At 70.0% G+C, this 115343-nt stretch carries 101 protein-coding genes, 2 pseudogenes and 1 riboswitch (1 of these 104 running past the window's edge); of the genes and pseudogenes, 59 read left to right on the top strand and 44 right to left on the bottom strand.

Going from position 1 to position 115343, the window contains the following annotated elements; translation table 11 throughout:
- Positions 1-30: 30 nt before the first annotated feature.
- The 4 genes from BJ999_RS17470 to BJ999_RS17455 all read left to right on the top strand — a co-directional run bounded on the left by BJ999_RS17470 (position 31) and on the right by BJ999_RS17455 (position 4842).
- Positions 31-831 (top strand): alpha/beta fold hydrolase, encoded by an 801-nt coding sequence (locus BJ999_RS17470; protein WP_179834282.1) that lies wholly within the window; start codon positions 31-33, stop codon positions 829-831.
- Positions 832-1742: 911 nt separating this feature from the next.
- Positions 1743-2441: an NsdA family TPR-like regulatory protein gene (locus BJ999_RS17465; protein WP_179834281.1), complete on the top strand. Its 699-nt coding sequence runs from the start codon at positions 1743-1745 to the stop codon at positions 2439-2441.
- Between the two features lie 250 nt (positions 2442-2691).
- The gene (locus tag BJ999_RS17460) at positions 2692-3261 is read left to right on the top strand and encodes an RICIN domain-containing protein (protein WP_268247868.1); all 570 of its coding nucleotides are present in this window, start codon (positions 2692-2694) and stop codon (positions 3259-3261) included.
- A gap of 1035 nt (positions 3262-4296) precedes the next feature.
- Entirely contained in the window at positions 4297-4842 is a 546-nt protein-coding gene (locus BJ999_RS17455) for a hypothetical protein (protein WP_179834279.1), read from the top strand.
- 50 nt (positions 4843-4892) lie between these two features.
- On the opposite strand, the gene BJ999_RS17450 is transcribed toward BJ999_RS17455, so the two are convergent.
- Positions 4893-5711 (bottom strand): MBL fold metallo-hydrolase, encoded by an 819-nt coding sequence (locus BJ999_RS17450; protein WP_179834278.1) that lies wholly within the window; start codon positions 5709-5711, stop codon positions 4893-4895.
- A gap of 110 nt (positions 5712-5821) precedes the next feature.
- Between BJ999_RS17450 and BJ999_RS17445 the strand changes: the two genes are divergently transcribed.
- Together BJ999_RS17445 and BJ999_RS17440 are read left to right on the top strand one after the other, a co-directional pair.
- A complete protein-coding gene (locus tag BJ999_RS17445) occupies positions 5822-6427 on the top strand; it encodes a helix-turn-helix domain-containing protein (protein ID WP_179834277.1) in 606 nt (201 codons plus the stop codon).
- A gap of 114 nt (positions 6428-6541) precedes the next feature.
- Positions 6542-6805 (top strand): hypothetical protein, encoded by a 264-nt coding sequence (locus tag BJ999_RS17440; RefSeq protein ID WP_218935104.1) that lies wholly within the window; start codon positions 6542-6544, stop codon positions 6803-6805.
- Between the two features lie 604 nt (positions 6806-7409).
- On the opposite strand, the gene BJ999_RS17435 is transcribed toward BJ999_RS17440, so the two are convergent.
- The 5 genes from BJ999_RS17435 to BJ999_RS17415 all read right to left on the bottom strand — a co-directional run bounded on the left by BJ999_RS17435 (position 7410) and on the right by BJ999_RS17415 (position 12828).
- Positions 7410-8648, bottom strand: coding sequence for an FUSC family protein (locus BJ999_RS17435; RefSeq protein WP_179834276.1), 1239 nt, complete (start codon positions 8646-8648; stop codon positions 7410-7412).
- 19 nt (positions 8649-8667) lie between these two features.
- Positions 8668-10260, bottom strand: coding sequence for an FAD-dependent oxidoreductase (locus tag BJ999_RS17430; RefSeq protein WP_218935103.1), 1593 nt, complete (start codon positions 10258-10260; stop codon positions 8668-8670).
- On the bottom strand, positions 10244-10630 hold the full coding sequence (gene trxA / locus BJ999_RS17425; protein WP_179834275.1) for a thioredoxin: 387 nt from the start codon (positions 10628-10630) through the stop codon (positions 10244-10246). Before trxA ends, BJ999_RS17430 begins: the two co-directional genes overlap by 17 nt.
- Before the next feature lie 79 nt (positions 10631-10709).
- The gene (locus BJ999_RS17420) at positions 10710-11159 is read right to left on the bottom strand and encodes an Hsp20/alpha crystallin family protein (protein ID WP_218935102.1); all 450 of its coding nucleotides are present in this window, start codon (positions 11157-11159) and stop codon (positions 10710-10712) included.
- 94 nt (positions 11160-11253) lie between these two features.
- The gene (locus BJ999_RS17415; RefSeq protein WP_179834274.1) at positions 11254-12828 is read right to left on the bottom strand and encodes a Na+/H+ antiporter; all 1575 of its coding nucleotides are present in this window, start codon (positions 12826-12828) and stop codon (positions 11254-11256) included.
- Between the two features lie 162 nt (positions 12829-12990).
- Here BJ999_RS17415 and BJ999_RS43590 point away from each other — a divergent pair, with 162 nt between their 5' ends.
- Positions 12991-15504 carry a winged helix-turn-helix domain-containing protein gene (locus BJ999_RS43590; RefSeq protein ID WP_179834273.1) on the top strand — a complete coding sequence of 838 codons (2514 nt, stop codon included), beginning with the start codon at positions 12991-12993 and terminating at the stop codon, positions 15502-15504.
- On the opposite strand, the gene BJ999_RS17405 is transcribed toward BJ999_RS43590, so the two are convergent.
- The gene (locus BJ999_RS17405) at positions 15492-15767 is read right to left on the bottom strand and encodes a hypothetical protein (RefSeq protein WP_179834272.1); all 276 of its coding nucleotides are present in this window, start codon (positions 15765-15767) and stop codon (positions 15492-15494) included. The two genes, BJ999_RS43590 and BJ999_RS17405, sit on opposite strands and share 13 nt — an antisense overlap.
- A complete protein-coding gene (locus tag BJ999_RS17400; protein WP_179834271.1) occupies positions 15764-17665 on the bottom strand; it encodes an MFS transporter in 1902 nt (633 codons plus the stop codon). The genes BJ999_RS17405 and BJ999_RS17400 overlap by 4 nt, the downstream gene beginning before the upstream one ends.
- A gap of 212 nt (positions 17666-17877) precedes the next feature.
- Here BJ999_RS17400 and BJ999_RS17395 point away from each other — a divergent pair, with 212 nt between their 5' ends.
- Positions 17878-18078 (top strand): DUF2267 domain-containing protein, encoded by a 201-nt coding sequence (locus BJ999_RS17395; protein WP_218935101.1) that lies wholly within the window; start codon positions 17878-17880, stop codon positions 18076-18078.
- On the opposite strand, the gene BJ999_RS17390 is transcribed toward BJ999_RS17395, so the two are convergent.
- A complete protein-coding gene (locus BJ999_RS17390) occupies positions 18065-20977 on the bottom strand; it encodes an AAA family ATPase (protein ID WP_179834269.1) in 2913 nt (970 codons plus the stop codon). The genes BJ999_RS17395 and BJ999_RS17390 overlap by 14 nt on opposite strands.
- 84 nt (positions 20978-21061) lie before the next feature.
- Positions 21062-21511, bottom strand: a complete 450-nt coding sequence (locus BJ999_RS17385; RefSeq protein ID WP_179834268.1) for a DUF1931 family protein — start codon at positions 21509-21511, stop codon at positions 21062-21064.
- 349 nt (positions 21512-21860) lie between these two features.
- Between BJ999_RS17385 and dnaK the strand changes: the two genes are divergently transcribed.
- The 5 genes from dnaK to clpB are packed head-to-tail and all read left to right on the top strand — an operon-like array spanning position 21861 to position 28188.
- On the top strand, positions 21861-23738 hold the full coding sequence (gene dnaK / locus BJ999_RS17380) for a molecular chaperone DnaK (protein ID WP_179834267.1): 1878 nt from the start codon (positions 21861-21863) through the stop codon (positions 23736-23738).
- The gene (locus BJ999_RS17375) at positions 23701-24297 is read left to right on the top strand and encodes a nucleotide exchange factor GrpE (protein ID WP_229810681.1); all 597 of its coding nucleotides are present in this window, start codon (positions 23701-23703) and stop codon (positions 24295-24297) included. The genes dnaK and BJ999_RS17375 overlap by 38 nt, the downstream gene beginning before the upstream one ends.
- Entirely contained in the window at positions 24297-25247 is a 951-nt protein-coding gene (locus BJ999_RS17370; RefSeq protein WP_179834266.1) for a DnaJ C-terminal domain-containing protein, read from the top strand. Before BJ999_RS17375 ends, BJ999_RS17370 begins: the two co-directional genes overlap by 1 nt.
- Positions 25247-25591, top strand: coding sequence for a chaperone modulator CbpM (locus tag BJ999_RS17365; RefSeq protein WP_179834265.1), 345 nt, complete (start codon positions 25247-25249; stop codon positions 25589-25591). The genes BJ999_RS17370 and BJ999_RS17365 overlap by 1 nt, the downstream gene beginning before the upstream one ends.
- A 20-nt stretch (positions 25592-25611) precedes the next feature.
- Positions 25612-28188: an ATP-dependent chaperone ClpB gene (gene clpB / locus BJ999_RS17360; RefSeq protein ID WP_229810679.1), complete on the top strand. Its 2577-nt coding sequence runs from the start codon at positions 25612-25614 to the stop codon at positions 28186-28188.
- Positions 28189-28206: 18 nt separating this feature from the next.
- Here clpB and ligD read toward each other — a convergent pair whose 3' ends face one another.
- From ligD to BJ999_RS42090, 4 genes are all read right to left on the bottom strand, one after another.
- Positions 28207-29160, bottom strand: a complete 954-nt coding sequence (ligD, locus tag BJ999_RS17355) for a non-homologous end-joining DNA ligase (RefSeq protein ID WP_179834263.1) — start codon at positions 29158-29160, stop codon at positions 28207-28209.
- Positions 29161-29445: 285 nt separating this feature from the next.
- Positions 29446-30147 (bottom strand): hypothetical protein, encoded by a 702-nt coding sequence (locus tag BJ999_RS17350; RefSeq protein WP_179834262.1) that lies wholly within the window; start codon positions 30145-30147, stop codon positions 29446-29448.
- 250 nt (positions 30148-30397) lie between these two features.
- A complete protein-coding gene (locus BJ999_RS17345) occupies positions 30398-31135 on the bottom strand; it encodes a hypothetical protein (protein WP_179834261.1) in 738 nt (245 codons plus the stop codon).
- Positions 31136-31473: 338 nt separating this feature from the next.
- Positions 31474-31956 (bottom strand): DUF1345 domain-containing protein, encoded by a 483-nt coding sequence (locus BJ999_RS42090; protein ID WP_179834260.1) that lies wholly within the window; start codon positions 31954-31956, stop codon positions 31474-31476.
- 759 nt (positions 31957-32715) lie between these two features.
- On the opposite strand from BJ999_RS42090, the gene BJ999_RS17335 reads away from it, so the two are divergent.
- The 10 genes from BJ999_RS17335 to BJ999_RS17290 all read left to right on the top strand — a co-directional run bounded on the left by BJ999_RS17335 (position 32716) and on the right by BJ999_RS17290 (position 42419).
- Positions 32716-33741 (top strand): LacI family DNA-binding transcriptional regulator, encoded by a 1026-nt coding sequence (locus BJ999_RS17335; RefSeq protein WP_179834259.1) that lies wholly within the window; start codon positions 32716-32718, stop codon positions 33739-33741.
- Positions 33738-34649, top strand: a complete 912-nt coding sequence (deoC, locus tag BJ999_RS17330; RefSeq protein ID WP_179834258.1) for a deoxyribose-phosphate aldolase — start codon at positions 33738-33740, stop codon at positions 34647-34649. The genes BJ999_RS17335 and deoC overlap by 4 nt, the downstream gene beginning before the upstream one ends.
- 5 nt (positions 34650-34654) lie before the next feature.
- A complete protein-coding gene (locus BJ999_RS17325; protein ID WP_218935100.1) occupies positions 34655-36088 on the top strand; it encodes an aldehyde dehydrogenase family protein in 1434 nt (477 codons plus the stop codon).
- Complete coding sequence (locus BJ999_RS17320) at positions 36081-36932, top strand: aldehyde dehydrogenase family protein (protein WP_179834257.1); 852 nt, start codon at positions 36081-36083, stop codon at positions 36930-36932. Before BJ999_RS17325 ends, BJ999_RS17320 begins: the two co-directional genes overlap by 8 nt.
- Before the next feature lie 88 nt (positions 36933-37020).
- Entirely contained in the window at positions 37021-37965 is a 945-nt protein-coding gene (locus tag BJ999_RS17315; RefSeq protein ID WP_179834256.1) for a ribokinase, read from the top strand.
- Positions 37962-38360: a D-ribose pyranase gene (gene rbsD, locus BJ999_RS17310; protein ID WP_179834255.1), complete on the top strand. Its 399-nt coding sequence runs from the start codon at positions 37962-37964 to the stop codon at positions 38358-38360. The genes BJ999_RS17315 and rbsD overlap by 4 nt, the downstream gene beginning before the upstream one ends.
- Before the next feature lie 12 nt (positions 38361-38372).
- Positions 38373-39866 (top strand): sugar ABC transporter ATP-binding protein, encoded by a 1494-nt coding sequence (locus BJ999_RS17305; RefSeq protein WP_179834254.1) that lies wholly within the window; start codon positions 38373-38375, stop codon positions 39864-39866.
- Complete coding sequence (locus BJ999_RS17300) at positions 39863-40912, top strand: ABC transporter permease (protein ID WP_179834253.1); 1050 nt, start codon at positions 39863-39865, stop codon at positions 40910-40912. The genes BJ999_RS17305 and BJ999_RS17300 overlap by 4 nt, the downstream gene beginning before the upstream one ends.
- 36 nt (positions 40913-40948) lie before the next feature.
- A complete protein-coding gene (locus BJ999_RS17295; protein WP_179834252.1) occupies positions 40949-41959 on the top strand; it encodes a substrate-binding domain-containing protein in 1011 nt (336 codons plus the stop codon).
- A 316-nt stretch (positions 41960-42275) separates the two neighbouring features.
- Positions 42276-42419 carry a hypothetical protein gene (locus BJ999_RS17290; protein WP_229810756.1) on the top strand — a complete coding sequence of 48 codons (144 nt, stop codon included), beginning with the start codon at positions 42276-42278 and terminating at the stop codon, positions 42417-42419.
- A gap of 9 nt (positions 42420-42428) precedes the next feature.
- Here the strand turns inward: BJ999_RS17290 and BJ999_RS17285 are convergent, their stop codons facing one another.
- Positions 42429-42794 (bottom strand): ArsR/SmtB family transcription factor, encoded by a 366-nt coding sequence (locus BJ999_RS17285; RefSeq protein ID WP_179834251.1) that lies wholly within the window; start codon positions 42792-42794, stop codon positions 42429-42431.
- 247 nt (positions 42795-43041) lie between these two features.
- On the opposite strand from BJ999_RS17285, the gene BJ999_RS17280 reads away from it, so the two are divergent.
- From BJ999_RS17280 to BJ999_RS17255, 7 genes are all read left to right on the top strand, one after another.
- Complete coding sequence (locus BJ999_RS17280) at positions 43042-44724, top strand: FAD-dependent oxidoreductase (protein WP_179834250.1); 1683 nt, start codon at positions 43042-43044, stop codon at positions 44722-44724.
- Between the two features lie 33 nt (positions 44725-44757).
- Complete coding sequence (locus tag BJ999_RS17275) at positions 44758-46095, top strand: MFS transporter (protein ID WP_229810757.1); 1338 nt, start codon at positions 44758-44760, stop codon at positions 46093-46095.
- An 18-nt stretch (positions 46096-46113) separates the two neighbouring features.
- The gene (locus BJ999_RS42990) at positions 46114-46248 is read left to right on the top strand and encodes a hypothetical protein (RefSeq protein WP_268247879.1); all 135 of its coding nucleotides are present in this window, start codon (positions 46114-46116) and stop codon (positions 46246-46248) included.
- Positions 46249-46406: 158 nt separating this feature from the next.
- Complete coding sequence (locus BJ999_RS17270; RefSeq protein ID WP_218935099.1) at positions 46407-46694, top strand: ArsR/SmtB family transcription factor; 288 nt, start codon at positions 46407-46409, stop codon at positions 46692-46694.
- The gene (gene arsB / locus BJ999_RS17265; protein WP_179834248.1) at positions 46691-47803 is read left to right on the top strand and encodes an ACR3 family arsenite efflux transporter; all 1113 of its coding nucleotides are present in this window, start codon (positions 46691-46693) and stop codon (positions 47801-47803) included. Before BJ999_RS17270 ends, arsB begins: the two co-directional genes overlap by 4 nt.
- Positions 47800-48522, top strand: a complete 723-nt coding sequence (locus BJ999_RS17260; protein WP_179834247.1) for an arsenate reductase ArsC — start codon at positions 47800-47802, stop codon at positions 48520-48522. The genes arsB and BJ999_RS17260 overlap by 4 nt, the downstream gene beginning before the upstream one ends.
- The gene (locus BJ999_RS17255; RefSeq protein WP_179834246.1) at positions 48431-48832 is read left to right on the top strand and encodes an arsenate reductase ArsC; all 402 of its coding nucleotides are present in this window, start codon (positions 48431-48433) and stop codon (positions 48830-48832) included. Before BJ999_RS17260 ends, BJ999_RS17255 begins: the two co-directional genes overlap by 92 nt.
- A gap of 301 nt (positions 48833-49133) precedes the next feature.
- On the opposite strand, the pseudogene BJ999_RS43585 reads toward BJ999_RS17255, so the two are convergent.
- Positions 49134-49498, bottom strand: a pseudogene (locus tag BJ999_RS43585) (transposase); the annotation flags it as partial.
- Positions 49499-49769: 271 nt separating this feature from the next.
- Between BJ999_RS43585 and BJ999_RS17240 the strand changes: the two are divergent.
- The 3 genes from BJ999_RS17240 to BJ999_RS17230 are packed head-to-tail and all read left to right on the top strand — an operon-like array spanning position 49770 to position 52879.
- Positions 49770-50648: a VOC family protein gene (locus tag BJ999_RS17240; RefSeq protein WP_179834244.1), complete on the top strand. Its 879-nt coding sequence runs from the start codon at positions 49770-49772 to the stop codon at positions 50646-50648.
- Positions 50649-50651: 3 nt separating this feature from the next.
- Positions 50652-51878, top strand: a complete 1227-nt coding sequence (locus tag BJ999_RS17235; protein ID WP_179834243.1) for a carboxylesterase family protein — start codon at positions 50652-50654, stop codon at positions 51876-51878.
- A 20-nt stretch (positions 51879-51898) separates the two neighbouring features.
- The gene (locus BJ999_RS17230) at positions 51899-52879 is read left to right on the top strand and encodes an Lrp/AsnC family transcriptional regulator (protein ID WP_179834242.1); all 981 of its coding nucleotides are present in this window, start codon (positions 51899-51901) and stop codon (positions 52877-52879) included.
- 842 nt (positions 52880-53721) lie between these two features.
- On the opposite strand, the gene BJ999_RS17225 is transcribed toward BJ999_RS17230, so the two are convergent.
- The 3 genes and pseudogenes from BJ999_RS17225 to BJ999_RS43575 form a co-directional block, all read right to left on the bottom strand.
- Complete coding sequence (locus tag BJ999_RS17225) at positions 53722-54003, bottom strand: hypothetical protein (RefSeq protein WP_179834241.1); 282 nt, start codon at positions 54001-54003, stop codon at positions 53722-53724.
- Positions 54004-54272: 269 nt separating this feature from the next.
- Positions 54273-54644 (bottom strand): AMP-binding enzyme, encoded by a 372-nt coding sequence (locus BJ999_RS43580; RefSeq protein WP_338070798.1) that lies wholly within the window; start codon positions 54642-54644, stop codon positions 54273-54275.
- A 72-nt stretch (positions 54645-54716) separates the two neighbouring features.
- Positions 54717-55277 (bottom strand): annotated as a pseudogene (locus BJ999_RS43575) (AMP-binding protein); the annotation flags it as partial.
- An 81-nt stretch (positions 55278-55358) separates the two neighbouring features.
- Here BJ999_RS43575 and BJ999_RS17215 point away from each other — a divergent pair.
- The 7 genes from BJ999_RS17215 to nhaA all read left to right on the top strand — a co-directional run bounded on the left by BJ999_RS17215 (position 55359) and on the right by nhaA (position 63521).
- A complete protein-coding gene (locus BJ999_RS17215; RefSeq protein WP_179834240.1) occupies positions 55359-56564 on the top strand; it encodes a serine hydrolase domain-containing protein in 1206 nt (401 codons plus the stop codon).
- 525 nt (positions 56565-57089) lie between these two features.
- Positions 57090-57746, top strand: coding sequence for a LysE family translocator (locus BJ999_RS17210; protein WP_229810764.1), 657 nt, complete (start codon positions 57090-57092; stop codon positions 57744-57746).
- Positions 57747-58722: 976 nt separating this feature from the next.
- On the top strand, positions 58723-59688 hold the full coding sequence (locus BJ999_RS17205) for a MerR family transcriptional regulator (RefSeq protein WP_179834238.1): 966 nt from the start codon (positions 58723-58725) through the stop codon (positions 59686-59688).
- Between the two features lie 307 nt (positions 59689-59995).
- Entirely contained in the window at positions 59996-60595 is a 600-nt protein-coding gene (locus BJ999_RS17200; protein ID WP_179834237.1) for a sulfite oxidase-like oxidoreductase, read from the top strand.
- Positions 60596-60603: 8 nt separating this feature from the next.
- On the top strand, positions 60604-61275 hold the full coding sequence (locus tag BJ999_RS17195) for a ferredoxin reductase (RefSeq protein WP_229810759.1): 672 nt from the start codon (positions 60604-60606) through the stop codon (positions 61273-61275).
- A 16-nt stretch (positions 61276-61291) separates the two neighbouring features.
- On the top strand, positions 61292-61615 hold the full coding sequence (locus BJ999_RS17190) for a DUF6510 family protein (RefSeq protein ID WP_229810760.1): 324 nt from the start codon (positions 61292-61294) through the stop codon (positions 61613-61615).
- A gap of 10 nt (positions 61616-61625) precedes the next feature.
- Positions 61626-63521, top strand: a complete 1896-nt coding sequence (nhaA, locus tag BJ999_RS17185) for a Na+/H+ antiporter NhaA (RefSeq protein ID WP_179834235.1) — start codon at positions 61626-61628, stop codon at positions 63519-63521.
- Between the two features lie 243 nt (positions 63522-63764).
- Here nhaA and BJ999_RS17180 read toward each other — a convergent pair whose 3' ends face one another.
- Complete coding sequence (locus tag BJ999_RS17180; protein WP_179834234.1) at positions 63765-64706, bottom strand: RNA polymerase sigma-70 factor; 942 nt, start codon at positions 64704-64706, stop codon at positions 63765-63767.
- Positions 64707-64789: 83 nt separating this feature from the next.
- Entirely contained in the window at positions 64790-65971 is a 1182-nt protein-coding gene (locus BJ999_RS17175) for an NAD(P)/FAD-dependent oxidoreductase (protein WP_179834233.1), read from the bottom strand.
- Between the two features lie 318 nt (positions 65972-66289).
- On the opposite strand from BJ999_RS17175, the gene BJ999_RS17170 reads away from it, so the two are divergent.
- Positions 66290-67132, top strand: a complete 843-nt coding sequence (locus BJ999_RS17170; protein ID WP_179834232.1) for an NAD(P)H-binding protein — start codon at positions 66290-66292, stop codon at positions 67130-67132.
- Between the two features lie 394 nt (positions 67133-67526).
- On the opposite strand, the gene BJ999_RS17165 is transcribed toward BJ999_RS17170, so the two are convergent.
- The 6 genes from BJ999_RS17165 to BJ999_RS17140 all read right to left on the bottom strand — a co-directional run bounded on the left by BJ999_RS17165 (position 67527) and on the right by BJ999_RS17140 (position 73898).
- Entirely contained in the window at positions 67527-68153 is a 627-nt protein-coding gene (locus BJ999_RS17165) for an NADPH-dependent F420 reductase (protein ID WP_179834231.1), read from the bottom strand.
- A 50-nt stretch (positions 68154-68203) separates the two neighbouring features.
- The gene (locus BJ999_RS17160) at positions 68204-68551 is read right to left on the bottom strand and encodes a winged helix-turn-helix transcriptional regulator (protein WP_179834230.1); all 348 of its coding nucleotides are present in this window, start codon (positions 68549-68551) and stop codon (positions 68204-68206) included.
- Positions 68552-68679: 128 nt separating this feature from the next.
- A complete protein-coding gene (locus BJ999_RS17155) occupies positions 68680-68979 on the bottom strand; it encodes a hypothetical protein (RefSeq protein WP_179834229.1) in 300 nt (99 codons plus the stop codon).
- A 201-nt stretch (positions 68980-69180) separates the two neighbouring features.
- On the bottom strand, positions 69181-70956 hold the full coding sequence (locus BJ999_RS17150; RefSeq protein WP_179834228.1) for a hypothetical protein: 1776 nt from the start codon (positions 70954-70956) through the stop codon (positions 69181-69183).
- 294 nt (positions 70957-71250) lie between these two features.
- Entirely contained in the window at positions 71251-72990 is a 1740-nt protein-coding gene (locus BJ999_RS17145; protein ID WP_218935098.1) for a selenium-binding family protein, read from the bottom strand.
- A 359-nt stretch (positions 72991-73349) separates the two neighbouring features.
- Positions 73350-73898 (bottom strand): PadR family transcriptional regulator, encoded by a 549-nt coding sequence (locus tag BJ999_RS17140; protein WP_179834227.1) that lies wholly within the window; start codon positions 73896-73898, stop codon positions 73350-73352.
- Between the two features lie 173 nt (positions 73899-74071).
- On the opposite strand from BJ999_RS17140, the gene BJ999_RS17135 reads away from it, so the two are divergent.
- Positions 74072-74446 (top strand): ester cyclase, encoded by a 375-nt coding sequence (locus BJ999_RS17135; RefSeq protein ID WP_218935097.1) that lies wholly within the window; start codon positions 74072-74074, stop codon positions 74444-74446.
- A gap of 153 nt (positions 74447-74599) precedes the next feature.
- Here BJ999_RS17135 and BJ999_RS17130 read toward each other — a convergent pair whose 3' ends face one another.
- Both BJ999_RS17130 and BJ999_RS17125 read right to left on the bottom strand, forming a co-directional pair.
- A complete protein-coding gene (locus tag BJ999_RS17130; RefSeq protein WP_179834225.1) occupies positions 74600-75082 on the bottom strand; it encodes a hypothetical protein in 483 nt (160 codons plus the stop codon).
- Between the two features lie 216 nt (positions 75083-75298).
- A complete protein-coding gene (locus tag BJ999_RS17125) occupies positions 75299-76447 on the bottom strand; it encodes an MFS transporter (protein WP_179834224.1) in 1149 nt (382 codons plus the stop codon).
- A gap of 149 nt (positions 76448-76596) precedes the next feature.
- On the opposite strand from BJ999_RS17125, the gene BJ999_RS17120 reads away from it, so the two are divergent.
- From BJ999_RS17120 to BJ999_RS17110, 3 genes are all read left to right on the top strand, one after another.
- The gene (locus tag BJ999_RS17120) at positions 76597-77265 is read left to right on the top strand and encodes a FadR/GntR family transcriptional regulator (RefSeq protein WP_338070778.1); all 669 of its coding nucleotides are present in this window, start codon (positions 76597-76599) and stop codon (positions 77263-77265) included.
- A gap of 368 nt (positions 77266-77633) precedes the next feature.
- Complete coding sequence (locus BJ999_RS17115; protein ID WP_179834222.1) at positions 77634-78266, top strand: TetR/AcrR family transcriptional regulator; 633 nt, start codon at positions 77634-77636, stop codon at positions 78264-78266.
- A 41-nt stretch (positions 78267-78307) separates the two neighbouring features.
- The gene (locus BJ999_RS17110; protein WP_179834221.1) at positions 78308-79216 is read left to right on the top strand and encodes an alpha/beta hydrolase; all 909 of its coding nucleotides are present in this window, start codon (positions 78308-78310) and stop codon (positions 79214-79216) included.
- A 217-nt stretch (positions 79217-79433) separates the two neighbouring features.
- On the opposite strand, the gene msrA is transcribed toward BJ999_RS17110, so the two are convergent.
- Both msrA and BJ999_RS17100 read right to left on the bottom strand, forming a co-directional pair.
- A complete protein-coding gene (msrA, locus tag BJ999_RS17105; protein WP_179834220.1) occupies positions 79434-79943 on the bottom strand; it encodes a peptide-methionine (S)-S-oxide reductase MsrA in 510 nt (169 codons plus the stop codon).
- 196 nt (positions 79944-80139) lie between these two features.
- Positions 80140-80781, bottom strand: a complete 642-nt coding sequence (locus tag BJ999_RS17100; RefSeq protein WP_179834219.1) for a DsbA family oxidoreductase — start codon at positions 80779-80781, stop codon at positions 80140-80142.
- A 114-nt stretch (positions 80782-80895) separates the two neighbouring features.
- Here BJ999_RS17100 and BJ999_RS17095 point away from each other — a divergent pair, with 114 nt between their 5' ends.
- Positions 80896-81492, top strand: coding sequence for a TetR/AcrR family transcriptional regulator (locus BJ999_RS17095; protein ID WP_179834218.1), 597 nt, complete (start codon positions 80896-80898; stop codon positions 81490-81492).
- Between the two features lie 292 nt (positions 81493-81784).
- Positions 81785-82813, top strand: coding sequence for a TIGR03617 family F420-dependent LLM class oxidoreductase (locus tag BJ999_RS17090; RefSeq protein WP_179834217.1), 1029 nt, complete (start codon positions 81785-81787; stop codon positions 82811-82813).
- Positions 82814-82948: 135 nt separating this feature from the next.
- On the opposite strand, the gene BJ999_RS17085 is transcribed toward BJ999_RS17090, so the two are convergent.
- Positions 82949-83557, bottom strand: a complete 609-nt coding sequence (locus BJ999_RS17085; protein ID WP_179834216.1) for a TetR/AcrR family transcriptional regulator — start codon at positions 83555-83557, stop codon at positions 82949-82951.
- Positions 83558-83584: 27 nt separating this feature from the next.
- Here BJ999_RS17085 and BJ999_RS17080 point away from each other — a divergent pair, with 27 nt between their 5' ends.
- The 4 genes from BJ999_RS17080 to BJ999_RS17065 all read left to right on the top strand — a co-directional run bounded on the left by BJ999_RS17080 (position 83585) and on the right by BJ999_RS17065 (position 88984).
- On the top strand, positions 83585-86005 hold the full coding sequence (locus BJ999_RS17080) for a PEP/pyruvate-binding domain-containing protein (protein ID WP_179834215.1): 2421 nt from the start codon (positions 83585-83587) through the stop codon (positions 86003-86005).
- A 349-nt stretch (positions 86006-86354) separates the two neighbouring features.
- On the top strand, positions 86355-87293 hold the full coding sequence (locus BJ999_RS17075) for an NAD-dependent epimerase/dehydratase family protein (RefSeq protein WP_338070797.1): 939 nt from the start codon (positions 86355-86357) through the stop codon (positions 87291-87293).
- Positions 87290-88237 (top strand): RNA polymerase sigma-70 factor, encoded by a 948-nt coding sequence (locus BJ999_RS17070; protein WP_179834213.1) that lies wholly within the window; start codon positions 87290-87292, stop codon positions 88235-88237. Before BJ999_RS17075 ends, BJ999_RS17070 begins: the two co-directional genes overlap by 4 nt.
- A gap of 24 nt (positions 88238-88261) precedes the next feature.
- A complete protein-coding gene (locus BJ999_RS17065) occupies positions 88262-88984 on the top strand; it encodes an NAD(P)-dependent oxidoreductase (protein ID WP_179834212.1) in 723 nt (240 codons plus the stop codon).
- 29 nt (positions 88985-89013) lie between these two features.
- On the opposite strand, the gene metE is transcribed toward BJ999_RS17065, so the two are convergent.
- Positions 89014-91266, bottom strand: coding sequence for a 5-methyltetrahydropteroyltriglutamate--homocysteine S-methyltransferase (gene metE, locus BJ999_RS17060; RefSeq protein WP_179834211.1), 2253 nt, complete (start codon positions 91264-91266; stop codon positions 89014-89016).
- A gap of 120 nt (positions 91267-91386) precedes the next feature.
- Positions 91387-91609, bottom strand: a riboswitch (cobalamin riboswitch).
- Positions 91610-91751: 142 nt separating this feature from the next.
- Between metE and BJ999_RS17055 the strand changes: the two genes are divergently transcribed.
- On the top strand, positions 91752-92003 hold the full coding sequence (locus BJ999_RS17055; RefSeq protein WP_179834210.1) for a DUF4873 domain-containing protein: 252 nt from the start codon (positions 91752-91754) through the stop codon (positions 92001-92003).
- A 129-nt stretch (positions 92004-92132) separates the two neighbouring features.
- Here the strand turns inward: BJ999_RS17055 and BJ999_RS17050 are convergent, their stop codons facing one another.
- The 4 genes from BJ999_RS17050 to BJ999_RS17035 all read right to left on the bottom strand — a co-directional run bounded on the left by BJ999_RS17050 (position 92133) and on the right by BJ999_RS17035 (position 95263).
- Complete coding sequence (locus BJ999_RS17050; protein WP_179834209.1) at positions 92133-92327, bottom strand: hypothetical protein; 195 nt, start codon at positions 92325-92327, stop codon at positions 92133-92135.
- 491 nt (positions 92328-92818) lie between these two features.
- Entirely contained in the window at positions 92819-93226 is a 408-nt protein-coding gene (locus tag BJ999_RS17045) for an aldolase/citrate lyase family protein (RefSeq protein WP_179834208.1), read from the bottom strand.
- A gap of 103 nt (positions 93227-93329) precedes the next feature.
- The gene (locus BJ999_RS17040) at positions 93330-93719 is read right to left on the bottom strand and encodes a YkvA family protein (protein WP_179834207.1); all 390 of its coding nucleotides are present in this window, start codon (positions 93717-93719) and stop codon (positions 93330-93332) included.
- A gap of 110 nt (positions 93720-93829) precedes the next feature.
- On the bottom strand, positions 93830-95263 hold the full coding sequence (locus BJ999_RS17035) for a WGR domain-containing protein (RefSeq protein ID WP_179834206.1): 1434 nt from the start codon (positions 95261-95263) through the stop codon (positions 93830-93832).
- Positions 95264-95751: 488 nt separating this feature from the next.
- On the opposite strand from BJ999_RS17035, the gene BJ999_RS17030 reads away from it, so the two are divergent.
- The 4 genes from BJ999_RS17030 (at position 95752) to BJ999_RS17015 (ending at position 98641) form a co-directional block, all read left to right on the top strand.
- Positions 95752-95937, top strand: a complete 186-nt coding sequence (locus tag BJ999_RS17030) for a hypothetical protein (RefSeq protein ID WP_179834205.1) — start codon at positions 95752-95754, stop codon at positions 95935-95937.
- 140 nt (positions 95938-96077) lie between these two features.
- Positions 96078-96443, top strand: a complete 366-nt coding sequence (locus BJ999_RS17025; protein ID WP_179834204.1) for a hypothetical protein — start codon at positions 96078-96080, stop codon at positions 96441-96443.
- A gap of 254 nt (positions 96444-96697) precedes the next feature.
- Positions 96698-97321 (top strand): TetR/AcrR family transcriptional regulator, encoded by a 624-nt coding sequence (locus tag BJ999_RS17020; protein WP_179834203.1) that lies wholly within the window; start codon positions 96698-96700, stop codon positions 97319-97321.
- Between the two features lie 111 nt (positions 97322-97432).
- Positions 97433-98641 (top strand): cytochrome P450, encoded by a 1209-nt coding sequence (locus BJ999_RS17015; protein WP_179834202.1) that lies wholly within the window; start codon positions 97433-97435, stop codon positions 98639-98641.
- Positions 98642-99041: 400 nt separating this feature from the next.
- On the opposite strand, the gene BJ999_RS17005 is transcribed toward BJ999_RS17015, so the two are convergent.
- The 5 genes from BJ999_RS17005 to BJ999_RS16985 all read right to left on the bottom strand — a co-directional run bounded on the left by BJ999_RS17005 (position 99042) and on the right by BJ999_RS16985 (position 105759).
- Positions 99042-100469 (bottom strand): serine/threonine-protein kinase, encoded by a 1428-nt coding sequence (locus tag BJ999_RS17005; RefSeq protein WP_229810470.1) that lies wholly within the window; start codon positions 100467-100469, stop codon positions 99042-99044.
- 264 nt (positions 100470-100733) lie between these two features.
- Entirely contained in the window at positions 100734-101357 is a 624-nt protein-coding gene (locus BJ999_RS17000) for a methyltransferase family protein (protein WP_179834200.1), read from the bottom strand.
- 109 nt (positions 101358-101466) lie between these two features.
- Positions 101467-101865 (bottom strand): ArsR/SmtB family transcription factor, encoded by a 399-nt coding sequence (locus tag BJ999_RS16995; RefSeq protein WP_218935094.1) that lies wholly within the window; start codon positions 101863-101865, stop codon positions 101467-101469.
- 147 nt (positions 101866-102012) lie between these two features.
- Positions 102013-104004: an NAD-dependent DNA ligase LigA gene (gene ligA / locus BJ999_RS16990; protein ID WP_179834199.1), complete on the bottom strand. Its 1992-nt coding sequence runs from the start codon at positions 104002-104004 to the stop codon at positions 102013-102015.
- A gap of 75 nt (positions 104005-104079) precedes the next feature.
- Positions 104080-105759, bottom strand: coding sequence for a serine/threonine-protein kinase (locus BJ999_RS16985; RefSeq protein ID WP_179834198.1), 1680 nt, complete (start codon positions 105757-105759; stop codon positions 104080-104082).
- A gap of 317 nt (positions 105760-106076) precedes the next feature.
- Here BJ999_RS16985 and BJ999_RS16980 point away from each other — a divergent pair, with 317 nt between their 5' ends.
- The gene (locus BJ999_RS16980; protein WP_179834197.1) at positions 106077-110819 is read left to right on the top strand and encodes a HEAT repeat domain-containing protein; all 4743 of its coding nucleotides are present in this window, start codon (positions 106077-106079) and stop codon (positions 110817-110819) included.
- A gap of 90 nt (positions 110820-110909) precedes the next feature.
- On the opposite strand, the gene BJ999_RS16975 is transcribed toward BJ999_RS16980, so the two are convergent.
- Complete coding sequence (locus BJ999_RS16975; RefSeq protein ID WP_229810447.1) at positions 110910-112643, bottom strand: serine/threonine-protein kinase; 1734 nt, start codon at positions 112641-112643, stop codon at positions 110910-110912.
- A gap of 39 nt (positions 112644-112682) precedes the next feature.
- Positions 112683-113147 (bottom strand): hypothetical protein, encoded by a 465-nt coding sequence (locus BJ999_RS16970; RefSeq protein WP_179834196.1) that lies wholly within the window; start codon positions 113145-113147, stop codon positions 112683-112685.
- Positions 113148-113383: 236 nt separating this feature from the next.
- On the opposite strand from BJ999_RS16970, the gene BJ999_RS16965 reads away from it, so the two are divergent.
- Both BJ999_RS16965 and BJ999_RS16960 read left to right on the top strand, forming a co-directional pair.
- Positions 113384-114151 carry a phosphotransferase gene (locus BJ999_RS16965; RefSeq protein ID WP_179834195.1) on the top strand — a complete coding sequence of 256 codons (768 nt, stop codon included), beginning with the start codon at positions 113384-113386 and terminating at the stop codon, positions 114149-114151.
- Between the two features lie 148 nt (positions 114152-114299).
- Positions 114300-115343: the 5' portion of an epoxide hydrolase family protein gene (locus BJ999_RS16960; RefSeq protein WP_179834194.1), read on the top strand. The gene runs 63 nt beyond the window's last position; the window shows 1044 of its 1107 coding nt (coding positions 1-1044); the start codon lies at positions 114300-114302; its stop codon lies off the right edge, out of view.

Raw genomic sequence — 115343 nt, 5'->3', positions numbered from 1 at the left:
TCGAGACAGACACCTGATGGAGGTTCGATCATGAACAGCACCAGCGTCACCGGAATCCGCGGCGAGCTTCACATCGATGGCCGCAGCCTTTCCTACCTGGACTTCGGTGGGCCCGGCCGGCCGCTGCTGGCCCTGCACGGCCACCTCTACGAGGGCCGGACATGGGCCCAGCTGACCGAAGCACTGGCGCCGCAGTGGCGGGTCATCGCGCCCGACCAGCGCGGGCACGGCGACTCCGAGCGGGCCGCCTCCTACACCCGTGACGACTACGTGAACGACGCGATCGCGCTTCTGGACCACCTGGGGATCGGGCAGGCCGTGACGCTCGGCCACTCCGGCGGAGGCATCACCGCCTTCCAGATCGCCGCCCGCCGCCCCGAGCGCGTGTCGGCCATCGTCAATGCCGAGGGCCCGGTCTGCGATCTCGCCGATGGCCCCAGCGCCCTGTCGTTCGTGCTGTCGATGCCCTACACCGCCCCCGACCGCCAAGCGCTCCTGGACGCCATCGGGCCGCTGGCCCCGATGCTCGGCGACAAACTGCGCCCCACCCCAGGCGGCGGCTGGCGCCTGCCGTTCCACCCCCAGGACACCATCACCTCAGAACAGGGAACCCACGGTGACCACTGGGCCGACTGGACCTCCACCACCTGCCCCGCCCTGTTCGTGCTCGCCCGCGACAGCCAGGTCATCACCCCCGAGGACGGCAAGGAGATCGTCGCCCGGCGCGCCAACACGCAGCTCGTCGAGCTCGACGGCGACCACTTCGTCCACACCACCGACCCCGACGGCTTCGCCGCCGCCGTCAAGACCTTCCTGGACACCCTCGACTGACCCCGCTCTGGATGGACGGCGGCAGGCCTCTGCCGATCCCCGGTGCCGCCCGAGCCGTCCGACCTGTCCTGGGAACAGGCGCCGCGCCCCTGAAACCGTTAAGGAACTACTGCCGACAAAACGCCAACGATCTCCTTCACCAAAGGGCGGGACCGCACCGCGCCCGCCCTTTACCTATCCGGCCCACCTGACCGTTGCTGCATCTCGTCGACATCACCGCCCCCGCGGCCTCGCAACCGGCGTCCAAACCAACGCACAACGTTGCTGCTTCTCACGGTCGCAACCAGGCGCCGCCCGAGGACCTGCAACGTTGCCGGTTCCCCTCCCAGAACGATGGCGGCCGAGGTCCCGGCCCGGAGGGCGACGACCGCCGGGCACCCACGGAGGCGACCGTGTCATCGGCGAAGCATGGCGTACACGGAGCAGACCCACACCAGTCCGGCCTGGGCCGCCGCGAGCCCGCCGCGCCATGCCGCACCTCCGCACCTCCGCACCCCCGGGCATGGGGGCACAGGGTGGATTGCGGGGCCGTACCGGGGCGGTGCGGCCCCTCGCCTTTACGGTGAGCGCGCTGCCGCCTCCAGGTCACGGTGAGGGCCCCGGAGGCACCCGGAGATCGGCGGAGGGTCGCAGTGGCCACAGGGACCCGCGTGCGGCGAGATTTCGACTATGCCCCCGAAGTCCGCGGCACGCCCCGGGTGGGCTCGGCGCCTGCGTGGCGCGCGCCGCGCACGCGGCCGGGACGCGACGACGACCACGGAGAGTCTTACGCGGATGATCCGCGACTGAGAGAACGGCACCTACCGGCCCAGCGAGCGCTACCGGTTCCTGCATGCGCGTGCTGGACGTCGAGGCTCGACTGGCCCGCTGGCCGCTCCATCGAGGCTCCCCCATCGGAACCCGACGGACAGATGGCCGCACTACGTGCTACCAGCGCCCATGTCGTCGCGCTCGACGCCCGGTTCGGTGGCCGCGACCTGATGGGTACCGCTGTGCGGGCCGCCCACGCCGGCCGCACCGCTCACACCCGCTTCGCCGGAAGCCGCGGTGTCCCCGCCGCGGCCGCCGAAGACCAGCAGATCGCCGGATGGATCGCCTTCGACGATGAACGCCAGGACCTGTCCCGCCAGATGAGCCTGGAGGCCCTGCTGACCGCGCGGGCTACCGGGAACCGGTCGATGGAGCAGTACATCCTCGGCCGGCTCGCCATGCGGGACGTCCACATCCACCGGCCGACCGAGGCCGCGCAGATCTGCCGGGCCGCCCTGGACGACGGGGCCCCAGGCGCCGCGCGCACCATGTTCACCCTGCGCGCAGCGAGGGCCGCCGCGCAGATGGGCGAAGACACCCCCGCTCTCGACCTGATCGAAGAGACGCGCAGCAGGCACCTGGAGGGGCCCCGCACACACGATCCGGCATGGGCATGGTGGCTGACCGAAGCCGAGATCGCATGGCACCACGCGATGATCTACACCGATACCGGCCGATGGGACCGGGCCATCGAACGCTTCACAGCGGCGTGCGAACGCCCGGACGAATACGCGTGGGCCTCACGCATCTCCCAGGCCAGCCTGCGCGAACCCGCCCGGCAGCTCACCGCCAGCGACTGAATCCCGCAGCTCCACAAGGCCCTGTTCGCGGAGAAGGGCGCCTTCCCGGGGTGGCGAGATCCACGCCGCGCAAGCCGGCGGCGTCCTTGTCCGGTCGGGTGTAGAAGCCCATGCGATCACGACCCTATCCGCCACAGGAGCACGCGAAACTGGGAACCCGGATCTGGCCGCCACCGGCCCAACAGGTCCCAGTCGCGACTTCCGGTACACAATAGAAATCGAATTCGTCGAATTCTGTAGCGGAGGTTCCATGCCCCCAAATAGATCATTCCGCGCCGTCGCGCGGTGGCTCGCTCCGACGGCAGCCGCGCCATTGATCGCGACTGCGGTCGCCGTCCCCGCACACGCCGCTCCACTCGTCCCCAATGCGCCGTTCAAAGCGCGGACGCAGGCCGCAGGGAACCGCTGCTTGGACGCCGACCTGGGCACCATCACCACACTGGTCACAAAAGTGCAGCTATGGGACTGCAATTTCGGGGAGCAGCAGGTATGGAACACGCGACTGTGGAGTAACAGCACTGTGGCGGTGTGGACACGAATCCGCCCGAACTGGTGCCTGGACGCCAACCCCGGCGGCTGGAACGGAACCGTCGTCGAGCTGCGCGAATGCAACGGCAGCATCGGCCAGCAATGGCAGGTGCGCGGCCTCAATTCCCCGTACCGGATCGTGCACATCCCCACCGACCGCTGCCTGGAAGCCGCCGCCGCCACCGTCGGCCACAACGGCTCCACCATCCAGCTGTGGGACTGCAACGGCCAACTCCACCAGGGCTGGGCCACCGTCTACACCGCAGCCTCCGCGCAACCGATCTTCCCCTGACCGGCCAACACAGCACAGGAGGCGGGCCGCGAGGACGATCGAAACGGTCGGTGGCAGCAGGAGGCGTTCCGGACCGCTCAGTTGAGCCACGCTACTTGATCACACCAGACAGCGCGCCAACTCTGCCCGGTGTGGCAGGCAGTATCTCCACAGGTCACAGCCTCTACCGCTGATTTCTGCGCCGATCCTCCTAGCGGACCGAATGACTGTAGTGACGTTGGGTAGCGGATCAGATGCTTAGTGCGATAATTCGTAAGGGTTGGACACTCCCGAGACATTCGAGAGAGGAAACCCCCATGCGACGTATCGTCACGGCGCTCGGCCACCCTGCCCATCGTCGGCCTACTCGCGTTGGCTGCCCCTGCAGCCGCACACGCGGCCAACGGAACACCGGTCATCGACTCCCAGCAATACGCCAACCCCCACCCGGTGCAGCCCGCCGCTGCAGCGCAGGCTCGCCAGGAACTGCCGACCTACACCTGCGACAGGGTGAAGCTGGCCTCGTGGCAAGGTGGCGGTCGTGGGGACTGCACGACGACCGACAACCTCCCTGAGTACGGCACCGTCAATGTGCCGTTCATCATCCGCGCGCGCACCGGCTCTCCCTCCGCCCTCTCCTGCTCGGTGACCCCAATTGTGGGAGCCGGATGGGCCGAACTCCCCGAAGTCGTCTCGGGGTACTCCTGCCCCAGCATCGGCCAGTCCCGCGCCCGATCATGGGATACCACCCTGGTAAGGCCCGGTGATTGGGTGGTCTGTGTTCTCTGTCGGCTGTCACTTTCCGTGGTGGTCGTTGGGTGCATAGCGGCTTCATGGGCGCTGCGTCAGCGGTGGTTTGGGGTCTGTTGGTCGGTGTCTGTCCGTAAGATCATCCATGCCGGTTACCTTCACCCTCCTGTGGGCGCAGGCCGCGTCGCTGGGCAAGTTCACAAGGGCCGTCTGGCGTTCTTGCAGGGCTGGACGCGCTCGGCCCGACGCAGCAGTGGCTGGAGGGCGTCCCACCGGGGAAGATCGCGCCCTTCGCGGCGAGGCGCGGTGACCGACGTCGCCGACCTGCGGAAGGTGCTGGATGAGGACAAGCGGCTCACATTGATCGTCAGCCTGCTCCACAGGGCGCGCACAGGCGTCCGCGACGACGTGGTGACGATGTTCTGTAAGCGGCTGGCCTCGATCCACAAGAAGGGCCGCATCCAGTTGGAGACGCTGCGCGAGGTGCACCGAGCCGAGTCCGAACGGCTCCTGGGCATGTTCGGCGACGTCCTGGACGGCGTCCGTGAAGCCATGTCGACGGCCGTGCCGTTGGCCCCGGCTTACGCAGAGCGGCACAACGCGCTCGCTGAGGACGACGGCAGTGCTGGTGCTGAGGCCGGGGCGGAGTCTTCGGACGGCGGGGCCGGCGCCCACAGCCGGGAGGCGATGGTCGAGCGCGCCGGCCGGTTGGCGCTCAAGGCGTTGGACCAGGCCGGAGGCTTGGAGGTGCTGGCCACGGCGCATGACGCGGTGTCGGCCCATCACGGCAACAACTACCTGCCGCTACTGAGGTCCGACCTTTTGCCCGCATCCGCAACTGGCACGACCTGATCTTCTACCGCTCCACCCCGGCCACCCGTTACGGGAGCCGACAGACTCGATCAGCCGATCGGTGGTGCGAGGTATTCCAGCGCATAACCGTCGCCGGAGGGGGTTACGCGGGCGATACCGGGTGAGTCGAGGTGGGCGCCGGCTACGAAGTGGTGCGGCTGGGTCAGTTGTTGGAGGAGGGCCGCTCGCGCGGCGCGGGCCTGGGACTGGTCGCCGTCGAGCTCCCACGACACGTTCGGCTGATCGAATTGGAGCGTGGGGACGTGGACGGTGTCGCCCCAGGCGAGAAGGTGGCCGGTGCCGCTCCTGACGTCGTAGACGGTGTGACCGGGTGTGTGGCCCGGTGTCGGGATCGCGGTGGTCCAGTCGTTGATCGCGACCTTTTCCGACACGGGTACGACCCGATCGCGGATCGGCTCGAGCCGCCCCGTGAACACCGAGGTGTCGCCCGCGCCGATCCACACGCGCTCGAGGTTGGTGAACGCCTCTGAACCGTCCGGCGCGATCAGGCCGCTCACGTGGTCTTCGTGCTTGTGGGTGATGGCCACATCGGTGACATGCGCGCGGTCGATTCCCGCTTCGTCGAGCGCGTCGTAGATCAATCCCATGTTGGGGTCGTGCCAGGCGTTGGACGCCCCCGTGTCGATGAGCACCGACCGCGTGCCGTCGGTGACGAAGAAGGCGTTGACCGACAGCCGCAAGTTGTCGCCGACCAGCGGGACGGCGGCCGGCAGGTCATCGAGCGTGCACCCATCCTCGTCGCGGAGCCGCGTCGGCGGCATGTCGATGTACCCGTCTCGCAACGAGATCACCTGCAGACCGCCGAATTCGAACGTGGCATGGTGCCGGCCACTCGAGATCAAACGCATGGAACCTCCGTCGAGTCGGGCGTGCATCACGCGTCTCCGATAGAAGATTCAATCTTCTTTAGGAGAAACCCTACACTATGGCGCGAGCTATCCATCGATCGAGGAGCACGGTGGTCGAGCAAGACGCAAACGCGGCCGAACCACAGCACGGTGACGACCTGGCCGGCGCGTTCGGCGGTAACGTGCGGCGACGCCGCGAGGAGGCGGGCCTGACGCTGGAGCAACTGTCCACACGGTCGTCGGTCAGCCGGGCGATGCTGTCCAAGGTCGAACGCGGCGAGAAGAGCCCGACGATCGGCGTCGCGTCCAGGATCGCCCACGCGCTCGGCACACCACTCTCGGACCTGATCGGTGCGCCGGCCGCCGCGTCTGGTGTGGCCGTTGCCATGCGCAAGAACGATCGCCCCGTCTTCCGTGACCCGGAAACCGGCTTCGAGCGGCACATGGTGTCAGCGGCCCCGGGCGCGGGAGGAGCCGAGATGATCGTCCACTACCTTCCCGCGCAGGTCTCCACCGGGCTACTGCCCGCGTATCCGCCCGGTACGGAGAAACAACTCGTGGTGCTCGAAGGCACCCTCACGATCGCGATCGGCGGGATCAGCGAGACCCTCAACACGGGCGACTCCCTGTTCTTCCAGGCCGACGCGGACCACGGCTTCGCCAACCGCACGAACGCTCCTTGCGAATACATCATGGTCATCTCGCGCAGAACCTGATCGGCCGCAGCTTGCGGGCCTGGACATTCCACCGACAAGCAGTCTGACGCCCACCAGCGGCACGCCCTGGCCGCGCTGCTGGCCGCCTGCGCCCCTGTGTAGAGGGGTGACGAGGTGTACGCGCTGCACATCAACCGCTATGTCGTCCATGTGGTCAGCCGCATTCGCATTGTGGATCTCGATCGCGGTGGGTGCTGCGGGCCCGGCGATCTTCTGCCCCGGCTCACTTGGCGGAACGCGCGAGGCAAGACACGCACGCTCAAGTTCGTCACCGAGGAGGAACGTCTCGAGCGCTCGGTCAGCTTGCAGGGGTTCTATCGGCTGACCGCGGGATCAGCCGCTGAGCTTCACGGGCTGGTGTCCGGGACCCTCGCCTGAGAGGTGCCGCGGCAAAGCCCGGTGACGGGTGTTGTGTTCTCTGACGGTTGTCACTGTCTGTTGTGGTCGCCGGGTGCGTAGCGGCTCCAGGGTGCGCCCGCCTCGGCGGCGGTGCGGCTGGTCTGTTGGTCGGTGTAGCCGAGCATGCGGGCGATGACCGGGGCGGGGACCTGGAGAACGAGGTGGCAGATCAGAACAGGTATAAGTCACCAGGACACAGCCCGCCGGTAAGAGTGTCGGGACGGTGTGGCGCCCTCGCGCGCTGCCCGCGTAGGATCCTTCTGGACCGGAGGAGACGTAGGGAGCCGATAGGGCCACCGTGGTGGGACTCCTCTGGACCCGCCACGACTCCCCCGGACGTTTTCGCAGGTGAGAGACTCCCCGATCGACCTCCATCGACCTTGATCGACTGGTCTTCTGTGCCACTCGGTCAACAAGTCCTCCTCGCCCACGGTCTAGCTTCGATCTTTCGTGAGGTCGGTTGGGTCGCTCCGCGGACCCACCGACCTCACGAAAGATCGAGGTTGACCCGGCGGGCTATTTCAGTTGCCTGAACGACGTTCCATGTTGAAGGCGCTCGCGACTTGTCGACGGCGAGTACGGGTCAGGTGCGTGCTCGGCGCAGGTCTGCTCGCCGGCGGATCGGGCTGAGCGTGGCGGGCGGCGAAGGCTTGGGGATGCGGAGTCGGCGAGTCGGGCGCCCTTGCGTTCGCATCCGCCGCCCGGCCTCCAGTTCGGTTCTCAAGCGGTCGAGATGAACGAGGAGCTCACCATGGAGCGGCCAATCGGGGCTGTCGGCCCACAACAACTCGCCCAGTTTCACGCGCTCTTCGTGCGCGGCGCCCAGGTGATAGGCGAGCGGGTCCCCGAGGTCGGTCGTTCCTGTGGCGAACTGCTGGCGGCGCATTCGCCCGTAGGTGCTCATCGCCGAAGCCAGATGTCCTAGGGCCGTGGCAAGCCGGCTGCGAGCGTCGCTCTTGGACAGAGGGTCCTCGCGCTCCTGCTCAGGCTCGTTGGCGTGGTCGGCGAGGCAGCGTGCAAGGCCGCGGATGGTGATCCCGCAGTGCTCCAAAGCGGCCAGGGTCTCCCGTAGCGCCACCATTGCTCGAAACATTCCGACCCCCTGCGGATTGAGTCGGATGCTCTCCTCGGCCTGTGCGAGTTCGCCGTCGACGCGTTGGACATCCCGGCTGAGGGAGCGGGCCTGGGAGAGCAATTCGCCGAACGTGCGCGGCTCGGGGCGCTTTTCCACCGCGTCGGCGATGTCGTGGAGGTGGCGGGCCATGGTGCCGCTAAGGCCCTCTAGAGCCTCCTCTGCCGCTTGGATCCTGACGGGGGAGGTCAGGATTCCGGCGACCAGGCCGGTGAGCGCGCCGACGAGGGTTTCCACGATCCGCCCCGTGGCCGCAGCATCGGTCTCGATGGACAGGATGAGCATGGCACTGATCGGCACCTCGAGGATGTAGTTGCCGAGCCGCATCACGAATCCGCAGATCAGCGCGGCGGTGATGGCCAGGCCCAGGCTCCACCAACTGAATCCCACCAGACTCGACAGAAGTGCCGCGACCATCACACCGACCACGACGCTGACGACACGCTGCCAGACATGGCGAATGGTCTGGAACAGTGTGATCTGGACGACGAGGATTGCCGTCAGAGGGGCGAGTACGGGCCTTGGGTTGGGGTCGGGCAACCACGACGCGAACTCGAACGCAAGGACCGCGGTCACGGCGAGGCGAGCGATCACGAAGGCCGTGGGCTGCGTTTGCAACCGCCTCAGGCCCACTCGCGCCGGCGTGACGGCGCCGTGCGCCACCGCACGTATTCGCTGGTCACTGCTCATCTCATGCCCCCATAGCCGTTTATCGGTTCAGGCGCACGAATGCAAGGCGGACGGCCATCGCCCCCTCCCCCACCGCCGAAGCGACCCGCTTGATCGAACCGCTCCGTACGTCACCGACGGCCAACACGCCGGGCAGGTTGGTCTCCAACGGCAGGGCTTGAGGGCCGCCGGTGCGCACGTATCCCTTGTCATCGAGTTCGACCGTGTCCGCCAACCAGTCGACACAGGGGACGGCTCCGATGAAGACGAACAACGCGCGAACCTCGAATCGGCGGGTCTCACCGGTCCGGTTGTTCTCCGCGACAGCCTCCTCCAGAAAATCGTGTCCGTGCACTTCACGGATCTCCGTGTGCAGGAACACCTCTATTTCGGGGCAGTGTTCGATCCGATCGACGAGGTAGCGCGACATGTTCTCGCCAAGCTCCGCACCCCGGACGAAGAGCAAGACCTGTGTGGCGTGCCGAGCCAGGAAAACGGCTGCCTGACCCGCCGAGTTGCCGCCGCCGACGATCGCCACCGGCATGTGCCGACATTGCAGCGCCTCAACCTGGGTCGCCGCGTAGTACACCCCGGTGCCGTCGAAGTCTTCCAGGTGTGGGACGTCCAACCGGCGGTAGCGGGCGCCGGTCGCGATGACGACCGTGCGGCCGGAAAGTTCGCCGCCTCCGCCGAGGTCGACGGTGTACCGGTCGTTGCGTGCCCGTAGTCCCGTGGCGTCACCGGGCACCTGGATCTTCGCCCCGAATTTCCCGGCCTGGATGACCGCACGATCGGCCAACTCCGCGCCCGAGATGCCGGCGGGGAAACCGAGGTAATTCTCGATCTTGGATGACGTCCCGGCCTGCCCTCCGGTGGCGATGGCATCGACGACCATCGTGTCCAGGCCCTCTGAGGAGCCGTACACGGCCGCGGCCAACCCGGCCGGGCCCGCGCCGATGACGAGAAGGTCGTGTGCCGAGGAGTCCGGTGCCGGTGGCGGCAGCCCAAGAAGCCGGGGGAGTTCGTCGTCCCCCGGATTGCGCAGCACCCGCTCACCGTCCAGGATCACGACGGGTGTCTCCGACACCGGGATGCTGAGCCCCCTGAGCAGCGTTTCGGCGTCCTCGTCGTCCTCGACGTCGATCCATCGGTGCGGCAGTCGGTTGCGCACGGCGAAGTCGCGCAGTCGCCGGCAGCGGGCAGAGAACCGCGAGCCGATGATCCGCAGCCCGGCGCCCTGCGCGATGAGCATCGAACGGCGGATGAGGAAGGCGCGCAGGACGAGATCGCCGAACCAGGGTTCCTGGCCGGCCAACTCGCGCAGCCGCCGGGGCGGCACCGCGATCACCTCGCCCGGCTCGGCGACGCGGGCCGTGAGGAACGTGGGCTGACCTGTCAGCAGGCCCAGTTCGCCGAGGAAGCGTCCCGGACCGTGCACCCTGATGACTTCGCCCTTGTCCAACATCGCCACCGTCCCGGCCAGGATCAGGAAGAAGCCGTAGTCCCGGTCCCCTTCCGAGAAGAGGACATCGCCGCGGCGAGTCGGGCATTGTTCGCCGTATGCCGCGACCAGCCCGATCTGCTCGCGGTCGAGCCGGGGGTAGGCGCCGTTCAGATCAGGTGTCTCTTCCAAGGGTTTCCTCCACCCACGTCCGGAGCGGACCAGCGGGCACGGCGCCCGCTCTCTGGTCGATCACCTTCCCGTCACGCATCAGCAGCAGCGTGGGAACGGCACGAACGGCGAAGCGCTCCTGTATCTTCGGCGCCCGGTCAATGTCGATCTTCACGAGTTTCAGCCGCCCGGCCAGTTCGTGGGCGAGGCGCTCCAGTACCGGGCTGACCGTGCGGCACGGCGCGCACCAGGTGGCCCACAGGTCGATGATGACCGGCACCGAGGAGCGCTCGGCGACCTCGGCGAAGTCTTCGTCTCCGGCCTCCGCGATCCACGGGAGCGGCCTGCGGCAGTTCCCGCAGACAGGACCGCCGGCAGCGGCCGCCGGCATACGGTTCTTCTTCCCGCAGTGCTCACAACGGACGATCACCGTCTCCTCCAGGCGTGGTGGGCGAAGCGTCCTTTGGGGGTCAGCCCTTGACCTCGACGTGGCGGTCCTTCTCGGTCGTGGCCTTGGGGACCGTCACGGTCAGCACGCCGTCGGCGAGGTTCGCGTCGACGCGTTCGGCGTCGATGTCGCCGGGCAGGTATACGCGGTACTCGAACCGGCCTGTGCGCCGCTGCTTGCGGTGCCGCAGTCCACGGCTCTCCCGCTCCTTGACCTCCCCGGTGATGGTCAGCTCCCGGTCGTGCAGCGACACGTCGACCTCGTTCTTCTTCAGGCCGGGAAGTTCGGCCTCGATCACGTAGGCGTCGTCGGTCTCGCCGACGTCGGCCGCGGGCACCCAGGGCATCTCCGTCGGGGTTCCGGCGAAAGCCGCGTTGACCAACTGCTCCATCTGCTCGTAGAGGGCGTCGAACGCCCGCGGCCTCGGTGTGAGCATCGTGTCACCGGAGCGGCGGATGCTGGGCAGTGCCATGGTTCGATCCTCTCGTGGGGTTCTCCCAATCGAGCGTTGCCTGTCCGGCGGTAAGGCACATCCTCAGAGTTGACAGGTCTGGGCAGGGCCCCGGTCAGCCGACTTCCCGGATGTCGGGGTCCTCTAGATCGAGCCATCGGTCCACGGCCCGCAGGCCCTCGGCGCTGATCTTGCCTTTGGAGTAGAGCCGGCGCAGCTTCTCTCGCTGCGTCCGTACCAGCTCGCGGCGGAGGCCGAGGGAGTCGGTGACCTCCTCGTCGAGGTCCTCGCCGAACTCGGCGCGAATCCGGTCCAGGAGGTCCTCGTACAGCTGGCGGAAGGTCCTGCCGGTGCGACCATCGACCTCGCCGTTCTCGATGAGCTCGTCGAGCCGGGCCAGGGCGGCTTCCACCACAGCCTTCTTCGCCTCCTGGTACTCGATCCGGACGCGGTCGGACTCGGCCAGGCCCAGCCGTCTCAGCAGGCCGGGCAGCGTGGTCGCACACCCGATCAGGGTGATGAACACGACGGCGCCGGTCACAAAGAGCCTCTCGCCGCGTCGTTCCGGCGGCAGGCCCGGTGCGGACACGGGCAGGGACAGCACGATCGCCAGCGAGATCGCGCCTCGCATGCCGCTCCAGCCGATGGCGAGCCGGTCGCGCCAGGGCAGATGGTCGAAGGTGATGTGCCGGCCGGGCAGATACCGGGAGAGCGGGAAGACGAGCTGCGTCCAGGCGAGCCGCAGAGCCACGATGACAGCCGTGACCGCGACCGCGCCGAGAACCGCCGACGGCCATGCCGCACCGGTCAGCTCGCGCACGATGACGCGTATCTCGAGGCCGAGCAAAACGAACAGTGCCGACTCGAGGAGGAAGACCAGCACCCGCCAGAACAGATGGCCGGGCAGCCGGGACGCCGGTTGGAGCACGCCCTCTCCGCGCGTGCCAAGGTAGAAGCCCGCGCAGACGGTGGCGAGCACCCCGGAGAAGCCGAGCCTGTCGGCCGGGACGAACGCGAGGTACGGCGTCAGCAGGGACACGATGATCTGGCTGCCGGGATCGCGGATCCGGCGGCGCAGGCGGGACGCTATGAACCCCACTGCCAGGCCGTACGCCACGCCGCCGGCGACCACCCCGGCCAGGCGCGCGATGCCGTGGCCGACGGTGAAGGGCGTCGTCAGCGACTCGACGGCCAGCACGAAGGCGGTGAGCGCGACGGCGTCATTGATGAGGTTCTCACCTTCGATGATGGTCACGATCCGAACCGGCGCGTTCAGCCGCTTCATGATCGAGATTGCGGCGACGGGGTCGGTGGGGGCCACGGCGGCACCGAGGGCTATGGCCGCCGCCCAGCCCAGGTCGGGCAGGACCCACCGCAGGACCGCGGCGACCGTGAAGGTGGTCACCGTCGTCAAGCCGATCGCCAGCGCCGTGATCGGCACGGCCTCCGCCTTCGCCTCGCGCGGGGCGCTGAAGAACGCCGCGTAGTAGACCAACGGGGGGAGGAAGCCGAGCAGCACCACTTCCGGCGGCAGCTCGATCTCGGGCATGCCGGGCAAGAACGCGATCGCCGCGCCGAGCACGACGAGCAGGATCGCGTCGGGCATCCCTATACGCGCGGACAAGGCCCGGGAGAGCAGTACCACGACCGCGGTGGCCAGGACGACGATGAACACGGATTCCGGGCCCATGATCGCGGCCTTCCCCCACAGGGCCCGGCCAGCCGAAGATGCGGGTAGGGAAATGTACAAGAGGGACTGATCTGCCGACGATCACTGCCGTCAGCGCTCAGCGGCGGCTGCTACCCGGCCGGAGGATGCAAGACGCCCGGCGGCACGCGGAGGGTGGTGGGCGTGACAGAGGAACCACTGCTCGACTCGAAGCTGGAGCCGCCCGACCCTCCATCAGGGCTGGTGGAGCGACCAGGTCTCAGCCATGCCCTCGACGCTGGGCGGCAGCGCCCGATAACGCTGGTCAACGCCCCACCCGGCTGGGGGAAGTCCGTACTGCTGAGCTGGTGGACGAGGGCGACGGAATTCCGCGTCGGCTGGGTCGGCATCGAGGACGGGGACGATCCCCGGTTCTGGTCCTATCTGCGGGCCGCGCTGAACTCCGCGGGACGTTTCGCAGGTGACGCCCTGCCGTCGCCGGACGAGGCGCCCCAGGAGGTGTTCTTGGCCCGACTGGCGGCCAGGCTGGCCGATCTGCGCGAACCGGTGGGCATCGTCCTCGACGATTTCCATCGAATACGGGATCCGCGCGTCCTGAAGGGCCTGGAGTATCTTGTCCGGCACGCCGGGCGGGCTCTACGGATGGTCATCGTGACGCGCGGCGGTCCGGGACCTGCACTGGCACGGCTGCGGCTCGCCGATGCGGTCACCGTGGTGGAGGGCGCGGATCTGTCCTTCAACATGGCGGAGACTGTCGAACTGCTGGCCGCGCTCGGCCTGGAATTGCCCGACCGGTACACACGCATGCTGCTCCGGCGAACAGCGGGGTGGCCAGCGGGCCTCAGGCTGGCAGGACTGTCCATGCGAGGACACTGCGATCCGCCGCGTTTCGTCGAGGAGTTCACCGGCAACCACGAGAGCATCGCGGGTTATTTCACATCAGAAGTGTTGGACGGGCTCGGCGGTGGGCACCGGGAGGTCCTGCTGTGCGGCTGTGTACTGGATGAGCTGACCGGCAGCCTGGTGGACGCCCTCACCGGCCGGTCGGACGGTGAAAGGATCCTCGCCGAACTGTGGGAGGCGGGCGTTTTCCTCGACCCGGTCGGCGACGGGCGCTCCGCGTACCGCTGTCACCGTCTCTTCCGTGAGTTCCTCCGCCGTGAGCTGGTCAGGCGGGCACCGCTACGAGTTCCCGAGCTGCATCGGCGCGCGGCCACCTGGTACGCCGCACGAGGCTCGTCCTCGGAAGCGCTACAGCATGCCCTCCTGTCCTCGGACTGGCGTATGGCCACGGATCTGGTGACCGAGTACTGGCCCGATCTCGTGCTCTCTGGTCCGGACCCGCCGCTCTGGGTACCCGGCCCCGCGCCACCCGAAGCAGCCCTTCGCGATAACCCGGATCTTGCACTGGCCTGTGCACTGAACCAGCAGATTCTCGGCGATCGGCGAGGAACCGACCGTTATCTGCGGCTCACCGGCGATGACAGGGTCACGGCGATCCACCTGGCACGGTCGGTGGCGGCGGGGGACGTCGCCACGGCCTCCTCCCAGGCGTCACGGCTCCTCACCCACCGGGAAGACAACGAAGGCGCCCGTAGCGTCGCCCTTTCCGCACTCGGCACGGCCAGGCTGGCGACCGGCGACCTGTCCGTAGCGGAACGGGCACTGGACGGCGGGCTGGTCGCGGCTGAGCGGGTGGGTCTGGGACGGGTCCGGGCAGCGTGCCTGAGCAGGCTCGCCGTGGTCCGTGCACTGCTCGGCGATCTCCATCTCGCGAAGCGGACGGCTCAGGATTCGCTCGGTTCCACGACGACGTCCGTGGCTTGCGGATATGCCCATCTGGCGCTAGCGATCACGCACCATGAATGGGGCGAGGGGGATGAGGCGGCACGGTACCTGGATCTCGCAGAGGGTTCCGGTGACCGGCTCCTCGCAGCGCTGATCAGCATTGTCCGGCTGTGGTCGCTACAGGACGGCGAATCCCGCTCCAGAGCGGATGAGGCAGTGCGCGAGGCCCACCACGAACTCACCGGCTGGGCCGTACCGAGGTACATCGCCCACCGGTTCACCGCCGCCGAGGCGGGACTTCGAGCGAGCTTCGGGGACACCCGGACGGCCTTCCGGCTCCTTGCCGACCAGGCTGAGGCCTCGGGCGGCTCGGCGACGCTGACGGTCGCGCTCGCACGTGCACAACTGAGGGACGGCAATCTGGACGCGGCGATAGGGACGGCCGCCGGCGCGCCGAACGGGGAACTGGGGCTCGCGCTGGAAGCGGGCCTTCTGGAAGCCTTGGCCGCCGACCGTCTCGGCCGTGGCCGACATGCTTCCATGAGCCTGGAGAAGGCCCTGCAACTCGCCGATCATGAACGGTTCCGGGGTGTGTTCATCCGCGAGGGCCCGGCGGCGCGGCGGCTTCTGAGCGCCCACCTGGACTCCGGGACGGCATACTGGCCGTTGGTCATGGACATCATCGAGTGCGCCACCGACCGGCCGGACCGCCCCGTCGCACCGCTGACCGAGCGGGAACTGACGGTGCTGCGGTATCTCCAGAGCGTTCTGACGACCGAGGAGATCGCGGCCGAGTTGCACGTCTCGGTCAACACCGTGAAGACGCACATGCGCCACATCTACCGGAAGCTCACCGCCTCCCGGCGCCGGGAGGCGGTGCGCAAGGCGCGGGACGCTCAGCTTCTCTGAGCGCCGCTGTCGTGACGGCTGCGGTGACGGTTCCGGAAGGTTCGGAACAGGCGAAGCGGGAACAGCCCGATCAGCGGAGCGCGCCTGCCGAGATCCTCGCGATCCTCCCGGTCGAAGGCACGGGCGTAACGGGCGGCGTCCCCGGCGGTCTCGTACTCCTTGGCCCCTCCGGCCTCGCATTTCCGGTCGCAGCTCCACACCAGGGTGTTCCCTTCACTGGTGAACCGCGGACGATGGCCGAGAAGACGGCAGGCGAGCGTCACTCCTCATCCCTTCTGGAGTCTCCCGGGCCGTACCTGCTGCGGGTCAGCCGCAGTAGGCGCCCCTCCTTGGTCGCCTCTTCCAGGGCCTGCCTGAACCGGCCGGGGCCCCAGCTTCGAGCCCTGACCCGCTTCGCCAGGTCGCGCCGCTCCACAGGCCCCGCCCCGGTCGCGTGGACGAGATCATCGATCTCACGGTCGAGTTCGCGCTCGGAGACCGCCGTCGACCGGCTTGGCGTGCCCGCGGTTCCCATCATTCCCGGAGAGTAGGTCTGCGAGCCCCCAGGCCCGGGACGGAAGCGCTGCGGCCTCGCCATCTCCCGCTTGCGGCGCCGGGCGGCGCGCTCCCGGACGCGGCGATCGCGTTCGTCAGACCGGCGCCTGTCCTCGGCCGGCAGTTCCCGCTCCAGCGCGGCCCGCCGGAGGCCCTCCTGCTCCTGCGGCGTGGTGGCCTCGGCCTCCTCCGCGGTAAGCGGACGGGCGATGTTCTCCAGCGACTGCTGTTCGGCGCGGACACCGAAGATCAGCTCCGCGAATCCGCCCAGCATCATCGCCCCGCACCCGATGAAGAACCCGACGGCGACCAGGTCCAGCCGGCCGCTGCCGATGAACTGGCCGAAGAGCGCCGGGCCGGTGATCCCGCCGACGGCGGTGCCGACCGCGAAGAAGAGGGCGATGGCGAGCGCACGGGTCTCCATCGGGAAGATCTCGCTGACCGTCAGGTAGGCGGAACTGGCCCCGGCCGACGCGACGAAGAAGCTCAGCGCTACCAGGACGATGAACGTCGTCGAGGTCAGCAGGCCGGCCATGAGCAGAGCCGCGGTCGCCGCGATCAGGGCCGCGGAGCCGAAGTAGGTACCGGCGATCATCGGCTTGCGGCCGACGGTGTCGAAGAGGCGTCCGAGCAGTAGCGGCCCCATCAGGTTCCCGAGCGCGAACGCGGCCAGGAAGTAGGGCACCGTGCCGGACGCGACGTCGGAGAAGTCGCTGAGGATCGTGCCCAGGTCGAACGTGACGGCGTTGTACATGAACGCCTGCCCGACGAACAGCGACAGCCCGAGAACGGTGCGGTTGGGATAGCGCTTGGCCGTCACGCGGGCGATCTCGCGGAAGCTGATCGACCTGCGCTGCCGCACGGTGATGCTCTGGGCCGGAGGGGGCAGCGGCTCCCCCGTCTCGGACTGAACCTCCCGCTCGATCCGGTCAACGATCCGTTCCGCCTCCTCGGCACGGCCATGGATGAACAGCCAGCGGGGGCTCTCCGGAACGTTCCGGCGCACCACCATGATCCCCAGCCCGAGGGCCCCGCCGATGGCGAAGGCCAGCCGCCAGCCGAGATCCGCCGACAGCAGGGCATCGTTGAGGAGAAGCACGCTGCCAAGACTTCCAAGGGCCGCGCCCAGCCAGTAACTGCCGTTGATGGCAAGGTCCACACGGCCGCGGTTGCGGGCAGGGATCAGCTCGTCGATGGCCGAGTTGATGGCCGCGTACTCACCGCCGATCCCGGCCCCCGTGAGGAAACGGAACAGGAACAGGTACCACGCCTCGGTAGCGAACGCGGTCGCCACGGTCGCGACCACGTACAACCCCAGTGTGATCATGAACAGTTTCTTGCGCCCGAAGCGGTCGGTGAGCTGACCGAAGAGAAGCGCACCCAGGCAGGCGCCGGCAACGTAGAAGGCCGCGGCCGTGCCGATGTCGCCGCTGGCGACGTCGATGCCGCTGCCCGGCTCGGTCATCCGGGCAGCGATCGAACCCACGATCGTGACCTCCAGCCCGTCCAGGATCCAGACGGTGCCGAGGCCGATCACGATCCTCCAGTGGAACCGCGTCCAGGCAAGGCGGTCCAGCCGAGCGGGAATCTGGGTCTGAATCGTGCCGCCTTCACCGGCATTCGTCATCCCTTACCCCCTTGAAAGCAGGTCACTGTCATCGACCAGCGTCTGAGTGAGGGGGTGAGCAGACGTCACCCGCACAGGGTGAAACGGACTCGGTTCCGGCATGGCCCTCACTGGGTGACGCGTTCTCACCCGGTCTCGCACGACGCTGTAGGAGGTAAGGGTTCTCCTCATCTGGAAGGCGGGCTCGGATGAGCGCTACCGGGTTCTCGACCTTGGACAAGACCGTCCACAAGACGAAACAAATATTGAAGGAGATCGAGCATGCCCAGGGGTGGTCAAAGGACCGACGAAACTGGTCCTACGATGCGTTGCGCGCCGTCCTGCGCGCCTTGCGGCGCTACGTCGCAGAAGGGGAGTGGGAGGACATCAAGTCCAGCATTTCCCAGGACCTGCGCCCGCTCATTCCGGTCTAGAGTGTCGCTGGGCGGGGGATGACTCGGCCTCCGTGCCGTCGTGGTTCCCTCCGGACTGCGCGCCTGGAAGGTCGTCGGAATGTTCGAGGACCTGCCGCGCCAGTTCGACGCGCGAACGGACGTCGAGTTTGCGGAAGATCTGCCGCAGGTGGAACGCGACGGTGTGGACGCTGACGAACAACTGATCGGCGATGCGCTGGTTGGTGAGCCCTTGGGCGACGAGCCCGGAGATCCGCTCCTCGGCCCCGGTAAGGCTGCCCCAGCCGGCCGCGGGCCGTTCGCGGCGGTTCCAGTGCCGTCGGCGCTCCCCCATCCCCCGCAGGCGCCCCCGGAGCCGGGCGGCGTCGCGCTCGGCACCGGCCGCCGCGTAACAGGACAGAGCCTCGTCAAAGAACTGGATTTTCTGGCCGCGTGCGCCGTTCCCCCCGTCCAGCAGCATGCCGAGGTCTTCGTAGGCGGAGGCGGACGCCCAGTGGTCGGCGTGCTCCGCGGCGGCGTGTCGGAGGAGGTCGGAATCGCCGTGCAGCAGCCCGCGGGCGTGCTCGGCGGCGGCGGCCAGACTGGGCAGCCCCGGGTTCATGTCGGCGAGCCGGTCGGCCGCCGCAACGACCTTCTCGGCCGATCCGGGCTCACCCGCTGCGACCGCCGTTCGGACCAGCCAGGCCGCCGCGGTCGGATCGCAGATCAGTACCCGACTGTGCTTTGTCAGGCCGTCGAGGAGTCCGCTCAATGCGGGGAAGGCGGCCCGCGGCCCGTCACAGGCCTCGGTGACCTGCGCCCGGATCAGTTCGCTTCGGGTCAGGTCGAAGGGAGGGGATGCCGGGCCGCCCGCGTCCTCGCCGCCGAAGCCGTGCTTCGTGGCGGTCTCGAGATCGCCGCAGCGCAGGGCCGCGATGGCCAGCGTCGCCCGGGCACAGGCGCCCAGCAGGTGCGCCCCGACCGCGTCGGCCGCTTCCAGAGCCGCCCTCGCCCCGCGGATCGCCTCCTCCGGCCGCCCCTCGGCGAGGTCGATGCGTGATCGCACGATCCCCGGTCCGGCCGCCCAGCCGTCCCGTCCGATCCCCTCGGCCCCGCCGGTCCCCAGCACCATCGTCCGCCGCGCCTCGTCCATGAGCCTGACGTCCACCAGGAACGAGGCCAGTATCAGACCTGGGTGGAGCCGGCACTCATGCACGCCGTCGTTGAACGCCTGCCGCACACCTGTCCGCGTGAGGTCGAGCGCGCCGATCAGATCGCCCTTGTCCCAGTCGTTCAGGGCGAGGACGATGAGCGCACCGGTCACCAGGCCACGGCCGGGCACGTCGGCCGCCTTGATGATCGCTCTGGCCCGGTCCAGCACGCTTCCGCCCTCCTGCAGCCCGGCCTCGGCCTGCATGAGGGCGAGTTCGGCGCGGTCGCGCACCTCGTCCGTCAGATCAGGCATGTCCAGCACGGCCTTGGCCGTGTCCGACGCCCTGACGGCCTGCCCCATCGGCACCAGGACGAAGGACAGTGCGGTCAGCAGTTCGGCGGTGGACGGGCCGGACGCGCATTGGTCGAGCGCGGCCTCCGCGAGCTCCGCGGCCCCCGTCAGGTCACCGGCGGCGACCAGCGTCCGCATCGCCGTCATCGTGCGCGCGAACCGCAGCGGATCGGCGGGCTCGGTGAGGTCGAGCGCCCGATGGGTCAGCTCGGCGGCGACCGCCGGGTAGGTGTCGAGCATCTGCGAGCTTGCCCGGTCCAGGCTCTGGAGGACCTCCGGGACGCCTGAGACCGCCCCCGCCATGAGGTGGGCCGCCGCAGCCTTCACCCTGCCACCGTGCTCCAGCAGGGTCCTTCCGATCTGCACGTGCAGGGCCTGCCGGACCGGACCGGGGATATCCGTGATCACCGATTCGCGCACCACGTCGTGCTGGAACACCAGAGCCTCTTCACGCGCTGCCAGCAACCCGGTCGCCAGTATCGCCTCCAGCGACGGCAGTAGTTCGGAGGGGGTGATGCCAAGCAGGTCGGCGGCGACCAGGGGGTGGAACGCGGGCCCCAGCATCGCCGCGATCTCAAGGAGCCGCCGAGCCGCCGGATCCAGTTCTTCCAGGCGACCCGCGACGACGATACGGGCCCGCTCCGGCAACCGCGAGGTGATGAGGTGAGCGTTACCCCGGGAGATCGCTACCCCGCCCTCGTCGAGCAGTCCGTGCATCAGCTCGAGAAGCAGCAGCGGATTGCCACCCGCTCCATCTGCGAGCACGCGCAGGTCGGAATCAGGGCACGCTCCCAAAGTCGCGGTGACCAACTCGGAGACGGCCTCACCCGACAGCGGACTGAGCTGGAGCAGGACGGCGCCGCCCGCCTGCAACCGGAGGAACAGCCGATCGAGCTCGGCGCCACCGGAGCCGGTGCGGCGTGCGAGGATCCAGCACACCGGAGACGATGCGAGTCGAATCGGCAGCGTCTCCAGGGCGAGGAGCGTCGCGGGATCGGCCCATTCAAGATCGTCCAGCAGGATCAGCAACGAGGTGGAGCGGGCCCGCCGTTCCAGCGCGGCCCGCAGCCGTTCAGCCGACCGGTCCTGTCCACCGGCCGGCGGCGAGGGTGGGCCCGGCTCGTCCAGGACCGACAGCAACAGCTCCAGGTCAACGGGCCGCCGCAGTTCGGGGGCCGTATCCGAGACCACCACCGAGAAACCCTCGTCAGCGGCCATGCGCGCGGCCTCCTCGAGCAAGCGGGTCCGCCCGATGCCCGGCTCCCCCTCGACGAGCATGACCCTCGGGCCGTCGACGCCCGTCAGCAACTCGTCGATGCTCGCCTGTTCCCGTTGGCGACCGAAGGTCGCGCCCCGCGTCGGCGGCCTGCCGTCCATGCAGGCAACGTGCCCACGATTGCGTGGGCTACGCGAGTGTCGACGCGCCGCTGGGCCCATCCTTGGGCAGGTCAGGTCAACATTGCACAAAAGCGGATCATCTGCGGGTCATCTGCCGCGAACCGGTCAAAGCGGCAGTCCTGCTCACAAGAGCAGGTCGAACATGCGCTGGACCCGCTCCCACTGCGTGGTCTGTGGGTTGCGCCGGTCCGGGAACACGATCCGGAAGGCCTGCGCCAGCGCGTAGGAAAGGCCGCCCGCGATCTCGGGAAGCTTCTCGTCGGTGACATCGCGGACCGCGATGTCCAGCGGCGGCCGCCTCGCCAGCAGCTCCAGGATCGGCTCGACCTCGATCTCCTCGTCCAACCGGCGGAACCGGTGGATGCTCTCCTGCAGACCCTTCGTGATCGGGAGGTCGAACGGCTCGATGATGTCGCGCCCGTTCGCCTTCGCCCTGGCCTGTCCGATGAGGAGCAGGTCGTACAGCTTGGCGTCAAGGAACTCGTGGTAGCGCCGCAGATCGTTCTTATCGACGTCCAACCCGGCGGCAGCCCTGAAGAAGCGCTCGAACCTGCTGATTCCCAGCACGGCCATGGATCCACCTCCCTGTCATCTCCTGCCGAAGGAGAAGAAGAACCTCCCTGCAGCCTCCCCGCCCCAGGGCGACTGTCGCATCGTCAGATCTTGTAGGTCCGGCTCAACGCGACCAGGCCGCCCGCCCACGCCGGTCGGCGGTTAGAACTGCGTGGCGCCTGCCCGGCTGCCTTCCGCTCACGGCGAGTGCCCCGACGCGCCGCGGTGAGCGCCGAACTCAGACCTACACGGTCGGTGGATGTGCTGGGCCCACTGATGGCGCAGCGTGAAGACGAAGGCATTGCCATCTCCGGCAACGAAACACGCCATCTCACTGGAATGCGCGGTGAGGACCATCGGAGGGAACCTGATGGGCAGAGCAGTCGGCATAGACCTCGGCACCACCAACTCGGTCATTGCGGCGACGGAAGGCGGGGAACCCCGGGTCCTCCCGAACGCGGAAGGGGCACGGACGACTCCGTCCGTGGTGGCCTTCACCGAACAGGGTGAGAGGCTGGTCGGGCAGTTGGCCCGGCGGCAGGCGATCATGAACCCCAAGGGCACGATCACCTCGGCGAAGCGCTTCATCGGACGACGCTACGAAGAGATCGAGACCGAGAAGGACGCGGTCTCCTCCGACGTGGTCGCAGGGCCTGACGGGTCTGCGCGCTTCGACGTGCACGGCAAGCAGTACGCGCCGGAGGAGATCTCGGCGCTGGTTCTGCGCAAGCTGGCGGACGACGCCGGAAAGTCGCTCGGCGAAAAGGTCACCGAAGCCGTCATCACGGTGCCCGCCTACTTCAATGACGCCCAGCGGCAAGCCACGAGCGACGCGGGGAAGATCGCCGGGCTGGAAGTCCTGCGCATCATCAACGAGCCCACGGCGGCGGCACTGGCCTACGGCCTCGACAAGAAGGCCGACGAGACCGTTCTGGTGTTCGACCTGGGCGGCGGCACGTTCGACGTCAGCCTGCTGAACATCGGCGACGACGTGGTGGAGGTCCGCGCCACCTCCGGTGACGGCCATCTCGGCGGCGACGACTTCGACCGCCGGATCGTCGATCATCTCGCCGACGAGTTCCAGCGGGAGAACGGGATCGACCTCCGAGCGGACCCCCAGGCCCTGCAGCGGCTGTTCGAGGCCGCCGAGAAGGCCAAGGTCGAGCTGTCCACGGTGACCCAGACACAGATCAGCCTGCCGTTCATCACGGCCGACGCCAGTGGCCCGAAACACCTCAACACTTCGCTCATGCGCTCCGCGTTCGAGCAGATCACAGCAGACCTGATCGAGCGCTGCGTGGGCCCGGTGGAACGGGCGATGAGCGATGCCAAGGTCACCGCCGATGACATCGACGAGGTCATCATGGTCGGCGGGTCCACCCGAATCCCCGCCGTACAGAACCTCGTCCGCAGGCTGACCGGCGGCCAGGACCCCAACATGTCGGTCAACCCCGACGAGGTCGTGGCACTGGGCGCCGCGATCCAGGCCGGCGTCCTCAAGGGCGAGGTCAAGGACGTCCTGCTGCTCGACGTCACGCCCCTCTCGCTCGGCGTGGAGACCATGGGCGGGGTGATGACCAAGATCATCGAGCGCAACACGACCATCCCCGCCCGCCGCACCGAGACGTTCAGCACCGCCGAGGACAACCAGAACGCGGTCGACATCGTGGTCCTGCAGGGCGAACGGGAACGGGCCGCCGACAACCGGGTGCTCGGTCGTTTCCGGCTCGAGAACATCCGCCCCGCGCCGCGCGGCGAACCGCAGATCGAGGTGACGTTCGACATCGACGCCAACGGCATCCTCAACGTCTCCGCACGCGACCAGGACACCGGCGCCGAGCAGCGCATCACCATCAGCCAGAGCTCGAACCTCGACGAGAGCGAGGTCGAGCGCATGATCGCCGATGCGGAGCAGAACCGGCAGGAGGACGCCCGGCTGCGCGCGCAGGTCGACGCGCGCAACGAGCTGGACTCGGCCATCTACCAGGTCGAACACCGGCTTGGTGAACTCGGTGACACGGTTCCCGTGCATGAGAAGGCGCGGACCGAGGGGCTGATCGAGGACGCCCGGCAGGCCATCAAGGAGGAGGCGCCGCTGGACCGGCTGCGCACGCTCACCTCCGAACTCCAGCAGATCCTGCACGGCTTGGGAACGACCACCGGAGCGGGCGCGGGCGAGCGTCCCGCCGGGGCCACGACGGAAGGCTCGGATGACGATGTCATCGACGCCGAATTCACGACGGACTGAGCAGACCGGGCAGCCGGCCGACCACGACCGGTCGCTCGAGCAGCCCGAGCGCGCCGGGCAGGGGCCCGAGCAGGAGAAGCCCGCCGAGCCGGCCGGCCGGGATTCCGGCGAGGTCGAACGGCTCAGGGCGCGGGTCGAGGAACTCGAGGACCTGTGGCGGCGCGCGCTCGCCGACCTCGACAACCTGCGCAAGCGCATGACACGCGAACTCGAGACACAGCGCCGTGCCCAGCGGGCGGAGGTCACCGCGGCGTGGCTGCCGGTTCTCGACGACCTCGAACGCGCACTCCAGCACGCCGAGTCCGACCCGGCGAGCGTCGTCGAAGGCGTTCGCAGCGTCCGGGACCGGGCCGTGGCGACATTGCGCGACCTCGGTTATCCGCGCCGCGATGACCTGGGGGTCCCGTTCGACCCGGCCCGGCACTCGGCGGTCGCCGTGCGCACCGACCCCGACACTCCACCCGGCACAGTGGTCGAGGTGCACCAGCCGGGCTACGGCGACGACGAGAACCAGTTGCGTCCGGCGCTGGTGTCGGTGTCCGCCAGGGCCGGTGAGTGATGGCCGTCCAAGATCCTTACGAGGTGCTCGGGGTCTCCCGGGACGCCGGCCAGGACGAGATTCAGCGGGCCTACCGCAAGCTCGCCCGCGCCCATCACCCCGACATCAACAAGGACCCCGGAGCCGAGGAGAAGTTCAAGGACGTCTCCGAGGCCTACGCCATCCTGTCCGATCCGGATCAGCGCCGCCGCTACGACGCCTTCGGCTCCGACTTCCGGCGGGTTCCGGAGGACGTCGACCCGGACATGTGGGCACGCTCTCGTGCCGGTGCCGCCGCCGGTGCCGGCCGCGGCGGGCCCTACGCCACCACGGGCGGCGTCCACACCGGCGGGTTCGGCGAGGACATCGATCTGGAGGATCTGTTCGGCGGGATCTTCGGTGGTGGCCGACGGAGCGGCGGCCGCTGGTCCACCTGGTCGCCTGCGCACGGCGCCGACCAGGAGGCCGAGATCGAGATCAGCGTCGAGGAGGCATACCGGGGGACCAGACGCACCATCACCCTCGATCGTCCAGAGGGCCGCCAGAACCTCGACGTCACCGTTCCCGCAGGTGTGACCGACGGCCAGCGCATCCGGTTGGCCGGGCAGGGCGGTAGCGGCGAAACCGCTGGGGACCTCTACTTGGTGGTGCGGATCGCCCCACATCACCGCTACCGCGTCGAAGGCCGCGACGTGTACACCGACCTGCCGCTCGCTCCGTGGGAGGCCGCTCTCGGCACGACGGTGGGTCTGCAGACCCCCGGCGGCGAGGCCAAGGTGAAGGTGCCCCCCGGCACGTCCAGTGGGCGGCGGCTCAGGCTGCGCGGCCGCGGGCTGCCCAATCCCCGCGGCACCCCGGGCGACCTGTTCGCCGAGGTCCGGATCGTAGTGCCGCCCGAGCCATCCGAAACGGAACGCCGGCTGCTCGAGGAGCTCGCCTCGGAGTCGCCGTTCGACCCGAGGAGGTCGTGATGGAACATCTGCTGCCCGGCACGGTCTACGCCATCGTCCCGACCCGTCCGCGGCGGATGGACCTCGACGCCTTCGCCGAGGCCGCGGGAATCCATCCCGAGCTGGCACGCCGGCTGGTGCGTCTCGGGCTGCTCGACCCCGAGCGGGACCGCTCCGGCCGGCTCTGGTTCCCGCCCGCGCAAGTCGCCGCATACGCACGCCTCGAACGCCTGCGGACGGGACTCTGCCTCAACTACGCCGCGCTGGGACTCGTGGTCGAACTGCTCGACCGCATTGCCGATCTCGAGCGGGAACCGCGCATCCAACACCACACCGGAGGCCGAAAGTGGACCCCAATCGCCTGACCCAGAAATCCCAGGAGGCCTTGCACGACGCCCAGACCAAGGCCTTGCGTTTCGGCCACGTCGAAGTGGACGGCGAGCACCTGCTGCTCGCCCTGCTCGACCAGGCCGACGGGCTCGTCCCGCGGCTGCTCACCGAGGCGAAGGCCGATCCGGCACGGTTGCGCGAGGCGCTGGAGGCCGAGCTGGGACACCGCCCGAGCGTGAGCGGTCCCGGCACCGAGCCCGGCAAGGTCCTGGTGACCCAGAGGCTCTCCCGCCTGCTCGACACCGCCCAGCAGGAGGCCGAACGGTTGAAGGACGAGTATGTCTCCGTGGAGCACCTGGTCATCGCACTGCTGGAGGAGGGCTCGGCGACGGCGGCGGGACGGCTGCTGGGCCGTCAGGGCATCACCAGGGATTCCTTCCTGGAAGCCCTCACCCGGATCCGCGGCAACCAGAGGGTGACGTCCGCGATGCCCGAGGTCGCCTACGAGGCGCTGGAGAAGTACGGCCGTGACCTGGTGGCCGATGCTGCGGCAGGCAAACTCGACCCCGTTATCGGCCGGGACACCGAGATCCGCCGTGTCGTCCAGATCCTGTCCCGCAAGACCAAGAACAACCCCGTGCTGATCGGCGACCCCGGCGTCGGCAAGACCGCCATCGTCGAAGGGCTCGCCCTGCGCATCACCAACGGCGACGTCCCCGAGGGCCTCCGCGACAAGACGATCTTCAATCTGGACGTCGGCTCGCTCGTCGCGGGCGCCAAGTACCGGGGCGAGTTCGAGGAACGCCTCACCGCCGTGCTCAACGAGGTCAAGGCGGCCGAGGGCCGGATTCTCCTGTTCGTCGACGAGCTGCACAACGTCGTCGGCGCGGGCGCCACCGAGGGGGCGATGGACGCCGGCAACATGCTGAAGCCCATGCTCGCCCGCGGCGAACTTCACATGATCGGCGCGACGACCGTGGAGGAGTACCGCAAGCACATCGAGAAGGACGCGGCTCTGGAGCGGCGCTTTCAGCCCGTCCTGGTCGACGAGCCCACCGTGGAGGACACCGTCTCCATCCTGCGCGGTCTGCGCGAACGCCTCGAGGTCTTCCACGGCGTGAAGATCCAGGACGCCGCCCTCGTCGCCGCCGTGACGCTCAGCCACCGCTACATCTCCGACCGGTTCCTCCCGGACAAGGCCATCGACCTGGTCGACGAGGCGTGCGCCATGCTGCGCACCGAGATCGACTCCCTGCCGGCGCCGCTGGACGAACTCACCCGGCGCGTCATGCGGCTGGAGATCGAGGAGGCCGCACTGTCCAAGGAGGGGGACGCGGCGAGCAAGGACCGCCTGGAGAAGCTACGGAAGGAACTGACCGAGCTGCGCGCCGAGGCCGGCTCCATGCGCGCCCAGTGGGAGGCCGAGCGCCAGGCGCTCCGCAAGGTGCAGGCGCTGCGTCAGGAGATCGAACAGCTGGGGCAGGAGGCCGCTCGCGCCGAGCGCGACTACGACCTCAACCGTGCTGCGGAGCTGCGGCACGGCCGGCTGCCGGAGCTGGAGCGGCGGCTGCGCGCCGAGGAGGAGAGGTTGGCCGGCAAGCAGAACGGCGGCCGGCTGCTGCGCGAGGTCGTGACCGAGGAGGAGATCGCGGCGATCGTGTCTCGCTGGACGGGCATCCCGGTGAGCCGCCTGCAGGAGGGCGAGCGGGACAAGCTGCTCAAGCTCGACAAGGTTCTGCACGAGCGCGTGGTCGGACAGGACGAGGCCGTCCAGCTGGTGTCCGACGCCATCATCCGCGCCCGCTCGGGCATCAAGGACCCGCGCCGCCCCATCGGCTCATTCGTCTTCCTCGGCCCCACCGGCGTCGGCAAGACCGAACTGGCCCGCACCCTCGCCGCGGCCCTGTTCGACACCGAGGAGAACATGGTCCGCATCGACATGAGCGAATACCAGGAGCGCCACACCGTCAGCCGGCTGGTCGGCGCACCCCCGGGCTACGTGGGATACGAGGAGGGCGGCCAGCTCACCGAGGCCGTCCGGCGCAAGCCCTACTCGGTCGTGCTGTTCGACGAGATCGAGAAGGCACACGGCGACGTCTTCAACACGCTGCTCCAGGTGCTCGACGACGGCCGCCTCACCGATGCGCAAGGCCGCACCGTCGACTTCCGCAACACCGTGATCATCATGACGTCCAACATCGGGTCCGAGCATCTGCTGCAGGGCGTTACCCCAGAGGGTGACATCGAGCCGGACGCCCGCGATCAGGTCATGGGCGAGTTGCGCCGCCATTTCCGTCCGGAGTTCCTCAACCGGGTCGACGACATCGTTCTGTTCAAGCCGCTGACGCTGCCGCAGATCGAGCAGGTGGTCGACCTGATGTTCAACGACCTTCGCGCCCGGCTGGCAGACCGGCGGATGCACCTGGCGATCGACGAGGACGCCCGGCGGCTGATCGCCGAGCAGGGCTTCGACCCGGTTTACGGCGCCCGCCCGCTCCGCCGCTTCATCGCCCGCGAGGTCGAGACGCGACTCGGCCGCGCGCTCATCGCGGGGGATGTCCGGGACGGTGCGACCATCCACATCACCGTCGCGAACGACGAGCTTGACGTCCGCTACGAGAACCCGGTGTGACGGACCAGGCGCGCCGGCCTACTGGCGGCGGACTTCGCCCGGTTCCTTGTCCGTGCGGACACCACGCCAGCTCGGGTGCCGCAGTCGGTCGTCGCCGGTCCACTCGGTGAAGGCGACCTCACCGACCAGTTCCGGCCGCACCCAGCGGGCGTCCCGCGCATGCTGAGGGGGCACGTCGGGAACCGGCGGGTCGTCCTGCCGCAACGGCGTGAGACGCTCGGCGAGGTCCTCCAGGCTCGCCTCGGTGAAGCCGGTACCGACATGACCGGCGTATCTCAGCCGCCCCCGCTCGTCGTTGACGGCCAGCAGGAGCGCGCCGATCCGGTCGGCGCGGCGGCCCGCTCCCGGCTTCCAGCCGACAACGATGACCTCCTGGGTCCGGAAGTTCTTCGTCTTGGTCCAGTCCCGATGCCGTTGCCCTGGCCGGTAGGGGGAATCGAGGCGCTTGGAGACCACGCCCTCCATGCCGAGACGGGACGACTCCGCGAAGACGTTCGCGACGTCGGCGTGGGAAGTGGTCGTCTTCCAGCGCGGCCCGTCCAGTCCGAGCCCGTGGAGAACCCGGCGCCTCTCGGCATAGGGCAGGGCGATCTGCGACTTGTCGCCGCGGTGCAGCACATCGAAGATCACATAAGAGACGGGGTCGGACTGGGCCAGGGCCTGGATGCGGTGTGGTCGACGAAGGTGCATGCGTGGGCCGAGCGCCTTGAACGAGGGCCTGCCGTCCGGTCCGAACGCCACGATCTCCCCGTCCAGCACCACCGGCACCTCGACCGCGGCGGCGAGCGGGGCGAGTTCGGGCCAGGCGACGGTGATGTCCTTGTCGTTGCGTGACATCAGCTGCAAACGTCCGTCGCGGATGTAGGCGACAGCGCGCACTCCGTCCCACTTCAACTCGGCCGCCCAGCCTTCCATGGTCGGCAACTCCCCCAGCACGGCCAACATCGGCGGATACACCGGCAGGTTCCCCATGACTACGACCTACCGCCCGGCGGGCTGCAGGATGCCAGGCGCCTGCAATGATCGGGGAAATTCCGCTTCTACCGGTCCAAAACTCCAGTCCGCGAGGGATCCCAGGAAACTTTCCGAACGCCGGACAATATCCGGGCACATGCTTTATAAGCACCGCGTTCCCGCCATGAGTGTCGCTGTCATCGATAGGCCCGTATTCCGGCAATTTCTATGAAGGACCGAGGATGTAAGCGTCCACTTGCTCGAAGTCGACCGGCACCGGCATTTCGCCTTCAGGTCGCCCGGTCAGCTGGTCTTCTGCGGGATGAGCTGAAGGCGAATGTTGCCGTCATACGCGACGACGAACGTTGAGATCCGGGCCGTGCGAGCGTCGGGTTTCCAGGTCAACGGGACGAGAAAAAGGCGCCCGCCCGACGCCAGAAGAAGTCGCAGGTTCTGGTAGCGGTGGCGGTAGGTGACCGATTTGCCGAAATCGGTGTGCAGCGTTTCGGGTGGAGCGTCGCTCAGCGGCTCCTTGGTGTAGAGGACGACCTCGGGAAGCTTGGCGAAGTCGCGGGCGTCGTCGTAGGCACGGGCGACACCGACCTCGCCTGCGAGGCTGTTGGCCGCCCAGAACAGGCCCATCACGACCACCGCGAACGCCACGTACCGTCCGCCGCGCTCCACGTCGGTCAGAGCCGGACGTTCTCGCCAACCGCCGTCCCCGGATTGGCGGAACAGCCAGAACGCGTAGACCAGCGAAGGTACGCCGGCCGTCAGGCAGAGCGGCGTCACGCCGGGTGTCTCGTTCGCGGCGACCTTCGTCGACAGGACTCCGACCAACGCCCTGCCGGTCAGCGCGAGCCCCGCCAGCGCCACGGCCAGCGCGATCCGCCGGGCGGCGCGCACCCGGTCCGGGAGCACCATGCCGCGCACGACCGCATGTCCGCCGAGAGCCGCGAGCAGGATCAGGAGGAGCAGCACTGCCGCCGGGTACGCCACCTCCACGCCGTAGAGCAGGAGGGTCTGGTTCCCGAGGTCGGTGAGTTGCAGATCAACGCCGAAGTAGCGAAACCGCTGGAGCGTTGCGACATAGCCGTACCAGATCAGGACGGCCGCGACGAGCGACGTCGGCGGGCCGAAGGTGCCCAGTGCGGAGAGTCGCTGCGTCCAGTCCGGCGCCGGCCCGGGATCGGGTTCGGGTTCGGGTTCCGAAGGGAGAGGCCTGCGCGCCCTCGCCAGCCGTTCGGATCGGCTCCTAGCACTGGCCGAGATTGCTCTCGCCTCCGTTCGGCGCCTCGGGGAAGGGCGTCCACTTGGTGCAGGCGTTCAGCGTCAGCGACGTCCGCCAGGTCGCGCGCACCGGACGGTCGGCGGTCGCCCCGATACCACCGCACGGCCCGGAGGAGTCCGTACACAGCTTCGAGAGCCTCCACGTGACCAGCACCGTATAGCGGGCGGGCCTTGGAATCTCTGGCTGGTAGGTGTACGCAGGCGTGATCGCGCACGGGTCCGTGGGTCCGATCACCGTGTCCGGTGCACAGGGCTTGCGCGCCTGGATGCCCACGCCAGCGGCGCCCGTGCAGCTCGGAGCCGTCTCGTAGGTGACGGTCCCGAACCTGGACCGCGCCAGAACCTCGTCGGACATGCCGCTGTCGGTGATCAGCACGGGCTCGCCCGACTGCGCGACCGTGAAGCCCTCGATCCGCACCGGATAAGGGCTCCAGACCATCTGGCACAGCGCGTCCGGTGTCCGGTTCTGGAGGGACGCTCCACTGCCGGTGTTCACACGCGGCGTCGTCCAGGCGCGCGGCGACGGACCCACCGACGGCGGCCCGGATGTGCCGCCGGTCGGCTGACTGGTCGCCGTCTCAGTCGCCGAGGGGGCGAGCGTCACGGGGTCGACCCCTGGCCCTTTGTGCGGTGAGCCGCCGCACGCCGTCAGCGCGGTCAGGCCGACCGCCAGCGACACCACAGCGAGGGGACGCGAACCCATTTCCCCATTATTGGGGAGTTCCCCCTGCCGGAGGGGGCCTTAGTGCAGGCCAGACGCGGCCACCACACGCCTTGCGCGCGTGAACTGGAGCCGCCACACGGCCGCAGGCTCGCACTGGCCGACCAGGACGTCCGCCAGGTGCTCTGCTTTCACCTGCTCGTCGGCGGTCAAAGCCCCGGGCCCGGTGTCGACTTCCCAGTCCACCGGAAGTGGTAACTGAAACCTCGCGCGCGACTGCTGTGCTCCGCCCCCTCCGACTGGGCCGGTACTGCGCGGAGGTAGCTCCCGAGAGTGAAGGCCATCCAGGCGAAATCGCTATATGAGGGAGGCGCGTCCTGCTAGAAATCGATGCCTCCGTCGGCGTCCTCGTAAGAGAGGCGGGCGTATCGGAACGCGAACACAGTGTTCGCCAGCGCCCAGGACAGGACAACAGCGCTGACGGCGAGAATGACTGCGGTGACCGAGAGCGCGTCCCGACGACCCGCGCAGCGGATCTGGGTGTCGGCCACGATGACCAAGCTCGCCACCGAGGCCAGGAGCATCACCGCGTCGGTCGAACGGGCGTCGCCTTCCGCCTCGGCCAGCAGTTTGGTGTCGCCCGGCCCCTGCGGCCAGCTGAGCCACCACACCCATGTCAAGACCGTGCCGGTGGCCAGGATCCACCCGACCAGCAAGCTCACGTCCGCGACCCCGAGCACGGCGACCGCGGCGCCGCCGATGACGCCCGCTCCCAGCGACAGCACGAGCCTGCGGGCCGACAAGAACCGCTCGGGAGACCCGTTCTCGTTCTCCTCAACGGATGGGTCGAGATCGTCGCCCACCTCGCCTCCAAACGATCAAAGTCCCGAGGTTGCGAGCGCCGGCTTGGTGACGTCAGCCGGTTCGCGCGAGGTACCGGCGCATCATCTGGACTGCCATCGTGCCCTCCCCGACGGTTGAAGCAACTATTTTCACCACCCCTAGCCACCACACCACAACGCTCGCCACTGCGGCGCCCAGCGTGAAGGCAAGGCCACGGACCATGGCGAAAAGAGCGGCGTATGACGGGCGACGGAAGGTGATGCGGCGAGGCCTCTCGGTGCGGTGGCGCATCGGGCTTGTCCCCTCGGTTGCTCAAGAGACCACCATCGAAGAACGCCGGCGTGTTCCCTCGATGCGGCTCTCGACCCGGCAGCCGCCCAGGAGCTCGGGGGCGAGTACGGAACCGCCCCGTAAGCCCTACCAGGACGTCGCGGTTGACGGTCCGGTCGACCCTGACCGCATTCCCGTCGCCGGCGGCGGTCGTTAGCGGTGCCGGGTCTGCGGGACGACCATCTCGCGCGGACAAGACCGCCCGGTCGGCGGTGGATAGATGCGGCGTTCTCGTTCCTCCTCGGGCCGCAGACCGCCTCGGTCTCTTGCTGAGCGCGTTCCAGCCGTCCGGTGAGCTCGACGATGACCCCTTCCTGTGTCTGGCCTGGGTCGACGCGGATCCCCAGGTCAGTACTCTCCGGTCACCAGCTCTTGACATCTTTGGGCCCTCTGCTGCAATCATTCTCTGACAACGGTTTCAGTGATGCGGGTTACAGACAGGAGTCGATGTGGCGACCATCCACGACGTGGCGGCGCGGGCCGGTGTCTCCCCCGCCACCGTCTCGCGGTTCCTGCGGGGACAGCGGGTCAGGTCGGCGGAGGCCATCCGGGCCGCCGTGGATGAGCTGGGCTTCGCACCGAACATCGCGGCGCAGTCGCTGAAGTCGGGACGCACCCGCACCATCGGTGTCGTCGTCCCCGACATCACCAACCCCTACTTCGCCGCCGTCGTGAAGGGCATGGAGTCGGTCAGCCGCGACCGCGGCTACCGGCTGCTGCTCGCCAACAGCGACGAGAGCGGCATCCGCGAGGCCGACCTGCTCGCCGACATGGCACGCCAGGTGGACGGCATAATCCTCGCCCCGGCCACCGAGCACGAGCAGACCCCGCTGCAGCTGCGCGACAGCGGGCTCCCGGTCGTGTTCATCGACCGGGACCTCGCCGACGGGGAGAGCTTCGACGCCGTTCTCGTCGACAACCGCGCGGGCGGCCGGCAGGCCGCCGAGCACCTCCTCGCGCTCGGCCACACCCGCATCGCGATGATCAGCGGCGGCCAGGAGTCCACGCCGGGCCGGTACCGGCGGGACGGCTTCGTGGAGGCCGTCTCCGCCGCCGGCGTCGAGATCCCGCCGGAGTACGACATCATCGGCGACTTCCGCGAGGAGCGCGCCTACCAGCTCACCCTGTCGCTGCTGTCGCTCGCCGAGCCGCCGACCGCGATCTTCACCGCGAACAACCTCACGACGCTCGGCGCGCTGAAGGCGCTGCACGACATGCGGGTGGAAGTCCCCGGGCAGATCAGCCTCATCGGATTCGACGACCTCGACACCGGGCCCCTGCTGCGGCCCCCGCTGACCGTCGTCGACCGTCCGATGATCGAGCAGGGCGTCCTTGCCATGCGGCTGCTGCTGCACCGCTTCGACGACAGCCAGACCCGCGACCTCCCTCGGCGCATCGTCATGGACACAAAGATCATCGAGCGGGCCTCGACGGCCCCGCCCCAGACCCCCAGGAAGGCGGGCAGGACCCGATGACCGCGACCGAGTTGCACGGATTCCTACACGGCCTGCCGGGTGTGGACCAGGTCGGTGCGGAGGAGCGGGCGGCGCGGCTCGCCACCCGGTCGATCAAGACGTCGGCGAAGGCCGAGGCCATCGACCTGGCGATCTCGATGGTGGACCTGACCACGCTGGAGGGCGCGGACACGGCCGGGAAGGTGCGGGCCCTGTGCGCCAAGGCCGCCCACCCCGACCCGTCGGACGCCTCGGTCCCCAAGGTCGCCGCCGTGTGCGTGTATCCGGACATGGTGGAGACGGCGGTCGCGGCCCTGTCGGGGTCGGGGATCGGGGTGGCGAGCGTGGCGACGGCCTTCCCGTCCGGGCGGGCGCCGATGGAGGCCAAGCTGGCCGACACCCGGGCCGCGGTGGCGGCGGGCGCGTCCGAGATCGACATGGTGATCGACCGGGGCGCATTCCTGTCCGGCGACTACGCCAAGGTGCACGAGGAGATCACCGCGGTCAAGGACGCGTGCGGGCCCGCGCACCTGAAGGTGATCCTGGAGACCGGCGAGCTGGCCACCTACGACAACGTGCGGCGCGCCTCCTGGCTGGCGATGCGGGCCGGGGCCGACTTCATCAAGACCTCGACCGGCAAGGTGTCGCCCGCGGCGACGCTGCCGGTGACGCTGGTCATGCTGGAGGCCGTCCGCGACTACCGGGCCGCCGCGGGGCGGCAGGTCGGGGTCAAGCCCGCGGGCGGGATCCGCACCACCAAGGACGCGATCAAGTACCTGGTGCTGGTGAACGAGACCGCCGGCCCCGACTGGCTGACCCCCGACTGGTTCCGCCTCGGCGCGTCGTCGGTGCTGAACGACCTGCTGATGCAGCGCCGCAAGCTCGCCACCGGGGTGTACTCCGGTCCCGACTACTTCACCCTGGACTGAGGGGCATGACTGTGTTCGATTATGCGCCGGCGCCTGAGTCACGTTCCGTGGTGGACATCCGCGCCTCTTACGGGCTGTTCATCAACGGTGAGTTCACCGGCGGGCATGGTGAGCCGTTCAAGACGATCAACCCGGCGGATGAGGGTGTGCTGGCCGAGGTCGCCTGCGCGGACGAGTCGGATGTGGATCGGGCGGTGCGGGCAGCGCGGGCCGCCTATGACAAGGTGTGGGGCCCGATGCCCGGGGCCGAGCGGGCCAAGTACCTGTACCGGATCGCGCGGATCGTGCAGGAGCGGTCGCGGGAGCTGGCGGTGCTGGAGTCGATCGACAACGGCAAACCGATCCGCGAGTCGCGGGATGTGGACGTGCCGCTGGTGGCGGCGTGGTTCTTCTACTACGCCGGGTGGGCCGACAAGCTGCGCCACGCCGGGTTGGGGCCCGCCCCGAAGCCCGTCGGGGTGGCGGGGCAGGTCATCCCCTGGAACTTCCCGCTGCTCATGCTGGCCTGGAAGATCGCCCCCGCGCTGGCGTGCGGCAACACCGTGGTGCTCAAGCCCGCGGAGACGACGCCGCTGACGGCGCTGCTGTTCGCCGACATCTGCCGTCAGGCCGAACTGCCGCCCGGGGTGGTCAACATCGTCACCGGCGCCGGCGAGACCGGCGCAGCCCTGGTATCGCATCCCGGTGTCGACAAGGTCGCCTTCACCGGCTCCACCCAGGTCGGCCGGCAGATCGCCCGCACCCTCGCCGGCACCCGCAAGAAACTGACGCTGGAGCTGGGCGGCAAGGCCGCCAACATCGTCTACCAAGACGCCGCCCTGGACCAGGCCGTCGAGGGCATCGTCAACGGGATCTTCTTCAACCAGGGCCACGTGTGCTGCGCCGGGTCGCGGCTGCTGGTCCAGGAGTCGGTCGCCGAAGAGGTCCTGGAGCGGCTCAAGGCGCGGATGGCGACACTGCGGGTCGGTGACCCCCTGGACAAGAACACCGACATCGGCGCGATCAACTCCGCCGCCCAGCTCGCCAGAATCCGCGAACTGTCCGATGCCGGGGAGGCCGAGGGCGCAGCCCGGTGGTCACCGCAATGCGAGCTGCCCGATCGCGGGTTCTGGTTCGCGCCGACCCTGTTCACCGAGGTGGCGCAGTCGCACCGGATCGCGCGGGAGGAGATCTTCGGGCCTGTGTTGTCGGTGCTGACGTTCCGCACGCCCGAAGAGGCGGTGACCAAGGCCAACAACACCCCGTACGGGCTGTCGGCGGGTATCTGGACCGAGAAGGGGTCGCAGATCCTGTGGACGGCGCAGCGGCTGCGGGCCGGGGTGGTGTGGGCCAACACCTTCAACAAGTTCGACCCGGCCTCACCGTTCGGCGGCTACAAGGAATCGGGGTTCGGCCGCGAGGGCGGACGCCACGGACTGGAGGCCTACCTCAATGTCTGACCGTCTCTCCGTGCGCAAGACCTACAAGCTCTACATCGGGGGCGCGTTCCCTCGGTCCGAATCCGGCAGGTCCTACCCCGTGACCGACTCCAAGGGACGCTTCCTGGCCAACGCCTCCCACGCGTCCCGCAAGGACGCCCGCGACGCCGTGGTCGCCGCCCGCAAGGCCTTCCCCGGCTGGTCCGGACGCACCGCCTACAACCGCGCCCAGATCCTCTACCGCATCGCCGAGATGCTGGAAGGACGCCGCGACCAGTTCATCGACGAACTACGCCAGGCCGGCACGTCCAAGAACGCCGCCGCGACCCAGGTGGACGCCGCCGTCGACCGCTGGGTCTGGTACGCGGGCTGGGCCGACAAACTCACCGCCGTCACCGGGGCCGCCAACCCCGTCTCCGGACCGTTCTTCAACTTCTCCACCCCCGAACCCACCGGCGTCGTCGCCGTCGTCGCCCCCGACTCGCCCCTCCTCGGCCTGGTATCGGTCCTGGCGCCCGTCATCGTGTCCGGCAACACCACCGTCGTGGTCGCCTCCCAGCCCGCCCCACTACCCGCCATCACCCTTGCCGAAGTGCTCGCCACCTCCGACCTGCCCGGCGGCGTCGTCAACATCCTCACCGGCCACCGCACCGAACTCGCCCCCGGTCTCGCCGCCCACATGGACGTCAACGCCATCGACCTCACCGGCGTCCCGGACGACGACGTACCCGGCCTCCAGGACAAGGCGGCCGACAATCTCAAGCGCGTCTTCCGCGCCACCGACGACTGGACCCAAGAGCCCGGAACCGCGCGCCTGACCGCGTTCTTGGAGACCAAGACCGTCTGGCACCCCGTCGGGGTCTGACCCACAACCGCAAACTCCCAGGTGAACGGCGCGATCGCCGTGACCTTTCCCCACTCATGCCTCGAACAGCCGGAACAGGAGGACCGCGATGGAACCCCATGGTGTTCTCGTCGTCGGCAGCATCACCGCGGACGTGACCGCGTTCAGCGCACGGTTCCCGCGGCGCGGTGAGACCGTGCTCGGCGACGACTTCACCCTCGTGCTCGGCGGGAAGGGCGCGAACCAGGCGGTCGCGTCCGCCCGCGCGGGGGCACGGACGTGGCTCGCCGGGTGCGTCGGCCGCGACCCGTTCCGCGAGATCGTCCTGGACGGCCTGCGGTCGTACGGCGTCGAACTGGACGAAGTCCGGACCGTGGACGGCCGCACCGGCGTCGCGCACATCCGCGTGGACGCGTCCGGGGAGAACGACATCGTCATCACCCCCCTGGCGAACGCCGACCTCAGCCCGGCCATGGTCGACGCGAGCCTCGGCGCGACCGCCGGGAAGGTCGGCGTCCTCCTCCTGCAGCTCGAAGTCCCCGCGGCGACGACCTGCCACGCGGCGAAGGCGGGCAGGGCGGCCGGACTGACGGTCGTCCTCGACCCGGCCCCCGCCCAGGCGCTCCCGGACGACGTGTGGCCGCACATCGACCTGGTCACGCCGAACGAGAGCGAGGCGACGGAGCTGACCGGTGTGGAGGTCACCGACCCGGCGTCCGCCGAGCGGGCCGGGCGATGGTTCCTCGACCGCGGCGTCGGCCACGCGCTGATCACGCTGGGCGCGGGCGGCGCCGTCTCCGTCACCCGCGAAGGCGCCCGGAACTTCACCGCCTACCAGGTCACCGCCGTGGACACCACCGCGGCCGGGGACGCCTTCACCGGCTCGCTGGGCGCGGCGCTCGCGGCCGGCGACGCCATGGAACGTGCCATCCGGCGGGGCATGGCCGCCGGGGCGCTGGCGACGACCAGACCCGGCGCGAGCCCGTCCCTGCCCGGTCGGGACGAGGTGGACGCACTGATGTCCGGCAACACCCTGGAAGGAGCCGCCCGATGAGGCGCAACCACGGCACGCTCAACGGCCAGCTGGCCCGGGTCATCTCCGAACTCGGGCACACCGACAAGCTCGTCGTCACCGACGCCGGGCTGCCCATCCCGCCCGGGGTGGAGCGGGTGGACCTGGCGGTGCGGCAGAACCTTCCGCGCTTCCTCGACCTGCTGGACGCCGTCCTCGCCGAGGTCGCCGTGGAGGGGGTGCTGATGTCGGAGGAGATCAAGCAGCACAGCCCGGAGATGCTCGCCGAGATCGAGGCCCGGTTCACCGGTGTCGAGATCCGGTTCGTGCCGCACACCGAGTTCAAGCGGTCCACCGGCGAGGCGCGGGCGGCGGTGCGGTCCGGGGAGTTCACCCCGTACGCGAACGTGCTGCTGACCGCGGGCGTCGTCTACTGACGGGAGATCGACATGCGGATGCAACTGGTCGACGTCCACAAGTCGTTCGGGGAGAACCACGTACTGCGGGGCGTCGGCCTCGCGGTCGAGCCGGGCGAGGTCGTCGCGCTGTGCGGCGAGAACGGCGCCGGCAAGTCCACCCTGACGCGGGTGATCTCCGGCGCGCACCAGCCGGACGGTGGCACGGTCCTCGTCGACGGCCGCGCCACGGTCCTGAAGGACCCGCAGGCCGCGATGACGCTCGGGATCGAGGTCATCTACCAGGAGTTCCAGCAGAACCTGTTCCCGAACCTGTCCGTCGCCGAGAACATGCACGTCCTCGACCGGGAGGGCCGGTTCGGGCGGCTGCTGGTGTCGCGCCGCCGGATGGCGGAGGCCGCCGTGTCCGCCCTGAAGGATCTCGGCCTGGACATCGACGTGCGGCGGCCGGTCGGCGAACTCGGCGTCGCCGAGCGGCAGATGGTCGAGATCGCCAAGGCGATGACGCACAGGCCTCGGCTGCTGATCCTGGACGAGCCGACCGCGGCGCTGGACGAGCGGGAGTCGGAGCGGCTGTTCGAGCAGATCCGGCGGCTGCGCAAGGCCGGCGTCACGATCCTCTACATCAGCCACCGGCTGGACGAGGTGTTCGAGCTGTCCGACCGGATCGTCGTCCTGCGCGACGGCCGCGTCACCCTGGACGAGCCCACCGGGACGCTGTCCCCCGCCCAGGTCGTCACCGCGATGGTCGGCGACACCGTGGACGATTTCTACCCGAAGGAGCACAACACCACGGACCGGGTCGTCCTGCGGGTCCGGGGCGCGTCGGGCGGCGACGCGTTCCATGACGTCGACCTGGACGTCCGGGCGGGCGAGGTGCTCGGCATCGGCGGTGTCGTCGGCTGCGGCCGCGGCGAGCTGCTTCGCGCGCTGTTCGGCCTGCACCCGCTCACGTCCGGGACGGTGACCGTGGACGGCGAGCCGGTCCGGGCACGCGGCCCGAGGCAGGCGATCTCCGGGCGCATCGCCTATGTCACCCCGGACCGGTCCGGTGAGGGTCTCGCCATGCAGCAGTCCGTCGAGGCGAACGTGTCGCTGCCGTCCCTCGGCCGCTTCACGAAGGCCGACGTCGTCCTGCGCGGCCGGGAGCGCGCGGAGACCGGGAAGGTGATGGCGGACCTGCGGGTCCGCGCGGCGTCGCCGTCCATCGCGGCCGGGTCGCTGTCGGGCGGCAACCAGCAGAAGGCGCTGTTCGCCAAGTGGGTGATGGCCGGGCCCCGGGTGCTGCTGATGGACGAGCCGACCCGCGGCGTCGACGTCGGCGCCAAGACCGAGATCTACCGGATCATCAACGGCCTCACCGCGGACGGCGTCGCCGTCGTGCTGGTCAGTTCCGACCTGCCCGAGCTCGTCGCCATGTCCGACCGCGTCCTCGTGATGCGCGAGGGACGCACCGTCTCCGAGCTCACCGGCGACGACGTCAACGAACAGAACATCCTCGAGCACGCACTGGTAGGTGCCCCATGACCTCCACCGTCACGAGCCTCGCGTCCCCGTCGCGGCTCTCCTCGGCCGCCGCCGCCGCGCGCCGGCTGCGCGCGGTCTGGATGCTGCTGCTGGTCGGGATCATCCTGACCATCGCCTCACCGGTCTTCCTGACGCACAACAACCTGATGAACGTCGGGCTGGCCACGTCCGTCGCGGCGCTGCTCGCGGTCGGCCAGACCTACGTGATCATCCTGGCGGAGATCGACCTGTCGGTCGGCGCGGCCCTCGGCTTCACCGCCGTCGTCACCGCGCAGACGCTCCGCGACCACGGTCTCGTCGCCGGGGTCGGCGCGGGCGTGGCGGCGGGCGCCGCGATCGGGCTGGTGAACGGGCTGCTCGTCACCAAGACGCGGATGCCGTCGTTCATCGCGACACTGGCCACCATGTCGGTGCTGTCGGGCCTCAGCCTGCAGCTCACCAAGGGCAACCCGGTCGCCGTCACCGACTACGACTTCCAGGGCATCGGGCAGAGCCGGATCGCCGGCGTGCCCGTCCCCGTCGTGATCATGCTGGCGGTGTTCGCGGTGTTCGGGTACCTGCTCGCGCGGACCCGGTTCGGCCGGCACGTCTACGCCACCGGCGACAACACCGAGGCGGCCCGGCTGTCGGGCGTCCGCACCGACCGGGTGAAGATCCTCGCGTTCGTGATCAGCGGCGTGCTGGCGGCGCTCGCCGGCTTCATCCTCACCGCCCGGCTGTCCACCGCCGAGCCCACCGCCGGCACCGGCCTGGAACTGGAGGCCATCGCCGCCGTCATCATCGGCGGAACGAGCCTCGCCGGCGGCCGCGGCACCCTGCTCGGCACCCTCGTCGGCGCGCTCGTCCTCGGCGTCATCGACAACGGGATGAACCTGCTGGACGTCTCGCCGTTCCTGCAGAACGTCGTGAAGGGCCTGGTCATCCTGCTGGCCGTGTTCCTGGACCGCAACATCGACGTGCTGCGATCCCTCATCCCGAAACGTGCGGACAAGACCGCACAAAGCGGACCGTCCCATCGCAGCGGCACCGCCGCCAAGACCCCCTGATCGACTCCCACCCCAACCCCGCAAAAGGAGATTCCCATGCGCGTGGCCCGAACCACCCGCGCCGTGATCGCCGTGACGGCCGCAGCCGCGCTCGCCCTGACCGGGTGCAGCCGCGCCGGCGAGGACGCCGGCGCCTCCACCGGCAAGGCGTCCGGCAAGAAGGACGCGACGATCATCATGAGCACGCTCAACAACCCGTTCTTCGTCAGCGTCAAGAACGGCGCGCAGGCGCAGGCGGCCAAGCTCGGCATCAAGCTGAACGTGCAGAACGCCAACAACAGCGACGCCGCCGCGCTCAACCAGGCGACGACGGCCATCTCCAAGCAGACCGGCATCCTCATCATCGACCCGGTCAGCACCCAGTCGGCGACGTCGTCGGTGACGCAGGCGAACGGCGCGAACATCCCGGTGATGGCGTTCGACCGCAAGCCGTCCGGCGGCAAGCTCGCCACGTTCGTCGGCTACGACGCCGTCCAGGCCGGGCGCAACGCCGCCAAGTCGCTCGCCGAGGCCGTCGGCGAGAAGGGCAAGGTCGTGGAGATCCAGGGCCTGCTCGGCACGAACGTTGCGCAGGACCGCAGCAAGGGCTTCAACGAGGAGATCGCCAAGCACAAGGGCATCACGGTCGTCGCCAAGCAGGCCGCCGACTTCGACCGCGCCAAGGCGCTGAACGTGATGACGAACGTGCTGCAGGCCAACCCGGGCATCAACGGCGTGTACGCCGCGAACGACGAGATGGCCATGGGCGTCTTGTCGGCGCTGAAGGCCGGCAACCTGTCCAAGAAGGTGAAGCTCGTCGGCAACGACGGCATCTCCGACGCACTGGCCGCGGTCGCGGCGGGCGACATGTACTCGACGAACGCCGAGTCGCCGTTCGCGCTGGGCCAGAAGGTCATGACGCTCGCCGCCGACGTCCTCGCCGGCAAGAAGGTCGCGGCCGACGAGACGCTGCAGGGCAGGCTCGTCACGAAGGGCGGCGCCAAGGAGTACGCCGACTACCTGGTCGGGCTCGGCGACGCCGCAGACGTCCCCCCGTCTCTGAAGTAGGACACGCGAAGATCCCACCGGCCCCGTCCGGGGGCCGGTGGGATCGCCCTCCCTCGGGGCGACCGGAAGGCTGCTGCAGGAGCAGCAGTCGAACCTGCCGCATCTGGTCGTCCCGCACGCCACGCGGCTCACCGCCATGATCGCTGTCAGCGGTGCAACCGACGGTGTCCAGCGCGGTGTTGAGCCGGCAAGGACCTGGCCGACGCCCTGGACACCGCGCGGGCCCGGTTGATGGCGGCCACGCGCAGCGCGCAGAGCAGCGGGTCGCCGCCGGCCACGACCTCGAACGGCCGCCACCTGGGCCCCCGGCGGCGGGATGCCGATGCACCGCGGCGGGATCTCCACCACCCATCCCGGGCTCGGCTACGTCGGGTTGGAGTGGCAGCGCTCGTTCGCCTCGGCCACCCTGCGCGGTGTCGGCGCCGACGCCCGCCACGTCCCCTCCCGGCTGAGCCCGTAGGCGAGCGGCTCAGGCGGAGGTGAGCGCGGGCAGGGCGAACAGGCCCGCCAGCCGGGTCAGCCGCTCGGGGACCACCCGGTAGTACACCCAGGTCCCGCGGCGCTCGCCGTCGATCAGTCCGGCCTGGCGCAGCACCTTGAGGTGGTGGGAGATGGTGGGGGCGGTCAGCTCGAAGGATCCGGTCAGGTCGCACACGCACGCCTCGGCGCCCTCGGCCGAGGCGATCATGTTCAGCAACCGCAGCCGGACCGGGTCCGACAGCGCCTTGAACACCCCGGCCAGCTCGGCCGCCTCTTCCTCGCCGAGGGTGGGGCCGCTCAGCGGCGCGCAGCACGCCGGGTCGGTGACATCGTCCAACTCCAGCAACTTAGACATGTCTCTAATTTGACATCCTTCTATGCAGGCTTGCAAACTGGGGCCTACTTAGAAGAACATCGAAACAGGGAGCTGGGCGAACAGGGGGCGAGCGCGTCACCTTCCAGGACGGGCGCGGCGAGGTCCGCACCAGCGCGTGCCGCGGGGTCGCTCACCGCGACCGCTCCACCACCGCCGCCTACCGTGCCCGTTCTGATCGGCCGCCGACCTTCATATTGAGCATCACGCAACGCAGCAAGGAGACACCATGGGCGAGAACCCGCAGGAGCCCGCCGAGCAGGCGGCCGGTACGGGCCAGTCGGGGGGCGCGGGCAGCTGCTGCGGGGTCAGCGGCTGCTGCGGCGAGATCGAGCAGTCCCTGGACCCGGCGGTCACCGTGATCGAGGCCAAGACCAGCGCAGGCTGCGGCTGCGTCAACGAGCAGGACGGTGCCGCGGAACTGCCGGTGGTGGTCATCGGCGCCGGGCCGGTAGGGCTGGCCGCCGCCGCGCACCTGGCCGAACGCGGGCAGGAATTCCTGGTCCTGGAGGCCGGGGACGCCGCCGGGGCTGCGATTTCGGAGTGGGGGCACGTCCGACTGTTCTCGCCGTGGCGGTACGACACCGACGCCGCCGCCCGCCGCCTTCTGGAGCCCGCCGGGTGGGCCCTGCCCGATCCGGATGCGCTGCCGACCGGTGCCGAACTGGTCCGCGACTACCTGGCTCCGCTGGCCCGGGTGCCTGAACTGGCCCGGCGGATCCGCACCGGCACCCGCGTGGTCGCCGTCGCTCGGCGCGGCGTGGACGTGACCCGCACCGTCGGCCGCGACCAGCAGCCGCTGCTGGTCCGCACCGTCGGCCCGGACGGCGCTGTCACCGACCTGACCGCTCGCGCGGTCATCGACGCCTCGGGGACCTGGGGCCGCTCGAACCCGCTCGGCCATTCCGGCCTGTCCGCACCGGGCGAGGACCAGGCAGCCGCTTACCTGACCGGACCGTTGCCGGATGTGCTGGGCCGTGACCGCGACCGCTTCGCCGGCAAGCACACCCTGGTCGTCGGGATGGGCCACTCGGCCGCCAACACCCTGCTCGCGCTCGCCAAACTCGCCAAGACCGCGCCCGGCACCCGCATCACCTGGGTCGTGCGCAGCGCCTCGGTCGCCCGCCTGTACGGCGGCGGCGACGCCGACGGCCTGCCCGCACGCGGCGCGCTCGGCATCCGTCTCAGGGCCGCAGTGGAAGGCGGCGAGATCGAGCTGGTGCGCAGCTTCACCATCACCGGCTTCACCAGCCCCAACGCAGGCCCGGCTACGGGTCCCGTGAACGTCGTCGGCGTGACCCCAGACGGTGAGCGCGTCATCGAGGCCGACGCCGTGGTGGCGGCTACCGGGTTCCGTCCCGACCTGGACATGCTCCGCGAAGTCCGGGTGGAACTCGACCCGGCCACCGAAGCGCCGGTCCGGCTCGCGCCGATGATCGACCCCAACTTCCACTCCTGCGGCACCGTGCCCCCGCACGGCGAACGCGACCTCGCCCACCCCGAGACCGGCTTCTACCTGGTCGGGATGAAGAGCTACGGCCGCGCCCCGACCTTCCTGATGGCCACCGGATACGAGCAGGTCCGCTCAGTCGTCGCCGCGCTCGCTGGAGACCGCGCCGCGGCCGACGCGGTTGAGCTCGACCTGCCCGAGACCGGCGTCTGCTCCACCAACCTCATCGCTGAGGACCAGTTGCCCGGCGCCTCTGCCGGCGTCTCTGCAGGCGACGGCTGCGGAACCAGTTGCGGCACCGAGCCCGCCGAGACGCCGGCCGCGGTCACCTCGGGCGGCTCGTGCTGCGGTGGATCGGCGCCCGAGCCGGTCACCATCGGCATCGGCGCGCCCGCCGGATTGGGCTTCGCGACCGGAAGCGTCCACGGCTACTCCGGCGACTCCGAACGAGGCGACAACTGACCGGTGCCCCACGAACCATCGACGCCAGGGCCGGTGCCGGCGACGGGTGATCCCGCCGCCGGCTCCGGCTCCACCGCTCCCAGCAGCCCGAACAGCGCCACCGCCAACGGTGCGGTCACCCGCGTCCCGCTGATCGCGCTGTGCGTCACCGAGATCACCAGCTGGGGAATCCTCTACTACGCCTTCCCCGTCCTGGCCCCTCACATCAGCCACGACACCGGCTGGTCCACCGGGGCCATCACCGCGGCGTTCTCCGCCGCGCTCGTCCTGGCCGCCCTCGGCGGCATCCCGCTCGGCCGCGCCCTGGACCGGCACGGCCCCCGCGCCCTGATGACCGGCGGCTCGGTGCTGGGTGCCCTGGCCGTCCTGGGCCTGGCGGCCGCTCCGAACCTGGGCTGGTTCGTGGCCGCGTGGCTGCTGGCCGGGACCGCGATGACCGCTGTGCTCTACCAGCCCGCGTTCGCCGCCCTCACCCGCTACCACGCCCCCCACCACCTGGGCGCGCTCACCACCCTCACCCTCGTCGCGGGGCTGGCCAGCACCGTCTTCGCGCCCCTCACCAGCGCCCTGGCCGACCAGATGTCCTGGCGGGCCGTCTACCTGGTGCTGGCCGCCGTCCTGGCCGCGGTGACCATCCCGCTGCACTACTTCGCGCTGCGCCGCCCCTGGCCGCCGCCCATCGAGCGCCACCCCGGCTCCGGTGGCTCCGCCGGCGATGGCGATGCCGGCCGCGACCAGAGCAACGACCAGATGGACGCGGCGGTCCGCACGGTGGTGCGCAGTTCGCCGTTCCTGCTGCTGACCGCAGCGCTGACGTTGTCGGCGTTCTCGATGTACGCCGTGCTGACCAACCTCATTCCGCTGCTGACCGCACGCGGCGCCTCCAGCGGCATCGCCGCCTGGGCGCTCGGCCTGGGCGGCGTCGGGCAGGTCGCCGGAAGGCTGGGCTACCGCGCCCTGGTCCGCCGCAGCAGCGTCCGCACCCGCACCGTGTGCATCCTGGCCGCCTCCGCCCTCACCACCACCGTGCTGGCCGCGGTCCCAGGCCCCCTCCCGCTGCTCATCGCCATCGCCGTCCTGGCCGGGACCACCCGCGGTATCGCCACCCTGCTGCAGGCCACCGCCGTATCCGACCGCTGGGGCACCGCCGCCTACGGATCCCTGTCGGGCGTCATGGCTGCGCCCGTCACCATCGCCGGCGCCATCGCCCCCGCCGCAGGAGCCGCCCTGGCCACCGCCCTGGGCGGCTACCCCGCCCTGTTCGCAGCCCTCGCCGCCACCGCGGCACTGGCCGCCCTGGCGGCCACGGGCAGCATCCCCCGCCGCGCCGCGGCCACCAGCACCGGCCCCGCCGACCAGCCGCCCAGGTAGAACGGTCGGGGAAATTGCTTGGCCGTCTTGCCGGACGCGGGCGTACCGGCGGCGGGCATGAGCGACGAGCAGGAACTCCTGCACAAACTGGTGCGCCTGGTCGACCGGGAGCACCAGCGCCACCAGGCGCTGCGAGCCCGACCGCAGGCATGAGAGATCCAGCCGGGCAGCCCGCTGGCCGACGACGAGGCCAAGTCGGAGCGCCTGCAGCGCCTTTGCGCACGGCGACACCCCCCACCAGCCCGCAAAGCCGCAGGTCAGCATCCCTGCTAACGTATCATCCTGTGGTGATGTCAGTAGAGAATGATGTAATGAGGGTGCTCGCGGACCCGCTCCGCGCGCAGATCGTGTCGCTGCTGGCAGCCGAGGCCCTGTGCACCTGCCACCTGGTCGAAGAGACCGGCGCCAAGCAGACCAACATCTCCAACCACCTGCGCGCGCTGCGTCAAGCGGGCCTGGTCGACACCGAGCCGTGCGGCCGCTTCACCTACTACCGGCTGCGCCCCGAAGCGCTGGACGACCTGGCCGCTCAGCTGACCGGGCTGGCCGAAGCCGCCCGCCACGTCGATCTGCACCAGCGGAAGAGGCCCTGCACATGACCAGCACCGAATCGGCGCCCACTGCGGCAGCGGGCCGCGCCGAGCCCACGGTGGTCGCGGGGCTGTCGAGGCTGGACCGGTTCCTGCCCGTCTGGATCATCGCCGCGATGGCGGTCGGCCTCGGGCTCGGACGTGCCATCCCCGGCCTGGACGACGCGCTGAGCAAGGTCGAACTCGGTGGGATCTCCATCCCGATCGCGCTCGGGCTCCTGATCATGATGTACCCGGTGCTGGCCAAGGTTCGCTACGACCGGCTCAGCACCGTCACCGGCGACCGCCGCCTCATGATCTCCTCGCTGATTCTGAACTGGATCGTCGGGCCCGCCGTGATGTTCGCGCTGGCGTGGATCTTCCTGCCCGATCTGCCCGAGTACCGCACCGGGCTCATCATCGTCGGGCTCGCCCGCTGCATCGCCATGGTCATCATCTGGAACGACCTGGCCTGCGGCGACCGGGAAGCCGCCGCGGTGCTGGTGGCGCTCAACTCGGTGTTCCAGGTCATCGCGTTCGGGGTGCTCGGCTGGTTCTACCTGCACCTCCTGCCGGGCTGGCTCGGTCTGGACACAGGCGACCTGCACTTCTCCACCGGCAAGATCGTCGTGAACGTGCTGGTGTTCCTCGGCGTCCCGCTGCTGGCCGGCTACCTCACCCGGCGTTTCGGCGAGAAGGCCCGCGGCCGCGAATGGTACGAGTCGCGGTTCCTTCCCCGCATCGGCCCGGTCGCGCTGTACGGGCTGCTGTTCACCATCGTGATCCTGTTCGCCCTGCAGGGAAAGACGATCACGTCCCAGCCCGGCGACGTCGCCCGGATCGCGCTCCCGCTGCTGGCCTACTTCGCGCTGATGTGGGGCGGGGCGTTCGCCCTCGGACGCGGCGTCCGACTGCCCTACCCGCGCACCGCGACCCTGGCGTTCACCGCCGCCGGAAACAACTTCGAGCTGGCCATCGCGGTCGCGATCGGAACCTTCGGCGTCACCTCCGGCCAAGCCCTGTCGGGCGTCGTCGGGCCCCTGATCGAGGTACCCGTGCTGGTCGGGCTCGTCTACGTCTCGCTCTGGCTCCGCCGCCGCTTCTCCATCGCACCCGATCGGCTGGAGAGGCGACGATGAGCGCGACCCTCGACCGCGCCGTCTTCGACCGCGTCGCCGCGCGACTGGCCGCCCGCTTCCATGGGCCGGTCTCCGCCGACACCTTGAGGCGCCTGGTCATCGACTCCTACCAGCAGCTGCACTCCACCTCGCGCATCGGCGCCTACCTGGTGGTCCTGGCCGAGCGGTTCGCCACCGAGCGGCTCACCGCCCTCGCCCAGGCCGACGGCCGACTGGCCAAGCCGGTCCCCGAGGTGCTGTTCGTCTGCGACGCCAACGCCGGACGCTCCCAGATGGCAGCGGCACTCGCCATAGCGCGCGGACAAGGCCGTGTGCACGCACGTTCGGCAGGCACGGCACCGACCGCCGAACTGGAACTGGCCGTCGTCGAGGTCATGGCCGAGATCGGCGTGGATCTGTCCGCCGAGTTCCCCAAGCCGCTGACCGACGAGCTGGTCGGCGCCGCCGATCTGGTCATCACGCTGGGCTGCGGCGGCGCGTGTGCCCTCGCGCCCGGCGTCCGCTACCTGGACTGGATCATCCCTGACCCTGCCGGCCAGCCCTTGGACGAGATCCGCCGCATCCGCGACGAGCTCGACCTGCTCGTCAACGACCTGCTCACCACCCGCGACCCGCAACGGAGCCTTGATGCCTGGCAAGCCCAGTGTGCTGTTCGTCTGCGTCCACAATGCCGGACGATCCCAGATGGCCGCCGCCTACCTCACCCACCTCGCCGGTGACCGGGTCGAAGTTCGCTCCGCCGGGTCTGAGCCCGCTGACCACGTGAACCCCGCAGTCGTCCAGGCCATGGCCGAAGAGGGCATCGACATCTCCGCCGAGATCCCCAAGGTCCTCACCGTGGACGCCGTTCAGGCCTCCGATGTCGTCATCACCATGGGCTGCGGCGACACCTGTCCCGTCTTCCCCGGCAAGCGCTACCTCGACTGGCAGCTCGACGACCCCGCCGGCCAAGGCGTCGACGCCGTCCGCCCCATCCGTGACCAGATCCGCGGCCGCATCGAAGAACTCACCGCCGAACTCACCATCTGACGCTCACGCTCCAGCACCCTCAGGACCCGTTGCCCGGGGCACTTGTCGCCGCCCACGCGAACGTTAACCGTTGTGGTGGCAGGCGGGCGGATGGCGGGATCGGCGGTGGTGGTGACGCTAGCGGAAGCCCGAGCCGGACGTAGGCACCGAGGCTGGCCATGCGCTGGTGGCAGGACTTGGCCAGTTCGGTGGCGGGCGGTAGCCGTTGGATCCTGCAGGGCAGAATGCCGCAGCTGGTGCACCGTCCAGCCCCCAGGATCGAGCGGCTAGTGCGGTGACCACGAACGTTCACCGGGTCAGATCATGCTGCCTTCGGGCGTGGTCGTCCCCAGCGTTGCCTGCGTTCGCTCCGGACGCGGGCGCGTTCGCGGCGTTGGGCGGCCAGCAGGTCGGGATGGCGGGCGTTGGCGTTGCGCCAGCGCAGGTAGGCCTGTATCTCCAACGCCAGCACGGTGTGGTTGGGATGGGAATCGCCCATCACGAAGTGCGCAGTGGCCCGAACTGCGCCTCGATCGGGTTGGCCCACGAGGCGTAGGTGGGCGTCAGGCACAACTCGACGTTGTTGCGGGCCGCCCACGCCCTGCTCTGCGGGGTCTTGTTTGCCGAAAGATTGTCCAGGATCCCGTAGATCGGGGCGCCGTCCGGGCGGGCGGCGCGGATCGACTCTTGCTTGAGGCGTCCGACGCAGCGTTCGACCACGATGCGGCTTTTCTGACGGGTCGATGACCGGTGGGCGCCCGCCGCGCGAGCCGCGGCGGGCACCTTCTGCATTCTCGTCTGCGGGCTCCGGTGTGGTCGCGGCGGCCCCTCGTGCGCATCGTAATCGGCGGATCGCGGCCGAAATGAATTCCATCATCACTCGCGGCATCATGTCGGAATCCATCAATCCGGCACCAGTGGCTGGAATGGTCCGGAGCGGAGCGGCAGCCTGAATGGCATGATCGCTCACGACGTCGACAGGATCGACCACTCCGTCCTCTACACCACCGACATAGACGCCACCGCGGCGACCTACGAGGCGCTCGGCTTCACCCTGAGCCCGCTGTCCATGCACATTGGCTCCCACCGCCCCGGCGGCGAGCGCAAGCCGATGGGCGCCGGCAACCGGTGCGCGCTGTTCGGCCGGACGTACCTGGAACTGCTCGGCCTGTTCGGGGACGGATCGGTCGACCCGTGGAACATCCGCCCGCTGATCTCACGGTACGAGGGGCTGCACGGCTGCTCGTTCGGATGCGGCGACGCCGAGGCCGTCGAGAGGCGGCTGCGCGAGGCGGGGCTGTCGTCGTCGGGGGTGCTGCCGTTGCAGCGGGACGTGGAGACGCCCGGCGGGACGGCGACGGCGCGGTTCGAGGCGGTGCACCTCGACCGCGACCTCACCCCCGAAGGGCTGATCCACATCGCGCGCCATCTGACGCCCGAGCTGATCCACCAGCCCCGCTACCTCGACCACGCCAACGGCGCCACCCACCTGCACAGCGTGCTGCTGGTGGTGGACGACGCCGACCTGGAGGCCACCGTCGCCCGCTACGCCCGCATCCTGGGCGTCGCGCCGATCGCCGAAGGCCCCCGGCGCGTCCTTCTCCTCGACGCGGGCCGGATGGAGATCGTCGCGGTGTCCGCTTTCGGCGAGGTGCTGCCTGGCGAGCCGGTGCCCGCGCTGCCCTACCTCGCGGGGCAGGCCGTGGCCGTCAAGAACGTCGGCGCGGCCCGCGCGCTGGTGGAAGGCAACGGATTCACCGTCCGCGAGTTGCCGGACGGATTTTTTGTCGGGGCTGCCGAAGCGCGCGGCGCCGCGATCGCCTTCCTGGAGGTCTGACCGATGACCGGCCTCGTCCACGCGCCCGCCGGAGCGCTGCGCGGTGCCTCGACCGGCGCGGTCACGGCGTTCCTCGGCATCCCGTACGGCATGGCGGAGCGGTTCGCCGCGCCGCGGCCGGTTCCGGTCTGGGAAGGGGTGCGGGACGCGGGCCGTCCGGGGCCGGCGTGCCCGCAGCCGCCCTCCCGGCTGGAGCGGGTCATGGGCCCCGGCAGCGACCTCGTCCAGGACGAGGGCTGCCTGTCGTTGAACGTCTGGACGCCGGGCGGCACCGGGCTGCCGGTGCTGGTCTGGCTGCACGGCGGTGGCTTCACCAGCGGCTCGGGCGCGGAGGCGTGGTACGACGGGGCCCTGCTCGCCGAACGCGGCCGCATGGTGGTCGTCACGGTCAACTACCGGCTGGGCGCCCTGGGATACCTGTACCTGTCGCCCACGTTCGGTCCGGCGAACGTTGGCCTCCTCGACCAGATCGCCGCGCTGGGCTGGGTGCGGGAGAACATCGCCGCGTTCGGCGGCGACCCCGGCCGCGTCACGCTGGCGGGCCAGTCCGCCGGGGCGCTGTCCGCGCTCGCGCTGCTGGGCCGTCCCGCCGGCTCCTGCCTGTTCCAGCAGGTCGTGCTGCAGAGCACGCCGACCGGGGTGCCGCCGTACAGCCCGCGCGAAGCGGCCGGGATCGGCCGGCGGCTGCTGGACGTCCTCGGCCTTCGGTCCGGCGAGGCGGACCGGCTGCGGACCGTACAGGTCTCCCGCCTCTTGGCCGCCCAGGGCGAGGTCGCCCGGCGCATGGCCGTGCCGTTCCGGGTGACCCCGCCGTTCCAGCTGGTCGCCGACGGCGGCGTCCACGCCGACCTGCTCGCCGGCGTCCCCGACACGGTGCCGATGCTCATCGGCACCACCCGCGACGAGGCACGGGCGTTCTTCCCCAGAGCCCCGGCGGAGGTGACCGCCCGGCTCTTCGGCACGGGCGCCCTGCTGCCGGCCCGGCGGCCGGCCTTCGCCTTCCGGTTCGACTGGTCGCCGCCCGGCAGCGCCTTCGGCGCGTGCCACTGCATCGAGCTGCCGTTCGTGTTCGGCGGCCAGGACGCCTGGCGCGCGGCGCCGATGCTGGCTGGCGCCGAGTCCGCCGACCTGCGGCGGCTGACGGACGAGCTCCATAGCGCCTGGACGGGCTTCGTCCACGCCGGTTCGCCCGGCTGGTCCCCGTTCCCGCACGTCAGGCGCTTCACTTGAGCCCGGTTACGCTGGGCTCAATGGGTTCCCTCGTGCTGGACGAACTCGACCGCCGGATCGTCCACGCACTGCACATCGACGGGCGCGCGCCGTTCAGCCGCATCGCGTCGGTGCTGGGCGTGTCCGATCAGACCGTCGCACGGCGCTATCGCGGACTCCGGTCCGCCAAATCGCTCAGGGTGGTCGGCCTGCCGAACGCCCGGCGGCTGGGCTGGGTGGAGTGGTTCGTCCGAATCCAGGTGACGCCCGACGCGGCGGTGCCCGTCGCCGACGCGCTCGCCCGCCGACCGGACACCTCCTGGGTCTGCCTCACCTCGGGAGGAACGCAGATCGTCTGCGTCACCCGCGCCCGCGGCCCGCACGAGCGCGACGCCCTGCTGCTCGGGCAGTTGCCGAGGACGCCGCGGGTCACCGGCGTCACGGCACACTGCCTGCTGCGCGTCTTCGCGGGCGGCCCGTCCGGCTGGCACGGCAGAGCCGACTCGCTCGCTCCCGAGCAGGTCGCCGCCCTCGCCCCCGAGCCGCCGCGTGAACCGGAAGGACGGGTCGTCCTGCAGGACGGCGACGAGCAACTGCTGGCCACGCTGGCCCACGACGGCCGCACGACCTATCCCGAGATCGCTAGGGAGACCGGGTGGTCGGAGATGACGGCCAGGCGCAGGCTGGCGCACCTGCGCGAGCGCGGCGCGCTGTTCTTCGACGTGGACATCGATCCGCTGCTGCTGGGAATCGAGACCCTCGCCATCCTCTGGCTCACCGTCCATCCGGCCCGGCTGCGGCGGACGGCCGAGGCCCTGGCCGCCCATCCCGAGGCCGCCTTCGCCGCCGCGACCACCGGCCCGACCAACCTGCTGGTCTTCGCCGCCTGCCGCGACGTCGACGCCCTGTACGACTACCTCGAACGCGGGATAGGGACCCTGCCGGGAATCCGCGAGCTGGAAAGCGCACCCGTCATCCGGAACAGCAAACGGGTGGGTGCGACTCGGTTACCTGGCCCATGAACCGGGCCGGCGCACCGCCCGCCCCTTCCCGCCGAGACATGGAACGGTCAGGGCCGTCCCGTTGACGACCAGGGACCCGGAGTCGCCCACCCACCTTCACATCAGCGTCCAGTACCACGGATCGCATCGTGGCCGTTTCAGGACAGCGGGCGGCCCGGGCCCTTCCGTATCTGCGCGAGGAACAGCTGCGCGGGCGCATGCCATCAACGATCTAAGCCCGAGGTCGAGGTCGATGTGGGTGTCCCTGCCGATCTGGATAGCGCCGTACCGGCCGGTACCACCACTTGTACGAGCGGGTGCGTGCGGCCGGTGCCGCAGCCGGCACCGCCGCACCGCCACCCGCGGCCAGTGGGATTCGGCTGGCCGACACCCGCGTCGCAGAGGCTAGTGCGAAAACCCCCGACTGCACCGACACCGGCTACCGCGGCGCACGAGGAGGCCATCCGCCGGAGCAATACCTGATCCGGAGGAGGCCGAGAAGTTGGCGACCGCGGTTCCGACCGCAGAAGCGATCATCGTGAGTGCCGCCTTCTGACGACGCGGCAATCGCCCTCACCCACCGGCCTTCGCGCCCACGGTGCGGAGGCCGGACTGCTCACCGGCTCGCCACACCGAGTGGGACGGGCTCAGAACCACCGAAACTCCTCCACCTGTCCTGGTCTGCGACGTGCTGGGCTCGGCGAACCACCAGGCCTGCACGCCCACCGAACCGCCAACCGTCGGGGCCGTGCCAGCGCGAGCCTCGGTGCCGGAGAGGGGGCGCGCGCGGCAGAGTGGCCCCTCGCGTGCGCGAGGGGCCACCTGGTGGGGATGTCACCGGAGTAGCGGCGTCCTGGTGGGGATCACGGCGCGGCCGTCACGCCTCCGGCCACTTGGCCGAGGGACACGCCCTCGACCATGTCCTTCTTGTAGTCCGGCACGCCCTTCACGACCTGCATCTTGTACTCCGTGGTGGCGCAGGACGTGATGATGTCGTCTGAACCGAAGAAGTCGTTCGCCACGCGCTCGATCCCGGCCTGGACCTCAAGGACGTTGCCGCCGAGGACGGGTGGAAGGTCGATCCGGCGGCTCAGCGTGTTCCGCCAGCTGGACCAGTGGAGCCGGACGCTCAGTCCCTCGACCACGTTCAGCCAGTCTCATGACGACGGTTACCAGTCGTACGGCCGTATACCCCGCCGACGGCCCCACGATGATTGGGCACCTCGCGCTCCCTGCCGGTGTCGTGCGCGGGCCAGCAGTCCTGATCGGAGTCGAGGGGCTGGGGCTCAGCGACGTCGAGCGCCGCCGGGCCCGGGGTCGGCCCGCAGAGGCCGGTATGCCCGGGCCCTGGGCGATGTCCTGGCCGGGCTCGTCGCGGCCCATGACTCCTTCAATAGGATCCTCATCCGGCTGGTCAGCGCGATGTGGGCGCCGTGGAGACCGGGACCTCGATCTCGCGCTTGAGGATCTTGTTGGTGGGGCCCTTGGGAAGCTCGTCGACGAACCAGATGTGCCGCGGGTACTTGTACGCCGCGACGCGCCCGCGTACGTAGGCGCGAAGCTCGTCCGCGCTGATCACTCCACCCCCGGTCAGGACCACGGCGGCGCCGACCTCCTCGCCGAGCTCCGCGTGGGGTACGCCGATGACCGCGCACTCCTGGACGACCGGATGCTCGTAGAGCACTTCCTCGATCTCGCGCGGATAGACGTTGTAGCCGCCGCGAATGATGAGGTCCTTCTTGCGATCGACGATGAAGAAGAACCCGTGTTCGTCCACGCGGCCCATATCGCCTGTGCGGAACCAGCCGTCCGCGCCGAGCGCCTCGGCGGTGGCCTCGGGACGGCGCCAGTAGCCCTTCATCACATTGTGGCCGCGGACGGCGAGCTCGCCGACCTGCCCGGCGGGCACCTCCTTTCCGTCCTCGCCGAAGACGCGCATCTCGGTGCCCGCGATGGGGCGGCCGATGCTGCCGGGGCTCCTCGCCTCGGGCAGGTTGAAGGAGGCGATGGGCGAGGTCTCGGACAGGCCGTAACCTTCCAAGATCACGCAGCCGAAGGCGCCCTCGAAGCCGTGCAGGACCTCGACCGGCAGCGCGGCACCGCCGGAGACGCACAGCCGGAGGCGGGAGACGTCGTAGCCGTCGCGCTCGGGGTGGTGGAGCAGCGCCGTGTACATGGTCGGGACGCCCATGAAGACCGTCGCACGGTGTTCGTCGATGGTCTTCAGCACCAGGCCCGGCTCGAAGCGGGCGACCAGCGACAGCCGGCCGCCGGCGGCGAGTAGGGCATTGAGGCCGCAGGTTTGGCCGAAGGAGTGGAACAGCGGGAGCGCGCCGATCACCGCGTCTTCGCCGGTGAGGCCGAACAGTTGGGCGCCGGCCTCGGCGTTGTGGGAAAGGTTGGCATGGGTGAGCTCGGCCCCCTTGGGGCGTCATACAGACAGCAGCGTCTGTTAGAGTCACGCCCACTGACGGCACCGACCATCCGAGGGTTGATCACTATGCCAATCCCCACCAAGGTCACGATCGCCGCTCTTGTGTTGCCAGTGGTGGCCACCGCCGGCGTAGTGGCCGTCACCGGTACCGCGGCTGGCCACGCGAAGACCGCCAACGCAAAAGCCGCCGCCGCGCAGAAGGAGCAGATTCCCTTCCCCGCGCTGATCCACCTCCCCCACTATCCGCTCACCCCCGTGCAGCCATCCCCCAAGCCGGTGCGGCTGACAGGCAAAGGCAAGCCCCTGAAGGTGGGCTATACCTACAACGGCACGCGCCGGACGCTGTCGGACTTTCTGCGGCGCAGCTCGACGCTCAGCTTCGTGGTCCTGCGCGGCAACAAGGTCGTCGATGAGCGGTACTTCGAGGGGCAGGGCCCCACCAGCCGTTTCAACACCTGGTCGATCGGTAAGTCGATCACGGCCACCGCGCTCGGTGTGGCGCTCCGCGAGGGCAAGATCCACGCGATCGGAGATCCGGTCACCCGCTACGTGCCCGAACTGAAGGGCACCGGGTACGACGGCGTTCCGCTGCGCGATGTGCTGCACATGGCGTCCGGCGTGAAGTGGGACGAGTCAAACTATTTCAACTTCACCACCGGCGCCACCGCGGCCCAGTTGCGCCTTGCCCTCGGCACCCCCATGACGAAGGTCGCCGGGGAGGCGGTCCGCGAGAGGCCCTCCGGCACCAAGTGGAACTACGACAGCCTGGACTCCTTCGTACTCGCCTGGGTGCTTACCAAGGCGACCGGACGATCACTGGCGTCCTATGTCCAGGAGAAGATCTGGAAGCCCGCGGGCATGCAGTCCCCCCTGTACCTCGGCAAGGACTGGGCGGGCAACGGCCTGGGCTACTGCTGCTATCACGCGACGAGCCGCGATCTGGCCCGCTTCGGGCTGCTCTATCTCAACAGAGGCGAGGTGAACGGACGGCAGGTCGTGCCCGCCGGGTGGGTGCGCGATGCCCGCGTCACCGTCCCCTATTCCCGGCCGGACAAGATCGGCCAGGCCGGCTGGGGCTACGGCAACCAGTGGTGGACCGCCCCCACCCCGGGCGACTACTCGGCGAACGGCGTGTTCGGACAATACGTCTATGTCAGCCCGCGCAACGGCGTCGTGATCGTGAAGACCTCGCAGGACATCGGCTACTCGTCCAACTTCGCCGAATTGTCGGTCGCCTTTCGCTCGGTGGCCGACGCGGTCGGGGCAACCTGACCAGGCAACGCCCCTTCTGGATCGGGTAGTTCAGGTGATTCTTGAGGCGCCATGGTCGTCCGGCGCCGCCAGGGAGCATGTCCAGCCCGTGCACACAGACGGCAGACCAAACACCTGGGCACCTGGACCCAAGGGGTACCTCGGCGACGTCGCCTGACCAGAGAAGACACCAGCACGCTCACCGTCGGCCACAGCGTGCCCAAAGACCCTCATCTGCGCAGCCACGTCCCCAGAGCGCCCCTCCAGCTTCGGCCGATCAGTGCCAGACGGACTCCTGACCGCACCGACTGGCACCTGAGAAGCAGAAGAGCCCCCGCCGATGTCGCGTGGGAACTTGTTTCGTCACTACCCCCCGTCGAGCGGAGCGGGGTACATGAAAGTGCCGAGCGGCGACGACCTATCCTGCAGCAGGCGAGACAGGCGCCGCTGATGCGTCGCAGCCGGACGACTCTCAACTTCGAGCACTAGGTACCCGACGGACGTCCAGGAGGTTGACCGGTGATCACTATGGCCGCAGTCGGAGGAGTGGCCTTGATCGAACTCGGCATGGCCCTGACTCCGGGACCGAACATGATCCACCTCGCCTCCCGCGCGATCACTCAAGGCCGCAGGGCAGGCCTGGTAAGTCTCGGTGGGACCGCCGTGGGATTCGTGTTCTACCTGCTGACTGCGGCTGCGGGCCTGTCCGCGTTGTTCGCCGCCGTGCCGGTGGCGTTCATGGCGGTCAAGCTTGCCGGGGCCGCCTACCTGGCCTACCTCGCCTGGGGCATGCTCAAGCCCGGCGGCCGCTCGCCCTTCGCTCCGGCCCAGGACCTGTCTCCGGTCTCCGACGCCCGCCTGTTCTCGATGGGGCTGCTGACCAACCTGCTCAACCCCAAGATCGCTCTTATGTACGCTGCCCTGCTGCCGCAGTTCCTGGACTCGCAGGCAGGTCCGGCCTGGACGCAACTGCTCCAGCTCGGTGGTGTGCAAATCATCGTGGGGCTCTCCGTGAACGCTCTGATCATGCTGGGAGCGGCACGGGTGTCAGGTTTCCTGAGCTCCCGGCCCCGCGCCATGACCGCCCAGCGGCTCACAGCAGGCGGCTTGCTCGGCGTCTTCGCGCTTCGCACCGCCCTGTCCCGCACTCCTGTCTCCGGACTGAGCCAGGCACGCGTCCCTGTGACACCAGTCCTGCTTTAAGGGATGGTTTCTGAACCCCTCGGCCAGGACCACACCGGCGCCTGCCGCCGAAGCCCAGCCAGGTGACCTCGGCGATCGCCTCCAGCGAGGAATGGAAGTAGCGGCGCACGTTCTCAGGCAGGTGCTGGCCACGCCGACGGGGCATCACCCCGCGCATCGCCCGACGCGGCATCGAGTCCCCTAACCGGCTGAGCCCGGCACCCTGACGGTTCACACAGGACCAGAAGACGCGGGAGCCGCCACGCGCCCGCTCCCCCGCGTTCAACCAGGCCACGGCGGGCCATCAGGCCTTCAACGCGCCACATACGCGGCGGCGGCCAGGCCAGCGACCGCCCTGCCGGAGGGTTCGGAGCCGCAGACCCGGCTCCCGGGGCTCACGTCATCCCGGCAAGCCGGACGGGCATCACCCGGCCATCTACTCAGAGCTGATCAGCTCTGCACCCCCAGCGTTCGACCGACTTTCTTGCCTCCCCAAGGCGTTCTGGCCGGAGCGGCGCCCTCCGGTCAGTCGGAGCTGAGCAGCGCTTGAAGGGCGGCTGTGGCACTCGACAGCAGGTGCCGATGCGGAGAATCTTGCAGGGGAACTGGTCCTGCTTGGCGAGTTGGTAGGCGTAGGTGCGGGAGAGGCCGAGGGCACGGGCGGCGGTGGTGATGTCGACGACGGCAGGAAGTTCGGCGAGTTCTACGCTCTTCAGCGGTCGCATGAGATTTCTCGGTCTTTGATGAGCGAGCTGATTCGGGAATCGCCAGCCGATGCGGCTCTCTGGCAACGATTGGGCCCTGATGCCCGGAGGATGGCTGCTATGGAGCCTGTCGCTGGGTGTCTCGCGTGCGACCTTCTTGTCGGGGCCCGACCTCTTCGCCTGTTCGGGTCGCGGACGGTGGCGGTGATGGGCGCACCACCAGCCAGCCCGCCCGGCCCGTCAGCCGACAGGGAAGCCGACAGGCCAGCGGACCTTCTGGGTAGGGGTTGTGCATGGACGACCTAACAAACGGCGAAGCAGATTCCGGAGTGAGTGGGCTCGGGGTGGCGGCGGTGGCCCGCCGGCTGGGTGTGGCGCCCTCCACACTGCGCACCTGGGATCGCCAGTACGGCGTCGGCCCGACCGGCGGTGGCCCTGGCAGGTATCACCGCTACAGCCCGGCCGACCTTGCCCGGCTGGAGACGATGCAGCAGATGATCTCCGCTGGGGCGCCACCGGCAGAGGCGGCACGGGCGGCCCTGGACGCCCCGCGCGGACCTGACCCGGAACCGGAGAGCCACAGCGCTGCCGACAGCCCCGGTGCTCTGGACGCCTCCGCTGCTGAGCACGGCACATCGCAGGCCACGCGGATCGAGAGCCTCGCGGACGCGGCGATGGCGCTGGACGAGCTGGTGATGACCGAGATCGTGGAGTCGGCCCTGCGGCATGAAGGCGTCGCGCCGGCGTGGGAGCAGGTGATGGCGCCGGTCCTCGTCGATATTGGACGCAAACATGCGGCCACCGGAAAATACGTGGAAGTGGAGCATCTGCTGTCGGCGGTGGTGTCGCGCTGCCTGGTTGGGGTGACGCGGCCCCAGGAGATCTTTTTGGCAGGGCAGGTCCGCAGTCCGGTAGTGCTGGCATGTGCCCCGGACGAGGAGCACACTCTGCCAATCCTTGTGCTGGCAGCCGCGCTGGCCGAGACCGGCGCGGCGAGGCTCATGCTGGGTGCGCGGGTGCCGGCATCGGCACTGGAGGCCGCGATCGACCGGACCGCAGCGCACACGGTGTTCGTGTGGTCGCAGACCTCCGAGACCGGTGAGCCATCCTGGCTCACCGACCTGCTCGCCAGGCATCCTGCGCCGCAGGTGGTGGTCGGCGGCCCCGGATGGGACCGTGACCGGCTCCCACCCGAGGTGAACTTTGTGCCGTCGATGGCCGCGGCACTCCAGGCGTTGCGTGGCACAGCCCCCCACTGACCGCTGCAGGCTCCGTCCCTGGAGTCTGGCCGACGGCAGGCCAGTGGCAACCAGGCCGCCACAGGCGGACCGCATCCCTACCCGAGGTCAAGCGCGGCGGCCCGTGCCGTCGGCCTTTGCGGCAGGAGGATGCGCCTCGTAGCAAGGCCGGCGCTGACCAGGGTGAAGAGGGCCGGGAGCCGGCCCTGGGGCCGCTGAGGCGACGGTTGCGAGGGTGTCGCGCGGTGGGAATCGCATCGGGTTGGTCGTGTTGGGGAAGGTACGCCCAGAGGACGGGGTCCGTTCGGCCTGACGAGAGGAGGCTGTGATGGGGATCGTTTCGCCCGGGTTTCACGGGCGGCGGCGCGAGTCCGCGGTCAAGTTGCCGCCGGGGCAGTACCTGACCGAGGACTTCCCCGTGCTGTCGGCCGGTCCGACCCCGCGGATCCCGGTGGAGGAGTGGGAGCTCACGGTGACCACGGAGACCGGGCGGCAGCACCGGTGGACGTGGCGGGAGTTGCTGGATCTGCCGTCGGAGACGCCGAGGGTGGACATCCACTGCGTCACCAAGTGGTCCAAGCTGGGCACGGACTGGCAGGGGGTGTCGCTTGACGTCCTGCTGGCCGACGTGGACACCGCGGCCGATTTCGCGCTCGTGTCCTCCTACGGCGGTTACACCACCAACCTGCCGCTTGAGGATCTGCTCGACGGCCAGGCATGGATCGTCTACCGCTATGACGGTGAGGAGCTGGCGCCGGAGCACGGGGGCCCGGTGCGGCTTCTGGTACCGCACCTGTACTTCTGGAAGTCGGCGAAATGGTTGCGGGGCATCGACCTGCTGACGGAGGACGAGCCGGGCTTCTGGGAGAGCGCCGGCTATCACGACTACGGGGACCCATGGCGCGAGCAGCGGTACCAGGGCGACTAGCGTGGCGCGTGGCGCGGCTGACCGAGACGCGCCAGGAGACGGGTACCGCCCGCACGCTCGTCTTCGATGTGCCGGGCTGGCCGGGGCATCTGGCCGGTCAGCATGTCGACGTGCGGCTGACCGCGGCGGACGGCTATGCAGCGCAGCGCAGCTACTCGCTCTCCGCGCCCGACCGGGTCGAGCTCAGCGTGCAGCGGATCCCGGACGGTGAGGTCTCCCCGTATCTCACCGATGTGCTCGGCGTCGGCGATCCGGTCGAGATACGGGGCCCGGTGGGCGGCTGGTTCGTGTGGCGGCCAGGTGCGGGTCGGGACGTCCTGCTGGTCGCGGGCGGTTCCGGCATCGCGCCGCTGATGGCCATGATCCGTGCCCGCCGCCTGGCCGGGAGGGGAACGCGGTTCCGGCTGGCGTACTCCACGCGCACGCCCGGAGACGTGTTCTACGCCGACGAGCTCCGGCGTCCCGAGCCCGGCCTGGATGTCACGCACGTCTACACCCGGGTCGCCCCCGACGGCTGGCCCCGCCCGCCCGGCCGGCTGATGGCGGCCGATCTCGGGGACGGCCCGCCCGACCGTGACTGCTTCGTCTGCGGGCCGACGGGATTCGTGGAGTCGGCGGCCGACCTGTTGCTCGCCCGCGGTCACGACCCGCGGCGGATCAAGACCGAACGGTTCGGCTGAACGGAGTCTGAGTGAGATGAACGTGCCCCGTCGGGAGGACACCCCGGGTCGGCGTCCCATGGATCATGTGGACGGCAACGCCCTGGCCGGCCCGCTCAGCGAGCTGTTCGCCGTGGACGTCACGGCGGCCACCGGCCGCTGCGTCAACTGCGGGCTCACCGGCCCGATCGCCGAGCTGCGGGTGTACGACCGGGCGCCGGGCATGGTCGCCCGCTGCCCCGAATGCGGTCACGTCCTCCTGCGCTTCGTCCGAACGCCGGACTCGGCCTGGATCGACCTGACCGGGACCGTCTCCCTGCGCGTCCGGCTGCCGGACACGGATGAGGAGGGGCGCGGGTGAGCGTCCAGCCATGACGGAGCGCCGAGCGGGCCCGCCCTCCGGATCGTTCGCCGACCGGACCGCGTGGGCACGCAACCTGCCGACCCCGCTGCGGGAGTTCATGCGCACCGAGACGGGCGGCGCCGTGGTCCTGCTGGCCGCGACGCTCGCCGCACTGGTCTGGGCGAACGCGGACGCGTCCTCCTACGATCGGGTGTGGGAGACGCAGGTCTCCGTCCGGTTCGGTGGCACCGGCCTCTCGCAGGATCTGCGGGACTGGGTCAACAACGGCCTGATGACGGTCTTCTTCTTCGTGGTCGGGCTCGAAGCGCGCCGCGAGTTCGACATGGGAGAGCTCCGCGACCGGCGGCGGTTCGCGCTGCCGCTGGCCGCCGGTGTCGGCGGGATGGTCGTGCCCGTGGCCATCTACCTCGCCTTCAACGCCGGCGGTCCGGCCGCCCACGGCTGGGGCATCGCGATGTCGACCGACACCGCGTTCGCGCTGGGCGTGCTCGCGCTGGTCGGACGGACCTTCCCCCCGCGGCTGCGCACGTACCTGCTCACGGCCACCGTCGTGGACGACGTCATCGCGCTCGCGGTGATCGCGATCGTCTACAGCGGCGACGTCGCGCTGCCCCCGCTGCTGCTGGCGGTCGGCATCCTCGCGGTGACCGTGCTCGTGCGAGCCCTCGGGGTGCGGCAGATCCCGGTGTACGTCGTGCTGGGCGTCGCCGCGTGGGCGGCCGTCCAGTCCGCCGGGGTGGAGCCGGTGGTCGTCGGCCTGGTCATGGGACTGCTGACGTACGCCCACCCGGCGGCGCGCGACGACCTGGAACGCGCCACCGAGGTCTTCAGGCTGTTCCGGGAGCAGCCCACCCCGGAGTTCGCCCGGTCGGCGCGGACCGGGGTGGCCGCGGCGATCTCCCCGAACGAGCGGCTCCAGCTGCTGATCCACCCGTGGACGAGCTACGCGGTCGTGCCGCTGTTCGCGCTGGCCAACGCGGGCGTCACGATCACCGCCGGGTTCCTCGGCCGCGCCTTCACCTCGACGGTGACGCTCGGCATCGTGATCGGCTACGTGGTCGGGAAGCCGCTCGGGATCCTCGGGGCCTCATGGCTGGTGACCCGGGTGAGCCGGGGCCGGTTGCGTCCGCCGGTCGGCTGGGCGGCGGTCGGTGGCGGCGGCGCGATCGCCGGCATCGGCTTCACCGTGGCCCTGCTGATCGCGACGCTCTCCTTCACGGATGCGCGGCTGGAGGAGGCCAAGATCGGCGTGCTGTCCGCGGCACTGTGCGCCACGGTCGTGACCTGGGTCGTCGTCCGCGCGACCGCGCTGCTGCCGCCGCGCAGGCGACTGCGCGCGCTGCTCGGGACGGCGGAGAGCATCATCGACCTGGCCGCACCGGTCGAGCCCGATCGCGACCATGTCCGCGGCCCCGAGAAGGCGCCGGTCACGGTGGTGGAGTACGGCGACTTCGAATGCCCGTACTGCGGACGGGCGGAGTCCGTCGTCCGGGAACTGCTCGCCGACTACGGGGACGTCCGGTACGTGTGGCGCCACCTGCCGCTCAACGACATCCATCCCCAGGCGCAACTCGCGGCCGAGGCCGCCGAGGCGGCCGCCGCGCAGGGCCGGTTCTGGGAGATGCACGACCTGCTGCTCGACCGCCAGGACGCGCTGAGGCCCCGGGACCTGGTCCGCTACGCCGGCGACATCGGCCTCGACGTCGATCGTTTCCGTGCCGACCTGCGCCGGCATACCGGTGCCGGACGGATCGCCGAAGACGTCGACTCGGCCGACCTGAGCGGCGTCTCCGGAACCCCGACCTTCTTCGTCAACGGACGCCGCCACGTCGGCGCCTACGACATCGCCACCCTCTCCGCGGCGGTCCGCGGTGCCCGCAAACGCGCGGCGGTCGGCTCCTAGCACGAAAAGCCGACTACCGTCGCGGGAGGCCACCGGTCGAACACGCCGTCGCCCGGCTCCTCTACCGCGGAAACCCCCGCCTCCGCCACCGAGGCATCATCGCAGGCGATGCCTGGCCGCCCACCCAAGCCGCCGCCCCTCAACCTCCGCCGACTCATCGACCTCCGTATAGAGGGCTGGAACCAAGAGTGGTGGACGCCCGCCGCGTGAGCCCGGCTCTACATCATGATCGGGGCGGCGCTCTCAGTTCGGTGGTGGGTCGGAGGCGGCACCACCCGCCGCTCGGACACCGCCCAGCTTCTGGGGGTTGACCTGGAAGCGGATCTTTTCGATGCGGCCGTCGTGAACGTCGTAGGTGAGGGCGCCGACGGGGTCGTCGCCGATCATGCCTACGACGCTCAGTTCGCCGTTGACGACCGCGGATTCCAGGCGGATGCCGGCGGAGACCGGTTTGGCCATGACGCCCAGGAGCCAGCGCGCCACATGGGCGGGGCCGTGCAGCGGACGGCGGGCGGCGGTGACGATGCCCCCGCCGTCGTTCCACAGCGTCACTTCCGGGGCGAGCAGTTCCATGAGGGCGTTGAGGTCACCGCCGCGACAGGCGGCCATGAACCTCTCGGTGATCCCCTCGCGCGCCGCATCGTCCGCTTCGAAGCGGGGGCGGCGGGCCTGAACGTGCGAACGGGCGCGGTGCGAGATCTGGCGCACAGTGGCCGGGGGGCGATCGAGGAAGCCGCCGATCTCGGCATAGGAGTAGCCGAAGACCTCACGCAGCACGAAGACGACTCGCTCGGTGGGGTTGAGGGTTTCGAACACGACCAGCATGGCCGTCGACACCGTGTCGGCCATTTCGGTCTCCTCGACAGCGTTCGATGGGGTGATCAGCGGTTCGGGAAGCCATGGGCCCACATATGTCTCGCGGGTGGCACGGGCGGAGGTAAGGCGGTTCAGGGCAAGGTTGGTGACGGTGCGCACCAGGTAGGACTTGGGATGCTCCACCGAGGCCTGGTCCACCGCATGCCATTTCAGCCAGGCGTCCTGCAGGATGTCCTCGGCGTCGACGACGCTGCCCAGCATGTGATAGGCGGTGCCGAACAGAAGCCGGCGGTGTTCGGCGAACGGATCGGTCGTCGCCTCGCGCGGCTCGGGTGCCGGGGACGGCCGGCCGGTATCGCGATACTCCATCGAAATCACGCCTAGAGGTCTGATACTCGGGTGTTCAGCGGGCCGGGAGTCCTGACGAACCCTCCGCCCCGGATCGTGAAACATCATGCGGCCTTACGGGTGACGCGGCCACCCTTCGACAGCTGCACCGGCATCTTCACATAGCGGGACATCTTGGCGGCCACCGGCGGGGTGCTGCTCACCTGCTCCTTGTAGACGACCGCGGCCTTGCCCTTCAGGTACCACCGCTTCGGAGTGTCGTCGGCATTGGTGAACTGGATGACCGCGTCCTTGCGCCCCAGGCTCACCGGCTGGTGGAAGTAGCCGAAGCGCAGGGGCTTCACCGGCTTTCCGCGCAGCAGCCGGGCGATGACAGCGGCGGTGTAGTCGGCGGTGACCACGCCACTTTGGCAAGTGCCGTGGACCTGCCCCCAGGCCTGCCGCACCAGGGCCGCGTCTCCGATGGCATGGATCTCCGGGTGCGAAACCGAACGCAGGGTGGGGTCGGTGATGATGAGCCCCTTCTCGTCGGTGGCGATCCCGGCCTGGGCGGCGAGCCGTGGCACCCGCACACCGCTGGTCCACAGGATCAGATCCGAAGGGACGAGTTCGCCGGTGTCCAGACGCACGGCGTCGGGCAGCACTTTGGTGACCTTCACCCCGACCATGCGCACCACGCCCAGCCGGCCCAGGACACGGTTGAGGTGGGCTCGCGCCTTCTCGCCCATCATGGAGCCGGGTTCGGTGGCGCAGACCAGATTGACGGTCAGCGCCGGATGCGCCTCGGCGATTTCGGCGGCCGCCTCGATGCCGGTGAGCCCGCCGCCGCAGACGGTGACCGCGCCGCCCGTGGCGGCGATCTCGGGCAGCCGCCGCGACAGGCGGTGCGCCAGACGGGGATCGTTGAGGGTCCAGGCGTGATCCGCCGTACCGGGGACGATGCTCGTGTCGGTGGCGCTGCCGAGGGCATAGACCAGCGTGTCGTAGTGGAGGCGGGCACCGTTGTCGAGGGTGACCACGCGGTCGGCGGTATCGATGGCGGTGGCGGCGGCCTGGCGGAATCGCACGCCGGTGCCCTTCAGCAAAACCGGGATCTGGTAGTCGGTGAGTTCCTGGCCCGCCGCCACCTGGTGCATGCGCAGCCGCTCGGTGAAGCGGGACGAGGGGTTCACCAGGGTAATGCGGGTGTTCAGCCTGCGGGTGTAGCGGGCCAGCCGAGCTGTGGCGATCAGGCCGGTGTAGCCGGCGCCCAGGACGACGATCTGGTGGTCGGTACTGGTGTTCATCGCTCGCTCCCCGTGGGGCTCGTTCGTTCAGGACGGCCATGGGACAGGACAGCCCCGGAGAACGTGACAATCCACAATTGTGACCTGCATCACAGGCCATCCCCGCACTTGGCACGCGCCTGGACCTTCTTCCCTGCGCTCCGGCGACTGCCGACAGACGCACGGCGGATCAGGAGGGTCGAGCCCGGCGCAGGCGTTCGGGCACGAGCGCCCGCCATCCGGCCGTGGTGCACGTCACATACGGCAGAGGTCACAGGAGGCGGGGGGCGATCTCTCTTAGAGGTACCCGGATCCACGGAACTCTAGGGAGAACGCACCATGATCTTGATTATCGGAGCAACCGGCGTCGTCGGCCGCCCGACGGTGGACCTGCTGCTCGGGGACGGCGCCGACGTCGTGGCGGTCACCCGCGCGCCCTCCACGGCCGCGCTGCCCCCTGGTGCGCGGACGGTGGGCGGCGACCCGTCGCACCCGCACACGCTCGATGCGGCACTGCCGGGAGTGGAGGCGATGCTGATCAGTCCGCGCGCCACCGGGCCCGGGCTACGGGACCTTCTGCGGCTGGCCGCCGGGCACGGTGTGCGGCGGGCGGTGCTGTTGTCCGCCGCCACCGTCGCGTACCCGGCGGGGGAACCGCGGTTCGTCGACCAGTTCAAGCGCGCCGAGGACCTCGTGACGGGCTCGGGCCTGGAGTGGACGGTGCTGAGGCCGGCCGACTTCGCCGCCAATGCGCTGGCCTGGGCGCCGCAGATCAAAGCCACCGGAATGGTGAGAGGCGCCTTCGGCCGGGCCGCCACCTCCCCCATCCACGAACACGACATAGCGGCGGTGGCCGTCCAGGCCCTGCGGACGTCCGATCATTCAGGGGCCACCTACACCCTCACGGGGCCGCAGTCCCTCGACCAGCCCGCGAAGGTAGAGATGATCGCTGAGGCCATCGGACGGGATCTCAGGTTCCAGGAACTGCCGGCCGAACGCGTCCGCGAAGCGATGCTCGCACAAGGGCTGCCCGAGGAGGTCCCCTCCCGGCTGCTGGGCTCGCTCGCCGACTACGCAGACGTCCCGGGCCCGACCACCAGGACCGTTGAAGAGCTCCTCGGACGTCCCGCGCTCACCTTCGGCGAATGGGCACGCGGCAACGCCGAAGCGTTCAGCCACTGACCAGTTCCGCTCGCCGGCGTCCGCGTCGACGTTCAGGGGGTCTCCCGGGTCGAACGGAGGCTCGACTCCCTGGCCGTCCTGACCGGCAAGGTCAGGACGGCGGCGAGCTCGTGCCCGGCGCCACCGTCACGGTCTCCGGGCCGCTGACCCGCAGCTTCACCACCGGCGCCGACGGCACCTACGCGCGCAACCCACATGGCTCGGTGCCCGCGACGTCCTTGAGGAACCTCGTCCAGCGCCGGCAAGGCCCAATCTCACCTTGCCGAGAACCGAACCCGGCAGGTGTACCGCCCAGGAGCTTCCTGGCGCGGCCTGAGCCCTGACCGGCCTCATCGAAGAAACAGATCCAGTCGCCCAGGTCGCGCACGATGTTCGCACCCAAGGTCACACCTGCTCAATTCTGGTCGACGAGGTTGAAGACCGTGTGCGGGTCGCGTCCGCCGAACAGCAGTGAGATCACGATCGCGGCCATCGCTTCGAGGTGGAGAGCCTGCTGCAGGCCACCGATCAGCAGTGGTTCGCCCCCGATATCGGCGATCAGCTGCCGCGTCGACTCCAGTGCCGCCGGGTGGTCACCGCAGTAGGGAACGACCAGGCGACGGTTGTCGAACAGCGGCGGCCGCATCTGCCAGACGCGCGCATGGCACAGGTTGAACGCCTTGACCACATGTCCGCCGGTCGCCCGCTCGATGTTCTGCGCCATCGACCGGCCGGGTTCTGTGATCAGTGTGAATCTCTCGATCTCGACTGGATTGTTGCAGTCGACGATGGGCTTGCCCTGCAGCGCGTCGCCTATCTCGGCCAGCGTGGCCGGCATGCCTTGGTAGAGGACCGCGATCAAGGCGATGTCGCAGAACTCGGCCACCTCCCTGAAGCTCCCCGCACGGCCGCCCCACTTGCGGGCCAACGCCTGCGCCTTGCCTGCCGTCCGCCCGGCGACCATCATTTCGTGGCCGTTGGCGGCCCACCGCGTGCCCAGCGCGTCTGCCATCACCCCGGCACCAAGAACACCGATTCTCATGACGGCCACGCTAGGAGGACGTGGGGAACCATCCGGTTCCCTGCCCTGTGTTAAGGGGCGCTGGCGTCGTCGGCCAGTTCCTCGGCGTGCTCCTCAGCCCACCGTGCGAGCACCGACACCGGCCCGAGCAGGCTCTGCCCGAGTGGTGTCAGCCGATACTCCACGCCTGCGGGCGCGGTGGCCAGGACTCGCCGCTCCACGAGCTTGTTCCGCTCTAGCTTGCGCAGCGTCTGGGTCAGCATCTTCTTGCTGATCCCGCCTATCCGGTCGCACAGTTCGCCGTAGCGGTGCGGACCACCCCCCAGCCCGAACACCACGACGACCGACCAGGTGTCGGCTACCAGATCCAGCGTGGTGCGGGCGGGGCAGTCGGCGAGGAACACATCGTGGTCACTCATACAGCGCCGATCCCCGCGTCCTGCGGTCCTCGCCGCCGTCGACCTCACGGCGCGCACGGCCGGTCTCGGCCCGAAGGGCATCGTCGGCAAGGAGAGACCTTCGTTGTGGGCAGCCCGGTGCAGGCACGTCAGCCGCCCAGTTTCACGACCAGTGAGCGCAGGTGAGGTGTTGCGGCGTTCTCCTGGCCGCGCTTCCCCCACGTTGCGATGTGTTCGCTGATCAGCTCAGCGAGGCTCGCACGCTCGTCGTCGGTGAACTCAACCGTGGTCGTGGTGTTGGTCTGGCACTCGTAGGCGGTGAAGAGGAGGTCTCCGACTGCCTGTTCGGCCGCGGAGGGCCTGCCGTTGCGCTGAGCATGCCAATCGGCACTGCTGTTGACGACGCCCCAACCGTGCAGGACCTCGTAGGTGGTGAGTTCGAGCCTCATGGGGCCGGTACCTCTCGCTGCAAGGGTGTGGTCACACCCTACGCAGGTACGTCCACAGCGAACGGCCGGACGACACGCCTCGCGGCCTGTACCGGGACGGGAGGAGATTTCCTTGGTGGCGTTGACGCCGGTGCCCGGCGTCGAGAAGCCGACGCCGAACCGCCTGGCGCCTGAGGCGTCCGGCCTCCGAGATTGGCCGGCTCACTCCGCGAGCGGGCTCGTGATCGCCGTGATGCTGCCCTGCGGCAGCCACGCGCCGGTGGGGTGATGATGGTCCGGGATGCCGGGTACGAGGAGCGGCGAGGCCGCGTAGAGCCGTATCGGCCCCTCGCGGGCGGTCTTCAGCCAGGCGGTGTATCCCGCCGCGGATGCCGGCTCGCCAGGGAAACGGCGGCTCAACTCGGCTATGTACTTCACCGCTGCCGGATCACCGGTGGGGAACCGCAGCGGTAGTAACTGGCCGGCCGGCGGTACGAGCAGCGATGTGTTGAGCAGCCAGGGCGCGAGGTAGGTGCCCTGCGAGGTCGTGGACCCCGTGCCGACGTCACGCACCACGCCGTAGGCGGTCCCCCAGCCTGCCACGACCATCAGTGGAATCCGCGCCCGGCCCGGGGCGGCGACGGTGATGTGCTCGTGCCGCGCCGCGGCTCGTACGATCGTGGCCGCCTGCCGGCTGCGGGGTGAGGAGTCCGCGACGAGGCCCAGCGTGCGTGCACCGCGGGCGGCCACGAACCGGACCGTGGCCCTCAGCGCGGCGGCGTCGGCGGCCGTGAGCCGGTCGGCCGGGCAGGAACGGAGCGGACCCGTCGCCCCCGCGAGGATCCGGCCCAGGGCAACGCTGGCGCACTCCGGCCCATCCGATCCACGAAGATCGGGAGTACGACCGTCACGGGGGCCGGTGTCGACCTGCACGGCGTTCATGGTGCCCATGACCTTGACCCACAGCCGGCTGCGTCCAGCGGGAAGCCATACCTGTGCCCAGATGTTTCCAGTGCCGGGCCGGGCGGCCGCGGCAGTGAGCCGGCCGCGCTCGGACCCCACGTACGCGCGGTCGGCACCGACATGGACGAGGTTCCAGCCAGGCCGGGCAGGCGCGACGAGAACCGGTATCAGCCGCCCGCCGGCGGCGATATCGTCCATGAACGGAACTCCCGGCGCGGGCGGTACGGCCGGCGGCGGCATGGCCACAAGCGCCGCTCCGGCGAAGCCCGTGACGGCGAGGCCCACCCACCTGCTCGCCGAACGGCCCCGCGCCCGCGTCATCGGGCGATCGGAGCGCCTGAGCCAGACCACCGTCGCGGCTGTGGCACCGCCCCCGGCAAGGATCGCATCGGCGGCGAGGATGGCCGCCCAGGCGGCACTGGACGGTGGCGGGCCGTCGTTCGTCAGTCGCGCTAGCGTGGCCGCAGTCAGCGCCGCTGTGGACGCCAGGATCGCCGGCAGCAGCCGCCGTGTGGTCCGGTCTCGGTCCTCGGCCCGCGCCGTCGCCAGGTGACCCGCCGAACCTGTCCACACGACCGCGGCCACCCCCTGGAGGAGTACCGCAGCGGCGTCGACGACGCTGCGGACACCCGAGGCGCTTCCGGTTGACAGGGTGGTGGCCAGGTAAGTCGCCAGGGCCGCAGTGGACAAGGCGCCTGCGGCAGCACTCGCGGCCGCGCGCGAGAGCAACGGCGGCAGTGCGAGCGTCAGCACCGCCATCCCCGCGAGCGGCGGCGGCAGGGCGCCTCCGATTCCGATCGCCATCACCGGGGAGACGGCGGCCACCGTCGCCGCCATGCGGGTCAGATTCCGGCAACCCGGGGTGGGTGCACCAGCGAGCGGCCGCAGCAGGGCGCTCCCCGCGACCACCGCGATCGCAGCGACCGCAAGGTGACGGAGAGCGGCCAGGACCGTGACGGGCGGCGTCGCCGGAGCGTGGTGAGTGTGGCTCCCGTCCCAGCCGGGAGCGGTCAGGAGAACCGTGACGAGCGCCATTCCCCACTTCCCCTAACAGATGCGCTGCTACAGATTACTTAAGTTGCTCGACTTGGATATGGGCAACCTCCCTCACCGACTGCGAGCGCGCATCCCGGCGCCGCTGGGCGCCCAGCGGCGCCGGGATGCGCGAGATCACCCTTCCCGCTCGCCCGCCGTCGCGACTTTAGACGGCACACGAGCGACCAAGCTCCTGAGCCGCCCGGCCGCCATTCGGCCCGAGATCATCCGGTGTGGTCATCTCGGATGTCTCGGGCTGTGGCTCCTCGCCGCCGGCTCTGGGAGTGTGAACGTTCAGCGCAGATCGGCGTCGGCGACAGCGAACACCACGCCGTGCGGCCTGGCCGGCCCGTGGTCGCCGTGCGGCCACTTGTCGCGGTTGAATTCGACACAGGGGGCATGGGTGTTCTCGTCCACGAAGCCCGTGTCGAGCGACGGCTTTCCGCTGGGGCTCACCTGACTGACGCAAATCCGATGGTTCCCATCGACGCCGGTGAACGCGACGAAGTAGTTCGACGTCACCACCCGGCGAATCTGTGCCGTCTCGTGGTAGAAGCCATCACGGCCGAGCGCGAAGTTGTCCAATGAGCCCCAGTGCGCACCACCTGAGGTGACATCGCGAATCGGAACGGCACCGATCAGGGACGGGCAGTCGGGCTCGGCACCTCCGGCAGTGACTTCCGCAGAAGAATCTATCGAGCACCGTGTGCGGTTTCCCGCGGCGAGGAGTCGTCGCAAATCGAGGACGTACAGCATGCCGGTCTCACGTTCTCCGGGGGACGTGTAACCGCCCGAGACCACGACGTGGAAGAGAAATCGATCGTCCGGGCTGACCTGCACCCAACTCCCGGCGTCCCCGTCGGAGGTCGGCGTGTCTTTCGGGAACAGCGACTTGAACGCCGTGGCGTCGTCGAAGACCTCCCGCCACCGCGGCTTCTTCGCCGTGATGTCGGGGGTGTAGTAGATCACGCCACCGCCGCTGGTGGCGACGAAGGCGCCCCGGTGCCGGGGCTGGTGCGTCACTCCCGTCTCCATCGCCCCGCGCGGTTCAGCGGTGTTGAGGTCGGCGTCGTTTCGAGGGCCGGCCGGCAGGCGTGACACCGACAGCAGGCGAGGCGCGTTGCGATCAGAGATGTCGAAGATCCGCACGGTGTCGCGTGCCAGATTCGGGTTGTCCACGATCGGAGTCCGAAGTTCGACGAAATCGCTGGTGATCAGCCGGTTGAGATCTTCGCGCACCTGGAGGCCGTGCGGATTGGCGCAACTCGGCTGAGGGAGCGCCGGGACGTTGGGGCACAGCTTCGGATCTTCGCCCTCCTTGGTCGCGGCGGGTGCCTCGCTGAGGACCTTGCCGTTCGGGCCGATGCGGACTATCTCTCCCGGCGAACCCGCGAACCCGTTGCCTTCGCGGATCTGCCCCCCGGAATAGCGGCACGGTCCGGTCACGTCCGGGCCGCCCACGGCGCTCATGTACGCGGTTCCGTCGGAGAGGACCTGGAAGGCGTCGGGCGCGGATCCACACGGAGTATCGGAGGCTTGAACCACGCCGCTCAACCCGATCTGCGGCAGCCGCGCCGCGTCGAACACGAAGACCGTGTCCGACAGGATGCCGCCTGCGTAGATCTTCTGCCCCTTGTGCCACATGTACTGCATGTGGTGAGGCTCGTTGCCGGTCGAACCGTCGATCGTTACGGTGTTGACCACTTTTCCGTAGTCGGGGGTGCCGGCAGTGGCGTCGATGACCGCCAGAAAGTCCGGATTGGGGGATCCCTCCGTACCCGGATCGGCGGCTCCGGCCCAGGCGAGAACGTACTCCCGCCGCGTGTGGCGATACGCGCGAGTCTGGGTCTGCTTGACGAGATGATTGGTCACCGAGTGCCGGACGCCGTCGCTTCCGACGACGCTCGACCCGACGCGGATCACGCTCGCCGTGGCGCTCGGGTGGCCGGACGGATCCGCGACGGCGCCAGCGGTGGCGAGGATGAGGATGGCCATCATGGCCAGCAGTCGTCGAACACCGGATCTTGAACGCACGCGCTTCCTCCTCGGAGTCGGGCGGCCGGCCGGTGACAGTGCCGCGCGAACCGAGACTTCCGGTCGCGCAGAGACTAAACACTTGCACTATATATAGCGACTCCATGCCGTAGTCGATATCTTCGTCAGCCGTTTTCGGCCATCGGGGAGCCGAAAACTCGGCCGGGCACGGTGACCTGCAGCGTTGCCGGGCAGTCAGCGTGACTTCTGGTGGGGCGCGGCTGCGGTGCGACCCGAACTTTCATCCCAGGCGGGCCCCCTAACGGCGCGACGATCGACCCGTGCGTTCTCCGCACGGAGCTCGAGCCCGCACACTTCTCGAAATGATCATGGTGGTCGTGGGCGCCCGGCGGCCGGGCTCAGTCCAGGTCGAGGCGATGCGGATCGGAGGCGAGGGACTCCCAGAAGTCCACGTAGGCCTGTTCGTGGAGGATGGCGAGCTTGAGGATGCGGACCCGGGACAACAGCCGCGCGGCGTCGGTGGGGTCCAGTCCGGCGCGAAGCGAGCGGTAGTGGTCGAGCCAGTGGCGGTGCTGCGCCGCCTGCCGGCGGGCGAGCGCCACTACGTCGGCGGGGTCGCCGAGGTCGGCGAAGAAGAGTTTGAGTTGCCCGGGGTCGCGGGTCTCCGGCTGGGGGGTCTGCGGGTCGGCCAACCACTGCCGCAGCGCCGCACGACCGGCGTCGGTGAGGTGGAAGACGCGGCGGCGGCGGCCCGTCTGCTCCGCCTCCTCGCGCAGCAGGTCCAACTCGGCCAGCCGCGCCGGGATCCGGTACAGCTGCGCGTGCGGGATCGGCCAGAAGTACTCGACCGACTCCTCCACCCTGGTCTTCAGCTCGTACGGCGTCATGGCACCGTGGCGCGCGATCAGCCCGAGCACCACGTACCCGGGCGGCGTGAGCTCCGACATGACTCCACCTCCTCACCTTGACATCGTCTCAATGAGACTATTAGCTTCATGCCACCGACACCGTATCAATGAGATGATTGGAGTGCGCAATGCTCATGCGAGGCCATGCGAGCGAAGCCCGGGAGGCCGGCGCGCGAATCTTCGAGTCGTGGTCGCAGATGTGGAACGGTGAGATGGCTCTGGTCGACCAGATCATGGCGCCGCGGTTCCGGCTTCGGTATGCCCAGCCGACTCCGGGCACCGAGGCCTTCGATCACATCCGGCGACGTCCCCAGCTCGCCGATCTGATCAGCCGGTTCCGTCAGGACCGCTCCGGGCTGCGATTCGCCCCCGACGGCGAAGCCGTCACCGACCTCGACCTCAGCGACGGCCTGGCCACCGGGAAGGTCGTCAGGCCCTACCTGGCGCGCTTCTCCGACGAGGCCGGACGCCGGTTGCGCATCAGCGGCATCGACATGCTGCGGCTCGAAGACGGCCTCATCACCGAGGTCTGGTCGGTCTCCGGCGGCAGAGACGGGCGCGCCTTCTACCCTGACGACCAGGACTGATAACGAACAGGCCGGGCCAGCGGTACAAGGACGAGGTGCTCGACGTGGCATGCGAGCGCACCGCGGCTGCGCGCGGCTGGAGAGCCTGAAGATGGTGGGGCCGCGTTCATGCTGACGGCTCCGGCTGAGCGCCGGCGACGATAGGCCGTGCGGTCAGTCGAGGCCCGCGTAGACCCACTGGAAGGTGGAGCGACAGGACAAGGAGTCGGTGCGCCGTGCGGTGAGCAGGATGAACCGGGCCTCATGCGGCGGCGTGCCGGTGACTTCTTGATCGTCACCCCCCGCTGTGATCGTGCCGTGCGCGACGGGCTTGTCGTCGGCCAGCAACCACCAGTCCACTGCGGTCGAGCAATCTCGAACCTCTTCCTGGATGAACACCGCCGCCTCCAGGCGGAACCAGCCGCGAAACTCTGTGCGGTCGTCGATGTCTTCCCGTTCGAACCGCGTCCGAATGACACCCGACGCGGGGATGTTCCACTTGAAGCCGGTCGGCGGGCAGGGACCGGAGTCACTGAAGCAGATCGACTGCTTCAGTTCCTTGGGTGTATCGCCAGATGCGTAGTCCAGTCCCTCGGTCGGGTCGGAGCTGACGACGAAGTAGGCGAGCAGCGCGCTTATCAGCAGGACCAGGAGCACACATCCCGTCCCGGAGGGGCCCTCGGGGGCGACACCGCAGTGGTAGGGATCGCTGCGCCCGGACACGTGCCCTCCCGAGGTTCTGTGCCGCCCTTTCATTCTGGCTAACACAGCCGGTGCAACAGAGCCAGCGTTTCAAGTGCGCTGATGCCCCGGGTGGCCTGAGCATCCGGCCCCGACGCGGCGCCGACCGGCGGGCATTTCGCAGATCCCCTGTCAGCCGACCTGCCGGTCACGGCCGGCGAAGGCGCCGGCGGCGAGTTGCGGGAGCATCAGCAGCGCCATGAAGACCAGCGGCGCCCGCCAGTTGCCGCTGTGCTCGTACAGAGCGCCGACTAGGAAAGGGCCTGGGATGGACAGGAGGTAGCCGGTGCTCTGGGCGAAGGCGGACAGCCGGATCACGGTCTCACTGTCGCGACCACGCAACCCGATCATCGTGAGGACGAGGGGGAACGAGCAGTTGGCGACACCGAGCAGGCCGGCCCACACCCACGGTGCCGCAGCTGGGGCGGCCCACAGCCCGCCATATCCTGCGAGGCCGAACAGACCGATCACGACGGCCACCGCACTCTGGTCGCGCAGACGGCCGGCGACGGCTGCCAGCACGAACGACAGCGGGATGCCGAGCACCGAGGTGACGGCGAAGAGCAGACCGGCGGTCTCAGGGGGAAGACCGGCGTCGCGGTAGATCTGCGGTAGCCAGCCGATGATGATGTAGGCGGCGGTCGCCTGCAGGCCGAAGTAGAGGGCGAGTGCCCAGGCCGTCGGGCTCCGGGTGAGAGGCGCGCGGGAAACAGAGCCCCGGACGGTGGGGCCCGTCGCCGGAGAGCCGGAGACAGAGCCGGCACGCCTGCGGGCCAGGACGAGCCACGGCGGCACGGCGACGGCGGCGAGCAGTGCCCAGGCACCCAGGCCGATCCGCCAGTCGCCGCCGAACCACCGGGCCAGGGGGACGGTGGTGGCGGCGGCGGTCGAAGCGCCGACGTTGAGGGCCATCGAGTACAGGCCTGTCATCGCGCCGACGCGTTCGGGGAAGCGCTGCTTGACGACGACCGGCAGCAGCACGTTCGCCACGGCGATGCCGGCGAGCGCCAGGGCGCTGAGCGCGGCGAACAGGGCGCCGCCGGCCGCGAGCGGGCGGACCATCAGCCCGACCGCGACCGCTGCCATGCTGGCCGCGATGACGGTGTCGCGCCCACGGGAGGCCAGCCAGGGGGCGGCGAAGCCGATCAGTGCGAAGCACACCGCCGGCATGGAGGTGAGCAAACCCGCGTCACTCGCACTCATCCCCAAGCCGGCCTGCGCCTCTTCGAGCACCGGCCCAACGCTGGTGACCGCCGGCCGGAGGTTGACCGCGGCCAGCATCAACCCGATCGCCGCGAGAGGGCGCCCCCAGGCAGCGGCACCGTACGTGTCGTGCAGTGGGGCTGTACATGGGCGTTTTTCTGCATGCTCCTGAGCCACAGACCGAATCGTATAATCATGGGATGAAAATTCCGCCGGTCCCTCGCCCAGTGGGACTGTTCGACCACGTGGTCGCCCGGCTGCGCCAGCAGATCACCTCCGGCACCTGGCCGGTGGGTTCTCGGATCCCGACCGAGCCGGAGCTGGTTCAGCAACTCGGCGTGGCCCGGAACACGGTCCGGGAGGCCGTGCGGGCACTCGCCCACAACGGCTTGCTGGACGTACGCCACGGTTCTGGCACCTACGTCATCGCCACCAGCGAGCTGGCCGGCGTCATGCAGCGCCGCTTCGCCGCCGCCGACCAGCGTGACGTGATCGCGGTACGGGCCGCCCTGGAAGTGACCGCGGCGGCGACGGCCGCACAACGCCGCACGGAGGGAGATCTGCTGCAGTTGGACGAAATGCTGAACCGGCGCGAGCGTGCCTGGGCGTCCGGGAACCGGGACAGCTTCGTGGAGGCTGATGCGGCCTTCCACCGCGCGGTGGTGTCCGCGTCCCACAACGAAGTGCTCGTCGAGCTGTACGCGGACCTCGGACAGGTGATCCGTCAGTCACTGCACGACCATTTCAGCGCCGGGCTGCGGCCCGACGACTACATGGACCACACTCGCCTGCTCGAGGCGATCCGCAGCTCGGCAGCGGACACGGCGGCCGCCGAGGCGGCTTCCCACACCTCCGGCTGCCACCCGTACGCCGAACGGCCCTTGAGTAACGACTGACCAGAAAGTCGGCTGCGGACCTACGACCGCCCGGATCTCCTGGTTCGGCTGGTCCGGGTAGCCCGGTCGACGCCCCGGACGTTCTGGCCGACCGCCTCGCGCTGATCATGGAGGGTGTCCGGTGCGTTCGGGCCCTCGGGGTCGACGGAACTGCGAGGCAGGCCGGCGCCTTGCGCCGAGGCGATACCGCCGGACGCACGATGACGTGCAGGGTGCGTGCGTTTGGGCCGTCAGCTCTGTCTTCGACCTTGTGAATACGGCCGGGCAGGGCCACCAGGCGAGGGCTCCTCCAGTTCACCTGCCACCGCGCTGTTAATGCAAAGAAATTCGCGTTACTCTGTGACGTGACCCACAGGGAGGGGCGTCGCATGGACGTGCAGCCGCGCGCGACGGGGGCCGTGCGGCCCGGCGGCCGAACGGCGCGCACCCGTGCGGCGGTGTTGGCCGCGGCCCAGGACGAACTGGAGGAGGCCGGGTACGCCGGACTCACCCTGGAGAAGGTGGCCGAGCGTTCGGGCGTGCATCTGGCCACGCTGTACCGGCGATGGCGGACGGTCGAGGGACTCGTCGTCGACCTGCTGGGCGAACTGGGCAAGAACGAGATCCCGATTCCGGACACCGGCTCGTTGAAGGACGACCTCCGGGCGCTCGCGCTGGAGATCGCCGCCCTGTACCGGCAGCCCAGGGCCCGGGCGCTCGTCGAGGGCGTCGTGGCCGCCGCCGTCCGGTCCCCCGAGGCGTCCACCGCCTGGGCGACGGTGATCGCCGAGCGCAACCGCCTCGCGTCCCGGATCGTCGAACGGGCCGTCGGACGCGGCGAACTGCCGCCGGGGGCCGACGGCATCGCGATCATCAGCGCCGTCGGCGCCCCCATCTACTACCGCCTGCTCGTCGCCCGCGGGCCGGTGGACGACGAGATCGCCGAGGTCGCCGCCGCGGCCGCGCACGCCGCCGCCCTCGGCGGCGCCTTCACCCCCGGTGACTCCCCCGGCCCTCCCTAGGCCGCGGCGTATACCCGCCGCACCAGCGAAAGGACCCGCACATGCGCCAGGACATCGAGTTCATCTCGGCCGGAACGACCCTCCGCGGATGGCTCTACACCCCCGACGGCACCTCTGGCCCGCACCCGGCCGTGGTCGTCACCCACGGACTCGGGGCGGTCAAGGAGCAGTACACCGACGACATCGCCGAAGCCCTCGCCGCGGCCGGGCTGGCGGTCGTCCTGTACGACCACGCCTCGTTCGGCGCGAGCGACGGTGAACCGCGTCAGGAAGTCGACCCCTGGACGCAGATCCAGGGATACCGGGACGCCATCACCTTCCTGTGCACACGTCCCGAGGTGGACGCCGAGCGCATCGGGGTGTTCGGGTCGAGCTTCTCAGGCGGGCACGTGCTCGTCGTCGGGGCCGTCGACCGGCGGGTCAAGGCCGTCTACTCGCAGGTGCCGGTCGTCAGCGGCGGGACGACCCTGTCGCGGTTCATCCCCAGCGAGGCGCTCGCCGAGGTCCGCAAGAGCTTCGACGCCGACCGGCTCGCCCGGTTCAACGACGAGGCGCCGACGATGCTCCCCCTCGTCACCGCCACGCCCGGGGAGCCCGCCGCGATGGCCGACCGGGAAACCTACGAGTGGTACCAGACGATCGAACCGGAGCGTCTGGCGACGTGGCGCAACGAGGTCACGCTCCGGTCGGTGGAGGCGATCGCCGGCTACGAGCCGGGCGACTACATCGCCCGCATCTCCCCTACGCCGCTCATGCTCGTCGTCGCCCAGCACGACATCCTCACTCACAGCGACCTGGCCTTCGCCGCCTACGAACGGGCCCTGCACCCCAAGCAGCTCATCACCTTGCCCGGCGGCCACTTCGTCGTCTACAACCAGGAGTTCAAGAACACGCTCGCCCTCATGACCGAGTTCTTCCTCCAGCATCTCGGCCCCCGGACAGCCGCCTGACCGACCATCCCGAAACTCCGGCGCTCCGCTCGCCGGACGCGGAGTCTGACCGGTACGAACGGATATCGCGGTTCAGGTCGTGATGATGCTGGCCGTGCCCAACATCCCGCGTCGTCCAGATTCATGTGCTCGGAACCCGGATGCGGCGGGGCATGACCCTCCATGCACCCGCCGCATCGCGGAAACTACGCACGCGCTGACACCCGCGCCGTCCCCGTCAGGCTCCGGCGGTCCGCTTCGGCAGCCTCCAGCCGGGGCGGGGGAAGTGGCACGTGTAGCCGTTCGGGTACTTCTGCAGGTAGTCCTGGTGCTCCGGCTCTGCTTCCCAGAAGTCGCCGGCGGCGGTCACCTCGGTGACGACCCTGCCCGGCCACAGGCCGGAGGCGTCGACGTCGGCGATGGTGTCCTCGGCGACCTTCCGCTGCTCGTCCGAGGTGTAGAAGATCGCGGAGCGGTAGCTGGTGCCGACGTCGTTGCCCTGCCGGTTCACGGTCGTGGGGTCGTGGATCTGGAAGAAGAATTCCAGCAGCGCCCGGAAGTCGGTCCCGTCGGGGTCGTAGACGACCTCGATGGCCTCGGCGTGGGACCCGTGGTCGCGGTAGGTGGCGTCGGGCACGTCGCCGCCGCTGTAGCCGACCCGCGTGGAGATCACTCCGGGCTGCCGGCGGAACAGCTCTTCCATCCCCCAGAAACAACCACCCGCGAGCAGTGCCCTTTCGGTTGCCATGTCGTCTCCCTCGTCCTTTGGCAATGACTACAGCGGGCGCCGCGTCAGCGTTATTCCGTGGGGGCCGCCGGACACTATGGCCTCACCTGCACGGACGTAGTTCCGGCGAGCGCAGTGTTCGCCGGATTCGCTGGACTGGCCACCCGTCGGCTTCGGCGACCGCGGTTGCGCTTCTCGCCTCGGCGCGTGGCGTTGGTCAGAGCACTGATCCTGCGGTTGGCAAGCGGTCGGGCGATGGCCGACCGCGTCGGTGCGTCAGGTCGGTCCGCCTCAGCTCACTCCGCAGCGCGGCGAGTGACACGGCTCCAACGAGGACGGTCTCGTCGGGGAACCGGAAGACCGGCACTCGCGGGCCGGGCGCATCTGCGGATCGCGCAGGTTCCGCGTGGGGCCGCTCGCAGACCTTCTCGCTGTCCCAGCGGACGCCGATCGTGTGCGCCAGGCCCCGCAGCACGTTCGCGTCGGCGATGTCCAGACCGTCGGTGAAGTGGGCACGGTACAGGCGAGCGGCCATGTCCTCGGCGGCGCCGTGGTCGGCCGCCAGTGCGATGAGCCGGTGGGCCTGGGCGGTGCGGGCGGGCACGATCCGGTCGAGCTTCACCACCAGGCCGTCGGCCGCAGCCGCCCGCGCGATCTGCTCGGCCCGCGCGGCGGGGACGAGCTGGAAGTGGCCGCTGCCCGGCGACGTTCCCGCTGACGAGCCCGCGGTCCGGTACGGCCTGAAGACGACTTCCAGTTCGCCGCCACCTGCCCGGTACTCCTCGGCGGCCCGCTGGAAGCGGGCGTAGCCGAGCGCCGACCAGACGCAGGCGATGTCGTGGGTGAACTCAACTTTCATGGGACTCGTCCCTCACTGGCGGTACGGATCGTTCCGTGCCGCCTCAGCATGCCCGCCGCCCTGCACATAGTCAATACGGAACGTTCCGTGCCGTCTGAGGGATATGCTGTCCGCATGTCACCTAGACGTCCCGAGCGCCGCAGTGAAGAGGCCGCCAACGCCGTCATCAAGGCCGCCATGGACCTGTGCCAGGAGGTCGGGTACCGCAAACTCAGCATCGAGGGCATCGCCGCCCGCGCCGGCGTCGGCAAGAACACGATCTACCGGTGGTGGCCGTCCAAGGGCGCCGTGCTGCTGGACGGCCTACTGTCCACGTGGAAGATGGACGCGTCCTTCCCCGATACCGGGGACTTCATCGCCGACATCAAGGCGCAGATGGCGGCGGCCTCTCGAATCCTCGGCGACCCGGACGTCTTTCCGCACTACCGCGCACTGATCGGCGAAGCCCAGCACGACCCCGACCTCCACCGGGCCCTGTGGGACAGCTTCATCGGTCACTTGGCGGGCGCCGCCGCCGAACGCATAAGGACGGCGCAGCGCGAAGGCCAGGTCCGCGCCGACGCCGACCCGGTCCTCGTCACCGAACTGCTCTACGGCGCCGCCTACTACCGCCGGCTGCTCACCCCGCGCATAGCCGACACCGACCATGTCAACGCCATCGTTGACCTCGCATTCACCGGCCTCGCCCCATCCGCCACACCCACCCGGTAGCACGCCCGCGGTTCCGGCCGCCCCTGTGCTCTTGCCGAAATCACGTCCATCCCGGGGAGAAGCCCACGAGCAGCTCGATCCTTCGGGGCCGAGTAGCCGAGTAGCCGACTCGCAAAGACTCCCACCAAGCCTTCAGCGAGCATCGATGCTCTCCGAGCCCCACCCTCTCCGTGCTCCGTAGGTCGCCGGGGCTCAGAATGTTCCCGCCGGCTTGTCTGAGATGCGAAGCTCGTTGCGGCGTCCTCGCCCCTCGCCGGCGGACACTCGGCTCTGCGCGAATGGAGATCGGCCAGTGAAGCTGGATGTGCAACTGGACGGCCGGCCGGACGAGGCGGCGCAGCGTGCCCGCGCACTGATCGCCGCCGGGGTGGACGGCCTGTTCACGTTCGAGGGCCCGCACGACGTGTTCCTGCCCCTGATCGTCGCGGCCGGCTCGTCGGACGTACCGCCGACCGACCTGATGACCAACGTCGCGATCGCGATCCCCCGCAGTCCGATGAACCTGGCCAACATGGCCTACGACCTGCAACTGCTCAGCAAGGGGCGGTTCCGGCTCGGACTGGGCTCGCAGATCAGGCCGCACATCGAGAACCGGTACGGCTCGACCTGGAGCAGGCCGGCAGCCCGGATGCGCGAGACGGTGCTCGCGGTGAAGGCGATCCTGAACTCCTGGCAGGACGGCACCCCGCTGGATTTCCGCGGCGAGTTCACCAAGCACACCCTGATGCCCGCGACGTTCGTCCCCGGACCGAACCCGTACGGCGTGCCGCCGGTCCTGCTCGGTGCGCTGGGCCCGGTGATGACCCGGACCGCGGCCGAGGTCGCCGATGGACTGCTGGTGATGCCGTTCCACAGCCATCGACATTTTCGCGAGCGCACTCTTCCCGCCGTGGCCGAAGGCTTGGAACTGGCGGGTCGCGAACGGATCGACCTGTACCCGCAGGCGATCGTCGCGATGGGCGACACCCCCGAGGAGATCGAGGCCGCGGCCTTCGGAGTGAAGGCGCTGCTGGCGTTCTACGGCTCGACCCCGGCGTACAGGCCGGTCCTGGACATCGAGGGCTGGGGGGATCTGCAACCCGAGTTGAACGCGCTGTCGAAGACCGGCGACATCATGACGATGATCGGCCTGATCGACGACACGATGATGCGGACGCTGGCGGTCGTCGGAACGCCGGCCGAGTGCGCCGGCGAGATGAAGGCCCGGTTCGGCGACGTGGCCGAACGGGTCTGCGCCTACTTCCCCGGATCGACGCATCCGGAAGAGACGATCACCGCCCTGGCGACCGAACTGGGGAGAACGACGGGACCGACCACGTGACTCCCGCACCGATCTGAGCTTGACCTCCGAGCGTGGGCGCCCCGCCCCAGGCACGCAGTACGCGCCCGCGTTGAGGGCACCGCGTCACGCCGCATTGGACGACCTGGTTCCGGTCTCCACGTTGCGATGCCCAGATCAGGAGTCGTCTGGATTTCGCCTGTAGTTCGCAGGCCTCACGCCGTTGAGGAGGATGCGGGCCGTCTTGGCGACCCAGTCCGGTGTGAGGCCGTCGGGGCCCCTGGTCAGCATTGCGGCCAGGGCGGGGCCGATGATCATCTCCAGCAGCACGAGTGCGTCGACCTCGGCGTCGAGCTCTCCGCTCGTGACGGCCGCGGCGAGGGTGGCGTCGAGCCCGCGCCATCCCCCGGCGGAGAATCGTTCGAGGAGGCGTTGGTGGATGACCGGGTCGGTCGCGGCTTCGGCTATCAGGCCGGGTACGGCGATCCGGGCCATGGGAGTGGTCAGGAGCTCCGCGGTCCGTCTCACCAGTTCGTGCAGATCTTCGGCGAACGAGCCTGTCCGGGGTGCGCCGGCGGTGACGCCGTCCCGGAAGGTCGCCTCGTGGACGAGGTGGGCTTTGCTGGGCCAGCGCCGATAGACCGCGGGCCGGGATGTTCCGGCGCGGTCGGCGATGGCGGCCACGGTCAGTTCGGCGTAGCCGACCTCTGCCAGCAGCTCGGCGGCGGCCGTCAGAACGGCGTCGTCGATGCGAGCGTCACGGGGTCTTCCCGAGGGGTTGTTCATTTTCGAGCACAGTGTAACGTAACTGCCGTGCGGCACCCCCGGAGCGAGCTCGTCGAGTTGTCGGACGTCACCGACGCGAGGTACGGCGGCAAGGCCCTCGGCCTCGCGACGCTCGCCGCCGCCGGGTTCTCGGTGCCGGCCGCGTTCGTCATCGCGAACGCCGACGCCGCCGCCCTTCCCTCCGGGCTCGAAGCGCGCTACGCCCGGATGGCCGGCTCGGGAAAGGCGGTCGCGGTGCGTTCCTCGGCTTCGGGCGAGGACGGTGTCGAGAGCTCCTTCGCCGGTCAGTACGAGTCGGTTCTAGGGGTCGGCGGATACGACGAGCTCCTCGCCGCGATCGGGCATTGCGCGGCCTCCGCGTCTTCGGAGCGTGCGACCGCCTACCGGTCGGCCGCCGGCATCTCCGGCGCGATGCACCTGGTGGTCCAGGAGATGGTCGACGCGCGGGCCGCCGGTGTCGTGTTCACCGCGGATCCGGCGAGCGGCCGGCGCGAGCTTTGCGTGGTCGACGCGGTTCTCGGCCTGGCGGAGTCGTTGGTCGACGGCTCCGCGAGCCCCGACCATTACGAGGTCGACCGCTCCGGGCGGATCGTGGACCGCCAGATCGCGTCCCGTCCGGCGCTCGACGACGACGAGGTCATGGCCGTCGCGGCAGGCGCCCGCGCCGCGGAGGCGCGGTGGGGAATGCCCCTGGACCTCGAATGGGCGATCGACCGGACCGGCGAGATCCGCTGGCTCCAGGCGCGGCCGATCACCACCCTGCCCGGGGACCTGAGCGAGATGGACAGCACGGTGGCCGGCGAGGACCACGTCTACACCCGGTGCAACATCGGCGAGATGATGCCCGGCGCCTTCTGCCCGCTCACGGCGTCCGTGAGCGGGCGGGCGATCGAGTACGCGATGCAGATGGTCCAGGTCACCGCCGGTTTCCAGGACTCCTACCGGGAGGACCGCTGGCTGCAGCTGGGCTACTTCTCGGGTCACCTGTTCCTCAACATGACCGAGGGCACGGCCCTGAGCTCGGGGATCCTGGGCAACTCGCTGGAGCAGTACTCGCTCTCGATCGCGGGCAGGGTGGTGGACGAACTGGTGCCGGTGCCGCCGAAGCCGTTCCTGCTCCGCCTGGTCAACACCGTCCGGCTGACCACGTTCACGCTCTCGGCGGGACGGGCGATCCGCCGCCTTGACCGCGACCTGGCGCGCTCCGAGACGCCGTCCGCGGCGGAGCCGGCAGCGCTGCTCACCGAGCTGGACTCTGCGATCGAGCTCTACAACGAGGCCACCCTCACCCACGTCCGGTCCTCCGCGCGCTCCGCCGTCGCCGCGAACGTGCTGGAGCAGACGGTGGTGCGCGAAGCGATCCGCGCGGGCCGAAGCGAGGACGAGGGCCGCTCCCGGGCCGCGGTACTGCTGGCCGGCGCCACCAACGTCGAGAGCGCCGTCATGCTGGAGCAGTTGGACGGCGTGGTGGCCCGGCTGGCCGCGGACGGGACGGAAGCCAAGGCGTTCCTCGAACCGGACGCCGCCGAGGCCGTGGTCCGGCTGACCGGAGGCGGTGGTCCGACCAGCCGCGCGTTCAACGGGTTTCTGCGGCGCCACGGCCATCGGGGCTACCGGGAGTTGTGCCTGCGCGAACCGTCGTGGGGGGACGACCCGGAAGGGCTCGGCACGATCATGCAGGCCATGCTCCGGGCCCGCCTTCTCACCGGCGACGCCGTCCGCACGGTCCCACCTGCGCCGGAAGGCGTTTCCCGGGCGGTACGGGTGATGGCCCGGCTCGCGCGGGCCGGGGCACGCGGACGCGAGGCCACCAAGTCGCGGATGGTCCTGGTCGCCCACCGGCTCGGCCTCGGCTATCGCCTCCTGGGCGAGCAGCTGGCCGCGACGGGGCGGCTGCCCGACGCGGACCTGGTGTTCTTCTTCGACCGGTCGGAGCTGCCGGACCTGCTGAGCACCGACGACGCCGGGGACCTGATCGACCGCGCCGAGGCGCGCCGGGCGGCGCTTCCGTACCAGGCCCGGCTCGACTTCCCGGACGTCAGCGTCGGCAAGCCCGTTCCGACGCGGCCGAAGCCCCCGGAGCCAGCCGAGGGCGGTGTGATCGTCGGTCGTTCCGCGTGCGGCGGTGTCGTCGAGGGGACCGTCCGGGTCGCGACCACGATCGCGCAGGCTCGGGAACTGCAGCCCGGTGAGGTCCTGGTCGCCCCCGTGACGGACGTCGGGTGGACGCCCTACTTCACCCTGATCGCCGCGCTCGTCACCGACATCGGCAGTTCGGTCTCCCATGGCGCGGTCGTCGCCCGCGAGTACGGCCTGCCCTGCGTGGTCAACACCCAGGGCGCCACCCGCGTGCTCTGCACCGGCGACCGGGTCCGGGTCGACGGGGACCGCGGCACCGTGACGCGGCTGGACCGCACTTCGGTCCCGTCCTCTCCCACCAGCCCATGAAGCGGCCCGGAGGTCCCCCTGTGCCCGGGATGCCTGGCGTCTTCCCGGTCGACGAGTTTCCGATCCACCAGGTCCCCGCCCCCGTCTAGGGGGTCGGCGGCGACCGGAACCGCTACGACCGGTCGCACTGGAACGTCCACGACCGCATCGGCGACCTCATGATGATCAGCGGTATCGGCTACCGCCGGACCTCGGCGCCCAGCACTGCGGCAACTACCGGATCGAGGCCATCGAGCCGCTCACGACGTCACGGCCGGCCCGGCTCCCAGAATGGGTCAGCCCGTCATGTCACAGAAAGTCGGGCTGATTTGTCTCGGGTAGCGAAGGCAGGAGATCTCGTCGGAAGGTGATGGTCATGCGAGTGTTCGTGGCTGGTGGGAGCGGGGTCCTGGGGCAGCGGTTGGTACCGCAGTTGGTGGCACGGGGCCATCAGGTGACGGCGACGACCACGAGCCGGGCGAAGCTGGACCTGCTGGAGCGGTTGGGCGCGGACGGTGTGGTGATGGACGGGCTGGACGCGGCTGCGGTCGGGGAGGCGGTGGCGGCCGCGCGGCCGGACGTGGTCGTGCACCAGATGACCGCGATCTCGATGGCGCACGCCGGCAAGCCCGACATCAAGCATCCGGACCGATGGTTCGCCAAGACCAACCGGCTGCGCACGGAGGGGACCGACCACCTGCTGGCCGCCGCAGAGGCGACCGGCGTACCCCATTTCGTCGCGCAGGGGTACGCCTCGTGGAACGGCATCCGCGAGGGCGGATGGGTGAAGACCGAGGAGGATCCGTTGGACCTGCTCGAGGGGACGGCCGCGAACGTGGGCTTGAAGGCGTTGAGCCGGGTGGAGGACGTGGTCCTCAAGGCGGGCGGCGCGGTCCTGCGGTACGGCGCGTTCTACGGGCCGGGCGCCATCGACGACCAGGTCGAGTTGCTGCGCAAGCGGCAGTACCCGCTGGTGGGGCGTGGTACCGGCTACAGCTCGTGGGTGCATCTGGACGACGCGGCCAGTGCCACGGTCCTGGCCGTGGAACAGAAGGCGCGCGGGGTGTACAACATCGTCGACGACGACCCGGCCCCGGCGAGCGAGTGGCTCCCCTACCTGGCGGGGTGCGCCGGCGCGAAGCGACCGAGGCGGGTCCCGGTGTGGCTGGCCCGGCTGCTCGCCGGCGACCAGGCGGTGGTGATGATGACCGAGGGGCGGGGCTTCTCCAGCGCCAAGGCCAAGCGGGAGCTCGGCTGGGAGCCGCGCTACCCGTCCTGGCGGCAGGGCTTCAAGGAAGAGCTGGCGTGACCCGGGCCGAGGAGTTCGAAGAGCTGCGTCCGCTGCTGTTCTCGATCTCCTACCGGATCCTGGGCACCGTGACCGAGGCCGAGGACACCGTCCAGGAGACCTGGATTCGCTATGCCGCCACGCCGGCCCGGCCCACGTCGGCCAAGGCGTTCCTGTCGGCCGTGGTCACCCGGCTCTCGATCAACGTGTTGCGCTCGGCCCGCGTCCGGCGGGAGGAGTACGTCGGCCCGTGGTTCCCCGAGCCGCTGCTCACCGACCCCTACCAGGACCCGGAACGCTCGGCCGAACTCGCCGACTCGGTATCGATGGCGGCTCTGCTGCTGCTGGAACGGCTCAGCCCGCTGGAGCGCGCCGTCTTCGTGCTGCGCGAGGTGTTCGGGTTCGGCTTCCCCGAGGTCGCCTCGGCGGTCGGCCGGTCGGAGGCCGCATGCCGCCAGCTCGCGGTTCGGGCACGCCGCCACATGGACGAGGGGCGGCCCCGGTTCGAGGCCGACCGGAGGGAGCGCGAGGAACTCGCGACGCGGTTCTTCGACGCGTTCGCCGAGGGCGACCTCGACGGGCTCAAGAACCTGCTCGCCGCCGACGTTCAGATCGTCGCCGACAGCGGCGGCAAGGCCCCGCAGTGGGCGAGGGGGATCTTCGGTGCGGGCAACGTCGCCCGGGCGCTCGGCGTGCTCGTCCCGTCATTCGTCCAGATCGGCGGTGTCGTGGAGCCGCGCCAGGTGAACGGCCAGCCGGGCGCCGTCTTCCGCGATCGCGACGGCAAGGTCGTCAACACCTGGACCCTCGACATCCTCGACGGTCGGATCCAGACGATCAGCACGATGAGCAACCCCGACAAGCTCGCCCACGTGGGCCCGGTCGCGGATGCCTGGGCGATCCTGCGCGAGGCACAGCGGGCTCGCCAGGATCCCGCCCGGCCGGACGAGCGACGGCACTCCTAGCAACCGCGGAAAGGACACATCGTCTTGCGTGTCACGATTTTCGGAGCCAACGGCCCCACCGGCCGCCTGCTCACCGGCCAGGCCCTCGCCGCCGGGCATCAGGTCGCCGCGGTCACCCGGCGGCCGGACTCCTTCCCCCTGCGCCATGAGCGGCTCGAGGTGGTCGGTGCGGACGTGCTCGACCGAGATGCCGTCCACGCCGCCGTGGAGAAGCAGGACGCGGTCCTGTCGACGCTGGGGGTGCCGGCCGGGAAGAAGCCGATCAGCACCTATTCGCAGGGCGTGGCCAACATCATCGCCGCGATGCGGAAGCACGGGGTGCGCCGGCTCGCCGTTGTCAGCTCGACCGGGGTCGACCCGCGGCCCTACGCCGATGCAGGGATCCTGTTCAACCGGGTACTTCTGCCCTACGTGACCCGGGTCCTCGGCAAGACGCTGTACGACGACATGCGGCGGATGGAGACGCTGGTCCGGGAGAGCGATCTGGACTGGACGATCGTGCGCCCGAGCGGGCTCTACCACCTGCCGTCGGTCACCGACTACACCATTGTCGAAGGCCACGCCGAGGGCAGATACACCGCCCGCGCGGACCTGGCCGCGAGCCTTCTGGCCCTGCTGGACCACGACCGCCACCTCCGCAGCACCATCAGTGTCATCACCACTGTCGACAACCCGACCTTGCTCCAGTGGATCCGCCGCGAGGCGTCAGGTCAGGCGCAGGTGGGAGCGGCGCACGCCGGTTTCTGACCGGGCGTGCGCCGCCGTTCGGCCGCGGCTCAGCGCGCGGCGGCGTCCTCGCGGACTCGCCGTGCGGCGGTCACCAGGTTGCGCAGCGCCGCTTCGGTCTCCGGGTAAGCGCGGGTCTTGAGCCCGCAGTCGGGATTGACCCAGAGCTTGGCGGGCTCGACGACCTGCAGCGCGCGCCGCAGGTTCTCCTCGATCTCGTCGGCCGAGGGGACGCGGGGCGAGTGGATGTCGTAGACGCCAGGGCCGATGCCGTTCTCGTAACCGGCGGCACGGAGGTCGCCGACCAGCTCCATGTGCGAACGGGCCGCCTCGACGCTGGTGACGTCGGCGTCCAGCGCCCCGATCGCATCGATGATCTCACCGAACTCGGAGTAGCACATGTGGGTGTGGATCTGCGTGGTGTCCGCCACCCCGGAGGTCGCCAGGCGGAAGGCTCCGACGGCCCAGTCCAGGTAGGCGGCGTGGCCGGCCGCACGCAGGGGAAGCAGCTCGCGCAGTGCGGGCTCGTCGACCTGGACGATGCGGATACCGGCCGACTCCAGGTCCCCGATCTCGTCCCGCAGCGCGAGGGCGACCTGGCGGGCCGTCTCGGCCAGGGGCTGGTCGTCGCGGACGAACGACCAGGCCAGCATGGTGACCGGCCCGGTGAGCATGCCCTTGACCGGCTTGCTCGTCAGCCCCTGGGCGTAGGTGGTCCACGCGACGGTCATCGGACGGGGACGAGCGACGTCGCTGTGCAGGATCGGCGGCCGCACGTACCTGGACCCGTAGGACTGCACCCATCCGTGCTCGGTGGCGGCGTAGCCGTCCAGCTGCTCGGCGAAGTACTGGACCATGTCGTTGCGTTCGGGCTCGCCGTGCACGAGCACGTCCAGACCGAGTTCCTCTTGCAGCGCGATGACGCGGGCGATCTCCTGCCGCATCGCCTGGCTGTAGTCGTCCTCGGAGATGCGTCCGGCCCGGCGGTCCGCGCGGACCCTGCGCACCTCCGGAGTCTGGGGGAACGAGCCGATCGTGGTGGTGGCAAGGTCGGGCAGCCCGAGCGAGGCGCGCTGCGCGGCGAACCGGGTTTCGCGGTCCCCGCGGGAGGAACCGCCGAGCGTGTCCAGGCGAGCCCGGACCTCGTGGTCGATCCCGGCGGTGGACGCCGGAACCTGCGCGGCGGGACCGGCCGCGTCCTCGCCCAGCGCCTCGCCGAGCGCGACGACCTCGCCGACCTTCTGCCGGGCGAACGCCAACCGCCCCCGCACCGCCGGATCGAGCGCGTCCTCGGCGTCCAGGTCGATCGGGACATGCAGCAGTGAGCAGGAGGTGCTCACGACCACCTGGTCGGCCAGACCGAGCAGCGTGGCGCAGGCGGCCTTGGCCCGCTGCCGGTCAGCGCGCCAGATGTTGCGGCCGTCGACGACGCCCGCCATGACGGTCTTGCGCAGCAGCCCGCCCACGGAAGCGAGCACGTCCAGATTGCCGGGACCGGCGACGAAGTCCAGCCCGACGGCCTCCACACGGGAGGACGCAAGGGCGCGCAGCGCTTCGGCTCCGATCGTGCCGAAGTAGGTCGCCACCAGCAGGTGCGGCCGGCTGGACAGCTCACCGAGGCGCGCGTACGCGCGGGCCAGTGCGGCGACCTCCCCGTCGGTCCGATCGGCCACCAGGGCGGGCTCGTCCAGTTGCACCCATTCGGTGCCCGCCCCCGCCAGCCGCTCCAGCAGCTCGGCGTACACCTCCACCAGCCCGTCGAGCAGGTCCAGCGGGCGGAAGCCGGCGGGCGCGTCCGCCGCGGGTTTGGCCAGCAGCAGGTAGGTCAGCGGTCCGACGAGCACGGGCCGCGTCTCGATACCGAGGGCTCTGGCCTCCAGGTACTCCGCGACCGGCTTCGACGTGACCCCTCCGGGCAGCCGGAACCGCATGTCCGGCCCCAGCTCCGGCACGATGAAGTGGTAGTTGGTGTCGAACCACTTGGTCATCTCCATCGCCGGGATGTCTTGGACACCGCGCGCCATGGCGAAGTACCGGTCGAGGCCGTCCAGGCCCCGATAGCGCTCGGGCACGGCGTCCACCAGGACGCTGGTGTCCAGCACATGGTCGTAGAAGGAGAAGGTGTTCGACGGGATCGCGTCCAGACCGGCGTCGCGCAGCCCTGTCCAGACGGCGCCGCGCAGGTCCGCGCCGGCCTTCTCCAGCGCGGCCGCGTCGATGCGTCCCGCCCAGAAGTCTTCGGTGGCGAACTTGAGCTCGCGGCGCGTCCCGATCCGGGGGTAACCGAGGATCGTGGTTTTCATGGCAGCTTCCCTCGCTGAGCCAAAGGCGGCCAACCGGGGAGGGACGTGCACGGCACGGCGCCGAAAACCGCCTGTGCCGCCCGCCGGCCCTCCCGCGAGGCCGCAGACCACCGCACGCCAGCCGGCGCACGGGCGAAGGCAGGTCTTCGGACTCGCGGGCACCGCTCCTACCTGGGTAGGTGCGTCCTACTGGCCGTCGCTTCCCAGGCCCGGCGGCCCAGTGCTCGATGACGGCGGTCGTTCCCGCTCACCGCTGCGGGGCAGTCCCGGATTCCCACCGGGTTCCCTCTTACGACGCCCCTACCACGCAGGCACGGGCGAACCTTCCGCACGTTGGAGTCTAACGGCCGGGATGACGGCATACACAAACCCGCTCGGACCACGTTGAGCCCTGAGAAGCAGTGCGGGCGGGAACGTCCCACCTGAACGCTATGGTGCGTCTTCATGAAGACGAACCACGTCGGCCTTGACGAGAAGATCCACGCGTGAGCCGCTACCGGGGGCCCGCCACCCTGATCGGCAGCGACGGAGCCGAGATCGAGGTCTACGTCGATCTGCGCGCCAAACAGCGGGAGTGGTCCGGAACCGCGACCATCGGCGACTTCGACGCCAGCGGCGCTCACGACCAGACGCTGAGACTTCCAGACGGCCGCGAAGCACAGGTCACGCTCGGCGGCTCGGCGGTCTGGTCCGACGTCATCACGCTGGTCGGAAGTGGTCCGCCGCCCTTCGCCTGACCCAGGCGTCCCATCGACCGGCGGGGCTCGCTTGTGAGCTGCTTGGGACAAGAGAACGGGGCCGCGCACCTCAGTGCGCGGACCCCATTCCGTGTTGCTGCGCATGCAGGAGTCACTCCTGCGGTGCGATCAGTGGTTCTTCGACCAGGCGAAGACGAGGCCGGAGAGCCCCGCCATGACCAAGACGAAGGTGAAGAAACTGCCCCAGGACGGGAAGATGTCCTTGGCAGCGTCCCAGATCTCACCGAACCCGATGTTGCCCAGCACGAGCACGACGAGCCCGATGGTGGTGACCTGGAGGAGCGTGTTCAGGTAGCCGCGCAAAAGCCCGACTCCTTTCATCTGGTTTTTGTCGAGGTGTGGCTCTGATGAGGCACCCCGCGGAACGCTCAGTATGAGCCGCTCCTACCTCCTGACCGTCCACGAAGGACCAGAGGAGGCAAGGCGGCCACGACCATTGATGGCCGAAACGATCTCGGGCGCACAGCCGTCGGCATCCGAGTCCGAATCACGGCGCTGAGCTGCGGAGACCGCCGCCCTGCCGATCCGGGCGGTAGCGGATCGTGGGTGCAGATCCCGGCGTCTCGACAATGTTCACCCGAGTCAGAGCGCTCAGGATCGTTCCAAATTTCTTCTTTGACTACTGAAGACATCTCGGCAGTCCGTGGCGGCCAATGCCCACGAACTCACGGCCGAGACCAGACTGCATCACGCTGGTCGAGATAAGCACCGCCTTCGTCCAGCGGAGGCGCCGACCGAACAGGAACGCACGGCGGCGAGGGCGTCAACCCGCGCGCCCGAGAAGTGCTCGGTGGTCAGGCGAGCAGGGCGCGGGCGGCGCGGATGACGGCCTGGTCGACAAGGCGGCCGTCGTCGCCGACGAAGACGGCGGAGCCCGAGGCCAGAGCCGCTTCGTAGCGGGCCAGCAGAGAGCGGGCCCGGTCCAGCTCGGCCGGTGTCGGGGTGAAGACCTCCGCGACGACCGGGAGCTGTGCCGGGTGGACGCAGGCGCGGCCGCGGAATCCGAGCCGCTTGAGGCGCGGTGTGGTCGTGCGGAACGCCCCGAGGTCGCGGAACTGCGTGGAGACCGGGCCGAGCGGCGGGGGCAGGCCGGCGGCGGCCGACGCCGCCATCACCTGGGACCTGGCCCAGAGCAGCTCGGATTCGTCGGGGCCGGGGGTGACGCCGAGGTCGGCGGCCAGGTCGGCCTCGCCGAGCTGCATCCGGCCGCTTCGCCGCAGCCCTGCTGGCCTTCGCCCAGGAGGTCGGCACTGCGAGGTGACGGACGCGGCGCGCGGCTCTCGAGCGAGCCGCCGGCATGCGGCCTCAGGGGGCGCGGCGCTCCGTGCGAGACCGTCGCGTGTACTCCTGGCCGAGCGCGAACAGCAGCCAGGTGAGGGCGGTGGCGTCGTCGACGATCCCGAACGGCAGGAAGACGTCCGGGATCAGGTCGACCGGTGAGACGATGTAGATCACCGCGATCACCATCGCGACGATCTTTCCGGTGGACGTCCGGTAGTAGGCCTGCGCGGCCGCGCCGGCCGGCCCGGCGCGGCGGCGACCGCGTAGCCGCAGGATGCCCGCGACCAGCAGGACCGCGCCGACGGCCATGACCGCGGCACCCGCCACGGTGATGTCGACACCGCCCAGATCACCGTCCACGGTGAGTGCCGGGACGGCACCCGCGACGACGAGGACCAGTCCGAGCCAGACCATGCGCACCTCCGGGGGGACGTGTCCCCCCGGGTATTGCCGTCCCAGACGGTTTCACTCGGCTTCGCGGACGCGAATGCCCTTCCGCGACGTCGGCGCTCGAACTCAAGACGTCAGAGGAGGCGTCTGATCTCGCCGTAGGCCCGGTAGAAGCCACCCCGCCCGGAGGTGCGGACGCCTTCGACGGCGTAGCGGGCGCCGGGTTGGCGGATCTCTTTGGGGAACTGCACGTTCCATCCCCGCTCGTAACCCTCGCTGATGACGCGCACGCGGTGACGGGAGCCGTCCTGGTAGCACTCCAGAATGACGGCGTCACCGGGCTGGGAGGTGGTCTCGAGCACCGTCACCGGCTCGGCCGTCGGCAGCGACGCGGCGACCTTCACATCAACGGGCTTGGGGACCGATCCCTGGTGGGCCGCATGGATGGCCGTTTCGGAGGCGTCGATGCAGAGCAGCGAACCGTCGGTGGTGACGATGTAGACCCGCTCGTCCAGGAACTGCATCGAATAGGCCGAGCCGTGACCCGTGCCGAGTTTCCACAGGCGGGTACCGTCCTCGTCGAAGCAGTAGATGGAGGAGTGGTTGTCGCCGGCGAACACATAGCGCCCGTCGGGCGAGGCCGCGCAGGAGAAGACGGCGGCGTCGCAGCGGTACACCGCTTCGACCTCCCCGTTGCCCTTGGCCAGCCGGTAGACGTCGTTATTACTGGTCGCGGCGTACACCGCACGGTTTTCCTGCCATCCGAACAACACGCCGCCGCCGACCGGCGTCTGCCAGACCGGCTTGCCGTCGGCGGCCGAATAACAGGCCACACCGCGAGAATGGCCGTGAAAGACGGTGTTGCTTCCGGCGTCGCAGCGCACCATCCAGGCGGAGTCGCCGTCGACGTCGCGTGACCATTGGTATTCGTCTTCGTGGTCGACGGCGGTGACGCGGCCGTTGCGGTCGGATACTCCGAGGATGGCGTCGTCGATGTCCAGCCAGTAGATGTCGACATCGGCGGAGATCTCGTAGGCCACGTGCGGAACCTTGCCGCTCATGTCGTACACACGGCCGTCGTCACAGCCGGCGTAGATCCAGAAGTCGTCGGCGACGATGCACTTCACCCCGTCGGGCAGGCGGTAATGGCCGGTCACGGTGCCGTCGGTGGTAACGGTGTACACGTCGCCGTTCTGGTTGCCGACCCAGCATCGGTCCTGGTCGACGAAGATGCCGAACGCGGCGGCGCCGGTGGCCAACCGCCACAGCACCGGTGCCTGGCGGGCGGTCGACCTGGTGCTGACCATGGAGCGCCTGCTGACCGGGCGGGCCCGCCGTACGCCCCGCACCGCCGGGGCGTAGCCCTTCCTGGTCTTCTCCGCGATCTTCTTGGCGGCCGCCGTCTCGGCCTTGGCCTCGGTCGCGAAATCGGACACCTTCACCTGGCCGGAGGCGCCGATCCTTCCGTAGGTAATGGTGACTCGGGTGCCGGAGCGGACCACCTCGTAGAACTTGTGAGCGGTGGCGTTGTCTTCGGACAACTCAAGGTACGTGCGGTGCTCCGCCATTCCAGCCTCTCGATCACCTGATGTCGCGAACCCGTTGGCCCGGATGTCGCCGACAGTACAGATCACGTCCGACAGATCCGCGAGAAGCGGCCGATTCTCGGACAGATGCCGCGTACGGGGTCGACGTACAGAGCGGGGTCCCAGAGCCCACCGTGGGGTCGTCGCTGGAACCGGCGAGCGTCCTCCTTCCCGGGCGAACGTCAGCGCATTGACCGGGCCGGTGTGGCCGGGGTGGCGGGGAAGCCCTCGGTCCCCACCTCGCCCCACCTGGCCGATCACGGCCGCGGTGCGGGTGTCCGGATGGGCGCCTCGGCGGGACGTGCTCACTTCCATCATCTCTGTCGGCCGGCATCTGTCGACGTGTCATCTTTTGCGGTGATTACCTCATTGCGAATCGGCTGTTTCCCTTCCGGCAAGGGCGAGATTGGCTGGGACTGATGATCGACGTCCGCAAGACCTCTTCCAGAGAGCGACCAAGGAGCATGGTCATGGACCAACCCGCCCGCTCTGTCCCGGCTTCGGCCGGGGCGCAGGCCGACCTGCTGAATTTGGGAAGGTTGCTGGAGGCAGCGGCCCTGCTCACCTGCCCGACGAACGCCGACCGCGATCCTCGCGGTCCCGCCCCGGTCCCGGTCTCGTCCCGGCAACTACCCGCCGCCGGGCCGAACCGCTGAGCACTCGCTCTCGCGGCCGGACGGCACCGGAGTGCCGCCCGGTGAACTCTCCTTGCTCCGGCAGATGAGAGTGGTCTGCAATGCCGAACTCACCGCCGGCAAATCAACGGCACGGCCCCAACGCATCCAGCAGCCCCACGGTGGCTCGTATCATCACCCCTGCCGGTGGCCCCACCGCTGATCTCGACATCGCCTCACAGACGAGCCCGGAGATGTTGGCCGACGCCCTGGTCCGCCACATGTTCGCGATCAGTATGGATCTGTACGGGATCCTGGGCCGTGTCAGCCCCCCAGCCGGTGGTACCGGCCGATCGCAGCCCGCCATCGTCACCCCGGCCGGCCACCTGGCTGATCGGCGAAGCGTTCACCTGCATCCCGACAGTGAGCAACTGCGCCGGATCCTGCATGAGGCGATCGCGGAGCTGGATCAGATGGTCCACCAGACCCGGGTCCTGGTGTTCGCGCACCTGGACAGCACCACCCCGGCAGAACCGGGCGCCGTTTGAGCGCCTCGTGGGTTCGAGTCCCAGGCGTCCCCCCAATCTGACCAGGGCCTGAGCCCGTGCCCGCACTGGTCACTCCTTGAGAACACTTCTCCTCACCCCTTCAGCCCGTCCGTGTCTTGTCGCGAACGCCGGGCACCTGCGTGATGTGAAGCAGAGCGCGCTGCATCCGCTCTTTTCCGTCTTGGGGACTGCCGTGGCGCTTCGGCTGGCTTACGGTGTTGAGCACTCTCGGTCCGGCACGGAGGGCGGGCGGCATGCGGGACGACGCGACGGCGCGGAGCGGGCTGAGGAAGGTGCCGCTGAGCAGGCCCGAGCGGCGCGCGGAACTGCTCGACGCCGTCCTCGCCCTGCTCTCGGAGGTCGGGTACGAGCGGCTGACCATGGACTTGGTGGCGCGGCGCGCGCGGGTGGGCAAGGCGACGCTGTACCAGCGCTGGCCCGCCAAGGCCCATCTGGTGATGGCCGCGATGGAGCGCTACCGGCCCGCGGTGTCCGGGCGGGACGCGGGCTCGTTCACCGAGGACATACGCCAGCTGCTGATGGCCTATGTCGCCAGCTGGTCGAGCCTGGACCGCGGGCTGGTCATCGCGCTGCTGGAGGGCAGCCGCCGGGACCCCGAGCTGGCCCGGCTGCGCCGCGAACGGCTCGCCGATCCCGTGCGGCGCTCCATCGAGGCCGCGCTCGACCGGGCCCGCGCACGCGGCGAGATCCCCGGCCGGGTGGACGCCGGGCTGCTGGCGGACCTGCCGTTCGCGGTCATCCTCGGGCATGTGCTGATGCAGGATGAACCTCCCGGCCACGACCTGGTCGATCGGTTTGTGGACGGCATCCTGTCTCCCCTACTGGACGTCCCCAACCTGCCGGAACCTCGCGTATAGAACGGATCCGTTCTATTTTCGGAGCGGATGCCGTTCCTTCCGGCGAGCCCGCCGTCAGCCGTCCCGCCGGGAGCGGCACAGCGCGAGTCTCCGAGGAAGGGATCTCGTCCCATGCGCGCTCCGCAGCCCCCCGCCTCCGCCCCCGCCCCGCTGCCCACGCGGCGCGACGACCCGCTCGACCCGCCACCGGCGCTCGGCCTGCTCCGCAGGGAGTCGCCGGTCTCCCCGCTGTCGTTCCCCGACGGCGCGACCGGCCTGCTGCTGACCCGGCACCAGGACGTGCGCGAGGTCCTGGCCGACGAGCGGTTCAGCGCCGACCGGACGCTGGCCTCCTCACCGATCAGGCGGCCCGCCTTCCGGCCCGAGGACCGGGCCGGTTCGCTGCTGTTCATGGACCCGCCGGAGCACACCCGCTACCGGCGGCTGCTCACGCCGTTCTTCACCACCCGCCGCATGCAGGCCCTCGCGCCGCGCGTCGAGCGCATCGTCGCCGACCACCTCGACGCCCTGCGCGCCGCCGGCCCGCCCGCCGACCTGGTTCCGGCGTTCACCCTCCCGATCCCGTCCCTGGTGATCTGCGAGCTGCTCGGCGTGCCCTACACCGACCGCGCCCGCTTCCACGCCTGGTCCGCCGCCCTGCTCAGCATCACCGCGGACGCACAGCGGGTGGCGGAGGCCAGGGACGCGCTGCTGGGCTACATGCGGGAGCTGGTGGCCGCCAAACGGCGCAGCCCCGACGACGCGCTGCTGGGCTCGCTGATCACTTCCGGGGCCGGGCTGAGCGACGCCGAGCTCAGCGGCATCGGCCGGCTGCTGCTGGTCGCCGGGCACGAGACCACCGCCAACATGCTGGCGCTGGGCACCCTCACCCTGCTCACCCGTCCCGGCCGGCTGGGCGCCCTTCGCGGCGGCCCCCGGGCCGCCGGCCCCGCGGTCGAGGAACTGCTGCGCTACCTGAGCATCCTGCAGTTCGGCGTCGTCCGGGTCGCCAGGGAGGACGTCGAGATCCACGGCCACCCGGTCCGCGCCGGGCAGACCGTGGTCCTGTCGCTGCCGGCCGCCAACCGCGACCCCGAGCACTTCGAGAATCCCGACGAGCTGGACCTCGCGCGGCCGCCGTCCCAGCATGTGGCGTTCGGCCACGGCATCCACCAGTGCCTTGGACAGCAGCTGGCCCGCGTGGAGATGAGCATCGCCCTGACCGCCCTGTTCGACGGGCTGCCCGGCCTGCGCCTCGCCGTGCCGCCTGACGAGGTGCCCATGCGGCACGACATGTTCATCTACGGCGTCCACCGGCTCCAGGTGAGCTGGGGGCGGTGACCGCCATGCGGATCGTCGCCGATCACGACCACTGCCTCGGCGCGGGGCAGTGCGCCCTGTACGCGCCGGAGGTCTTCGACCAGTCCGGAGGACGGCACCATCGTGCTGCTCACCGAGTCCCCACCCGGGAACCTTCACGAGACCGTCCGCCAGGCTGCCCGGATGTGCCCCAACCAGGTCATCAGCGTGCAGGAGCACGAGACCGCCGATGAGGCATCGTCCGCGGAGACGCCTTCCGTGTGACCAGCGCACCCGAACGGCGATGAGGTGCCCGGCGCCCTGGCGAGTCGCGGGCGCGCCGGGCACCTCCGCGCAGGGCACTGCCGACCGTGTGCTCTTGGTGCCATGGGCGCGTTGGACGAGTCGGGTGACCGACGAAACAGGACACGCTCATGGGCGCTCAGAGGGTCTCGCTGAGTGCCCTTTCGATGATTTCGGCGATCTCAAGGGCCCTTGACCGCCATTCGCCGTTGGTGCGCCGTGAGGGGGATTCGCTGAGGTAGACGCCGACCTCAGCGTTCCGCAGGGTGAAGATGACCATTTCGGCCTGCCAGTCGCTCTGTCCGTCACCGGGGAGCGTTCTCCGGACGGCCGCGTCCCCGAGGCCCGGGACCTTGCTCCAGGTCAGCAGGTCGACCACCGTCGATCTCCGGGGGAGGTCGGCGCGGATCGCGAGCGTGGCGTCGACGGTCTTGGAGCTCGCGTCCTCGGAGACGACATTGCTCCACGTACACGTCTCGGCATTGGCGTGGTCCTTGTAGGGGCCCCAATCCAGAGTCTCGCTCTCGCCGGGGTTGGACAGGGTCTCCTTGAGGGTGGGGCCGTCGCTGACGACGGCGCAGGCATCCGGGACGGACTCGAACTCGTCCTTCGAGCCCGAATCGGACGATCTCAAGAAGGGGAAGCTCAGCCCGACCCCGACAAGGGCGACGAGGACGAGGAGGCCCGCGATGACCGTCACGCCCTTCCCCGGTTTCGCGGGTACGGCGTTCCCTGCCAGCGGCCTTGTTGGAGTTCGCCCGTCCTCGACGGCCTTCAACCCTTGCGCGGCCTGCCGCGAGCCCCAGCGCTTGCCCGGGTCTCTGTCCAGGAGTCCCCTGAGGACCGGCTCCAGCGCGCCGGACCGGACGTAGGCGGGATCGTCTCCCATGAGGAGCCGGCCGACGAGGACCTCCAGCTCATCGGCCTGGAAAGGCGGATGACCCTCCACCGCCGCGTACAGGGTCGCCCCCAGCGACCACAGATCCGACGCCGGGCCCGGCGTGCCGTTCCGGAATCGTTCGGGGGCCATGAAGACGGGCGTTCCGACGAAGCCGCCCGTCCTGGTGTAGGCGGTGGCGTTGGAGACCGCCGCGATTCCGAAGTCGGCGAGGAGGACACGACCGTCATCGGCGATCAGGACATTGGCGGGCTTGACGTCGCGGTGCAGGATCCCCGCCCCGTGTGCGCAGTCCAGCGCGTCCAGCAGGGCGAGCCCGACCCGGGCCGCCCGGACGACGGAGAGCGGCCCGTCTTCGCGAACGATCTGCTCCAGGGAGCGGCCCTGGACGTACTGCATGACGATCCACGGGCCCTCCGCGTCGTCGACGACGTCGTACACGTTGATGATCGACGGATGCTCCAGCCGCGCGGCGGCGCGGGCCTCGCGCAGGAACCGGCCCTTGAGACCGTCCCGGTCCTCCTCGGCCAGGTCATCGGGAACCTGGAGGCGCTTCATCGCCACGCGGCGTTCCAACGCCTGGTCGTACGCCCTCCACACGATCCCCATTCCGCCCCGGCCGATCTCCTCGCCGAGCCGGTACCGGCCGCTGATCACGTCCCCTCTCATCACGGGCCGACTCTATCCCGTACAAACGCAGATGTTCGTTTGAGAATCCGGAACACGAGGTGGTCCTCCGCAGGCCCAACTCGCACGCCTGCTCGACGAGAAGCGGCGGGGAATGGAGACGCCGTCCTCGCCGACGATACGACGGTGCACCGCTGCGCGGGGCGCACACTGCGGCATCGACAAGGCGATGGCGACCTTTTCCAAGGCCGGCCGGACCATGTTCAAGGTGATGAACCACGTCCCCGCCCTCCGAGACGATTCGGGTCACTGTCGGGTGCCTGGGGATGGGACAAGTCGTCCGATGCCGGGCAGGAATCGGCCGACCTTGGAGGCGTAGGCGGCATACGCGACGCCGTGGGCCTGCAGCAGGTAGGGCTCTTCGACGGCGCGGACCTGCATCTGGATGGCCACCACGGTCAGGGCGAGGCCGAACAGCGCGATCACGTTGGGGACCATGGCGGCCAGCCCGGCGGCGGTGGCGATCATCGTGGTGAAGATGGGGTTGCGGGCAAGCGCGAAAGCGCCACCGATGACCAGTTCGGTGCGTTCCTCCTCCTCGACGCCGATCCGCCAGGAGGTGCCCATCGAGCCCTGCGCGACCAGCGTGCCCGCCACGCCGGCGAGGGCCAGCGCGATCCCGGCCGCCCGCACGCCGGCGTTCTCCAGAGCACCGAAGGCGGGGAGGCCGGCCAGCGCGGAGATCGGCCCGGCGGCGCCGATGAGCAGCGCGCCGGTGAACAGCAGCCGAGCCCACCACTGCACGGTTCCCCTGCCCAGGTCGCCGCCACGGAAGCCGGTGTCACCCGTGCGGCGCCACTGCAGAAGGGTGCGCAGGCCGAACGCCAGCGCGGCCCAGACCAGATAGATGACCAGCGCGGGGATCGCCACGATGTCCTCCGAACTCGGTGAAGGGGATCAGGCGCAGCCGGGCCTCATGGTCGCGGCGCCGGTGTCGGTGGCCGCTGCGCGCCGACCCGGGGGCCCGGCGACGCGGCGGTCATGCCCGCCGTTCGGCGTCGGGAGGGCGAGCGCCCACCTGCTGGTCGCCGGCGGTGCCGTATACGGGGCACAGCGCAACGGCGCGGTCGGTGGCGGAAAGCAGATGCTCGGCCGAGCGCAGGAGGTCCAGCAGCTCTGGCACCGCGATGAAGTAGAAGGACTGGCGGCCCTCGGCGCGGTAGTCCACCAGTTTGCAGCCGCGCAGGCAGGCGAGGTGCTTGGACACCGTGGACTGCGCCAGCGCCAGTTCGCGGGTCAGGTCCACCACCCGGGCCTCGCCCAGCGCCAGCCGCTGGACGATCGACAGCCGCACCGGGTCGGCCAGCGAGTGGAACAGCGCGGCGGCGGGCGCCAGTCCGTCCAGCGACGTCATTCCACATTCGGAATCAATCGACATGTTGGAATGATAACCGGGCCTCACGATCAGTCAAGGCGGCCACCCCGGTCGCATGAGGCCGACACGCGCACCGCCGCGAAGCTCCTGAGCGCTGTGCCGGACCGCGGCGGTGGGGCGCCGGGCCCCGACCGAGTGAGCCCGACGGGATCAGACGACTCCGGCTTCGGCCAGCCAGCGCCACAGTTCGTCCTGGGGGACGACGGTGACTCCGAGTTTTTCGGCTTTGCCGGTCTTCGCGGCTCCGACGTTGTCTCCGGTGAGCAGGTAGTCGGTGTTGCTCGAAACGGACGACGCGGTCGTCGCGGCCGCCTGCTCGACCAGGCGCGTGACGTCCGGCCGGCTGATCTTCGCGCCCGAGCGCGGGTCGGTGAACGCGCCGGTGATGACGACCGACTTGCCCTTGAGCGGCGAGTCGCCCGCGGCCGCCGCGTCGAGCGGCCGGTCCTCGGCCAGCACGTCGAGGTCCACGCCGCGCTCGCGCAGCGCGGCGATCTCCTCCTGGACCTCCGTGCGGGCGAAGAAGGCCACGATGCTCTCGGCGGCCTTCGGCCCGATGTCGCGGATCGCCACCAGGTCCTCGGCCGTGGCCGCCGCCACGTCCTCGATGCGCTGGTAGCCGGCCAGGCACAGGCGCTTGGCCGTGCCCTCGGACGCCATCGGGATCGCCAGCCCGATCAGCGCGCGCCGCAGGCCCACCTCCTTGGACGAGGCGATCGAGTCGACCATGTTCTGGGCGCTGACCTCGCCCATCCGCTCGTAGCCGAGGAGCTGCTCGGTGGTCAGGTCGTAGAAGTCGCTGCGGCGTTTGAGCACGCCGTCCTCGGCGAGTTTCTCGATCCAGACGTCGCCGACGCCCTCCATGTCGGCCGCCTGGCGCGAGGCCCAGTGCATGAGGCGGCGCGTCGCCTGCGCGGGGCACTGCAGGTTCACGCACCAGCGCTCCTCGCCGGTGCCGCGGACCTCCAGTTCGGAATCGCACGACGGGCAGTGCGCCGGCGGGACGATCTCGACCTCGCTCCCGTCGCGCCTCTCCGGCAGCGAGCGGCCCGCGAACGGGATCACGTCGCCGCGCCGCACGACCGCCACCGTGTCGCCGATCCGCAGATCGCGCTCGCGGATCAGGCGAGGGTTGTGCAGGGTGACGTTCTCCACCGTCACACCGCCGACGAACACCGGCGCGACCTTCGCACGGGGCGGGACGCGGCCGATCTTGCCGACCGGCCACTGGACCGCCAGCAGCGTCGTCAGCTTCTCCTCCGGCGGGTATTTGAACGCGATCGCTCCGCGCGGCTCGGCGCTGTTGAAACCCGCCGCGTCGAACGCCGCCGGCTCGTGCAGCCGCACGACCGCGCCGTCGATGTCGTAGTCCAGGCCGTCGCGGCGTCCGCCGATCTCATGGATCGCGTCGATGACCTCTTCGGCACTGGTGCCCACGTACTGGGCTACCGATTCGAAGCCCGCCGGGACATCGATCGCGACGCCGCCGCGATCGGCGCCGAACGCGAAGAACCTCAGCACGCGCCTGGCCTTCACGGCCGCTTCGGGATCCTTCAGCACCAGCGTCCCGGCGGCGCCCGACCGGGGGTTGGTCAGGATCCGCTCCGGGTGCGCCTCGTTGTAGGCCGCCCACACCGACCGCAGCATCACCGCCTCACCGCGGACCTCGACGCGCCCGGGCGCCTCGATCTCGGCCGGCAGGCCCGGAATCACGTGGCGCACCTTCTCGGTCACCAGCTCGCCGACCGCGCCGGTGCCGCGCGTGGCGACGTAGTCGAGCCTTCCGTCGGTGTAGACGACGCTGAGCGAGAGCCCGTCGAGCTTCTCCGACACGCGGAAGACCTGGCCGCCGAACCGTTCGCAGAACGTGCGGATCTGCTCCTCGCTCGTCGCCTTGGCCAGCGAGAGCATCGGGCGCGCGTGGCGCACGGTCGGGCCGGTCAGCTCCGCCGGCGCGTTGACCTTGCCGAGCGGGCTGTCGGCCGGCTCCAGCTCCGGATGCTCGGCGACCAGTGCCGCCAGCTCGTCCTTCAACGCGTCGTAGTCGGCGTCCGGCAGCGGGCTGTCGCCGGCGCCGTAGTACAGATCGTTCAGCCTCTTGACCTGAGCGGTCAGCTCGGCGATGCGCTCTCCAACGTCCACCCCTCGATTAAACGCGACGACACCGACATCCACCCCGGGTCGAGCCCCGGCACGCTCGGGCCGCGGTCCCCTCGCCTAAACGACCTTGGCGCAGAGGACGCCCCGTCGGAAGTCCCATGCCAGTGAGCCTCTGGGGCACCTGCTCTTGTAGTAGCCGGTGAACTGGAGGACGTAGGAGTATTCCTGCGGGAGGTCGTTCTCGTCACATCTCCACGAGGTCATCAGACCGTATCCGCTGATGGCCGCCCGGCCCGGTTTCCTGCCCCTCTTGCCCAGGAAACATTCGCCGTGCCTGAACTGCCGTTCCACGCAGAGATAGATTCTGCCTCCATCGTGGGCTGGGGACTCCCAATACGATTCTCCATCGAGCGGCTTGGAGGCGCACGCACTGCTCGTCTCCCCCACCTCGGCGACCTTCAGGTAGGCGTCGCTCTCCCCGCAGGAGACCGCGCGGGGCATGTCCTCGCGCCACCCGCCAGGGTTCCAGGGGTCCCCGGACGCGTCCAAGCAGTCATTGACCGAGATGTCGTCGAACGCCTTCCAGGTCCTGTCGGGGCTCGGGCTCGGCCGGGCACTGCCTCGGTCGCCCGTGCGGCCGGTCGAGCGGCTCGTCGTCGAGGTCGACGCGTCGCCGTCGTTCGATCCTTTGGAGTCACTGCCGCCGACGACGGCGATGAGCAGGGCGACGAACACGACGCCGACGACCCCGGCCATGACCGCGGCGGCCGGTTTGGCCGGTGGGCGCGCTCGCGGACGCTCCCCCGTCACCGGTCGCGGCGCCGGCGACGACCCGGGCCGGTCCGCGGGTGGCCGCTTCCCTTCGTCCCGCGCAGGGTGCGCCCCGTGGTCGTCCGTGCCGGCCTTCCCCGTGAAGACCTCGGTCTCGGCCACCCGTATGGCGATCATGGTGGTGAACGTCTCCGGCAGGGCCATGCCCTCGTCCGCGACGAGCGCGGAACAGCGGTCCAGGAACTCTCCCGTCGCCGGGCGGTCGCCCGGGTCCTTCTCCAGACCGGCCGCGATCAGAGGCCTCAACGACGCCGGGACGCCCGACAGATCGGGGTCCACGTGGCGGACCCGGTAGCCGAGGGCGTCGACCGGTCCCTCCCCGAAGGGATGGCGGCCGGTCGCGGCGAAGATCAGCACGGCGGCCAGGCAGAACACGTCGCTGGCCGGTTCGAGGTCGCCTCCCAGATACTGTTCGGGCGACATGTACCCGGGCGTGCCCATCAGGGTCAGGCTCTGGGTGGGCGCGTCCATCGCGCGCGCTATCCCGAAGTCGATGATCCGCGGCCCGTCCTGGGCCAGCAGCACGTTTCCCGGCTTGAGGTCCCGGTGGAGCACGTTCTGGCTGTGGACCGCCCGCAGCCCTTCGGCGAGCCCCGCACCCAGCGCCGCCACCGAGATCTCGGGCAGGGCGCCGTTCGCCTCGACAGCGTCCTGCAACGACGGCCCGGCGATGTACTCCGTGGCCAGCCACGGCGGGTCGGCGTCGGCATCGGCGTCTATCACCTGCGCCGTGTAGAAGCCCGTGATGCGGCTCGCCGCCGCGATCTCCTTCGTGAACCGGCGCCGGAACACGGCGTTGTCGGCGAAGTGAGGGTGGACGACCTTGACCGCGACCAGCCTGCGGCCCTGGGACCGGCCCAGGTAGACCTGCCCCATCCCGCCCGCTCCCAGCCGTGCCAGCAGCCGGTACGGCCCGACCCGTTGCGGGTCGGCGGCCCTGAGCGCCTTGAGTCCCGTACCGGACATCTCACCTGCCTGTTTGTCAAACACCATCGTCTGTTTGAGAACGAGCTGAGCGAGGGTGATCGTCCGATTGGAGAGCCCGCCGCGCGATCATTCGGTTGCGTGCCTGAGCTGTGGGTCATTCTGCGTGGCCCCCTTCGTTGATCACACCGACATCGCGAGGTCTTTGCCGGACGGATCGCAGGTCGCCGCGTTCGCTCGGTCGGGTTCCGCATGGACGCGATCGACACCGGCCGCCCTCACCTGCTCGTCATGAAGGCCTCCGCGGGGACCTCGCTACGCTGAGCGCCATTCCGTGATCTGGCTGGAGTTGATAGCGCATGACGTCGGTCGACGACGCGGTCCTCACCGCCCTACGCCGCGCTGATGCGGACCGGCTTTCAGCCGTCCTCGACCTTGGGACGTGTCCGCCCGCCGTCCTGCAGCTCCTCATCAGGCATGAGGACCCGCGCCTGCGGGAACTGGGCCTCGTCTGCCTTGCCGAACGCCTTGGGTCGAGACGAGATGAGGACCGTTCCGATCTGGCCGAGTTCGCGGCGTCGTTGCCTGGCTCACTCGATGGTTCGCCGGAGGCCGCGTTGGCCCTGGCGCATCTCTATCTCCGTTTGCGCGCCCACGTCCGGCCCCGGCCCTGGCCGCGGTGGCGCGAGGCGGATCTGCCGGCCCGCGTCCAGATCGCCTGGCTGAGCGCCGAGATCGCCGCCCGGCCGGAGACCCTACGGGGCGAACCCCCGGGCGAACTGCTCTACCAGGCCGTCCGCGGGATCGGCGTGGCTGATGTGGACGACCCCGAGAGCCTGGCACAGGAGTTGATGGACCGGCTCGATCCTGTGCTGCGAGGGGAGGCTCTGCGGCTGACTCGCGAGGCCGTGCACGCCGGCCTGCTGGCACCGGAACGAGCCCGGGCGCTCGTGGTGCGGCTCGCCGGGGCGATCGCCGGGGAGCCCGCCACGAGCGCTGCCGCGGCCGGTGTCGCCGCGGCAGCGCTGCGCGAGCTGTCCGAGCCCTGGGCCGCGCTGGATCCGCTCCCGCAGGAGCACCTGTACCGGTTCCTCGAAGCCGGGTCTGGCGGCACCGTCTCCGCGGTGGCCGCCGCGGCGATCGAAGCCGCGGCCCACCATGGGCATCAGGACGTGCTCCGCGACGTGGCCGCGGACCGAAGCCGGCCCCACCGGCTCCGGCGACGAGCGCTGGAGCTGCTCGGGGACCTCGCGAGCCGCGACGACATCGGCGACCTCGTGGGCATCGCCGCCACCGACCCCCTCTTGCTGGCCGGGCCGGTCACCCGGTGCCTGCGCGGGCTGCACCGGCGTGGGCACTTTCCAGCAGGCGACGCCGTCCCGGCGATCGCGCGCTTGGCCATCGCCGACCACTCGGTGCCTGCGCACGAGGTCGCCACCCTCTTGTTCACGTGCCGGCACGAGACGCTCCGGGAGCTGACGGGAGCGGCTGCGGACGATCCGCACTGGCCGCGGCGGCTGGAGCTCCTGGTAGCCCTGGCCGCTCAGGGCACCGGGGACCTGCCGGTGGGCGAGAAGGTCACCGATCTGCTGCGCTCCGCGCCGGATCCGCGGCCGTTCCTGCGAGCGATCCGCGCTCTGCGCCATACGGCCGCCGAAGAAGCCGTCCTCGCCGCGCTACCACGGTCACCCGCGGCGGCGGTGGAGGCCCTCGAAGCCGTGGGCGGAGCGCGGACGGTCGCGGCGCTGCGCGACGGTCTGGGCCTGGACGGGCCGGACGGGAACGGCGCTGTGGTGTCCTACCTGCGGCCGGTACGCCGCCGGGCCCTGGAGGTGCTGTGGCATCTCACCGAGGAGCCCGACGGGCGACGGTCGATCCTGGTCCGGCTCGACCCGCAGGATCTGCCGAGCCGGATCGCCGCCGATCTCGGCGGCCCGGACGAACGGGAACTGGCGCTGCTCCGCGCCGGCCTGGAACCGGACGAGCCCGTGGCGGCCCTGTGCAGACTGGCGCGCAACGCCGGCTCCGGCACCGTGCCGGCCATCGCCGATCTTCTGCTGCGGGTCGTGTCCGATCTCGCGGCGTCCCGGGCGCCGGGCGCGTCCGGAGGCGCCGGCGAGCCGGCGGTGCCGCAGGAGGTCGTCGCGGCCGTTCGTGACCTCGGCGGCCGCCTCCATGAAAGAGGAAGGATCAGGCCGCGCTGCCTGCTGGACGCCGCGGACGCGCGTGATGCCGGCGACGCGCTCGTCGCCGGCATCACCCTCGATCTGCTGGACCGCCCTCAGCTCACGGCGGCCGAACAGATGATCCTGCTCGGCCTGCTCCTGCAGACTTCTCATCGCGGAATCCGGGCACGGGTACATCCGCTGCTGCGCCACGGTGACCGCCATGTCCGCAAGCATGTGATCGCGCTCCTCGCCCGCGACACCGATGGCGAGGACGCACAGGCCCTGTCGGCGAGCCTGATCCCGCTCACCACCGCCCCCGACGTGCAGACCGCGCGCCAGGCGCTGCTCGCGCTCGGGCACGCGCGCGCGTGCTGGGCCGCGGCGGCGATCGCCGCCTGCCTCGACCACCCCAACATGAACGTCAAGAAGGCCGCCGCGAACGCGCTGATCCGCGCCGGGGCTCCGGTGGCCGTGCCGAAGCTGCTGTTCTGGCTCGGCAGGCACGACAATCCGGGCCTGCGCGATGCCCTCATCGCGGCATTGCGCACGATTCTCGGCGACGCCTACGCCGCCACCGTCATCGCCACGGCCGACCGCGCCGCCGACGACCGCACCCGTGCCCTGCTGCTGACCGGACTCGACCGCTCACTGTCCGCCCGTGCCGTCGGCGCTCTGGCCGACCAGGGGTCGCCGGCCGGGGCGTCCCTGGTCTCGCTCGTCGCCGCAGGACGGCTCACGCTTGGTTCGGGCACGGCCGCGGAACTGGCGGACCGGATGGCGGCACGCGGCATCACGCCGCCAGGCCGCCAAGGGCCGCCGGCCGCCCCGCCGGACGCCGACCTCGACGCCCTGGCGAACCGCGGCTGGAACACCGAGATCGCACGGCGCCTCGCGGCACGGTCCGAGCAGGATCCGGGCGAGCTGACCGCCGAACGGCTGGGCCGGCTCCGGCCGATGCTGGAACGCTGGCTGGAACTGGCCGCCGAAGGACCAGAACAGCGCGGCCGGGTCCTGCGGCTCACGTTGCTGCTCTGCCCCCCGCCGTGGACGGCCGGTGAGACGGAGGCCTTCGCCCGGTCGGTACGGACGCTGGTCGCGGGGCTGGCCGACGTCGATGATGCTCACCGCGACCGTCTTGTCGCGCTGCTTGAGGACGTCGTCGTGCGGCTGCCCTCCACCGGCAGGTTCGACATCGCCGCGCGCATTCGCGCGCTGCCGCCGGAGGCCTTGGGAGGCCGATCCGTGCTGGTGCTGCTACGCCGATGCGGCGCAGTGCTGACCCGCGCCGATCTCGAACGGGCGCTGGCCGCGGCCCGCGCGGGCGCGAACCCGTGGCTGGCCGAAGAGGAGGTGTTGCGGGAGGCGTTCGGGCCGGCGGGACCGGTCACATCGGCCGCGTCGGGTCGCGGCAAGGAGACGGCCGGGCGTCTCGCCGCACGCCGGTGGGAGGACGCCCTCGCCGCGGCCGCCCGCACGCCCGACGCCCTCCGGCGATTCCGCACCGCGGACCGGCCCGTCGATCTCGCCGGTCCCCCGGCCGGTTCACGGGACCGGCTCGACGCACTGATCGGCGTCTTCGCCGACGCCGGCACCAGGACGCGCGACGTTCTGCTGGACTGGATGATCGAGCTGCAGCCGCTCGACGCACCATCGTGGACCATCACGGAGGACGCCCGCCGATCCGCACCGACCGACAGCGCCTCTCCCTCCATTGATGGGGACCGGCCCCGTTCGGCGGTTCTGCATGAACGCCTCCTGGAGCTGCTGGACGATCCCGCGCACGATCAACGCGAAGCCGCGGCCCGCGTCATGCTGAGCTGGCCCGAACCCCGATTCCGGCTCACGGTGCTGCGCGCCTTCCTCGACGGCCGGGTCGACCTCGCCGTCTCCGCTGATCTCGCGGAGGCCCTGACCCTCGTGAGCGAGGCCGAACTGCGCCGATCCGGTGACGGCGACTCCGGCGGCGAGGCGGTCCGCGAACGGATCGCCCGCGTCGCCGCCCATCTGGACCCGCCGGACGTGGAACGGCTCATCCCCCTGTTGTCGGCATGGTGGGAACACGGCGGCCCCTCCCTCCGCGCGTCGGCCGGGCGAGCCCTGCGCAAGGCGGACCCCGACGTCCTGGCCGAGACCCTCTCCCACCGCCTCGAAACCGGAGACTGGGGCCTGCTCGATCTCGTCTCCGGCGTCGCGCTGCTGCGTACCCCCGCACTGGTGCGGGCGCATCGGCGGCTTCGGGAAGAGGGACGTCACGACCTCGCGGACAAGATCGTGATGGTGGACGGGCCGCTGCGCCATCCCGACGCGGCCCGGCAGGACGCCGCCGCCCTCTCGGCACTCCGCAGCCGAACCCGCGTCCCGGAAGCGGAGCAACGGCCGGCCCGAGCGGAACTGTTCCGCCTCGCCCGTACCGGCGGCCCCGAGCAGATCCGCCGGGCGCTGACCCTGCTCGCCGAGCATCACGACGACGATCCCGCCCGGACGCGCCGACACGGCGCGGACCGGCCGGCGGATCGCGATCCCGAACTCGGGGAGCTGCTCGCCGAGTCACTCGGCCATCCCGAGGCCAGAGTCCGGCTGCACGCCCACCGGATCTCCCGCAAGGTGATGGACCACGGGGACTATCTGGCACAGACCATGTCGCTGCTGGACGACCGGCAACCCGACATCGTGCGCTCGGCGGTCAAGACCTTGTGCCACGCGGCGTGGAAGCCGGCCATCCCGGCACTGGTCGATCTGCTCACGCACTCCCACCCCGCCGTCCGGAGGGCCACCTCCGACGGGCTCGTTCTCGTCGGCGCGCCGGCGATCCCGGCCCTCAGGCACGCCGCCGGAAGGGCACGCCCGGACAGACGACACCTCTACACCGCCGTGCTGGAGAAGATCACATCCACGATGACCACCGATCTGGAACCCAGAGGCCGGCCACGGTGACCGAGTGCGCGGTGCGGCGCGCCGATGGGCTGCGCAGAGCACAGCGCGTCGCCGGCCAGGGGGATCGCACAGGACGGGCCGAGGCGTCGTTCAGTCCGCAGGACCCTGCCAGACCTTCAGGTCGATGGTCATGAACTCGTAGTCCTTGGCCTTGATGTTGATGATGCCGAGCAGGCCGGACTCGGTGTAGACGCACCAGGTCGTCCCTCGCCTGGGCTGGAAGAGCCCGTTCTCGAAGTACTTGGTGTTGTCGTGACAGGTCTTGTAGGTCGCCGGCCGGCCGCTTCCGATGGGACCGAACTTGCTGTCGCCCCGGATGTTCCCGGCCAGGAAATCCAGATCGCCGCCCTCGCCCTTCCGGGGGCGCTTCGGGTTCCCGGTGAAGTTGATGGTGTAGCCGCTGGAGATGTCGATCTTGGTGTAGTGGGCCAGGAGCGTGCCGGGCGGCTTCGCGCCCTTACCGCCTTTACCGCCGCCGGACCGCGGCGACGCGGTCGTCTTTCCGGCACCGTCCCCCGTGCCCGACTGGCCGGCCTTCACGGCGTACCCGAGGACGAGGAGCAGCGCGAAGAGGCCGCCGCCGACCAGCAGCAGGGTCTTGCCGCAGCCCGAGCCCCCGGAACGCCTCATCGGGTAGGGGGCGTGTGCCCCCGGCGGAAGCGGTGCGAGCATGCCGTGCGGGGGCCGAGGGGGCGCGCCCTGGAAGGGCGGCGTGGGCGCAGGGTGCGGGGGCGGAGTGGGCGCACCGTGCGGAGGCGGAGTGGGAGCGCCGTGCGGAGGCGGGGTGGGAGCGCCGTACGAGACACTTGAAGGCGCGCCGTACCGGGGCTGTTCGGGCGCGCCGTACCGAGATTGTTCGGGCGCGCCATAGCGGGGCTGTTCGGGCGCGTCGGCAATGAGCGTGCCGGTGGGCGGCTCGGCCAGGGCCCGGGTGGGGGCGGGTATCTCCGTATAGGCGCGAAGGTATTCGGTGACGGGCTCAGGTGGCCAGACCGCGGGTTGCGACGACTGCATGGCGGTGAGTTCGTCCAGCAGTTCGGCGTCGGACGGACGGTTCGCGGGGTCCTTGTCCAGGCATCGCTCAATGATCGGCCGCAGCGGCTCGGGGCATCGGTCGAGCCGGGGCGCCTCCTGCACGATGCGGAACATGACCGCCTGCGGGTCGCCCTCCCCGAAGGGGCTGAGCCCCGTCGCCGCGTAGTGCAGGAGGGTGCCGAACGCGAAGATGTCGACCGCGGTGGTGGCCGCGTCGCCGCGGACCTGCTCCGGCGCCATGAACTGGGGCGATCCGACGACGCTCCCCGTCCGGGTGAGCGGTGTCGCGTCGGCGGCGCGGGCGATCCCGAAGTCGATGACCCGCGGGCCATCGTCGGCCAGCAGCACGTTGGACGGCTTGAGGTCCCGGTGCACGATCCCGGCCCGGTGAATGCTCTGCAGGGCCTCGGCGACCCCCGCCCCCAGCGTGGGCAGCGCCGACGGCGGCAGCGGCCCCGACTCCGCGACCGCGGCCGCGAGGGAGGGGCCGGGGATGTGCGCGGTGGCCAGCCAGGGCATCGGGCCGTTCAGGTCGGCGTCGATGACCGCGGCCGTGTAGAGGTTCTGCACGCGCTGCGCGGCGGTGACCTCCTGGGCGAACCGGCGGCGGAACTCGCGGTCGTCGGCGAACTCCGGGCGGACGACCTTGATCGCGAGCTTCCGTCCGCTCTGCGTGCCGGCGAGGTAGACCCGCCCCATCCCGCCGGCGCCCAGCCGGGCGAGGATGCGGTACCCGCCGATCTCGGCGGGATCGCCCTGGGCCAGGGGCTCGTACACCTGGTGCCGCACAGTGCCTCCGTCACATTCCGCTGTGTCTCGTACGGTCCGCTACTGCTGCCGCAACCATTTCTCGCTCTTGCGCCATCCCTCGCGGCAGGCGGCCAGGAAGGCGTCGCGTCCCGCCGGGAACGACCCGCCTCCCTCGACGCCCTGCTGGTAGGACTTCTCGCAGAAGCCCGACGGAGCGTTCTCACCCATGGTGGCGCGCATGCCCGCGGCCATCTGCGCCATCGTCGTGAACGTGTAGCGCTTGCCCTCCGGATCGATCATCACGATCTGCTTGCTGTTGGTGATCTTGGGGTCGGTGGGAGTGGCCCGCGGGGTCGGCGGGGCGCTCGTGGTCGGCACCGTGGAGGGCGGCACCGCCCCGGTGGTGCCCGTGGAGGGCGTGCTCACTGCGGGCGGCGGGGACGATGAGCCGGCCGCCGCGTTCTGGCCGTCGCCGTCGCACGCGGCGGCGCCGATGAGGACCAGGCCGCTGACGGCCAGGCGGATCGCGATCGTCTTGGACACGGGGAGCTCCGGGGAGAGGGGGTAACGGACGGGCACTGAAGAAACACGCGTCTGTCTGACGGCCGACCGGCGGGGAAAGGTTCGCACCATAATCGAGATTCGGAGAGTACTACCGTCCGTCCCGTCCGCGCCGCCCTCGACGCGCTCCCCCGTCCTGGTTCCGCGGCCGGCCACCGGCGGATCGCACCAGGGAAAACCAGATGCGCGGGCCCGTGGCCGCGGGTTACAAAGCCGGCATGGAAGAGCAACCGCTGCCGGGTGGCAGGCACGTGGGCGGGGTCCGTATCGATGACACCGTGCACCGTCCCGCGAATCCCTGGACGTCCACCGTGCACGCGGTGCTGCGGCATCTGGAGGCGGTCGGGTTCGAAGGCGCGCCCCGGGTGCTGGGGTACGACGATCAGGGGCGCGAGGTCCTGACCTTCTTGCGCGGCGACACCATCGGTGAACGCCACCCCTGGCCGGCATGGCCTCATTCGGACGGGGCGCTGCGGCAGGCGGCCGCTTGGATGCGGCGGCTGCACGACGCGACCGCGACCTTCGTCCCACCAGAGGACGCGACCTGGTTCGCGGGGCAGAGCTGGCGGCCCGGGTTGGTCATCGGCCATCATGACGCCTCGCCGTACAACGTGGTGTGGTCCGAGGCCGACGGTCTGGTCGGGTTCGTCGACTGGGACACGGCCGGGCCCTCCTCACGCGAGTTCGACCTGGCCCACCTGGCACTGACCTGGGTGCCGCTACAGGCCCGGCACGTCGCCGAGTTCCAGGGGTTCACGGCGTTCGAGGACAGGTCCCGCCGCCTGCACCTCCTGCTGGACGGCTACGGCTACGACGGCGACCGCGGGGCCTTCGCCGGCATCGTCGTGAGCCGGGCCCGCCGTCAGGCGGCCATCATCCGGCACCTGGTCGAGGCCGGCCAGACCGCGCTGCGGCCGTTCGGCGAACAGCTGGAGCAGGCCGCAACCGAGATCGAGGCACTCCCCCACTCGTTCTGGCGCGTGTAACACCCTCACCTTGGCTCCACGGCGATCGCGCGTTGCCCCCTGTGCACGACGGCGGCCATGCATTGTTGGCAGGACCAACGATGTCCTATATAGTTGGTTCAACCAACGTTGGCCTTGCCAATAAAATGGCGATCCCTGGAGTCAGAGCATGATCAAGCCGTTCCGCATCGATGTCCCCCAAGCCGACCTCGACGACCTGGCCGACCGGCTCTCCCGCACCCGCTGGCCCAACGAGGTCGCCGACGCCGGGTGGGACTACGGCTTCCCACTGGCGCGGCTCAGGGAACTGGCCGAGTACTGGCGCACCGGCTACGACTGGCGCGGGCACGAGGCCGGGCTCAACGAGCTTCCGCACTTCACCACCGAGATCGAGGGACAGAACATCCACTTCGTCCACGTCCGGTCGCCGAGGCCCGACGCGTTCGCGCTGGTCCTCACCCACGGCTGGCCCGGTTCGTTCCTGGAGTTCCTCGACGTGATCGAGCCGCTGTCCCGCGACTTCCACCTGGTGATCCCGTCCATCCCGGGTTACGGCTTCTCCGGCCCGACCCACGAGCGCGGCTGGGACGTCGTCCGGATCGCGCGTGCCTGGGCCGAGCTGATGCACCGTCTCGGATACGAGCGCTACGGCGCGCAGGGCGGCGACTTCGGGTCGGGCGTCTCGCTGGCGCTCGGCGCCGTGGCGCCCGAGCAGGTCGTCGGGGTGCACGTCAACTACCTGCCGACCCGGCCGGTCCCGGACGCCGGCATCGAACTGTCCGAGACCGACGAGGCCCGGCTGGACAAGGTCAGGCGGCTGATGGCGAACCGTCCGCCCTTCCAGGCTCTGCAGGCCCTCACCCCGCAGACCATCGGCTACGCGCTGACCGACTCGCCGGTCGGCCAGCTGGCCTGGATCGCCGAGCGCTTCGCGGAGTGGACGGACCCTCGCTCGCAGATCAGCGACGACCGGATGCTCACCGACATCTCGCTGTACTGGCTGACCGCCACCGCGGCCTCCTCGGCGCGGCTGCACCACGACGCTCCGCGCCGGACCGAGCCGTGCCAGGTGCCCGTCGGGGTGGCGGTCCTCCCGTGCGACATCACGCAGTCGGTGCGACCGCTGGCCGAGCGGCTGTACGACATCAGGCACTGGTCGGAGTTCGAGCGCGGCGGCCACTTCGCCGCGATGGAGGTGCCGCACCTGTTCGCC

It is taken from the genome of Actinomadura citrea (assembly GCF_013409045.1).
Lineage (GTDB): Bacteria > Actinomycetota > Actinomycetes > Streptosporangiales > Streptosporangiaceae > Spirillospora > Spirillospora citrea.
The sequence above is the reverse complement of the archived record's forward strand: the minus strand, read 5'-3'. Positions and strand labels throughout refer to the sequence as shown.

Bases quoted from the DNA above. Each gene is read 5' to 3' on its own strand.
- BJ999_RS17240 (WP_179834244.1), top strand. From the start codon at position 49,770: ATGATCGCTCACGACGTCGACAGGATCGACCACTCCGTCCTCTACACC.
- BJ999_RS17280 (WP_179834250.1), top strand. From the start codon at position 43,042: ATGGGCGAGAACCCGCAGGAGCCCGCCGAGCAGGCGGCCGGTACGGGC.
- BJ999_RS17230 (WP_179834242.1), top strand. From the start codon at position 51,899: ATGGGTTCCCTCGTGCTGGACGAACTCGACCGCCGGATCGTCCACGCA.
- dnaK (WP_179834267.1), top strand. From the start codon at position 21,861: ATGGGCAGAGCAGTCGGCATAGACCTCGGCACCACCAACTCGGTCATT.
- msrA (WP_179834220.1), bottom strand. From the start codon at position 79,943: ATGGCAACCGAAAGGGCACTGCTCGCGGGTGGTTGTTTCTGGGGGATG.
- trxA (WP_179834275.1), bottom strand. From the start codon at position 10,630: ATGCCGGCGGCCGCTGCCGGCGGTCCTGTCTGCGGGAACTGCCGCAGG.
- BJ999_RS17420 (WP_218935102.1), bottom strand. From the start codon at position 11,159: ATGGCACTGCCCAGCATCCGCCGCTCCGGTGACACGATGCTCACACCG.
- BJ999_RS17470 (WP_179834282.1), top strand. From the start codon at position 31: ATGAACAGCACCAGCGTCACCGGAATCCGCGGCGAGCTTCACATCGAT.
- BJ999_RS17295 (WP_179834252.1), top strand. From the start codon at position 40,949: ATGCGCGTGGCCCGAACCACCCGCGCCGTGATCGCCGTGACGGCCGCA.
- BJ999_RS16995 (WP_218935094.1), bottom strand. From the start codon at position 101,865: ATGTCGATTGATTCCGAATGTGGAATGACGTCGCTGGACGGACTGGCG.
- BJ999_RS17075 (WP_338070797.1), top strand. From the start codon at position 86,355: ATGGTCATGCGAGTGTTCGTGGCTGGTGGGAGCGGGGTCCTGGGGCAG.
- arsB (WP_179834248.1), top strand. From the start codon at position 46,691: ATGACCAGCACCGAATCGGCGCCCACTGCGGCAGCGGGCCGCGCCGAG.
- BJ999_RS17300 (WP_179834253.1), top strand. From the start codon at position 39,863: ATGACCTCCACCGTCACGAGCCTCGCGTCCCCGTCGCGGCTCTCCTCG.
- BJ999_RS17045 (WP_179834208.1), bottom strand. From the start codon at position 93,226: ATGCAGCTCGGCGAGGCCGACCTGGCCGCCGACCTCGGCGTCACCCCC.
- BJ999_RS17140 (WP_179834227.1), bottom strand. From the start codon at position 73,898: ATGTCGGAGCTCACGCCGCCCGGGTACGTGGTGCTCGGGCTGATCGCG.
- BJ999_RS17030 (WP_179834205.1), top strand. From the start codon at position 95,752: ATGGACCAACCCGCCCGCTCTGTCCCGGCTTCGGCCGGGGCGCAGGCC.
- BJ999_RS17100 (WP_179834219.1), bottom strand. From the start codon at position 80,781: ATGAAAGTTGAGTTCACCCACGACATCGCCTGCGTCTGGTCGGCGCTC.
- BJ999_RS17460 (WP_268247868.1), top strand. From the start codon at position 2,692: ATGCCCCCAAATAGATCATTCCGCGCCGTCGCGCGGTGGCTCGCTCCG.
- BJ999_RS17095 (WP_179834218.1), top strand. From the start codon at position 80,896: ATGTCACCTAGACGTCCCGAGCGCCGCAGTGAAGAGGCCGCCAACGCC.
- BJ999_RS17015 (WP_179834202.1), top strand. From the start codon at position 97,433: ATGCGCGCTCCGCAGCCCCCCGCCTCCGCCCCCGCCCCGCTGCCCACG.
- BJ999_RS16965 (WP_179834195.1), top strand. From the start codon at position 113,384: ATGGAAGAGCAACCGCTGCCGGGTGGCAGGCACGTGGGCGGGGTCCGT.
- BJ999_RS17320 (WP_179834257.1), top strand. From the start codon at position 36,081: ATGTCTGACCGTCTCTCCGTGCGCAAGACCTACAAGCTCTACATCGGG.
- BJ999_RS17085 (WP_179834216.1), bottom strand. From the start codon at position 83,557: ATGAACAACCCCTCGGGAAGACCCCGTGACGCTCGCATCGACGACGCC.
- BJ999_RS17115 (WP_179834222.1), top strand. From the start codon at position 77,634: ATGGACGTGCAGCCGCGCGCGACGGGGGCCGTGCGGCCCGGCGGCCGA.
- BJ999_RS17165 (WP_179834231.1), bottom strand. From the start codon at position 68,153: ATGAGAATCGGTGTTCTTGGTGCCGGGGTGATGGCAGACGCGCTGGGC.
- BJ999_RS17235 (WP_179834243.1), top strand. From the start codon at position 50,652: ATGACCGGCCTCGTCCACGCGCCCGCCGGAGCGCTGCGCGGTGCCTCG.
- BJ999_RS17290 (WP_229810756.1), top strand. From the start codon at position 42,276: ATGCCGATGCACCGCGGCGGGATCTCCACCACCCATCCCGGGCTCGGC.
- ligD (WP_179834263.1), bottom strand. From the start codon at position 29,160: ATGGGGAACCTGCCGGTGTATCCGCCGATGTTGGCCGTGCTGGGGGAG.
- BJ999_RS17035 (WP_179834206.1), bottom strand. From the start codon at position 95,263: ATGGCGGAGCACCGCACGTACCTTGAGTTGTCCGAAGACAACGCCACC.
- BJ999_RS16985 (WP_179834198.1), bottom strand. From the start codon at position 105,759: ATGTCCGGTACGGGACTCAAGGCGCTCAGGGCCGCCGACCCGCAACGG.
- BJ999_RS17200 (WP_179834237.1), top strand. From the start codon at position 59,996: ATGGGGATCGTTTCGCCCGGGTTTCACGGGCGGCGGCGCGAGTCCGCG.
- BJ999_RS17125 (WP_179834224.1), bottom strand. From the start codon at position 76,447: ATGCTGGCCGCGGTCAACCTCCGGCCGGCGGTCACCAGCGTTGGGCCG.
- BJ999_RS17400 (WP_179834271.1), bottom strand. From the start codon at position 17,665: ATGACGAATGCCGGTGAAGGCGGCACGATTCAGACCCAGATTCCCGCT.
- BJ999_RS17150 (WP_179834228.1), bottom strand. From the start codon at position 70,956: ATGGCGCTCGTCACGGTTCTCCTGACCGCTCCCGGCTGGGACGGGAGC.
- BJ999_RS17435 (WP_179834276.1), bottom strand. From the start codon at position 8,648: ATGAGCAGTGACCAGCGAATACGTGCGGTGGCGCACGGCGCCGTCACG.
- metE (WP_179834211.1), bottom strand. From the start codon at position 91,266: ATGAAAACCACGATCCTCGGTTACCCCCGGATCGGGACGCGCCGCGAG.
- BJ999_RS17040 (WP_179834207.1), bottom strand. From the start codon at position 93,719: ATGGTCTGGCTCGGACTGGTCCTCGTCGTCGCGGGTGCCGTCCCGGCA.
- BJ999_RS17020 (WP_179834203.1), top strand. From the start codon at position 96,698: ATGCGGGACGACGCGACGGCGCGGAGCGGGCTGAGGAAGGTGCCGCTG.
- BJ999_RS17345 (WP_179834261.1), bottom strand. From the start codon at position 31,135: ATGGGTTCGCGTCCCCTCGCTGTGGTGTCGCTGGCGGTCGGCCTGACC.
- nhaA (WP_179834235.1), top strand. From the start codon at position 61,626: ATGACGGAGCGCCGAGCGGGCCCGCCCTCCGGATCGTTCGCCGACCGG.
- BJ999_RS17390 (WP_179834269.1), bottom strand. From the start codon at position 20,977: ATGGGCCCAGCGGCGCGTCGACACTCGCGTAGCCCACGCAATCGTGGG.
- BJ999_RS17175 (WP_179834233.1), bottom strand. From the start codon at position 65,971: ATGAACACCAGTACCGACCACCAGATCGTCGTCCTGGGCGCCGGCTAC.
- BJ999_RS17255 (WP_179834246.1), top strand. From the start codon at position 48,431: ATGCCTGGCAAGCCCAGTGTGCTGTTCGTCTGCGTCCACAATGCCGGA.
- BJ999_RS17270 (WP_218935099.1), top strand. From the start codon at position 46,407: ATGAGGGTGCTCGCGGACCCGCTCCGCGCGCAGATCGTGTCGCTGCTG.
- BJ999_RS17110 (WP_179834221.1), top strand. From the start codon at position 78,308: ATGCGCCAGGACATCGAGTTCATCTCGGCCGGAACGACCCTCCGCGGA.
- BJ999_RS17170 (WP_179834232.1), top strand. From the start codon at position 66,290: ATGATCTTGATTATCGGAGCAACCGGCGTCGTCGGCCGCCCGACGGTG.
- BJ999_RS17190 (WP_229810760.1), top strand. From the start codon at position 61,292: ATGAACGTGCCCCGTCGGGAGGACACCCCGGGTCGGCGTCCCATGGAT.
- BJ999_RS17415 (WP_179834274.1), bottom strand. From the start codon at position 12,828: ATGGGCCCGGAATCCGTGTTCATCGTCGTCCTGGCCACCGCGGTCGTG.
- BJ999_RS17215 (WP_179834240.1), top strand. From the start codon at position 55,359: ATGCCAATCCCCACCAAGGTCACGATCGCCGCTCTTGTGTTGCCAGTG.
- BJ999_RS16980 (WP_179834197.1), top strand. From the start codon at position 106,077: ATGACGTCGGTCGACGACGCGGTCCTCACCGCCCTACGCCGCGCTGAT.
- BJ999_RS17180 (WP_179834234.1), bottom strand. From the start codon at position 64,706: ATGGAGTATCGCGATACCGGCCGGCCGTCCCCGGCACCCGAGCCGCGC.
- BJ999_RS17205 (WP_179834238.1), top strand. From the start codon at position 58,723: ATGGACGACCTAACAAACGGCGAAGCAGATTCCGGAGTGAGTGGGCTC.
- BJ999_RS17365 (WP_179834265.1), top strand. From the start codon at position 25,247: ATGGAACATCTGCTGCCCGGCACGGTCTACGCCATCGTCCCGACCCGT.
- BJ999_RS17450 (WP_179834278.1), bottom strand. From the start codon at position 5,711: ATGCGTTTGATCTCGAGTGGCCGGCACCATGCCACGTTCGAATTCGGC.
- BJ999_RS43580 (WP_338070798.1), bottom strand. From the start codon at position 54,644: ATGGGCCGCGTGGACGAACACGGGTTCTTCTTCATCGTCGATCGCAAG.
- BJ999_RS17135 (WP_218935097.1), top strand. From the start codon at position 74,072: ATGGCTCTGGTCGACCAGATCATGGCGCCGCGGTTCCGGCTTCGGTAT.
- deoC (WP_179834258.1), top strand. From the start codon at position 33,738: ATGACCGCGACCGAGTTGCACGGATTCCTACACGGCCTGCCGGGTGTG.
- BJ999_RS17155 (WP_179834229.1), bottom strand. From the start codon at position 68,979: ATGAGGCTCGAACTCACCACCTACGAGGTCCTGCACGGTTGGGGCGTC.
- BJ999_RS17325 (WP_218935100.1), top strand. From the start codon at position 34,655: ATGACTGTGTTCGATTATGCGCCGGCGCCTGAGTCACGTTCCGTGGTG.
- BJ999_RS17305 (WP_179834254.1), top strand. From the start codon at position 38,373: ATGCGGATGCAACTGGTCGACGTCCACAAGTCGTTCGGGGAGAACCAC.
- BJ999_RS17285 (WP_179834251.1), bottom strand. From the start codon at position 42,794: ATGTCTAAGTTGCTGGAGTTGGACGATGTCACCGACCCGGCGTGCTGC.
- BJ999_RS17160 (WP_179834230.1), bottom strand. From the start codon at position 68,551: ATGAGTGACCACGATGTGTTCCTCGCCGACTGCCCCGCCCGCACCACG.
- BJ999_RS17260 (WP_179834247.1), top strand. From the start codon at position 47,800: ATGAGCGCGACCCTCGACCGCGCCGTCTTCGACCGCGTCGCCGCGCGA.
- rbsD (WP_179834255.1), top strand. From the start codon at position 37,962: ATGAGGCGCAACCACGGCACGCTCAACGGCCAGCTGGCCCGGGTCATC.
- BJ999_RS17465 (WP_179834281.1), top strand. From the start codon at position 1,743: ATGGCCGCACTACGTGCTACCAGCGCCCATGTCGTCGCGCTCGACGCC.
- BJ999_RS17370 (WP_179834266.1), top strand. From the start codon at position 24,297: ATGGCCGTCCAAGATCCTTACGAGGTGCTCGGGGTCTCCCGGGACGCC.
- BJ999_RS17315 (WP_179834256.1), top strand. From the start codon at position 37,021: ATGGAACCCCATGGTGTTCTCGTCGTCGGCAGCATCACCGCGGACGTG.
- BJ999_RS17375 (WP_229810681.1), top strand. From the start codon at position 23,701: ATGACGATGTCATCGACGCCGAATTCACGACGGACTGAGCAGACCGGG.
- BJ999_RS17005 (WP_229810470.1), bottom strand. From the start codon at position 100,469: ATGAGAGGGGACGTGATCAGCGGCCGGTACCGGCTCGGCGAGGAGATC.
- BJ999_RS17385 (WP_179834268.1), bottom strand. From the start codon at position 21,511: ATGGCCGTGCTGGGAATCAGCAGGTTCGAGCGCTTCTTCAGGGCTGCC.